The sequence below is a fragment of the Achromobacter sp. FW305-C-30-7 genome (assembly GCF_058783105.1).
Window position 1 is genome coordinate 336395 of record NZ_JBYSYI010000006.1, and the last position, 107933, is coordinate 444327.

Annotated in this window: 110 protein-coding genes (1 of these 110 cut by a window edge); 63 read left to right on the forward strand and 47 right to left on the reverse strand. The window is 66.6% G+C overall.

The window, feature by feature from the left end; translation table 11 throughout:
• Window positions 1–5, reverse strand: the 5' portion of a protein-coding gene (kdpF, locus tag AC3WOB_RS21415) for a K(+)-transporting ATPase subunit F (RefSeq protein WP_013391886.1). Its footprint begins 85 nt before the window's first position; only the first 5 of its 90 coding nucleotides appear in the window; the start codon lies at window positions 3–5; its stop codon lies beyond the left edge, outside the window.
• A 731-nt stretch (window positions 6–736) separates the two neighbouring features.
• On the opposite strand from kdpF, the gene AC3WOB_RS21420 reads away from it, so the two are divergent.
• A complete protein-coding gene (locus AC3WOB_RS21420) occupies window positions 737–1015 on the forward strand; it encodes a DUF4212 domain-containing protein (protein WP_492276176.1) in 279 nt (92 codons plus the stop codon).
• A complete protein-coding gene (locus AC3WOB_RS21425) occupies window positions 1015–3105 on the forward strand; it encodes a sodium:solute symporter family protein (protein WP_207468747.1) in 2091 nt (696 codons plus the stop codon). The genes AC3WOB_RS21420 and AC3WOB_RS21425 overlap by 1 nt, the downstream gene beginning before the upstream one ends.
• Here AC3WOB_RS21425 and AC3WOB_RS21430 read toward each other — a convergent pair.
• Genes AC3WOB_RS21430 through trxB form a run of 5 tightly spaced genes read right to left on the reverse strand, consistent with a single transcriptional unit; the run spans window position 3102 to window position 6815 of the window.
• Entirely contained in the window at window positions 3102–4244 is a 1143-nt protein-coding gene (locus tag AC3WOB_RS21430; protein ID WP_492276113.1) for a hypothetical protein, read from the reverse strand. The genes AC3WOB_RS21425 and AC3WOB_RS21430 overlap by 4 nt on opposite strands.
• The gene (locus tag AC3WOB_RS21435; protein ID WP_492276114.1) at window positions 4231–4878 is read right to left on the reverse strand and encodes a hypothetical protein; all 648 of its coding nucleotides are present in this window, start codon (window positions 4876–4878) and stop codon (window positions 4231–4233) included. The genes AC3WOB_RS21430 and AC3WOB_RS21435 overlap by 14 nt, the downstream gene beginning before the upstream one ends.
• Window positions 4875–5204: a DMT family transporter gene (locus AC3WOB_RS21440; RefSeq protein ID WP_013391892.1), complete on the reverse strand. Its 330-nt coding sequence runs from the start codon at window positions 5202–5204 to the stop codon at window positions 4875–4877. Before AC3WOB_RS21440 ends, AC3WOB_RS21435 begins: the two co-directional genes overlap by 4 nt.
• Complete coding sequence (locus AC3WOB_RS21445) at window positions 5201–5869, reverse strand: Smr/MutS family protein (protein WP_492276115.1); 669 nt, start codon at window positions 5867–5869, stop codon at window positions 5201–5203. Before AC3WOB_RS21445 ends, AC3WOB_RS21440 begins: the two co-directional genes overlap by 4 nt.
• A complete protein-coding gene (trxB, locus tag AC3WOB_RS21450) occupies window positions 5856–6815 on the reverse strand; it encodes a thioredoxin-disulfide reductase (protein ID WP_207468743.1) in 960 nt (319 codons plus the stop codon). Before trxB ends, AC3WOB_RS21445 begins: the two co-directional genes overlap by 14 nt.
• A gap of 42 nt (window positions 6816–6857) precedes the next feature.
• Here trxB and AC3WOB_RS21455 point away from each other — a divergent pair, with 42 nt between their 5' ends.
• Complete coding sequence (locus tag AC3WOB_RS21455; protein WP_085947787.1) at window positions 6858–9242, forward strand: DNA translocase FtsK; 2385 nt, start codon at window positions 6858–6860, stop codon at window positions 9240–9242.
• Entirely contained in the window at window positions 9242–9865 is a 624-nt protein-coding gene (gene lolA / locus AC3WOB_RS21460) for an outer membrane lipoprotein chaperone LolA (protein ID WP_492276116.1), read from the forward strand. The genes AC3WOB_RS21455 and lolA overlap by 1 nt, the downstream gene beginning before the upstream one ends.
• A gap of 45 nt (window positions 9866–9910) precedes the next feature.
• Here lolA and AC3WOB_RS21465 read toward each other — a convergent pair whose 3' ends face one another.
• The 9 genes from AC3WOB_RS21465 to AC3WOB_RS21505 form a co-directional block, all read right to left on the reverse strand.
• Entirely contained in the window at window positions 9911–10324 is a 414-nt protein-coding gene (locus AC3WOB_RS21465) for a RidA family protein (protein ID WP_013391897.1), read from the reverse strand.
• A gap of 41 nt (window positions 10325–10365) precedes the next feature.
• Window positions 10366–11820 carry an N-acyl-D-amino-acid deacylase family protein gene (locus AC3WOB_RS21470; RefSeq protein WP_013391898.1) on the reverse strand — a complete coding sequence of 485 codons (1455 nt, stop codon included), beginning with the start codon at window positions 11818–11820 and terminating at the stop codon, window positions 10366–10368.
• A gap of 13 nt (window positions 11821–11833) precedes the next feature.
• Window positions 11834–12706 (reverse strand): MurR/RpiR family transcriptional regulator, encoded by an 873-nt coding sequence (locus tag AC3WOB_RS21475; RefSeq protein ID WP_492276117.1) that lies wholly within the window; start codon window positions 12704–12706, stop codon window positions 11834–11836.
• A gap of 36 nt (window positions 12707–12742) precedes the next feature.
• Entirely contained in the window at window positions 12743–13744 is a 1002-nt protein-coding gene (locus tag AC3WOB_RS21480) for an ABC transporter ATP-binding protein (protein WP_013391900.1), read from the reverse strand.
• On the reverse strand, window positions 13741–14748 hold the full coding sequence (locus tag AC3WOB_RS21485; RefSeq protein WP_013391901.1) for an ABC transporter ATP-binding protein: 1008 nt from the start codon (window positions 14746–14748) through the stop codon (window positions 13741–13743). Before AC3WOB_RS21485 ends, AC3WOB_RS21480 begins: the two co-directional genes overlap by 4 nt.
• Before the next feature lie 2 nt (window positions 14749–14750).
• On the reverse strand, window positions 14751–15626 hold the full coding sequence (locus AC3WOB_RS21490; RefSeq protein ID WP_013391902.1) for an ABC transporter permease: 876 nt from the start codon (window positions 15624–15626) through the stop codon (window positions 14751–14753).
• A gap of 1 nt (window position 15627) precedes the next feature.
• Window positions 15628–16569 carry an ABC transporter permease gene (locus tag AC3WOB_RS21495; protein ID WP_013391903.1) on the reverse strand — a complete coding sequence of 314 codons (942 nt, stop codon included), beginning with the start codon at window positions 16567–16569 and terminating at the stop codon, window positions 15628–15630.
• A 142-nt stretch (window positions 16570–16711) separates the two neighbouring features.
• On the reverse strand, window positions 16712–18268 hold the full coding sequence (locus AC3WOB_RS21500; protein ID WP_013391904.1) for an ABC transporter substrate-binding protein: 1557 nt from the start codon (window positions 18266–18268) through the stop codon (window positions 16712–16714).
• 107 nt (window positions 18269–18375) lie between these two features.
• Complete coding sequence (locus AC3WOB_RS21505) at window positions 18376–19647, reverse strand: amino acid deaminase (protein WP_492276118.1); 1272 nt, start codon at window positions 19645–19647, stop codon at window positions 18376–18378.
• Between the two features lie 154 nt (window positions 19648–19801).
• On the opposite strand from AC3WOB_RS21505, the gene AC3WOB_RS21510 reads away from it, so the two are divergent.
• From AC3WOB_RS21510 to AC3WOB_RS21525, 4 genes are all read left to right on the forward strand, one after another.
• Window positions 19802–20593: a deaminated glutathione amidase gene (locus tag AC3WOB_RS21510; protein WP_013391906.1), complete on the forward strand. Its 792-nt coding sequence runs from the start codon at window positions 19802–19804 to the stop codon at window positions 20591–20593.
• An 81-nt stretch (window positions 20594–20674) separates the two neighbouring features.
• Entirely contained in the window at window positions 20675–22015 is a 1341-nt protein-coding gene (locus AC3WOB_RS21515) for a replication-associated recombination protein A (protein WP_492276119.1), read from the forward strand.
• 42 nt (window positions 22016–22057) lie between these two features.
• Window positions 22058–23416, forward strand: a complete 1359-nt coding sequence (gene serS / locus AC3WOB_RS21520) for a serine--tRNA ligase (protein WP_013391908.1) — start codon at window positions 22058–22060, stop codon at window positions 23414–23416.
• A gap of 233 nt (window positions 23417–23649) precedes the next feature.
• A complete protein-coding gene (locus tag AC3WOB_RS21525) occupies window positions 23650–23898 on the forward strand; it encodes a hypothetical protein (RefSeq protein ID WP_013391909.1) in 249 nt (82 codons plus the stop codon).
• Between the two features lie 256 nt (window positions 23899–24154).
• Here the strand turns inward: AC3WOB_RS21525 and AC3WOB_RS21530 are convergent, their stop codons facing one another.
• Window positions 24155–24487 carry a virulence factor gene (locus AC3WOB_RS21530; protein ID WP_013391911.1) on the reverse strand — a complete coding sequence of 111 codons (333 nt, stop codon included), beginning with the start codon at window positions 24485–24487 and terminating at the stop codon, window positions 24155–24157.
• Window positions 24488–24634: 147 nt separating this feature from the next.
• On the opposite strand from AC3WOB_RS21530, the gene AC3WOB_RS21535 reads away from it, so the two are divergent.
• A complete protein-coding gene (locus tag AC3WOB_RS21535) occupies window positions 24635–24808 on the forward strand; it encodes a hypothetical protein (RefSeq protein ID WP_158307663.1) in 174 nt (57 codons plus the stop codon).
• Here AC3WOB_RS21535 and AC3WOB_RS21540 read toward each other — a convergent pair.
• The gene (locus tag AC3WOB_RS21540) at window positions 24805–25317 is read right to left on the reverse strand and encodes an ASCH domain-containing protein (RefSeq protein WP_013391912.1); all 513 of its coding nucleotides are present in this window, start codon (window positions 25315–25317) and stop codon (window positions 24805–24807) included. The genes AC3WOB_RS21535 and AC3WOB_RS21540 overlap by 4 nt on opposite strands.
• A gap of 191 nt (window positions 25318–25508) precedes the next feature.
• Between AC3WOB_RS21540 and AC3WOB_RS21545 the strand changes: the two genes are divergently transcribed.
• Window positions 25509–25706 carry a hypothetical protein gene (locus AC3WOB_RS21545; protein WP_013391913.1) on the forward strand — a complete coding sequence of 66 codons (198 nt, stop codon included), beginning with the start codon at window positions 25509–25511 and terminating at the stop codon, window positions 25704–25706.
• Window positions 25707–25772: 66 nt separating this feature from the next.
• Entirely contained in the window at window positions 25773–26969 is a 1197-nt protein-coding gene (locus AC3WOB_RS21550) for an amidohydrolase family protein (protein WP_492276120.1), read from the forward strand.
• Between the two features lie 10 nt (window positions 26970–26979).
• On the opposite strand, the gene AC3WOB_RS21555 is transcribed toward AC3WOB_RS21550, so the two are convergent.
• Window positions 26980–27858, reverse strand: coding sequence for a LysR family transcriptional regulator (locus AC3WOB_RS21555; protein WP_492276121.1), 879 nt, complete (start codon window positions 27856–27858; stop codon window positions 26980–26982).
• A 158-nt stretch (window positions 27859–28016) separates the two neighbouring features.
• On the opposite strand from AC3WOB_RS21555, the gene AC3WOB_RS21560 reads away from it, so the two are divergent.
• The 4 genes from AC3WOB_RS21560 to AC3WOB_RS21575 all read left to right on the forward strand — a co-directional run bounded on the left by AC3WOB_RS21560 (window position 28017) and on the right by AC3WOB_RS21575 (window position 33371).
• Window positions 28017–29144 carry a mandelate racemase/muconate lactonizing enzyme family protein gene (locus tag AC3WOB_RS21560; RefSeq protein ID WP_492276122.1) on the forward strand — a complete coding sequence of 376 codons (1128 nt, stop codon included), beginning with the start codon at window positions 28017–28019 and terminating at the stop codon, window positions 29142–29144.
• Window positions 29145–29303: 159 nt separating this feature from the next.
• Window positions 29304–30284: a Bug family tripartite tricarboxylate transporter substrate binding protein gene (locus AC3WOB_RS21565; protein ID WP_013391917.1), complete on the forward strand. Its 981-nt coding sequence runs from the start codon at window positions 29304–29306 to the stop codon at window positions 30282–30284.
• 98 nt (window positions 30285–30382) lie between these two features.
• On the forward strand, window positions 30383–31969 hold the full coding sequence (locus tag AC3WOB_RS21570) for an EAL domain-containing protein (protein ID WP_492276123.1): 1587 nt from the start codon (window positions 30383–30385) through the stop codon (window positions 31967–31969).
• Between the two features lie 187 nt (window positions 31970–32156).
• Entirely contained in the window at window positions 32157–33371 is a 1215-nt protein-coding gene (locus AC3WOB_RS21575) for a porin (protein WP_492276124.1), read from the forward strand.
• Window positions 33372–33413: 42 nt separating this feature from the next.
• Here AC3WOB_RS21575 and AC3WOB_RS21580 read toward each other — a convergent pair whose 3' ends face one another.
• Entirely contained in the window at window positions 33414–34259 is an 846-nt protein-coding gene (locus tag AC3WOB_RS21580) for an IclR family transcriptional regulator (RefSeq protein WP_492276125.1), read from the reverse strand.
• Between the two features lie 171 nt (window positions 34260–34430).
• Here AC3WOB_RS21580 and AC3WOB_RS21585 point away from each other — a divergent pair, with 171 nt between their 5' ends.
• The 3 genes from AC3WOB_RS21585 to AC3WOB_RS21595 are packed head-to-tail and all read left to right on the forward strand — an operon-like array spanning window position 34431 to window position 37679.
• A complete protein-coding gene (locus AC3WOB_RS21585) occupies window positions 34431–36083 on the forward strand; it encodes an MFS transporter (RefSeq protein ID WP_492276126.1) in 1653 nt (550 codons plus the stop codon).
• 15 nt (window positions 36084–36098) lie between these two features.
• The gene (locus AC3WOB_RS21590; protein WP_492276127.1) at window positions 36099–37058 is read left to right on the forward strand and encodes a carbon-nitrogen hydrolase family protein; all 960 of its coding nucleotides are present in this window, start codon (window positions 36099–36101) and stop codon (window positions 37056–37058) included.
• 3 nt (window positions 37059–37061) lie between these two features.
• A complete protein-coding gene (locus AC3WOB_RS21595; protein ID WP_013391923.1) occupies window positions 37062–37679 on the forward strand; it encodes a flavin reductase family protein in 618 nt (205 codons plus the stop codon).
• Window positions 37680–37982: 303 nt separating this feature from the next.
• Here the strand turns inward: AC3WOB_RS21595 and AC3WOB_RS21600 are convergent, their stop codons facing one another.
• Window positions 37983–39035, reverse strand: a complete 1053-nt coding sequence (locus tag AC3WOB_RS21600; protein WP_013394208.1) for a serine hydrolase domain-containing protein — start codon at window positions 39033–39035, stop codon at window positions 37983–37985.
• A 24-nt stretch (window positions 39036–39059) separates the two neighbouring features.
• Window positions 39060–40256: a pyridoxal-phosphate-dependent aminotransferase family protein gene (locus AC3WOB_RS21605; RefSeq protein WP_492276128.1), complete on the reverse strand. Its 1197-nt coding sequence runs from the start codon at window positions 40254–40256 to the stop codon at window positions 39060–39062.
• Between the two features lie 222 nt (window positions 40257–40478).
• Here AC3WOB_RS21605 and AC3WOB_RS21610 point away from each other — a divergent pair, with 222 nt between their 5' ends.
• The 7 genes from AC3WOB_RS21610 (at window position 40479) to AC3WOB_RS21640 (ending at window position 48132) form a co-directional block, all read left to right on the forward strand.
• Complete coding sequence (locus AC3WOB_RS21610) at window positions 40479–41213, forward strand: GntR family transcriptional regulator (protein WP_492276177.1); 735 nt, start codon at window positions 40479–40481, stop codon at window positions 41211–41213.
• Between the two features lie 100 nt (window positions 41214–41313).
• Entirely contained in the window at window positions 41314–42885 is a 1572-nt protein-coding gene (locus AC3WOB_RS21615) for an ABC transporter substrate-binding protein (protein ID WP_492276129.1), read from the forward strand.
• Window positions 42886–42950: 65 nt separating this feature from the next.
• A complete protein-coding gene (locus AC3WOB_RS21620) occupies window positions 42951–43868 on the forward strand; it encodes an ABC transporter permease (protein WP_013394212.1) in 918 nt (305 codons plus the stop codon).
• Between the two features lies 1 nt (window position 43869).
• On the forward strand, window positions 43870–44781 hold the full coding sequence (locus AC3WOB_RS21625) for an ABC transporter permease (protein WP_013394213.1): 912 nt from the start codon (window positions 43870–43872) through the stop codon (window positions 44779–44781).
• A 2-nt stretch (window positions 44782–44783) separates the two neighbouring features.
• Entirely contained in the window at window positions 44784–45773 is a 990-nt protein-coding gene (locus tag AC3WOB_RS21630; RefSeq protein ID WP_013394214.1) for an ABC transporter ATP-binding protein, read from the forward strand.
• Window positions 45770–46741 (forward strand): ABC transporter ATP-binding protein, encoded by a 972-nt coding sequence (locus tag AC3WOB_RS21635; RefSeq protein WP_492276130.1) that lies wholly within the window; start codon window positions 45770–45772, stop codon window positions 46739–46741. The genes AC3WOB_RS21630 and AC3WOB_RS21635 overlap by 4 nt, the downstream gene beginning before the upstream one ends.
• Entirely contained in the window at window positions 46738–48132 is a 1395-nt protein-coding gene (locus AC3WOB_RS21640; protein WP_492276131.1) for a M20 family metallopeptidase, read from the forward strand. Before AC3WOB_RS21635 ends, AC3WOB_RS21640 begins: the two co-directional genes overlap by 4 nt.
• A gap of 48 nt (window positions 48133–48180) precedes the next feature.
• Here AC3WOB_RS21640 and AC3WOB_RS21645 read toward each other — a convergent pair whose 3' ends face one another.
• Complete coding sequence (locus AC3WOB_RS21645) at window positions 48181–49077, reverse strand: LysR family transcriptional regulator (RefSeq protein WP_492276132.1); 897 nt, start codon at window positions 49075–49077, stop codon at window positions 48181–48183.
• A gap of 112 nt (window positions 49078–49189) precedes the next feature.
• On the opposite strand from AC3WOB_RS21645, the gene AC3WOB_RS21650 reads away from it, so the two are divergent.
• Window positions 49190–49585, forward strand: coding sequence for a hypothetical protein (locus AC3WOB_RS21650; protein ID WP_492276133.1), 396 nt, complete (start codon window positions 49190–49192; stop codon window positions 49583–49585).
• Between the two features lie 47 nt (window positions 49586–49632).
• Here the strand turns inward: AC3WOB_RS21650 and AC3WOB_RS21655 are convergent, their stop codons facing one another.
• Window positions 49633–50253, reverse strand: a complete 621-nt coding sequence (locus tag AC3WOB_RS21655; RefSeq protein ID WP_013394219.1) for a TetR/AcrR family transcriptional regulator — start codon at window positions 50251–50253, stop codon at window positions 49633–49635.
• 77 nt (window positions 50254–50330) lie between these two features.
• On the opposite strand from AC3WOB_RS21655, the gene AC3WOB_RS21660 reads away from it, so the two are divergent.
• From AC3WOB_RS21660 to AC3WOB_RS21670, 3 genes are all read left to right on the forward strand, one after another.
• On the forward strand, window positions 50331–50789 hold the full coding sequence (locus tag AC3WOB_RS21660; protein WP_492276134.1) for a carboxypeptidase regulatory-like domain-containing protein: 459 nt from the start codon (window positions 50331–50333) through the stop codon (window positions 50787–50789).
• Between the two features lie 119 nt (window positions 50790–50908).
• Window positions 50909–51487: a hypothetical protein gene (locus AC3WOB_RS21665; RefSeq protein WP_492276135.1), complete on the forward strand. Its 579-nt coding sequence runs from the start codon at window positions 50909–50911 to the stop codon at window positions 51485–51487.
• A 128-nt stretch (window positions 51488–51615) separates the two neighbouring features.
• Entirely contained in the window at window positions 51616–52587 is a 972-nt protein-coding gene (locus tag AC3WOB_RS21670; protein ID WP_492276136.1) for a tripartite tricarboxylate transporter substrate binding protein, read from the forward strand.
• 60 nt (window positions 52588–52647) lie between these two features.
• Here AC3WOB_RS21670 and AC3WOB_RS21675 read toward each other — a convergent pair whose 3' ends face one another.
• The 3 genes from AC3WOB_RS21675 to AC3WOB_RS21685 form a co-directional block, all read right to left on the reverse strand.
• The gene (locus AC3WOB_RS21675) at window positions 52648–52965 is read right to left on the reverse strand and encodes a hypothetical protein (RefSeq protein WP_492276137.1); all 318 of its coding nucleotides are present in this window, start codon (window positions 52963–52965) and stop codon (window positions 52648–52650) included.
• Window positions 52955–53461 (reverse strand): 2-thiouracil desulfurase family protein, encoded by a 507-nt coding sequence (locus AC3WOB_RS21680; RefSeq protein ID WP_013394224.1) that lies wholly within the window; start codon window positions 53459–53461, stop codon window positions 52955–52957. The genes AC3WOB_RS21675 and AC3WOB_RS21680 overlap by 11 nt, the downstream gene beginning before the upstream one ends.
• Before the next feature lie 94 nt (window positions 53462–53555).
• Window positions 53556–53822, reverse strand: a complete 267-nt coding sequence (locus tag AC3WOB_RS21685) for a hypothetical protein (protein ID WP_492276138.1) — start codon at window positions 53820–53822, stop codon at window positions 53556–53558.
• A 98-nt stretch (window positions 53823–53920) separates the two neighbouring features.
• On the opposite strand from AC3WOB_RS21685, the gene AC3WOB_RS21690 reads away from it, so the two are divergent.
• Complete coding sequence (locus AC3WOB_RS21690) at window positions 53921–54715, forward strand: AraC family transcriptional regulator (protein WP_492276139.1); 795 nt, start codon at window positions 53921–53923, stop codon at window positions 54713–54715.
• Between the two features lie 24 nt (window positions 54716–54739).
• On the opposite strand, the gene AC3WOB_RS21695 is transcribed toward AC3WOB_RS21690, so the two are convergent.
• Window positions 54740–56482, reverse strand: a complete 1743-nt coding sequence (locus AC3WOB_RS21695; RefSeq protein WP_492276140.1) for an NYN domain-containing protein — start codon at window positions 56480–56482, stop codon at window positions 54740–54742.
• A gap of 102 nt (window positions 56483–56584) precedes the next feature.
• Here AC3WOB_RS21695 and AC3WOB_RS21700 point away from each other — a divergent pair, with 102 nt between their 5' ends.
• From AC3WOB_RS21700 to AC3WOB_RS21710, 3 genes are all read left to right on the forward strand, one after another.
• A complete protein-coding gene (locus AC3WOB_RS21700) occupies window positions 56585–57148 on the forward strand; it encodes a GNAT family N-acetyltransferase (protein ID WP_207472599.1) in 564 nt (187 codons plus the stop codon).
• A 226-nt stretch (window positions 57149–57374) separates the two neighbouring features.
• Entirely contained in the window at window positions 57375–58265 is an 891-nt protein-coding gene (locus AC3WOB_RS21705; RefSeq protein ID WP_013394229.1) for a motility protein A, read from the forward strand.
• On the forward strand, window positions 58262–59227 hold the full coding sequence (locus AC3WOB_RS21710; RefSeq protein ID WP_207472598.1) for an OmpA/MotB family protein: 966 nt from the start codon (window positions 58262–58264) through the stop codon (window positions 59225–59227). Before AC3WOB_RS21705 ends, AC3WOB_RS21710 begins: the two co-directional genes overlap by 4 nt.
• 35 nt (window positions 59228–59262) lie before the next feature.
• On the opposite strand, the gene AC3WOB_RS21715 is transcribed toward AC3WOB_RS21710, so the two are convergent.
• Together AC3WOB_RS21715 and AC3WOB_RS21720 are read right to left on the reverse strand one after the other, a co-directional pair.
• Window positions 59263–59694 carry a hypothetical protein gene (locus AC3WOB_RS21715; protein ID WP_492276141.1) on the reverse strand — a complete coding sequence of 144 codons (432 nt, stop codon included), beginning with the start codon at window positions 59692–59694 and terminating at the stop codon, window positions 59263–59265.
• A gap of 108 nt (window positions 59695–59802) precedes the next feature.
• Entirely contained in the window at window positions 59803–60354 is a 552-nt protein-coding gene (locus AC3WOB_RS21720) for an OmpA/MotB family protein (RefSeq protein ID WP_013394232.1), read from the reverse strand.
• A gap of 229 nt (window positions 60355–60583) precedes the next feature.
• On the opposite strand from AC3WOB_RS21720, the gene AC3WOB_RS21725 reads away from it, so the two are divergent.
• Complete coding sequence (locus AC3WOB_RS21725; RefSeq protein WP_492276142.1) at window positions 60584–61591, forward strand: helix-turn-helix transcriptional regulator; 1008 nt, start codon at window positions 60584–60586, stop codon at window positions 61589–61591.
• Here AC3WOB_RS21725 and AC3WOB_RS21730 read toward each other — a convergent pair.
• The 4 genes from AC3WOB_RS21730 to AC3WOB_RS21745 form a co-directional block, all read right to left on the reverse strand.
• On the reverse strand, window positions 61588–62361 hold the full coding sequence (locus tag AC3WOB_RS21730; RefSeq protein ID WP_492276143.1) for a hypothetical protein: 774 nt from the start codon (window positions 62359–62361) through the stop codon (window positions 61588–61590). The two genes, AC3WOB_RS21725 and AC3WOB_RS21730, sit on opposite strands and share 4 nt — an antisense overlap.
• A gap of 10 nt (window positions 62362–62371) precedes the next feature.
• Window positions 62372–63814 (reverse strand): DUF1254 domain-containing protein, encoded by a 1443-nt coding sequence (locus tag AC3WOB_RS21735; RefSeq protein WP_492276144.1) that lies wholly within the window; start codon window positions 63812–63814, stop codon window positions 62372–62374.
• A 191-nt stretch (window positions 63815–64005) separates the two neighbouring features.
• Complete coding sequence (locus AC3WOB_RS21740) at window positions 64006–64437, reverse strand: DUF6841 family protein (RefSeq protein ID WP_492276145.1); 432 nt, start codon at window positions 64435–64437, stop codon at window positions 64006–64008.
• 62 nt (window positions 64438–64499) lie between these two features.
• Window positions 64500–64952: an Lrp/AsnC family transcriptional regulator gene (locus AC3WOB_RS21745; RefSeq protein ID WP_013394237.1), complete on the reverse strand. Its 453-nt coding sequence runs from the start codon at window positions 64950–64952 to the stop codon at window positions 64500–64502.
• A gap of 100 nt (window positions 64953–65052) precedes the next feature.
• On the opposite strand from AC3WOB_RS21745, the gene AC3WOB_RS21750 reads away from it, so the two are divergent.
• Window positions 65053–65685, forward strand: coding sequence for a LysE family translocator (locus AC3WOB_RS21750; RefSeq protein ID WP_492276146.1), 633 nt, complete (start codon window positions 65053–65055; stop codon window positions 65683–65685).
• 13 nt (window positions 65686–65698) lie between these two features.
• On the forward strand, window positions 65699–66052 hold the full coding sequence (locus tag AC3WOB_RS21755; protein WP_492276178.1) for a flavin reductase family protein: 354 nt from the start codon (window positions 65699–65701) through the stop codon (window positions 66050–66052).
• Window positions 66053–66523: 471 nt separating this feature from the next.
• Here the strand turns inward: AC3WOB_RS21755 and AC3WOB_RS21760 are convergent, their stop codons facing one another.
• On the reverse strand, window positions 66524–68299 hold the full coding sequence (locus AC3WOB_RS21760) for a SulP family inorganic anion transporter (protein WP_013394240.1): 1776 nt from the start codon (window positions 68297–68299) through the stop codon (window positions 66524–66526).
• Window positions 68300–68459: 160 nt separating this feature from the next.
• On the opposite strand from AC3WOB_RS21760, the gene AC3WOB_RS21765 reads away from it, so the two are divergent.
• The 8 genes from AC3WOB_RS21765 (at window position 68460) to AC3WOB_RS21800 (ending at window position 74241) form a co-directional block, all read left to right on the forward strand.
• Window positions 68460–68888 (forward strand): SgcJ/EcaC family oxidoreductase, encoded by a 429-nt coding sequence (locus tag AC3WOB_RS21765; protein WP_013394241.1) that lies wholly within the window; start codon window positions 68460–68462, stop codon window positions 68886–68888.
• A 119-nt stretch (window positions 68889–69007) separates the two neighbouring features.
• Window positions 69008–69361, forward strand: a complete 354-nt coding sequence (locus tag AC3WOB_RS21770) for a YciI family protein (RefSeq protein WP_492276147.1) — start codon at window positions 69008–69010, stop codon at window positions 69359–69361.
• A gap of 220 nt (window positions 69362–69581) precedes the next feature.
• Window positions 69582–69992, forward strand: a complete 411-nt coding sequence (locus AC3WOB_RS21775; RefSeq protein ID WP_492276148.1) for a YciI family protein — start codon at window positions 69582–69584, stop codon at window positions 69990–69992.
• 45 nt (window positions 69993–70037) lie between these two features.
• On the forward strand, window positions 70038–70565 hold the full coding sequence (locus AC3WOB_RS21780; RefSeq protein ID WP_492276149.1) for an SRPBCC family protein: 528 nt from the start codon (window positions 70038–70040) through the stop codon (window positions 70563–70565).
• A 32-nt stretch (window positions 70566–70597) separates the two neighbouring features.
• A complete protein-coding gene (locus AC3WOB_RS21785; RefSeq protein WP_013394245.1) occupies window positions 70598–71005 on the forward strand; it encodes a VOC family protein in 408 nt (135 codons plus the stop codon).
• Window positions 71002–72279 carry an RNA polymerase sigma factor gene (locus AC3WOB_RS21790; RefSeq protein ID WP_013394246.1) on the forward strand — a complete coding sequence of 426 codons (1278 nt, stop codon included), beginning with the start codon at window positions 71002–71004 and terminating at the stop codon, window positions 72277–72279. Before AC3WOB_RS21785 ends, AC3WOB_RS21790 begins: the two co-directional genes overlap by 4 nt.
• Window positions 72280–72374: 95 nt before the next feature.
• Window positions 72375–73199 carry an AraC family transcriptional regulator gene (locus AC3WOB_RS21795; protein ID WP_492276179.1) on the forward strand — a complete coding sequence of 275 codons (825 nt, stop codon included), beginning with the start codon at window positions 72375–72377 and terminating at the stop codon, window positions 73197–73199.
• A gap of 82 nt (window positions 73200–73281) precedes the next feature.
• Window positions 73282–74241 carry a DMT family transporter gene (locus AC3WOB_RS21800; protein ID WP_492276150.1) on the forward strand — a complete coding sequence of 320 codons (960 nt, stop codon included), beginning with the start codon at window positions 73282–73284 and terminating at the stop codon, window positions 74239–74241.
• A 56-nt stretch (window positions 74242–74297) separates the two neighbouring features.
• Here AC3WOB_RS21800 and AC3WOB_RS21805 read toward each other — a convergent pair whose 3' ends face one another.
• Entirely contained in the window at window positions 74298–75476 is a 1179-nt protein-coding gene (locus AC3WOB_RS21805) for an MFS transporter (protein WP_492276151.1), read from the reverse strand.
• A 107-nt stretch (window positions 75477–75583) separates the two neighbouring features.
• Here AC3WOB_RS21805 and AC3WOB_RS21810 point away from each other — a divergent pair, with 107 nt between their 5' ends.
• A complete protein-coding gene (locus AC3WOB_RS21810) occupies window positions 75584–76522 on the forward strand; it encodes a LysR family transcriptional regulator (protein WP_492276152.1) in 939 nt (312 codons plus the stop codon).
• Here AC3WOB_RS21810 and AC3WOB_RS21815 read toward each other — a convergent pair.
• Window positions 76489–77280 carry a DUF169 domain-containing protein gene (locus tag AC3WOB_RS21815; protein WP_492276153.1) on the reverse strand — a complete coding sequence of 264 codons (792 nt, stop codon included), beginning with the start codon at window positions 77278–77280 and terminating at the stop codon, window positions 76489–76491. The two genes, AC3WOB_RS21810 and AC3WOB_RS21815, sit on opposite strands and share 34 nt — an antisense overlap.
• Before the next feature lie 173 nt (window positions 77281–77453).
• Between AC3WOB_RS21815 and AC3WOB_RS21820 the strand changes: the two genes are divergently transcribed.
• Entirely contained in the window at window positions 77454–78203 is a 750-nt protein-coding gene (locus AC3WOB_RS21820; protein WP_013394252.1) for an SDR family oxidoreductase, read from the forward strand.
• A gap of 47 nt (window positions 78204–78250) precedes the next feature.
• On the opposite strand, the gene AC3WOB_RS21825 is transcribed toward AC3WOB_RS21820, so the two are convergent.
• Window positions 78251–79030, reverse strand: a complete 780-nt coding sequence (locus tag AC3WOB_RS21825; RefSeq protein WP_492276154.1) for a DNA alkylation repair protein — start codon at window positions 79028–79030, stop codon at window positions 78251–78253.
• Window positions 79027–79557 (reverse strand): MarR family winged helix-turn-helix transcriptional regulator, encoded by a 531-nt coding sequence (locus tag AC3WOB_RS21830; RefSeq protein WP_492276155.1) that lies wholly within the window; start codon window positions 79555–79557, stop codon window positions 79027–79029. The genes AC3WOB_RS21825 and AC3WOB_RS21830 overlap by 4 nt, the downstream gene beginning before the upstream one ends.
• A 125-nt stretch (window positions 79558–79682) precedes the next feature.
• Here AC3WOB_RS21830 and AC3WOB_RS21835 point away from each other — a divergent pair, with 125 nt between their 5' ends.
• Together AC3WOB_RS21835 and AC3WOB_RS21840 are read left to right on the forward strand one after the other, a co-directional pair.
• On the forward strand, window positions 79683–80198 hold the full coding sequence (locus AC3WOB_RS21835; protein WP_492276156.1) for a GNAT family N-acetyltransferase: 516 nt from the start codon (window positions 79683–79685) through the stop codon (window positions 80196–80198).
• Between the two features lie 18 nt (window positions 80199–80216).
• Window positions 80217–80690: a bleomycin resistance protein gene (locus tag AC3WOB_RS21840; RefSeq protein WP_492276157.1), complete on the forward strand. Its 474-nt coding sequence runs from the start codon at window positions 80217–80219 to the stop codon at window positions 80688–80690.
• A gap of 48 nt (window positions 80691–80738) precedes the next feature.
• Here AC3WOB_RS21840 and AC3WOB_RS21845 read toward each other — a convergent pair whose 3' ends face one another.
• From AC3WOB_RS21845 to tetR, 4 genes are all read right to left on the reverse strand, one after another.
• Window positions 80739–82709, reverse strand: coding sequence for a TRAP transporter large permease (locus AC3WOB_RS21845; RefSeq protein WP_492276158.1), 1971 nt, complete (start codon window positions 82707–82709; stop codon window positions 80739–80741).
• Window positions 82706–83329: a TRAP transporter small permease subunit gene (locus AC3WOB_RS21850; protein ID WP_492276159.1), complete on the reverse strand. Its 624-nt coding sequence runs from the start codon at window positions 83327–83329 to the stop codon at window positions 82706–82708. Before AC3WOB_RS21850 ends, AC3WOB_RS21845 begins: the two co-directional genes overlap by 4 nt.
• 80 nt (window positions 83330–83409) lie before the next feature.
• Window positions 83410–84534 (reverse strand): TRAP transporter substrate-binding protein, encoded by a 1125-nt coding sequence (locus AC3WOB_RS21855; protein WP_013394259.1) that lies wholly within the window; start codon window positions 84532–84534, stop codon window positions 83410–83412.
• A 197-nt stretch (window positions 84535–84731) separates the two neighbouring features.
• Complete coding sequence (tetR, locus tag AC3WOB_RS21860) at window positions 84732–85385, reverse strand: tetracycline resistance transcriptional repressor TetR (RefSeq protein WP_013394260.1); 654 nt, start codon at window positions 85383–85385, stop codon at window positions 84732–84734.
• Window positions 85386–85505: 120 nt separating this feature from the next.
• On the opposite strand from tetR, the gene tet reads away from it, so the two are divergent.
• A complete protein-coding gene (tet, locus tag AC3WOB_RS21865) occupies window positions 85506–86687 on the forward strand; it encodes a Tet(A)/Tet(B)/Tet(C) family tetracycline efflux MFS transporter (RefSeq protein ID WP_041653896.1) in 1182 nt (393 codons plus the stop codon).
• Between the two features lie 56 nt (window positions 86688–86743).
• Window positions 86744–87481, forward strand: coding sequence for a hypothetical protein (locus tag AC3WOB_RS21870; RefSeq protein WP_013394262.1), 738 nt, complete (start codon window positions 86744–86746; stop codon window positions 87479–87481).
• Here AC3WOB_RS21870 and AC3WOB_RS21875 read toward each other — a convergent pair.
• The 4 genes from AC3WOB_RS21875 to AC3WOB_RS21890 are packed head-to-tail and all read right to left on the reverse strand — an operon-like array spanning window position 87468 to window position 91509.
• On the reverse strand, window positions 87468–88133 hold the full coding sequence (locus tag AC3WOB_RS21875; protein WP_041655708.1) for a DUF5074 domain-containing protein: 666 nt from the start codon (window positions 88131–88133) through the stop codon (window positions 87468–87470). The two genes, AC3WOB_RS21870 and AC3WOB_RS21875, sit on opposite strands and share 14 nt — an antisense overlap.
• Window positions 88134–88168: 35 nt before the next feature.
• A complete protein-coding gene (locus AC3WOB_RS21880) occupies window positions 88169–89398 on the reverse strand; it encodes a helix-turn-helix domain-containing protein (protein ID WP_013394264.1) in 1230 nt (409 codons plus the stop codon).
• 51 nt (window positions 89399–89449) lie between these two features.
• Complete coding sequence (locus tag AC3WOB_RS21885) at window positions 89450–90850, reverse strand: ATP-binding protein (RefSeq protein WP_492276160.1); 1401 nt, start codon at window positions 90848–90850, stop codon at window positions 89450–89452.
• Window positions 90847–91509, reverse strand: a complete 663-nt coding sequence (locus AC3WOB_RS21890; RefSeq protein WP_013394266.1) for a response regulator transcription factor — start codon at window positions 91507–91509, stop codon at window positions 90847–90849. Before AC3WOB_RS21890 ends, AC3WOB_RS21885 begins: the two co-directional genes overlap by 4 nt.
• A 360-nt stretch (window positions 91510–91869) precedes the next feature.
• Between AC3WOB_RS21890 and AC3WOB_RS21895 the strand changes: the two genes are divergently transcribed.
• The 13 genes from AC3WOB_RS21895 to AC3WOB_RS21955 all read left to right on the forward strand — a co-directional run bounded on the left by AC3WOB_RS21895 (window position 91870) and on the right by AC3WOB_RS21955 (window position 106903).
• Window positions 91870–93636 carry an HAL/PAL/TAL family ammonia-lyase gene (locus AC3WOB_RS21895; protein ID WP_492276161.1) on the forward strand — a complete coding sequence of 589 codons (1767 nt, stop codon included), beginning with the start codon at window positions 91870–91872 and terminating at the stop codon, window positions 93634–93636.
• A gap of 40 nt (window positions 93637–93676) precedes the next feature.
• The gene (locus tag AC3WOB_RS21900; RefSeq protein ID WP_492276162.1) at window positions 93677–94660 is read left to right on the forward strand and encodes a Bug family tripartite tricarboxylate transporter substrate binding protein; all 984 of its coding nucleotides are present in this window, start codon (window positions 93677–93679) and stop codon (window positions 94658–94660) included.
• 13 nt (window positions 94661–94673) lie between these two features.
• The gene (locus AC3WOB_RS21905; protein WP_492276163.1) at window positions 94674–95678 is read left to right on the forward strand and encodes an ornithine cyclodeaminase family protein; all 1005 of its coding nucleotides are present in this window, start codon (window positions 94674–94676) and stop codon (window positions 95676–95678) included.
• A 10-nt stretch (window positions 95679–95688) separates the two neighbouring features.
• The gene (locus AC3WOB_RS21910; protein ID WP_492276164.1) at window positions 95689–96507 is read left to right on the forward strand and encodes a phosphate/phosphite/phosphonate ABC transporter substrate-binding protein; all 819 of its coding nucleotides are present in this window, start codon (window positions 95689–95691) and stop codon (window positions 96505–96507) included.
• A gap of 194 nt (window positions 96508–96701) precedes the next feature.
• The gene (locus AC3WOB_RS21915) at window positions 96702–97631 is read left to right on the forward strand and encodes a LysR family transcriptional regulator (RefSeq protein ID WP_492276165.1); all 930 of its coding nucleotides are present in this window, start codon (window positions 96702–96704) and stop codon (window positions 97629–97631) included.
• A 157-nt stretch (window positions 97632–97788) separates the two neighbouring features.
• Window positions 97789–98622, forward strand: a complete 834-nt coding sequence (locus tag AC3WOB_RS21920) for a DUF3348 domain-containing protein (protein ID WP_492276166.1) — start codon at window positions 97789–97791, stop codon at window positions 98620–98622.
• 10 nt (window positions 98623–98632) lie between these two features.
• Window positions 98633–102322, forward strand: coding sequence for a DUF802 domain-containing protein (locus tag AC3WOB_RS21925; RefSeq protein WP_492276167.1), 3690 nt, complete (start codon window positions 98633–98635; stop codon window positions 102320–102322).
• Entirely contained in the window at window positions 102319–102969 is a 651-nt protein-coding gene (locus AC3WOB_RS21930; protein WP_013394274.1) for an OmpA family protein, read from the forward strand. Before AC3WOB_RS21925 ends, AC3WOB_RS21930 begins: the two co-directional genes overlap by 4 nt.
• On the forward strand, window positions 102959–103633 hold the full coding sequence (locus tag AC3WOB_RS21935) for a DUF2894 domain-containing protein (protein ID WP_492276168.1): 675 nt from the start codon (window positions 102959–102961) through the stop codon (window positions 103631–103633). Before AC3WOB_RS21930 ends, AC3WOB_RS21935 begins: the two co-directional genes overlap by 11 nt.
• 188 nt (window positions 103634–103821) lie before the next feature.
• Window positions 103822–104067, forward strand: a complete 246-nt coding sequence (locus AC3WOB_RS21940) for a ParD-like family protein (protein ID WP_013394276.1) — start codon at window positions 103822–103824, stop codon at window positions 104065–104067.
• Window positions 104068–104859: a type I methionyl aminopeptidase gene (gene map, locus AC3WOB_RS21945; RefSeq protein WP_492276169.1), complete on the forward strand. Its 792-nt coding sequence runs from the start codon at window positions 104068–104070 to the stop codon at window positions 104857–104859.
• Window positions 104860–104964: 105 nt separating this feature from the next.
• Window positions 104965–106185 carry an MFS transporter gene (locus AC3WOB_RS21950; RefSeq protein WP_492276170.1) on the forward strand — a complete coding sequence of 407 codons (1221 nt, stop codon included), beginning with the start codon at window positions 104965–104967 and terminating at the stop codon, window positions 106183–106185.
• 94 nt (window positions 106186–106279) lie between these two features.
• Complete coding sequence (locus AC3WOB_RS21955; RefSeq protein WP_492276171.1) at window positions 106280–106903, forward strand: glutathione S-transferase family protein; 624 nt, start codon at window positions 106280–106282, stop codon at window positions 106901–106903.
• A 13-nt stretch (window positions 106904–106916) separates the two neighbouring features.
• Here the strand turns inward: AC3WOB_RS21955 and sodC are convergent, their stop codons facing one another.
• Window positions 106917–107441, reverse strand: coding sequence for a superoxide dismutase family protein (gene sodC, locus AC3WOB_RS21960; protein WP_013394280.1), 525 nt, complete (start codon window positions 107439–107441; stop codon window positions 106917–106919).
• Between the last annotated feature and the right edge of the window lie 492 nt (window positions 107442–107933).

Genomic DNA, 107933 nt, shown 5'->3' on the forward strand with positions numbered 1-107933 from the left:
TTCATGGTTGCTCTCCCGAAGACAAGGCTTCGCAGAATCGGAGCAGGGCGAAGATCAGCCCGGCCATGACGGCGAAGACGGCGATATAAATGGCATCCACGTATTTCCTCCCGGGAGCGGCGCTCCCTTCGAACGACGGGCCTGCGCGGCGGATAGGGATGCGCGCCGGGCAGGCGTATTGACCAATCAGGACACCGGCAGGTTACGGAGCAGGGGGTAAAAACGGGGTATACGTTTGGGAGAGGGATATAAATGAAACGTAAACGCCCGCATTCAGGCCGCTACTGCCTGAATGCGGGCGTGACGCGCACACCGTTATGGATCACACCCAGGCGGCGTGGCGGAGGGGAGTGCGGGGGTGGAGAGGCGTGTGCCGTACCGACTCTAGGGCGTTCAAAAAATCCCAATATTTAGAACACGCAGCTCATGATGCACCAATTTGGTGCGGGAAATATGTAAATGAATGCTCCTTCTTAGGGCATTCCCCTAGTGTGACAATCCCGCTTCTGGTGCAGAATCTCATCCCATGCAGGTGAGGAGACAAAGCCCTGCATGGGCAAATACCGGCGGCACCGGTACATAAAAAAAGTAAAGCAGTACCCAAAAAAAGCAAAACGCACAGCGGCTGGCACCAGGTAGTGCCAGCCGTTGTCGCATAAAAAGCCGGCATTTGAAGTACCCGGGCTTTTCAGGCGCCGCGTTTCGCGATAATCAGACAGGGTCCGCTCACCCAGCTATGCCGGAATCGCGCCTTTCATCCCCAAAGCCAGCCACGACTCCCTATTGGCGCCGCAATCTGCGGCTGATCCTGGTGTTGCTTGTCGTCTGGGCCGCGCTGACCTTCATTCCCGCCTATTTCGCCCGCAACCTGAACTTCGACTTCATCGGCTGGCCGTTCGCGTTCTGGATGGCGGCCTACGGAGCGCCGCTGGCATACCTGATCATCATCGGCATTTACGCCCGGGTCATGAACCGCGCTGATGAAAGCTCCGAAGACGCTGGGGGACACCGCTGATGCCGTTTTTCAGCGGAGATACGCCCCAGCAATTCAGAGTCCGGCTGCGCCGCATCTACGTGCTGTACACGGCGGGCTTCGCGCTGATGATCCTGTTGATGGCGCTGGCCGAGATCCTGGGCATGCCGCGCAACTGGATTGGCTATGTGTTCCTGCTGGTCACGGTCAGCCTGTACGCCGGCATCGGCATCGTCTGCCGGACCTCGGACCAGGTCGAGTACTACGTGGCCGGCCGGCGGGTGCCGGCGATCTACAACGGCATGGCCACGGCCGCCGACTGGATGTCGGTGGCGTCCTTCATCGGCGTGGCGGGCACGCTCTACCTGACGGGCTATGGCGGACTGGCCTACATCATGGGTTGGACCGGCGGCTACGTGCTGGTGGCGATGCTGCTGGCGCCCTACTTGCGCCGCTTCGGCCAATACACCATTCCCGACTTCATGGGCGCGCGTTATGGCGGCAACATGCCGCGCCTGGCGGGCGTGGCCTGCGCCATTCTCTGTTCCTTCACCTATCTGGTGGCGCAGATCTACGGCGTGGGCATCATTACCACCCGCATGACCGGGATTTCGTTCGAGCTAGGCATCTTCGTGGCGCTGGGCGGCATGCTGGTCTGTTCGTTCCTGGGGGGCATGCGCGCGGTCACCTGGACGCAGGTGGGGCAGTACATCATCCTGGTGATCGCCTATCTGGTGCCGGTGGTGTGGCTGTCGATCAAGCACACCAATATGCCCGTGCCGCAGCTGTCGGCGGGCGTGGTGCTGCAGCAGGTCACTGAAAAAGAGGTGTACCTGCAGAACGATCCCTCCGAAATCGAGGCGCGCCGGCTTTGGCAAGAGCGCGCCAACGAGATGGGCCGCCGGGTGGCGGCATTGCCCGAATCCTGGACGCTGGAAAAGGACAAGCTGCGCAGCCGGCTGGCCCAGCTCAACGCCACCGATGCGCCCATGGTCGAGATCCGCTCGGCGGAGCGCGAGCTGTCCAGCTACCCCGGCAGCGTGGAAGAGGCGCGCATTGCATGGTCGCAGTCCAAAGCCACTTTCGAAGCGCGGGCCGCGCCGGCCACGCCGCATGCGGAACCCTTTCCCTCCAAGGACCCGGAAGAGCAGCGCAACATGCGCATCAACTTCCTGGCGCTGGTGCTCTGTCTGATGCTGGGCACTGCGGGCATGCCGCATATCCTGATGCGTTCATACACCACGCCTTCGGTCATCGAGGCGCGCAAGTCGGTATGCTGGTCGCTGCTGTTCATCCTGCTGCTGTACTTCATGGCGCCGGCGCTGGCGTTGCTGGTGAAGTACGAGGTCTATACCCAGGTGGTGGGATCCAGCTTCCTCAGCCTGCCCAATTGGGTGCATGCCTGGAGCGCCGTCGACAGCAATCTGCTGGACGTGACCGACGTCAACCGCGACGGCATCGTGCAGCTCAGCGAGATCAGCATGGGCGCCGACGTGGTGGTGCTGGCCATGCCGGAAATCGGCGGCTTGCCCTACGTGATTTCGGCCCTGGTGGCGGCGGGCGGCCTGGCCGCGGCGCTATCCACCGCCGACGGCTTGTTGCTGACGCTGTCCAACTCCCTGTCGCACGACATGTGGTATCGCATGGTGTCGCCGCGCATGTCGGCGGCGCGCCGCGTGATGGTGTCCAAGATCCTGTTGCTGCTGGTGGCTTTTGGCGCCGCCTGGGTGGCCGCGCGCAAGCCGGCGGACATACTCTTCATGGTGTCGGCGGCGTTTTCCTTCGCGGCTTCGTCCTTTTTCCCGGCGCTGGTCATGGGCGTGTTCTGGCGCCGCGCCAACAAATGGGGCGCGACGCTGGGCATGGCGGCGGGGCTGGCGGTGACGTTTGCCTACATGACGCACACGCATCCGTGGCTGCGCGAATGGGTGCTGGGCATATCGCGCACGCAGCCGGTGGACCTGTGGTGGGGCATCCAGCCGATCGCGGCGGGCGTGTTCGGCGCGCCGGTGGCTTTCCTGACGATCATCGTAGTGTCCCTGCTGACGCCGCCGCCCGACCGCGCCACGCTGGCGCTGGTGGACTATCTGCGCCATCCGGGCGCGTCCAAGCCGCAGGGGGAGCGCGCCTAAGGAGTGCCGCAGGCGTCGGCCTTCCGGTTTTCCGGGTCGATGCAGGACGCCCACTGCGCCGCGGGCATGGCCTGCAGCAAGGTATAGGTCTGGCCGGGCGCCCATAGCCATTGCACGCCGCCCGGCGTCCGGCCGGCGGCGTCCCAGATCCGCTTGCGTTGCGCGGCGCTCATGAGGAACTGTCCGTTGCTGTCGCTGGTGCCTTTTGCCAGGACCTGGGCGGGGTCGCGCTTGGCGGCATAGATGCTGGCCGCGCCCTCGGCCGTCTTCCGGGGCTGCACGACGGTCCAGTCGTAGTGGTACGAGTCCAGCGCCGGCGCTTGCCAGCTCGGGCCGGGCAGTACCAGCACGGCGTACGGGTTCGGGCTGGCGCGGTAGGGCAGCCCCAGCACGGGAGGCTCGTCCGCCCATGTCTTCCGTTGGCGTAAATAGCGCTGTGCCTCGCGGCCTTGGGCGTCGTGCGTCACGACTTCGAACGCGTCGTCGGATTTTTCTTGATACGAAATGGTGCGCAGGAGCCGGCCCGCTTCGTCATGCACGTAGCGGGTCACAGGCCGGGACGCTGCGGCGCAATCGTTGGCGCCCAGCTCGGCCAGCCAGCCGTGGGCGTCGTAGCGCAGGCAGAACCGTGCTGGCGGGTTGCGGCGGCCGTCCCAAGCGCGCGAGCGTTCTTCGTAGCCCGTCAAGCGGCTGCTGGCGTCATAGTAGAAGCGCGTTTCCGCGTGCGGCGCGGGGAGCGCGGCCACGCCCGATTCCCGGGCTTCCTGCACGGCGCTGGCGCTGTAGCGGGCAATGCCGCATAAATGCCGACGGCCGTCCGCGCCGGTCTCCCAGCGCAGCATGGTGACGCCGATGCGGGTGTCCGGCGCGGCCGCGTAGACCGACCAGTCCACACGTTCTGCCCAGATGACGGCGGTGGCGCGGGCGCCCGTGTCGATGGCCACGCCAGGCAGCCACGAGCGGATGCGCGAACCGTCCAGCGCCAGCAAGGTGTTCGTGTCGTCCAGCGAAACGTCCATCACTCCGGTTTCGCGCTGCGCGGACGCGGCCAGCGGTTCGCAGAGCGCGCTCGCCAGCCCGGGCATCATGGACAGCGCCGTCAGCGCCAGCAGCCGCAGCGTGCAATCAGAGCGTGGCATTGTGCAGGTAGGCGATCAGCCCCCAGAGTTCGCTGCTGACGCCGCCCAGGCGCAGGGCGCCATCGCGCGTGTCCATCAGCAGGAAGGGGTAGGCGTTGCGCTCCAGCTTGCCGGGAGGCGGCAGCCGGTAAGGCGTGAAGTGTTCGCCCGACAGCAGATAGGTATTGGCCATGTCGCCGACATCCACATGCAGGTACCAGACGGTCAGGTCCGTGACGTTGAGAGCCGGGTCCGCTTCGGGGTATATGCCGCCCTGGCCGGCAGGGATGGCGCTGTCCAGCACGGCCATGAGCACGGCGCGCGGGCCGGGTCTTGGAAAGTAGCCGCCTTTGCCGCCGCGCTGCGTGAAGGCCTGGCGGATGAACCCCGCGCCGCGCGTGCCAGGCGTCACCGTGCGGGTGAACAGCGCGTCCAGTTCGGTCTCCGAGAGCGGGCGGGGCGTGGCGGACAGCCGGTCCAGGTCTTGCTTGAAAGCGGTGAGCCAGGTGCGGTAGCGCAGGAGTTCGGCGGCGCGGTTGAATTCCTGGGCCCAGGCGTTGCTTGCCGTCAGAAGGCCCAGGCCGCCCAGGCACAGAGCCGCCGCCAGCCAGCGGCGGATGCGGAAGTACGCCGTCGGCTGGGCGCGGGGCTTCAATGCGAAACGGATTTCGAGAAGACGTTCATCACCACCACGCCGGCGATGATGAGTCCGATGCCGATCAGCGCGGGCGTGTCCAGGTGTTGCTTGAACAGCACCGCGCCCACGATGGAAATCAGCACGATGCCCACGCCGGACCAGATCGCGTAGGCGATGCCCACGGGAATTTCGCGCAACGTCAGCGACAGGAAATAGAACGAGATCAGGTAGCCGACCACCGTGATGATGGACGGCGTCAGGCGCGTGAAGCCTTCGGATCCCTTGAGCGCGCTGGTCGCGAAGATTTCGGCGATGATGGCCACGCCCAGGTAGAGCCATTTCATTTGCGCGATCCTTCGGATTGCCGCAGCAGCACCAGCAGGGCGCCGGCGCCGCCTTCGCGTTCGGGGGCCTCGGAAAATGCCAGCACTTCGCTTTTCTGCACCAGCCAGGTGCGGGCCTTGTCCTTCAATACCGGCTCCAGCCCCTGCGAGCCGTAGCCCTTGCCGTGCACCACGCGCACGCAGCGGATGCCGTGTTCCTGGCATTCGTCCAGGAACGACAGCAGGGCGTGGCGGGCCTGTTCCACCCGCAGGCCGTGCAGGTCCAGTTCGGCGCCGGCGCGCCATTGGCCGCGGCGCAGGTTGCGGGCGGTATCGGGCGCGGCGTCGCTGCGCACGAAGGCGGTGCCGCCTTCGGACAGCAGGTGCGTGATTTCACCGCCATCGGAGACGCCGGCATCGGCGCGCGCGGGCGCTTCGCCCAAGGCATTGGCGCGGCGCAGCGCGGGCGCGGGTTCCGCCACGGGCTTGTGTTCCACCCGGGCGGCCTGCTTGATCGGCGTGACCGACTTCATGGTGCGCTTGAACGCCGCCATGTCGTCCACGGGGGCGGTTTCGGGCTTTTTCAGCACCGCCACCCGCTGGGCGAGGGCGGCGCGCTCGCGTTCGGCCTGCAGGTCTTTCTTCAGGCGTTTCAGGTCGGCCAGGCCGACCTTACTGCCCCGCATTCTCCAGCCACCGTTGTGCGTCCAGCGCGGCCATGCAGCCCGTGCCGGCGCTGGTGATGGCTTGGCGGTAGACGTGGTCCTGCACGTCGCCGGCGGCGAACACGCCCGGGACCGAGGTCATGGTGGCCATGCCGGACAGGCCGCTCTTGGTGACGATGTAGCCGTCCTTCATTTCCAGCTGGCCCTGGAAGATTTCGGTGTTGGGCTGGTGGCCGATGGCAATGAAGGCGCCGGTGACCGTCATGTCCTCGGTGGCGCCGGTGTCCACGTGGCGTACACGCACGCCGGTCACGCCGCTGTCGTCGCCCAGCACTTCTTCCAGGGTATGGAACAGCTTCAGTTCCATGTTGCCGTTCTCGACCTTGCTCATGAGCTTGTCGACCAGGATGGGCTCGGCGCGGAACTTGTCGCGGCGGTGGATCAGGGTGACCTTGCGGCAGATGTTCGACAGGTACAGCGCTTCTTCCACGGCGGTATTGCCGCCGCCGACCACGACCACGTCCTGGTTGCGGTAGAAGAAGCCGTCGCAAGTGGCGCAGCCGGACACGCCGCGGCCCATGAAGGCCTCTTCCGAGGGCAGGCCGAGGTACTTGGCCGAGGCGCCGGTGGCGATGATCAGGGCGTCGCAGGTGTAGATCTTGCCGGTGTCGCCCGTGAGGGTGAACGGGCGCTTGGACACATCGACCTTGGCAATGTGGTCGAAGATCATTTCGGTGTTGAAGCGTTCGGCGTGCTTCTGGAAGCGCTGCATCAGGTCCGGACCCTGCACGCCATCGGCGTCGGCCGGCCAGTTGTCGACGTCCGTGGTGGTCATGAGCTGGCCGCCTTGGGCCAGACCTGTAACAAGAACAGGGCTCAGATTGGCGCGTGCCGCATAGACGGCCGCCGTGTAACCGGCAGGGCCGGAACCGAGTATCAAAACTTTAGCGTGCGTAGGCGTGGACATGGGCGGGTATCTTTAGGTTAACGCCCAATTATAATGAGCCGCATGCCGCGTATCTCGACTGCTTCTCCGCGCGCCTCGCGCAACACCCGTAACGGGCCTTCCCCCCTGCAGACGCGCTTGTCCGCGTTGCTGCGTGAAGCCCGCTGGATCCTCTTCGCCGCCCTGGCGGCCTGGCTGACGTTGGTGCTGGCCACCTGGAACGCCGCCGACCCGGGCTGGTCGCATTCCGTCCCCGCCGGCGCCATCCACAACCGGGGCGGGACCCTGGGCGCCTATCTGGCGGACATCCTGCTCTATCTGTTCGGTTTTTCCGCCTGGTGGTGGGTAATTCTGCTGCTGCACCGGGTGCGGGCGGGCTATCGCCGCCTGGCCAGCCACCTTCGCGTTACCAATAGTAAGCAGCCGGAAGTGTTGCCCCGCGTCCACTGGGAAGAGGGCATCGGTTTCTTCCTGCTGCTGGTGGGTTCGCTGGGCATGGAAGCCCTGCGCCTGGCCAGCCGCGGCACGCACCTGCCGGGCGCCTCGGAAAATACCAGTGGCGCGGGCGGCGTGATCGGCCAGACGCTGGCCGACCTGATCGGCCGCAGCATCGGCTTCACCGGCAGCACCCTGGCCTTCCTGGTCATGCTGGCCATCGGCCTGAGCCTGTTCTTCTCGTTCTCGTGGCTGTCCATCGCCGAACGCGTGGGCTCCTGGCTGGAAGGCCTGGTGCGCCGCGTCCGCGATTCCTATGCCGCGCGCGAAGACCGCAAGGTCGGCGAGGTCGCCAAGGCCGTGCGCACCGAACAGGTCGTGGCCAAGCAGGAAAAGCTGGTCCATGAGCAGCCGGTCCGGATCGAACCGGCGATTACCGTGGTGCCCAAGTCCGAACGGGTCGAAAAGGAAAAGCAGCAGTCGCTGTTCTTCGCGCCCTCGGGCGGCGCCGAAGGCGACCTGCCGGCCATCAGCCTGCTGGATCCGCCCTTGGCCAACCAGGAAACGGTGTCGGCCGAGACCATCGAATTCACCTCGCGCCTGATCGAAAAGAAACTGGCCGACTTCGGCGTGTCGGTCACCGTGGTGGCGGCGCAGGCCGGTCCGGTCATCACGCGCTACGAAATCGAGCCCGCCACGGGCGTGAAGGGCAGCCAGATCGTCAACCTGGCCAAGGACCTGGCGCGCGCGCTCAGCCTGGTCAGCATCCGGGTGGTGGAAACCATTCCGGGCAAGAACCTGATGGGCCTGGAACTGCCCAACCCGCGCCGCCAGATGGTGCGCCTGTCCGAGATCCTGGGTTCGCAGACCTATCACGCCAGCCATTCCGTCGTGACGATGGCGCTGGGCAAGGACATCGCCGGCAACCCGGTGGTGGCCGACCTGGCCAAGATGCCCCACCTGCTGGTGGCGGGTACGACGGGTTCGGGCAAGTCGGTGGGGATCAACGCCATGATCCTGTCGCTGTTGTACAAGGCGGACGCGTCCCATACCCGGCTGATCCTGATCGATCCGAAGATGCTCGAAATGAGCGTCTACGAAGGCATTCCGCACTTGCTGGCGCCGGTGGTCACCGACATGCGCCATGCTTCCAACGCGCTGAACTGGTGCGTGGGCGAAATGGAAAAGCGCTACCGCCTCATGAGCAAGATGGGCGTGCGCAACCTGGCGGGCTACAACACCAAGATCCGCGACGCGATCAAGCGCGAGGAACCCATCCCCAATCCGTTCTCGCTGACTCCGGACGCACCCGAGCCGCTGTCGCCGCTGCCCACCATCGTGGTGGTCATCGACGAACTCGCCGACCTGATGATGGTGGTCGGCAAGAAGATCGAAGAACTGATCGCCCGCCTGGCGCAGAAGGCGCGCGCCGCCGGCATCCACCTGATCCTGGCCACGCAGCGTCCCAGCGTGGACGTGATCACCGGCCTGATCAAGGCCAACATCCCGACGCGCATCGCGTTCCAGGTGTCGTCCAAGATCGACTCGCGCACCATTCTGGACCAGATGGGTGCTGAAACCCTGCTGGGCCAGGGTGACATGCTCTACATGCCGCCGGGCACCGGCCTGCCGGTGCGCGTGCACGGCGCGTTCTGCAGCGACGACGAAGTGCATCGCGTGGTGGAAAGCCTCAAGGCGCAGGGCGAACCCAACTACATCGAAGGCCTGCTGGAAGGCGGCTTGGACGGTGACGGCGGCGAAGGCGCCAGCAGCGTCACCGGCATCGGCGGCGACGCCGAATCGGATCCGATGTACGACCAGGCGTGCGAAGTGGTGCTCAAACACCGCCGCGCCTCCATCTCGCTGGTGCAGCGCCACCTGCGCATTGGTTACAACCGTGCTGCCCGGTTACTGGAGCAGATGGAGCAATCGGGTATGGTGTCGGCGATGCAGTCCAATGGCAACCGCGAGATCCTCGTTCCCGCAGCCGCCGCCGCCCGAGAGGAAGCTTGATGAAGATGTTTCGCCAACTGGCCGCCGTCGCGGCCCTGAGCCTGGCGCCCGCCCTGGCGTTCGCCGCCAGCGCGCAGGAGCAGTTGCGCGCCTTCGTGGCCACGGTGACCTCCGCCACCGGCTCCTTCTCGCAGTACACGGTGAACAACCAGGGCCGCACGCAGCCTGCCCAGACCGGCGTGTTTTCGTTCCAGCGTCCCGGCAAGTTCAAGTGGGCGGTGCAGAAGCCGTATGAACAGCTGGTGGTGTCGGACGGTCGTCAGGTGTTCCAGTTCGATCCGGACCTGGCCCAGGTGACCGAACGCAAGGTCGACGCCGCCATCGGCACCTCGCCCGCGGCCATCCTGTTCGGCTCGGGTTCGCTGGAGCAGTCGTTCGACGTTTCGGCCCTGCCGTCCAAGGACGGGATCGACTGGCTGCGCGCCAAGCCGCGCACCGCCGATGCGGGCTTTTCGCGCGTCGACATCGGCATGAAGGACAACCTGCCGGTGCGCGTGGAACTGCTGGATTCGTTCGGACAAACCACCCGCGTGGATCTGTCCGGTATCGCCGCCAATCCGCAGCTGCCGGCGAAGGAATTCCAGTTCGTCGCGCCGAAGGGCGTGGATGTGGTGAAGATGTGAAAAAAAAGCCTGGCAACGCCAGGCTTTTTCTTGCGTGGTGTCCGCTTAGGGACGCTTATACGCAATACAGTCGACCTCTACCTTGGCGTCGACCACCAGCGACGATTGCACGCAGGCCCGCGCCGGCGGATTCTCTCCAAAGTACTCCTTGAACACCTTGTTGAACGACGCGAAGTCGCGCGCGTCGTCCAGCCAAACGCCGCAGCGCACCACGTGTTCGGGGCCGTAGCCCGCTTCTTTCAGGATCGCCAGCACCTGCTGAATGGCCTTGTGCGATTGGGTCACGATGCCGCCTTCGACGACTTCGCCATTGTCCATCGGCACCTGGCCGGACACGTGCAGCCAGCCGTCGGCCGCGACCGCGCGGGCGAAGGGCATGTGCGAGCCGCCCTGGCCGGTGCCGCCGGCGACGCCGTAGCGGGTGATGCCGTTGTTGTCGGCGGTGGGAGCAGTGCTCATGGTTCTCTCCTTGGAATGAGGGTCGGTCTGGCGCAGGGCGCCTATTGGAAGTTCTTGCGCAGGTCGCCGCTGCGAGGCAGCCAGCGGCCGGCGCGGTCGCCGGTGGCCTCGCCCTGGCGGTAGGACAGGGCGCCATTGACCCAGACCGCCTCGATGCCGGCGGCGGTCTGCACCGGGGCGGCGAAGGTGGCGCGGTCGATGACCGTGGCCGGATCGAACAGCACCAGGTCCGCGTGGTAGCCCTCGCGCACCAGGCCGCGCTCGGCCAGGCCGAAGCGCGCGGCGGACAGGCCCGTCATCTTGTGCACGGCCTCGGTCAGCGGGAACAGCCCCACGTCGCGGCTGTAGTGCCCCAGCACGCGCGGGAACGCGCCCCACAGCCGCGGGTGCGGCATGGGATCGTTGGGCAGGCCGTCGGAGCCCACCATGGTAAGCCGGTGCGACAGCACGCGGCGCACGTCGTCTTCGTGCATGTTGTGGTACACAGCGCCCGCCGGCTGCAGACGCGCCGCCGCTTCCAGCAAGGGCAGGCCCCAGTCGGCGGCAATGTCCGCCAGCTTGCGGCGGGCCTGCTCCGGATGCGGCACGGACCAGGTGATGTCGATGTCGAATTCGTCCGTGACCTGCTTCAGATCCAGCGTGGACGAGCTGGCGGAATAGGGATAGCAGTCGCAGCCTACGTGTTGCAGGCGGCCCGCGGTTTCCAGCGTGGCCAGGACTTCCTTCGTGCGGCCCCAGTTGCCGGCCCCGGCGCACTTCAGGTGCGAGACCACCACCGGCACGCGGGCATGTTGGGCGATGTCGAAGGCTTCCTGCATGGCTTCCAGGATGGTCGCGAATTCCGAGCGCAGGTGGGTGGTGTAGAGCGCGCCGAATTCGTCCAGGGCCTCGGCCAGCAGCTTGACCTCGTCGGTATCGGCGTCGAAGGCGGAGGCATAGGCCAGTCCGGTGCTCAGGCCGACGGCGCCGTGCGCCAGCGCATCGCGCAGCTGTGCGCGCATGGCCAGAACTTCGTCGCGCGTGGCGGCGCGGTCGAGCCGGTCCATGTGGTTGCTGCGCAGGGCGGTGTGGCCGACCAGCGCCGCCACGTTCACGGCGGGCTGCGCGGCCTCGATGGCGCGGGTGTAGTCGGCAAAGGTGGGATAGCTGAAGTCGGCGCGGGACCCCAGCAGGTTCATCGGATCCGGCGGTTCGCCGCGCAAGGCCACGGGCGAGGCGCTGATGCCGCAGTTGCCCACCACCACGGTGGTAACCCCCTGGGACAGCTTGGGCAGCATGTCCGGCGTGCGGATGACGTTGGTGTCGTCATGCGTGTGCACGTCGATGAAGCCCGGGGCCAGCGCCAGGCGGGTGCCGTCGAAAAGATGGCGGGCGGACGCGCCGGGCAGGTCGCCGATGGCGGCGATGCGGCCGTCGGCCAGCGCCACGCTGGCGCGGTAGGCGGGTTCGCCGGTGCCGTCCAGGACCAGCACATTGCCTATGAGGGTGTCGTACATCTTGTGTTCCAGTTCAATCGCCCAGCGGCAGGCGGTTCGGGCCGCCGCGGTGTTCGTCCAGCGCCAGTTTGATGCGGCGCAGGCGCTCCCGGTTTTCTTCCTGGTTCAACATGGCCAGTTCGGTCGAGAGCAGGTCTATGGCCAGCATCATCGCGTAGCGCGACGCCGAGGGTTTGTAGATGAAGTCGGTTTCGTCGGTGCGGATGGGCAGGACTACGTCGGCCAGTTCGGCCAGCGCCGAGGTCGCGTCGGTGATGGCGACGATGCGCGCCTGGTACTGCTTGACGATGCGGGCCGCGCCCACGATTTCCGGCGTCAGGCCTGACGCCGACAGGATCAGTACGGCATCGCGCTCGTCCAGGGTGGCCGCGACCATGCGCAGCAGCACCGCGTCGCTGTAGACGGCGATGGGGTAGCCCAGCCGCACCAGGCGCGACTGCACTTCCTGCGCCAGCACGGCCGACGCGCCGCCCATGCCGAACACGTAGATCATGCGCGCGCCGTCGACGATGCCGGCGGCCGCTTCGAACAGCTGCTCGGTAAAGTTGGGCAAATGCGCGCGCAGCGTGCTTTCGATGTCGGCGTAGATGCGGGCGTAGAAGGTGCTTTCCTCGGGCGCCGCGCTGGGGTCGAGAAAGCGGCTGCCCACGGTGCTGGCCTGGGCCAGCTTCAGCTTCAGGTCGCGCGTGTCGTCGCAGCCGACCGTGCGGGCGAAGCGCGAGATGGTGGCGATACTGACGCCGGCCTTGGCGGCCAGTTGGTCGACGGTGGCGCTGGCGCCCCAGATGATGTCGTCCAGAATGGCGTCGGCGACTTTGCGTTCGGTCACGCTCAGCGAGTCCCGTCGACTGCGTATCTGGAAGACGATGTCGCGGATGATGTTCATGTGGGCTTCCTGGTTCTGGTCTGGACAGGGCGGCGATCAGGCGGCCAGTTCGGCATCGCCGATGCGCGAACAAGCCACATAGTGGCCCGGACCGACGTTGGCGGCCTGCGCCTCGGTGGTCGCGCAGCTTTCGATGGCGTATGGGCAGCGGGTGCGGAACACGCAACCGGAAGGCGGATTGACCGGGCTGGGGATGTCGCCCTTGAGCAGGATACGCGAGCGCGGCGCGCGCGGGTCCGGCACCGGCGCGGCGGACAGCAGCGCGCGGGTATAGGGATGGCGGGGGCGGGCATAGACCTCGCTGGTGGGGCCGCGTTCCATGACGCGGCCCAGGTACATCACCACGACCTCATCGCACAGATAGTCCACCACCGCCAGGTCGTGGGCCACGAACAGCATGGTCAGCCCCAGGTCGCGCTGCAGGTCCTGCAGCAGGTTCAGCACCTGAGCCTGCACCGAGACGTCCAAGGCCGAGACCGGCTCGTCGGCCACGATGAAGTCGGGCTCAACCGCCAGGGCGCGGGCGATGCCGATGCGCTGGCGCTGGCCGCCCGAGAACTCGTGCGGATAGCGGCGGCTGTGGTCGGCGTTCAGTCCCACGCGTTCCAGCAGCTCGCCGATGCGGGCCATGCGGCGGTTCTGTGCCAGGCGGTGCGTGTCCAGCGCCTCGCCCAGGATCTCGGCCACGGTCATGCGCGGGTTGAGGCTGGCGTAGGGGTCCTGGAACACGATCTGCATGCGGCGGCGCCAGGGCAGCATCTGCTTTTCGGACAGCTTGGTGATGTCCTGGCCGTCGAACAGGATGCGTCCGGCGGTGGGCGCGAACAGGCGCAGCAGGGCGCGGCCCGTGGTGGTCTTGCCGGAGCCGGACTCTCCGACCAGACCGACGATGGTGTTGCGCGGCACGTCGAAGCTGACGCCGTCCACGGCCTTCACCACGGGGGCGTTGCGCGCCTGCGAGGTGGGGAAGTGGACTTTCAGGTCCTGGATCCGCACCAGCGGCTCTTCGGCGCGGATGGGAATGGGGCTAGTCGTCATATCGGATTCACCTTGATGCAGCGCGCGCGGTGTTCGGTCTGCACCGGCATGAGTTCAGGCACGGCGGCGCGGCAGTCGTCGGCGGCCAGCGGGCAGCGCGGCGCGAAGGTACAGCCGGGCGGCAGCGACAGCACGCTGGGCACGTTGCCGGGAATGGCGCGCAGGCGTTCGCCGGAGGCCAGCAGGGCGGCGGTGGGAATGCAGGACAGCAAACCGCGGGTGTAGGGATGCGTGGGCTTTTCGAACAGGTCGTAGACGCCGGCGTCCTCGACCACGCGGCCCGCGTACATGACCGCCACGCGATGCGCGATCTCGGCCACCACGCCCAGGTTGTGCGTGATGAACAGGATGCTCATGTTCATCTCGGCCTGCAGCCGGCGCAGCAGGTCCAGGATCTGCGCCTGCACGGTCACGTCCAGCGCGGTGGTGGGCTCGTCGGCGATCAGCACGGCGGGGTTGCAGGCCAAGGCCAAAGCGATCATCACGCGCTGGCGCATGCCGCCCGACATCTGGTGCGGGTACTCGTTGACGCGGCGGTCGGCCGCCGGGATTTCCACGCGTTCCAGCATTTCGCGGGCGCGCCGGAGCGCGGCGTCATAGGAGCCGCCTTCGTGCTGCAGCACGGCCTCGGCGATCTGGTCGCCCACCGTGTACAGCGGGTTCAGGCTGGTCATGGGCTCCTGGAAGATCATGGCGATTTCGGCGCCGCGGATCTTGCGCAGGGTGGCGGGCGTGGCCTGGGCCAGATCGTGCTGCGCGCCCTGGCGGTCGCGGTACAGGATCCTGCCGGCCTCGATGCGGCCGGCCGGCTTGGGCAGCAGGCCCATGATGGACAGGCTGGTCACGGACTTGCCGGAACCGGACTCGCCGACGATGGCCAGCGTTTCGCCGCGGGCCAGGTCGAAGGTCACGCCATCCACCGATTTGGCGATGCCGTCGCGGCTGTGGAACCAGGTCTTCAGTCCTTCCACGGAAAGCACGACGTCTCGGGTGCTTGCGGTCATGATTACAGCTCCTTGCGCAGGCGCGGATCGAGGACGTCGCGCAGGCCGTCGCCGACCAGTTGCAGCGACAGCACGGACAACACAATGGCGATGCCGGGGAAGATCATGATCCAGTCGGCCGAACCCATGTACTGCTGGCCGGCGTTGATCATGGTGCCCCAGGTCGGGATGTCGGGCGACACGCCCACGCCCAGGAAGGACAGGCCGGCTTCGGCCAGGATGGCGTAGGCAAAGATGAACGTGCCCTGCACCAGGATGGGCGACACCAGGTTGCGCAGCACGTGCACGGTGACGATGCGCCAGGTGGGCACGCCCAGCGCGCGGGCCGCTTCGACGAAGGGCAGTTCGCGGATCACCAGGGTCGAGGCGCGCACGATGCGGGCCAGGCGCGGCGTGTAGACGATGCCCAGCGCGATCACCACGTTGACCAGCGAGGGACCCAGCGCGGCCACCAGCGAGATTGCCAGCAGGATGTCGGGGAAGGCCATCATGGCGTCGATCAGGCGCGACACGAACTTGTCCGCGGTGCGGAAGAAGCCGGCGATCAGGCCCAATGCGATGCCCAGGATGCTGGACACGATGACGACGGAGAAGCCCACCATCAGCGACAGGCGGCCGCCATAGATGACGCGGCTGAACACGTCGCGGCCGAAGTCGTCGGTGCCGAACCAGTGCGCCGCGCCCGGCGCCTTGAGCCGGTTCATGATGGACAGCTTGAACGGATCGTAGGGGCTGAGCCAGGGCGCCAGCAGCGCGGCGGCCACCAGCACGATGATCACGATCAGGCTGATCAGCACGGTCTTGCGCGACACCAGCAGGCGCAGGACCTGCCAGCGGTCGGCGCCCGCGGCGGAGTTTGCGGAAGTTGCGATAGCCATATCAGTAACGCACCCGGGGGTCGACCAAGAGGTACAGCAGGTCGATGATGAGATTGATCAGGACATAGATGGCCGCGATGATCAGCAGCGCGCCCTGGATGACGGGGTAGTCGCGGCGCAGCACCGCCGACACCACCAGGCTGCCCACGCCGGGCAGGCCGAACACGGTTTCGGTCACGACCGCGCCGCTGATCAGCAGCGCCGTGGTCAGGCCCAGCACCGTCAGGATGGGGATCAGCGCGTTGCGCACGGCGTGCTTCAGGATCACCTTGCTTTCCGGCAGGCCCTTGGCGCGCGCGGTACGCACATAGTCGTCGCGCAGCACGTCCAGCATGCTGGCGCGGATAAAGCGCGTGATCAGCGCCGAGTTCACCAGGCCCAGCACCACGGCGGGCAGGATCAGGTGCGACAGCCGGGTCATGAGCGAGGCGTCCGGTCCGCCGTAGCCGGCCACCGGCAGCCACCCGAGCTTGACCGAGAACACTTGCATCAGCAGCAGCCCCAGCCAGAAGCTGGGCACGCTGGAGGTGAACATCGAGAACGACAACACCGACTGGTCCAGCGTGGTGCCGCGCTTGACCGCGGACAGGATCCCCACGGGGAGCGCGATGGCGCTGGCGATCAAGAGCGACATGAGCGTCAGCAGGATGGTGGGCTCGGCGCGGTCGGCCAGCGCCGACAGCACCGGCTTGTTCATGAAGATGGATTGGCCCAGGTCGCCTTGGGCCAGCTTGCCCAGCCACGACAGGTATTGCACGACCATGGGCTGGTCCAGCCCCAGCTGGGTGCGCAGCGCGGCGATGTCCTGCTGGCTGGCCTGCGGACCCAGCATCACGGCGGCCGGATCGCCAGGCGTGACGCGGATGATCACGAACACGATGGTCGCGACGATGAACATCACGGCCACCAGCCCGACCAGCCGGTTTAAGAGATAACGCAACACGATGGATGTCCTAAAAAAGCGTCGTATCGTGGGGAGGGGGGCGGCGCGCTTGTTGGAAGGGCGCGCTCCGCGGGGCATGCGCTGATGCGTCGCGCGCGGCAGGAGGGCTGGTTTACGCCTTTGCCCTGCCGCGCCACGGCATTTACTTCGACTTCCAGGCGTTCCAGAAGTAGGGCCACGGCACGGCCTTGGTGCCTTGCAGCGACGGCGAGCGTGCCGCTTGGGCGTTGAAGTCGCCGACCTTGATGAAGGGCACTTCGTCGTACACGGCCTGCTGCACGTCAGCCCAGCGCTTGACGCGTTCTTCCTGGCTGCCGGCCTGGTTGAAGGCGTCCAGCGTCTGGTTGCGGCGCGGCGTGTCCCACCAGCCCGGCGCGTCCTTGGACGGGAAGTCGATCAGGGCCGGCTCGGGCAGGAAGGGGCTGTGGGTAATGAAGACGTCCCACAGCGCCGGATCCTGGCGGCGTTGCGTCAGCGTGGCCCAGTCCACCACCTGCATGTCGACGGTGAAGCCGGCGGCCTTCAGGTACTCGGCGGCCACCAGGGCCATCTTGTAGTGGAACTCGTACTGCTGGCTGGTCAGGATGCGGATCTTGCGGTCCTGCACGTTGGCGCCGTCCACCAGTTTCTTGGCGCCGGCGGCGTCGCCCTTGTTATAGACCTTGCCGCCCAGCGAGGTGGCCCAGGGATAGCCCTCGGGATAGAGGTCGCCGTTGAGCTTGTAGAAGTTCTTGTCGCCGAAGGCGGCGTACAGCATGTCTTCTTCGTTCAGCGCCAACTGCACGGCCTGGCGGACCGCCAGGTTCGACATGATGCCCTGCTTGGTGTTGAGCACCAGGCGCGGCCAGCCGAAGGGCTTGAGCATGACGGGGTCGGAGCGGCCGTTCTTGAGCTTGGGCAGCGATTCCACCGGCAGCGAATCGACGTAGTCGAACTGTCCGGCCACCGCGCTTTCGACGCGGGTATTGGCATTGCTGACCGGCACGAAGCGGATCTCGTCCAGGTACTGTTTGCGCGCGCCGCCAAAGCCGTCGGGCTCGCCTTCGCGCTGCTTGTAGCCTTCGAAGCGGACCAGCTGGATGTACTGGTCTGGCACGCGCGCCTTCAACTGGTACGGGCCGGTGCCGACGAATTCGGTCAGGGCCGGAGCGATCTTGCCCTTGGGCATGATGACGGCGGCGCTGTTGTTCATGGCCAGCAATGCCGTCAGCGGCGCATAGGGCTGCTTGAGCGTGATGCGGATGGTGTTGGCGTCAGGCGCTTCCATGCCGGTGATGATCTTGGCGGCCATCTTGCCGCGCGTGGCGGTCTCGGTCCAACGCTTGAGCGAGGCCAGCACGTCGGACGAATCCATCTTGGAGCCGTCGTGGAAGGTGATGCCCTGGCGCAGCGGGATCGTATAGATCAGCCCGTCAGCCGAGACTTCCGGCAGCTTGTCGGCCAGCAGCGGGGTCAGGTTCCACTTGCCGTCGAAGGTGTACAGCGTTTCGAAGAAATGCTGGGTCAGGATGCCGACCAGGTCAGCCGTGCTGGTCATCGGATCCAGCGTGGGCGGCTCGCCTATGGTGGCGACCGAGATCGTGCCTCCCTTGATCGGCGTGGCACAGAGGGCGGGGGACGACAATGCGGTCAAGCCAATTGCGCCGGCCAGCAGCAGGCTATTGAGCCCACCGCCTCGCCGGGAGGTACGGAAGTTCATGATTCTCTCTCCAGAGGGTCAAAAACGGGTTTTGCTTGTAGTTAGATGAGTGCGCCGGGGTCCCGCGATGCTTCCTGCCCCCGCTCCGGCGCGGCGGGCAGGGACGTTCAGAAGAAGGTTTCGGCCACGTCGGTGACGCGGTATTGCTCGTCCACCAGCAGCACCTGGCGCCACTTGTCGAAGGTCAGGCAGGGGTGGGAGATGTCGAAGGCGATCATGTCGCCGACCTGGATGTCGTCGCCTGCGTCGATCTGCATGAAGGCATGCTGGTCCATCATCGCGCTCAGCTTCCAGTGCGCGGGGGCCTGGCCGGGCGCGGTGTCGCGGCCGGGGCGGAACAGTGCGGCGGGCGTGGGCAGGCCGGCGTCGAAGGCGGCGTCGCGCTTGCCCATGGCGACGATGGCGCGGCCGGGTTCGGGCAGCGACTGCACATAGGCCCAGACCTGCAAGGCCGGCTGCAGGCCGGGTTCCATTTTCTGGGCGACCGGGTTGTGGGCGTTGATGCGCTCGGCGGCCGAGCGGTAGATGCCGACGTCGTGCGACAGGTAGCAGCCGGGGCGCAGCACGATTTCCAGCGGCGCGCCGATGTCCAACTGCGAGAATTCCTCGGCCACTACGTCGAACCAGGCCGAACCGGCGCCGGAGATCAGGGCCGGGCCGTTCTTGCGCAGGCGGCCGGCGGCGGCCAGGCTGCGCAGGGAGTCGGTGGCGCGGCGCAGGAAGGCGCGGATCGCGTTTTCTTCCTGCAACACGCCTTCATAGACTTCGATGCCGGCCAGGGCCAGGCCGGGCCATTTGCCGATCTCTTCGACCAGCGCCTGCAATTGGGCATCGTCGCGCACGCCGGTGCGGCCGCCCTGCGGGCCCAGTTCGATCAGCACCGGCAAGGTCAGCCCCTGTTCGCCGAAGTAGGCGCCCAGCTGGGCCGCGTTGGCGGGGGAGTCCACGATGCAGAAAAAGGTGAAAGCCGGGTCGCGCAGCAGGCGGGCGATGATGGCCATGTTGGCGCGGCCCACTAGCTGATTGGCCATCAGCACCCGGCGGATGCCGTGCTGATAGGCCGCCTGGACCTGCGGCGCGGTCGCCAGCGTGATGCCCCAGGCGCCGCCCTCGATCTGGCGCCGGAACAGCGCCGGGCTCATGGTGGTCTTGCCGTGCGGCGCCAGCTTGACCTTGTACGCTTCCATGAAGTGCTGCATCCATTGCAGGTTGTGGCGCACGCGGGCTTCGTACAGCACTGCCACGGGCAGGCTGACATCCTCATTGAGCAGATTCCAGTTCAGCGCGGCCACGCCCGCGGTGGTACAGGATTCCGGAAAGGCGCCCAGGCCTTTGCCGTTCGCGTCCAGGGGGGCTGCGGGGGAGGAAGAATTCGTCATGGGGGCGCCTACTATGGAAAATATTTACGTCAAACCTGGTTTTTTTCATTATCGTGAAAAGAATTTACAAGCGGGAGCTAGGAGTTTCCCGTAGTCGGCGTTGTCCGGCGGTTGGCGCGACAATAGGAAAATCCTCCGACACAAGGAAAGCGTCATGCTGAAAGTTGCTTTGGGCCAGTTCGCCGTCAGCCGCGTCTGGGAAGAAAACGCCCAGGTCTGCATAGACTTGATGGAACGCGCCCGCGCCGGCGGCGCCGGCCTGCTGGTCCTGCCTGAAGGCATCCTGGCCCGCGACATCACCGATCCGCAGATCGTCCTGAAGGCGGCCCAGCCGCTGGACGGCCCCTTCATGAGCCGCCTGCTGGAAGCCAGCCGCGGCTCGCAGCTGGCGACCATGATGTGCGTGCACGTGCCGACAGGTGAAGGGCGCGTCTGGAACACGCTGGTGACGCTGCGCGACGGCCAGATCCTGTCGCAATACCGCAAGCTGCACCTGTACGACGCCTTCAACATGAAGGAATCCACCAACGTCACGCCCGGCATCGACATTCCGCCGCTGCTGGACATCGGTGGCCTGCGCGTCGGCCTGATGACCTGCTATGACGTGCGTTTTCCCGAACTGGCGCGGCGCCTGGCGCTGGACGGCGCGGATCTGCTGGTGCTGCCGTCCGCCTGGGTCCGCGGCCCGTTGAAGGAAATGCACTGGGAAGTGCTGGTCACGGCCCGGGCGCTGGAAAACACTTGTTATGTGGCGGCCACCGGCGAATGCGGCGAACGCAACATCGGCTGCAGCATGGTGGTGGACCCGCTGGGCGTGGTGACGGCGCGCGCGGGCGAGGCGCCGGCGCTGGTGTTCGCCGACATCGACCCCGAACGCCTGGCCCATGCCCGCAAGGTGCTGCCGGTGCTGGCGAACCGGCGCTTCGGGCTGCCGGGGCTGGCCTAGGGCCATACAGGGGAGGCGCGGGCCGTTGCCATGGTGTAATGCTGACTTGAATTACTTGCTGTCTCCCCTCATCTCCTGCCAATGAGCAACGATCTCTTCGCGGCCGATCCTGCGCATCGGCCCTATGTGCCCCTGGCCGAACGGCTGCGCCCGCGTACGCTGTCCGACGTGGTCGGGCAGTCGCACCTGCTGGGGCCGGACAAGCCGCTGCGCGTCGCGTTCGAGTCGGGGCGCCCGCACTCCATGATCTTCTGGGGGCCGCCGGGCGTGGGCAAGACCACGCTGGCGCGGCTGATGGCCGACGGCTTCGACGCGCAGTTCATCGCCATCTCGGCGGTGTTGGGCGGGGTCAAGGACATCCGCGACGCCGTCACGGTGGCCCAGGTGGCGCAAGGCCAGGGGCGCCGCACCATCCTGTTCGTCGACGAGGTGCACCGCTTCAACAAGGCGCAGCAGGATGCGTTCCTGCCCTATGTGGAAAGCGGGCTGTTCACCTTCATCGGCGCCACCACCGAAAATCCTTCGTTCGAGGTCAATTCGGCGTTGCTGTCGCGGGCCCGGGTGTACGTGCTGCAATCGCTCACCGCCGAGGAATTGCAGCAACTGGTCGACCGCGCGGTGCAGGCCCTGAACGACGGGCTGGATGACGACGAAAAAATCCATGTCGACGCCGACGCGCGCGAACAATTGGCGGCCTGGGCCGACGGCGACGCGCGCCGCCTGATCAGCGCGGTCGAAGTCGTGGCCGAATCGGCGCAGGCCGCCGGCCGCGACACGGTGGACGCGGCCTGGCTGGAGATTTCGCTGTCGCAGAACCTGCGCCGCTTCGACAAGGGCGGCGATGCGTTCTACGACCAGATCAGCGCGCTGCACAAGTCGGTGCGCGGTTCCAATCCCGACGCCGCGCTGTACTGGTTCTGCCGCATGATCGACGGCGGCGCCGATCCCAAATACCTGTCGCGCCGCCTGGTGCGCATGGCGGTGGAGGACATTGGCCTGGCGGATCCCCGCGCCACCGACCTGGCCGTGAACGGCGCCGACATCTATGAACGCCTGGGCTCGCCCGAAGGCGAGCTGGCGTTGGCGCAGGCGGTGGTCTACATGGCCTGCGCCGCCAAGTCGAACGCCGTCTACAACGCCTACAACCAGGCGCGCAAGTTCGCGGCCGAGCACGGCAGCGCGCCGGTGCCTATCCACCTGCGCAACGCGCCCACCAAATTGATGAAGCAGCTGGGCCACGGCAAGGCCTACCGCTATGCGCACGACGAGCCGCATGGCTACGCAGCCGCCGAGCAATATTTCCCCGATGGACTCAATCCCTCCTTCTATCGGCCGACCGATCGCGGCCTGGAGGCTAAAATCCAGCAAAAGCTGGCATTCCTGCGCGAGCTGGACGCCCAGGAACGCGCCAAGAAACGGTAACGGGCCGCGCCCGTTGCTTCACGCAACCTCACCGATATCACCATGCTAGACCCGATACTGCTGCGCAAAGACCTGCAAACCGTCGTCGACCGCCTCAAAAGCCGTGGCGTGTCCTTCGACACGGAACGGTTCAATGAGCTGGAATCCCGCCGCAAGGCCGTCCAGACCGAAACCGAGTCCCTGCAAGCCCGCCGCAACGCGCTGGCCAAGCAGATCGGCCAGCTCAAGGCCAAGGGCGAGGACGCCAGCGCCGTCATGGCGGAATCCCAGGCCGTGCCTGTGCGCCTGAAGCAGCTCGAAGAAGAGTTGGCCGCCTTGCAGCAGCCGCTCAACGAATTGCTGATGTCGGTGCCCAACCTGCCGCACGCCAGCGTGCCGCTGGGCGAGTCTGCCGACGACAACGTCGAAGTGCGCCGCTGGCTGCCTGGCGCTGCGGGGGCCGACGGCAACCCGCCCGCCCTGGCGTTCGAGGCGCGCGACCACGTCGCCATCGGCGAACCGCTGGGGCTGGATTTCGACATGGCCGCCAAGCTGTCCGGCGCCCGCTTCTCGTTCATGCGCGGCCCCATCGCGCGCCTGCACCGCGCGCTGTCGCAGTTCATGCTGGACTTGCAGACCGGCACGCACGGCTATACCGAGTGCTACACGCCCTACATCGTCAATGCCTCGACGCTGTATGGCACGGGCCAGCTGCCGAAGTTCAAGGACGACATGTTCGCCGTGTCCAAGGGCGGCGGCGACGACGATCCCAAGGTCGACGACCAGGGCAAGCCTTATGTGCGTGAAGACCAGTACCTGATCTCCACCTCGGAAATCACCCTGACCAGCGTGGCGCGCGACACCATCCAGGCCGCCGCCGACCTGCCGCTCAAGCTCACCGCCCACACTCCGTGCTTCCGTTCGGAAGCTGGCAGCGGCGGCCGCGATACCCGCGGCATGATCCGCCAGCACCAGTTCGATAAGGTCGAAATGGTGCAGATCACGCAGCCCGATCAGTCCTACGAGGCGCTGGAAGATATGGTCGGCCACGCCGAACGCGTGCTGCAGCTGCTGGGCCTGCCGTACCGCGTGGTGCTGCTGTGCACGGGCGACATGGGTTTCGGCTCGGCCAAGACCTATGACCTGGAAGTATGGCTGCCGGCGCAGAACACCTGGCGCGAGATTTCCTCGGTATCGAACTGCGAGACCTTCCAGGCCCGCCGCATGCAGGCGCGTTTCCGCAATGCCCAGGGCAAGCCGGAATACGTCCACACGCTCAATGGTTCGGGCCTGGCCGTGGGCCGCGCACTGGTCGCCGTGCTGGAAAATCACCAGCAAGCCGACGGTAGCGTGCTGATTCCGCAAGCGCTGCAGCCTTATATGGGCGGCCTGACGGTATTGAATCCGGCGGCGCAAGCCTGACGCGACATAGCCTGTCCATCCGTCATTTGGCGGAGTAAAAGACGGAGCCTTTGGGGCTCCGTTTTTTTTATTATCAATACATATTCCTGTCGCTTCAGGTCATTAACCTGCGGGCGAGAGCGCTTGATTATGATGTGAGCAATTGTGTATTCCAATAAAAGGGCCGGATAGTTACGGCACAATACGCCCCGTGTGCTACACGCTTCATTCACTTAAATAACAAGGAGTTGCCCATGACTTCAAGAATGATTGGAGATTTTCGTGTGAGATGCTCCGTGGCTCAGGAAGACGAGCAGGGCTACCGTGTGCAGATATGGACCCGCCGAGTCGGCGGCACCGCGCCGGAAAAATGCTGGACCGTGCCCGGGCAGGCGCCGTTTTCGAGCCTGCACGAAGCCGAGCAGGAAAGCCGGCAGTTGTTCCAGGGCATCAACGGGGTGCGTTTCAACGGTGAACCGGAGTTTGCCCATGCGTCCGCATAATGGCTGGTGGCGGTCGTCGAGCGAGCCCCGCCGTTGGATCGATCTCGTTCAGGAAGCGCCGCGGTGGGCCGATGACAAGGCCAGCAAAACCCCGCAGCAACCGGCCGTGCTGGCCGGCAAACCCGTGCAGGCCCCTGCGGCCTGAGGCATCTCCGCGCGGCACCGGACATTGCCGCGCAGAAAAAAGGCCACTCTTGCGAGTGGCCTTTGTCTTTTCCGGAGTTATCAGGCCTGCGCCTGGCGACCGTCCCGCGGTTTAATCGTCGCGGTCATGTCCGCGGCCGCGGCCGTGGTGATGGTCGTGTCCGCGTCCGCGGCCATAGTAATAACCGCGGTCATAGTAGCGGCCGCCGCCGCGATAATAAACCGGCGCCGGGTAGACCACCGGCGGCGCGACATACACCGGCGCCGGGCGGTAATAGACGGGGGGCGGGGGCGCCACGTAAACCGGCTGGGGCGCGACGTAGACCGGCGCGGGGTACACGACGCCCGGGATGCCGATCGAGATGCCGACGTCCACGCGAGCCAGGGCGACGCTGGAGATCAGCAGACCAGCGGCACCAGCACCAGCGATAAGCCATTTTTTCATGTTGCACCTGCCTGCCGCATGACGCAGCAAAGTTGAGTATTCGTTGATGCCATTTTCGGTTTTTTTGATCAGGCAGACGTAAGCGGGCCGGCGTCAATCGCGACAATCCGCAACCGTCCCCGCAAACGCGGCATGCGGCTTGCTGCCATGCAGCAGCAATTGCCCGCTCTGGAGCGGCCGCGATTGAAATCGATTGAAATCGCCTGGAATCAGGTGAAGTCGGGCGGGCAGGTTACAGGCGGTCACCATCCGCCCCTGTTTCCCGGTAACGGCGTTGCGCGGACGCAGCAGTTTCTGGGCTGCGAGCGCAAGCCGCGCTAGGCGTCCGGCTCGTCGTCGGCCTGCTGGCGGCGGAATTCGACGACCCATACCCAGGGGTTGGCGGCCCAGGCATGTGAGCCGTAGCGCTCGCACCAGGTCAATGCAAACGCTGTTTGCAGCGGCACGCCCGGCAGCAGGGCGGAGCTTTGATACAGGGCCTGCGTGCCTTCGGCGCGGGCATCGGCCTCGGACAGCGTTTGCAGGCGTTGGACCCGCACCCCGACGATCACTGCGGTGGCGAAGGTATTGCCGACTTCATCGGTCAATTCGATGCTGTCGCCGGATTTTCCATAAGGGCACCTGACCCAGCTGGAGGTCTTGCGCAGTTCGGTTGGATGATCCAGCGAAGGGCCCATGGCCACCCATCTGCCGGAATCGGCGGCATCCGCATACCAGACCGTGGTCAGCTTGGTGGGCTGCGGCTTCAGGATGCGCCGGCTCTGTACTTTGTGGCCGTCCAAAACAGCTTGTTTAAGCGGCTCGCTGAATTGAAGAGACTGCCTTTTCATACGCTCGCGGTTCCTCTCACGATCAAAGCATATGCGCCCACGCGGCGACTGCCGGGTCGACGCATGCCAACGGTGCGGGCGGTTTGGGCCTGGAATCGGGAAGTATGCCGCCTCATGACCATCATGTCAGGCATAGCCTGGGTTTTTGTGTCTTTTTGAATACGGCGCGGGGATGTTTGTATACTCGAAACATGACTACAAACCTGCATGATCTCAAGCCGGGTTACTACTGGTACACCATGGCGAACGACCCGCTGGCCATCATTCATATCCACGAGGATGGCGGCGCCACGCTGATGGGCACGGACTACCGCATCGGCGCCGAAGGCGTGGCCGACATGGTCCGCCAGGGCGAACGTTTTTTCTGGATAGAACCGCCTCAAGCCTGAGTCGACGGCGCGTGCCGCCTGGTCTGTGCAAGGCCGGCCGCCACGCGCGGCGCCTGGAAGCCTGCCATGACTGATCTGTTGTTGAAGAATGTCCGCGCGCCGCAAGGCGCCGCGGTGGACGTGCTGGTGCGCGACGGACTCATCCAGAGTATCGGGCCCGGCCTCGCCGCCGAGTCCGGCGTGCCTGTCGAGGACGGCTTGGGCGCCTTGCTGCTGCCCGGCCTGGTCGAAGGCCATACGCATCTGGACAAGACCACCTGGGACTCGCCCTGGTACGTGAACGAGGTGGGGCCGGCGCTGACCGACCGCATCGAGAACGAGCGGGCTTGGCGCGCCCGCAGCGGCCATGATGCGGCCAGCCATTCGCGCGCCCTGGCGCTGGCCTTCCTGCGCGAAGGCACGACCCGCATCCGCACTCATGTGGACATCGATACCGACGCCGGACTGCGCCACCTGGAAGGCGTGCATGCCACGCGCCAGGAGCTGGCCGGACGCGTCGAGATCCAGACCGTGGCCTTTCCCCAATCGGGCTTGTTGATCCGGCCCGGCACGGCCGAACTGCTCGACCAGGCCCTGGCGCAGGGCGCGGACGTGCTGGGCGGCCTGGATCCGTCGGCCATAGACCGCGATCCGGCGAGGTCGCTCGACGTGTTGTTCGGCATCGCCGGCAAGCATGGCAAACCTATCGATATCCATTTGCACGAACCGGGCGAACTGGGCGCATTCACGCTGGACCTGATCCTGGACCGGGTCCAGGCGCAGGGCATGCAGGGCAAGGTCGTCATCAGCCACGCCTTCTGCCTCGGCGGCGTGGACGCGAAGCGGCTGGACGGCCTGCTGCGGCGGCTGGCCGCGTTGGATGTGGCCTTGTTGACCACGGCGCCGCCATCGCGTCCCGTGCCGGCCGTGCGCGCCTGTCGCGAAGCAGGGGTGACGATCTTCGGCGGCAACGACGGCATCCGCGACACCTGGACTCCTTACGGCAGCCCCGATATGCTGGCGCGCGCCATGCTGATTGGCCTGCGCAACGACCTGCGGCGCGACGATGAGGTCGAGTGGGCTTTCGATTGCGTGACCGCGGCCGCGGCCCGCGCCTGCGGTTTCGCGGACTATGGCTTGGCGCCGGGGGCGCGCGCCGACCTGGTGCTGGTCGACGCCAGTTGCATTGCGCAGGCCGTGGCAACGCGGGCGCCGCGCCGATTGGTGGTTTCTGGCGGTGTGGTCGTGGCTCGCGATGGCCGCGACGCGGACCCGCAGCGCTGATCTTCCGCGCTTAGCCCAGGCCGAGCTGAGCCTCGGCCATTTCCACGAACGCCTGCATCAGCGCCGAACGTACGCCCGACCGCAGCCATATCGCGCCCACCGTGCGCACCGGGCAAGGCGGCGGTAGCGGCCAGCGCCTGACGCGGGCTGGCGGTTCGCCCGTGGTCGCCCAATCGGGCAGCAGCGCCACGCCCAATCCTTCCGATACCAGCTTGGCGATGGAGTCGATGCCATCGAGCTCGAAGCGCACATGCGGCCGCAAGCTGCGCGCTCGCAGGTAGTCGTCGGCCATTTTGCCGCCCACCACGCTGCGGTCATAGCAGATGTAGGGTTCGCGGGCGATGACCGCCAGCGGATCGCGCACCTTCATGTCGGCCGGCGTGACCAGCACCAGGGGCTCCTGCCGCAGGTCTCGCCAGGCGCAGGTCTTGGGGATGGCGAACAGCGGATGCACCAGCAGTGCGCCGTCCAGTTCTCCCGACAGCACCTTGCCGTAGAGCAGGGTGGTGGGTGCAGGTTCTATGTAGATTTCGATGTGGGGATGGCGCGCGGTCCAGGTGCGCAGCACGGGCGGCATGATGCCGGTCAGCGCGGTGGGGGTGGCGCCCAGGCGCAGCGGCCCGGCGGGCAGTTCGGTGTCGGACGCGGCGGAACGCAGGTCGCGCACGTCGCGCAGGATGGCGCGGGCGCGCTCCAGAATCCGCAGGCCCGCCTGCGTGGGTTTCACGGTGCGGCCGGAGCGCGCGATCAAGGCGCTGCCCATGTCCGCTTCCAGCGCGCGCAAGCGCTGCTGCACCGTGGCGGGCGTCAGCCCCTGGTGACGCGCGGCCTGGGCGATGGAGCCCAGCTCCACCACGTGCACATAGGTTTGCAGAAAGCGAGAATCCACCGGCGCCGTCCTCCTTAAAAGATGTTTTTTACATATTCTAAAGATGGATGAAGATAATTGTTGTTTTCTTTGGCCGCGGCAAGAATACAGACAGAGCGTTGAGGCCGCGCACGCCGCGCCGGCCCCGCCCGACCATCCCGCTTACCAAGGAGCCAGTTGTGCCCATCATTGAATCCATAGACGTGTGCGCCGCCGCGGTGCCCCTGGACAAGGTCACCTCGTTTTCGAACCGCAGCGTGTCGACGCGCCACTACGGCCTGGTGAAGGTCCGCTCCTCCGACGGCGTGGAAGGCATCGGCTTCTGCTACGTGGGCAGCGCGGGCGGCGCCATCTTCGAGGCCGCGGTGCGGGATCTGCTGGGGCCCGTGCTGCTGGGCAAGGATTCCCATGCCGTCGAGGGCCTGTGGCAGGCCATGTATCAGGAAGCCCTGCTGCAGGGCCGGCAAGGCACGGTGATGCGGGCGCTGAGCGCCCTGGACATCGCGCTGTGGGACCTGAACGCCAAGGCCGTCGGCCTGCCGTTGCACAAGTACATGGGCGCGGTCGAACTGGAAACCGTGCCGGCCTACGCCAGCGGCGGCTATTACCTGGACGGCAAGACCCCCCAGCACCTGGGCGAGGAAATGGCGAGCTATGTGGACAAGGGCTTCCGCGCCGTGAAGATGAAGACCGGCCGCCTGTCCCCGGCCGAGGAAGAGGCCCGTTTGAAGGCCGCGCGCGAGGCCATCGGACCCGACGTCGAACTGATGATGGACTGCAACAACGCCTGGCAGGACGTGACCCAGGCCATGCAATACATTCGCCGCTTCGAACAGTACGATCCGTACTTCATCGAAGAACCCTTCGGCCCCGACGATATCGACAGCCATGCCAAGCTGGCGCGCCTGACGCGCTTGCCCATCGCCACCGCCGAGATCGGCTATGGCCGCTGGTATCACAAGGAGTTGCTGGACAAGGGCGCGGCCGGCATCCTGCAGACCGACGCGGCTGTCTGCGGCGGGATCACCGAATGGAAGCGCATCGCGGCGACGGCGGCCAGCTACGGCGTCGTGGTCTGCCCGCACTGGTTCCATGACGTGCACGCGCCGCTGGTTGCCGCCACGCCGAATGCGCGCTATGTCGAATTCTTCTGGGACGACCAGGTGCTGAATTTCCGCAGGCTGGTGGATCGCCAACTGACCCACAAGCAGGGGCGCGTGGTGCTGCACCAGGAACCCGGCCTGGGCTTCGGTTTCGATGAGCGCATGGTCGAACGCTACGGCAAGTGGAGCCGCGTCGGCAAATAATGGCCGGAACGCGGTCGGTCGGCATCGCCGCCGACTGGCCGCGACGAGCCGCGCAGGAGCGCCGCAGCCAGGTCGCGCAAGACGGCCGGAGGCGGTGAATGCTGGCAGTGTTTCGATAACCAGTCGCCGGCCATCGGACCGGCGCGCGAGGAGGCAGCAATGCAACGTAGGCAATTCATGACCGGCGCCGCGGCGCTGGGAGCCGCGCTGGTCCTGCCGGCGGCGGCGCGGGCGCAAGACCTGCCGCAGGGGCCGGTCAAGATCGTGGTGGGCTTTCCGGCTGGCGGCGGCACCGACGTGCTGGCGCGCCTGCTGGGGCAGAAGCTGGGCGTGATGTGGAACATTCCCGTCATCGTCGAAAACCGCGCGGGCGCGGCCGGCATCATCGCCGCCGAGCAGGTGGCGCGCCAGCCCAACGACGGCAACACGCTGTTGATGGCGCACGTCAACAGCCACGGCATCGCGCCGGGTCTGCAACCCAAGCTGGCCTATTCCGTGGAGCGCGATTTCACGCCCATCGCGCTGGTCGGCAAGACCCCCACCATCCTGATGGGCGGCGCCGCGCAGCCCGCCAAGACGCTGCCCGAACTGGTCGCGCTGTGCAAGGCGCAGCCGGGCAAGATCGTTTTCGGTTCGGCCGGCAGCGGTTCGGCGCAACACCTGGCGCTGGAAATCTTCAAGGCCCGCGCCGGCATCGACGTGCTGCACGTGCCTTACAAAGGTTCGGCGCCCTTGATGAACGACCTGCTGGGCGGCCACGTGCAGTATTGCTTCGAAGGCATGACCACTGCCACGCCGCTGGTGCAATCCGGCAAGGTGATCGCGCTGGCGCAGACCCTGCTGCAGCGCTCCAAGAGCCACCCCAATGTGCCGACCGTGGCCGAGCAGGGCTATCCCGGCTTCGAGGCCAGCATCTGGTTCGGCATGGTCGGTCCGGGCAAGATGCCCGCCGCCATGGTCCAGCGCATGAACCAGGACATCGACCGCGTCCTGGCGATGGCCGATGTGCAGGAAAAGCTGGCGCAGGTGGGAGCGGAGGACGGCGGCGGCAGCGTCCAGCGCTTCGCTGACTTCATGAAGCAGGAGCAGCAGAAGTACGCCCAGACCATCCGCGACGCGAAGATCGTGGCTGAAGGCTGAGGCGCCGCCGGCGGGCGGAAATTGATGGAGACACTGGCCCCCCAAAAAGTGTAAAAAGATATAACCTCGCCTGCCGGCGATTCCTGGGGACGGCCTCGATGCCGCGCAAGTTAGTAATCGGCATCGCCATCGCTCTCGCCGCCGCAGCGGCGCTGCTGCCCATCGGCTTCGCACTGCATATGTCCTGGTCCCGCGCCGTCGCGGGCGAACAGCGCTACCTGGATGACCAGGCCCAGCGCATCCTGACGGAAACCCAGGGCCTGCTGGACCAGACCGTGGCCACGCTGCGCGACTTGGACGGCCTGGCGTTCGATCCCTGTTCACCGCAGCACATCCGCCATATGCGGGCCCTGGCCCTGCGGGACCGGGCCGTGGACGACCTGGCCTATGTGGCGGGCGGAGTCGTCCTATGCACTACCTGGGGCGTGCCCAGCTACGAGGAGCCGCTGGTTCCGGCCCAGGTCGAACTGGCCAACGGCGCACGCCTGCTGCTGGACGCGGTGCCTGTACTGAGCCCCGGCATCAGGATGGTTGCCGTGCGCCATGGCGATTACAGCGCCTTGTTCGAACCGGGCCGGTTCACCGAAAAGGCGGCTACCGACGGCGCCCAGCTCGCCGTGGTCCTGCCGGGCGTGGGCATGCTCGGCACCCGCAATGACCCCGACCTGGTGCTGGTGTCGCAGGCGCTCAACGGCGGCAAGCTGGACATCGACGAGGCCTATCTCAGCGCCGTCGCGCGCAATGCGGACCTGGCCGTCGTCCTGCTCGAACCACAAACCGAAGCGTTGGACATGTTGCCGCGCGAACGCCTGTTCTGGCTGCCCATCGGCGCGCTGGTCGCCGGTGTCATGATCGCGCTGGTGGTCTGGCTGTCGCGCCGGCGCCTGTCCATCGCGGGCGAACTGGCCGCCGGCATCAGGCGGCGGGAGTTCGTCGTGCACTACCAGCCTATCATCGATCTACGCACCGGCCGCTGCATCGGCGCGGAGGCGCTGGTCCGATGGACAAGGCGCTGCGGCAATACGTTGCGGCCCGACCTGTTCATCTCCATCGCCGAAGACAACGGATTGATGACCCGCATCACCGAAGAAGTGTTCCGCCTGGTCATCCGGGACATGGAGGATCTGCTCGGTGAGGACCGCGGGGCGCACATCTCCGTCAACCTGAGCGCCAGCGATCTCAAGGACGGGCGGGCGCTGCGGGTGCTGCAGCGCATGCTCGAAGGGACGGCCATCGACCCCCGGCAAATCTGGCTGGAAGCCACCGAGCGCGGCTTCATGGATGTGGACAAGGCCTGCAGCGTCATCGAGCAGGCCCGCGCGCAAGGCCATGCCGTGGCCATCGACGACTTCGGCACGGGCTACTCCAGCCTGTCCTATCTCCAACGGCTGCCGCTGGATTCGTTGAAGATCGACAAGTCCTTCGTCGACACCATCGGCACCGATTCCGCCACCCACAAGGTGACGGACCACATCATCGACATGGCGAAGTCGCTGAACCTGCTGACCGTGGCCGAAGGCATCGAGCGCCAGGAGCAGGAAGACCACCTGAAAGCGCGCGAGGTGGATTTCGGCCAGGGCTGGTTGTACGGCAAACCCATGCCGGCACCGGAGTTCATCGCCTACTACAAGAAAAACGTGGCCAGCACGCCGCCGCCCAGCCGGTTGCCCGACGCGCGGGCTTGAGGCGAGGGGCGATACGCCCTGAAGTGCCAGCAGATCCCGTGTCGCTTTGGCGAATACGGGAAACCTCGCATTGTTCCCGGCGCGTGCCCTTCTTAATAATAGAATCAGAATTCAAATTCTAAATAAAGAGCCACGGTAGCTTGAGAGGCGGCGTAGGTGGAGAAGGGCCGTTGCAGGAGTTGTCGACGTGGCTCGTCACAACAAACCTGAGGAGACACTTGTGGGTCAGGAAGTCGCTATTCGTCGGGGCGAGCCGCCATGCCGGCCGGATTCATCAACGTTGCGGGTTTCGGGCGGCATCTCTCGCCTGCTTTCGCGCTTGAGTGTGGGCGTCATAGTCCTGCTGTCGTGCGCGACCGGGGGCGACTCGATAGCGGCGACCCTGCAGTTCTATGGTCTTATCGATACCTTCGTGATGTACGCCCGCAATGGTGGCGATTCCAACTTCAGGATGGGTAGCGACAGCGGCAGATTCCCCCGCGAACAAGCGACCGCTACCGATTCGTTCTGGGGCCTCCTGGGGGTTGAAGATTTGGGGGATGGGGTGCAAGTCCAATTCCGTCTGGAAGGCGGCGTGCACATGACCAACGGCGCGACGCGCTATCCAGACACTCTCTTCAACCGCGAGGCAAACCTGGCCATCGGTTCGGCATCCTGGGGGACGCTCAAGTTGGGCAGACAGTATCCGGCGGTGGTGTCCCATACCACCGATCCGTTCTTCTTTTCCGAAGCGTTCTCACCCGCGGCCTCGGCTTCTCAAATGATGGTGGATCTTGGGGAGGGCGCCGCAAGGATACAGGTGCGGGTCAACGACGCCATTTCATATCAGACGCCGTCGATGAACGGGCTGGTCATCCACGCGCTATATGCCCCGCAGCAGCGCAAGAAGCTGTTCGCGATGAATGGAGATAACGCCAGCGGGCCCACCGAGGGCGACACCGGCGCCCTGGTGACCTACACCAGTGGGCAGTGGGTGCTGGGCGGCTCCTACAATGCGTTGCGGTCGGAGTCGTCGCACGGATCATTCCGTACCGACATGTTCGTCGCCAGCACCACGTATACGACTGGCGCGCTGCAATCCTCCATCGTGTACACCCTGATGCGGCCCAAGGCGCCGGGCACCATTTCCGCGCAGATTATGACCTTGAACTCCTTATGGCAGCAGGGCCCGCACGTGTTGCGCGGCACGCTGCTCTACCGGGCGCTCAATGGCCGATCGGACCACACGATAGGCGGCTTGCTCGGCTACGACTACGAGCTGTCGAAGCGGTCCAGCGTCTACACGCGGGCGGGGGGCTTCAAGAACACTTCCAGGGCCTTCTATGGGCTCGGCGCCAGCGTGCCAACGGAGATGGGCGCCAGTTCCACTGTTCTCGCGCTCGGCGTCATGCACCGGTTCTGACGCCGGCCGGCAGGACTTGCCGGACCCTTTGGGCCGCAGCGCCTAGCGCGCCTGCGGTTCCACCCAACCCGCCGTGGCCGAAATCGAGCGGGCTTTTTCACTGAGCAGCCGCGCCGTATCGGATTGCAGATCATCGTCGATGGCGCCCACCGGGCCCATCAGCGTGATGGCCGCCTTCATCTCGCCCAGCATGTCGAAGATGGGCGCCGACAGCGACGTGAAGTGCGGCAGCAGCGCATCGCGGCAGCGGCTGAGGTGGTGCAGGAGCACTTCCTCGCGGATGGCCTGCACGTCTTTCTGGGTGTAGGACCTGGCGGTCGCGCCATAGCCGTCTGCCCCTGCCGTGGCCATTTCCTGCTCCAGCAGTTCGCGCGTGCTGGCTTCCGGCAAGTGGGCCAGGAAGTTGCGGCCCAGCGCGGATGACAGCAACGGCAGCACGCTGCCCACGCGCAGTTCCAGCAGGGGGCGGCTGCGGGCGCCTTCGACGCGGTAGACGATGGTCGGGCCCTTGTTGCCCCACACGCCGAGGAACACGGTGTGGCCGGTGATCGCGGCCACTTCGGCCATGATGGGCCGGGCGGTGGTGAAGACGTCGAACTGCTCCAGCGCCGCCAGGCCCAGCCTCAGGGCGTAGGGACCCAGGCCGTAGTGGCCGGTATCCGCGTGCTGCTGCACCACGCCCACCTTCTGGAAGCTGACCAGGTAGTAGTGGACGTTGGGCACCGTCAATTCACAGGCGTCGGCGATTTCCTTCAGGGGCAGGGGGCGGCCGGCCTTGCGGATGACGTCCAGGATCCGGAACCCCACTTCGATCGACTGGATGCCCCTGCGCGCGGCGGCGGGCGCCTGTTCCGAGTTCTTTTCTACCTTGCCGGCGGGCCTTGCCATTGCTGCCTCCACTGATTTTCTGGCGGGAGTTTAGCAGCGGGGCGTGCCGCTTCCGCCAGGACCCAACGGCCGTCGCGCCGGGTTTTCCCTAGTTTTTCATGCCCTGATTTAAGTTTGATAATAGTTAATGACTACAGCATTATCAATCTAAAGCGATTGGGGAAAGCAGGCATGGAAGCGAATGTGGCAATGCAGCGGATCGACGCGGGTCCGACGCTCAGCAGGAAGGAGGAACGCCAGGTGGTGGTGGCCTCGACCCTGGGCACCTTGTTCGAGTGGTACGACTTTTTCATCTACGGGACCCTGGCCGTCTTCATGAGCCAGGTGCTGTTCCCGCAGGACAACCCCACGGTGGCGCTGCTGGCCGCGCTGGGCGCGCTGGCGGTGGGCTTCATCATCCGGCCGCTGGGCGCGGTGATGTTCGGCTACCTGGGCGACAAGCTGGGCCGCAAGTACACCTTCCTGATCACCGTGGTCATGATGGGCGGGGCGACCGTGCTGATCGGCTGCCTGCCCACCTATGAGTCGGCCGGCCACCTGTCGTGGATCCTGCTGCTGACCCTGCGCGTGGTGCAGGGCCTGGCGGTGGGCGGCGAGTACGGCGGCGCGGTCATCTATGTGGCCGAGCACTGCGAGCCCAAGCGTCGCGGATTGTTGACGGGCTGGATCCAGATCACCTCGTCGGCGGGCCTGATCCTGTCCCTGATCGTGATCCTGTGCACGCAAGCCGCGATGAGCGCCGAGGATTTCCGCCAGTGGGGCTGGCGCCTGCCGTTCATCCTGTCGATCGTGATGCTGGCGATTTCGATCTATGTGCGCGCCAAGCTGCATGAGTCGCCCGTGTTCACGCGCATGAAGCAGCAGAACCGCCTGTCCAAGAATCCGGTCAAGGAAACCTTCGGCCAATGGTCCAGCCTGCGGCTGGTGCTGCTGGCGCTGATCGGCGTCACCGCCGGCCAGGGTGCAACCTACTTCACCGGCCAGTTCTACGTCATGATCTTCCTGCAGCAGGCCGTGCAGCTGGACCAGACCAGCGTCTACACACTGATCCTGATCGGCTTCATCATCGGCGCGCCGACCTTCGTGCTGTTCGGCTGGCTGTCGGACCGCATCGGCCGCAAGTGGATCATGATGGTCGGCCTGTTCGTTGCCGCCATCGGCTACCACTCCATGTTCGAGGTGCTGCTCAAGGCTGGCAATCCGGCGCTGGCCCAGGCCATGCAGAGCACGCCGGTGCGCGTGCATGCCGACACCAGCGGCGGCGCCTGCGACTTCGGCCTGCAGGCGGCAATGATCGGCAGCCATGCCGACCACAAGAAGGTCTGCGTGCAGGCCAAGAAATTCCTGGTCGGCAAGGGCATCAACTTCGAATACGCCGCGCCGCTGCCCGGCCAGAGCATCGCCATGAGCGTAGGCGGCACGACCGTCAACGGCTTTGACCGCGCCGCATACTCCAGCGCGCTGACGGCCGCCGGCTATCCGGAGCGCGCCGATCCCGCGCGCGTCGACCGCACGACCATCATCCTGATCCTGGTGCTGATGACCGCCGTCGTCGCCATGGTCTACGGCCCGGTGGCGTCCTATCTGGTCGAACTGTTTCCGGCCCGCATCCGCTATACGGCGCTATCCTTCCCGTACCACATCGGCGCCGGCATCTTCGGCGGTATCGTGCCGTTTACCGCCACCTACCTGGCCCAGGCCAGCGGCAATATCTTTGGCGGCCTGATGTATCCGGTCGTCGTGACCGCGGTGGTCGGCGTCATCGGCAGCCTGTTCCTGCCGAATACCCGCGCCCGCGCCATCGACGAAGACGCCGCGCACTGAGAAAAAAGGAGAGACATGTCCATGCAACAGAGCTTCAAGGCTGCCGTCATCCAGGCGGCGTCCATTCCCACCGACAGCGTCGCTTGCGCCGAGAAGGCGGCATCGCTCATCCGCCAGGCGGCGGAGCAGGGGGCCCGCGTCCTGGTGTTTCCCGAGGCCTTCCTGGGCGGCTATCCCAAGGGCAACTCTTTCGGCGCGCCCATCGGCATGCGCAAGCCAGAAGGCCGCGACGCCTTCGCCAGCTATCACCGCCAGGCCATCCGCCTGGACGGCGAGGAAGTCGCGCTGGTGGCCCAGGCCGCGGCCGACACCGACAGCTTCGTGGTCATGGGCTGCATCGAGGCCGATGGCGGCACGCTGTACTGCACCGTGCTGTACTTCAACGGCCGCGAAGGACTGGCGGGCAAGCACCGCAAGCTCATGCCCACCGCCGGCGAACGCTTGATCTGGGGCTTTGGCGACGGCTCCACCATGCCCGTCTTCGACACCCCCTACGGCAAGATCGGCGCCGTCATCTGCTGGGAAAACTACATGCCCATGCTGCGCATGTACATGTACAGCCAGGGCGTGGCGCTATATTGCGCGCCGACCGCCGACGACCGCGATTCCTGGATTCCCAGCATGCGCCACATCGCGCTGGAAGGCCGCTGCTACGTCCTTACCGCCTGCCAGCACCTGCGCCGCGACGCCTATCCCGACGACTTCGAATGCGCGCTGGGCGATGCGCCCGACACCGTGTTGATGCGCGGCGGCAGCGCCATCATCGATCCGCTGGGCGAAGTGCTGGCCGGCCCGGATTTCTCCGCCGAGACCATTCTGTACGCCGACATCAATCCTAACCAGATCCTGCGCGGCAAGTACGACTTCGACGTCTCCGGCCATTACGCTCGTCCGGACGTGTTCCAGTTGCAGGTCGACACGCGCGAAAAGCGCGCCGTCTCGGCGCTGAACGGCGGCCAGCAACAGGAGGCTTGAGTCATGCATTTTGATTTCAGCGCCTTGCCGACGCAGACGGTCTACAACGTGCTGACCTCGACCGTCACGCCGCGCCCGATCGCGTGGCTCACCACGATTTCCGGCACAGGCGTTGTCAACGCGGCTCCTTTCAGCTTCTTCAATGTCATGGGGCCTCAGCCGCCGACGGTTGCGATCGGGCTGATGCGCCATGCCAGCGGCGAACTGAAGGATTCCGGCGCGAACATCATCGAGAACGGCGAGTTCGTGGTGAACCTGGTGCCGGAGTCGCTGGTCGCGCAGATGAACCAGACCTGCGCCGATTACCCGGCGGACGTGGATGAACTGGCGGCGGCCGGCTTGACCGCGCTGCCGGCAACCCATGTGCGTCCCCCGCTGATCAAGGGCTCTCCGGTGTCGCTGGAATGCGTCAGCCAGGCGACCATCGTGACCGGCCCGCGCCAACTCGTGGTGATCGGCCGGGTGCTGGGCGCGCATGTCGACGACGCCTATGTGCAGGACGCCGAACGCGGCTACATGGATACGCCGGCCATGGGGCTGATCGCGCGCATGCATGGCGGCGGCTGGTACGCGCGAAGCACGGACCTGTTTCAGTTGGCGCGGCCGACGGCGCCGTTGTGATAGTCAGGCGGGGGCGGCCTGCGCACTTGCCATATGGTGCCAAAGTGACATGGGTCCATAGGTGGGGCTGCGCTTCGGATCCCTCTGCCCGGCCCTGGCTCACGGCCTCTGCTCATGAACGGGGTCCAAACCCAACGCATTAGGCGACTGCCAGCCGAGGACCCCGGAGCCATCCGAAGCGCAGCCCCGCCGGGGCGAGCATCGGAATGGCGCAGGGCAGCCTCGGCGGCTAAAGAACCCCGATATCCGCAAGCTCGAAGCCCATCCCCATATCCCGAACACCAAAAGCCAAGCCAAAACTCCCTACACGCCAGCGTCCACCGCCGCCAGGATCTTCCCGAACAAAGCATCCGCATGGGCCGAATCCAGCCAGCGCACGATCACCACCATCTGCCGTTCAGGCTCCACCCAGGTAAACGAGCTACCCGCCCCCACGCCAAAGAAGCTGGAAGCCGGCACGCTCGGAAATACACGGCCTTCATGATTCAGCCAGATCAGATAGCCGTAATACGGCGCGATCGCGCATGGCGTGCGCATATCCCGGATCCACTCGCTGGACAGGATGCGGCGGCCGTTGGCCATGCCGTCGTTCAACAGCATCTGGCCGATCAGCGCCTGGTCGCGGGCGCTGATCGACATGCCGCCGCCCCAGTGCGAGCCGCCCGGCACGGACGGCATGCGCTGGCCGTCGATTTCGACCCAGGCGTTGTCGTAGCCCACCCATTGCCAGTTTTCGCTGGCGCCGATGGGCCGCGTGACGGCTTCGCGGAAGACTTCGGGCAAAGGTTTGCGGAACAGGTGCAGCAGCGCGTACGACAGCTGGTTGATGCGCACGTCGTTGTATTCCCAGTACGTGCCTGGACGCTGCAAGGGCCGCGCCTCGCCCTTCTTGCCGTCCGGCGGCACGCCAAAGGTGACGGCGCGGTAGCGGTCGGCCTGGTCGGACACGCCGAAGCGTTCGCCCTCCCATTCGCTGGTCTGCTGCAGCAGATGACGCCAGGTGATGTCGGCGTTCTGCCCTTCGTCGAAACCGATGCCGCGCACGCGCTTGCCCACGGGTTCGTCCACGTCCGGCAACAGGCCGCGGTCGTGGGCCACGCCGGCCAGGATTGCCAGATAGAGCTTGGCCACGCTGAAGGTCAGGTCGGCGCGCTCGGGCTCGCCCCAGGACGCGATGGTCTCGCCGCGCACGGTGACCACGCCGGACACTGGGCCGCGGTCGTGGATGGGACCCAGCAGGCGATTCCAGGGCGGCGGATCGTTCAGGTGCACGCCGAAGTTGCCCTTGACGCTGCGGTCCCAGGCGGATTCGTGGTCGTTGGCGAACTGGATCGCCTGCTGCATCAGTGTGTTCATCGTTTCCCTCGTTATGTGTGTGTCTCAGGCCGCGATGTTTGTCCGCGCCCCGGATAGGAATTCCATTGCCGCCTGCACGCCGCCCGCTCGATGCGGCACGCCTGCCGCGGCCAGGCCCATTTCCACGCCGGCCAAGGTGCCGCACAGCGTCAGGTCGTTGAAGTGGCCCAGGTGGCCGATGCGGAACACGCGGTCGGTCAGCTTGCCCAGGCCCTGCCCCAGCGACATGTCGAAGCGTTCCAGCACCACCTTGCGGAAGGCGTCGGCGCTGTGGCCTTGCGGCATGATCGCCGCAGTCAGCGCCGGGCTGTGCGCAGCCGGGTCCAGGCTCAGCAGTTCCAATCCCCAGCCGGCCAGGGCCAGACGCGTGGCCTGGGCGTGGCGCTGATGGCGCGCGAAGACTTGTGGCAGGCCTTCTTCGCGCAGCATGGCCAGGGCCTCGTGCAGGCCGTAGAGCAAATTGGTCGAAGGCGTGTACGGAAAGTAGCCGCGGGCATTGGCGGTGAGCATCTCGCGCCAGTCCCAGTACGAACGCGGCAGCTTCGCCACGTCGGCCGCGGCCAGGGCGCGTGCGCTGACGGCGTTGAAGGCCAGGCCCGGCGGCAGCATCAGGCCCTTTTGCGAACCAGCCACGGTCACGTCCACGCCCCATTCGTCGTGGCGGTAGTGGATGGAGCCCAGCGATGAGATCGTGTCCACCATCAACAGCGCCGGATGCGCGGCGCCGTCGATCGCGGCGCGCACGGCCGCAATGTCGCTGGTCACGCCGGTGGAGGTTTCGTTATGCACCACGCACACGGCCTTGATCTTGCGCCCTTGGTCGTCAGCCAGGCGGGCGGCGATGGCCGCCGCGTCCACAGGGTGGCGCCAGTCGCCTTCCAGGAAGTCCACTTCCAGGCCCAGCCGCCCCGCCAGCTTGCGCCACAGGCTGGCGAAATGGCCGGTCTCGACCATCAGCAGGCGGTCGCCGGGCGACAGGGTATTGACCAGCGCGGCCTCCCAGGCGCCGGTGCCGGACGACGGGAAGATCACCACCGGCGACTGCGTCTGGAACACCTGCTTGATGCCTTCCAGCACCGCCAGGCCCAACGCGCCGAACTCCGGTCCGCGATGGTCGATGGTGGGCTGGTCGATGGCGCGCAGCACGCGGTCGGGTACGTTGGTCGGCCCCGGAATCTGCAGGAAATGCCGGCCGGACGGATGACTGTTCAGGGTAAGCATGCGTAGTCCCAAAGTGGAATATTTTTGTATACCAGCAAAAGGCGCCAAGCAAACAAGCAGGAGTTGCCCGGCATGCGGACTTGCGGCATGCGTCACTCTATCCCATTGTTTTTACGTTAATAACCTAGGGTATACACCCATCGGGCGATACGGAAGTACAGGTTTATAGTCTCGCAAAACACGGGGAATTTTTGTATACCAATGAGCAGCGTTTCCAGCCTGATGCCTGATTCCGGCGCCGCCAGCGTGGCTGCCGAAGCCGCGCCGCCGCCTGCGGCCCGCGGCGCGGGCAACGGCCGCACGCTGCCGGCTACGGTGGCCGGGCAATTGCGCGAACGCATCATCCAGGGTGAATTCCCGCCCGGCACGCGGCTGAACGAGCGCACCCTTTGCGACCTGCTGGGCGTGTCCCGCACGCCCTTGCGCGAAGCCTTTCGCGTGCTGGCCGCCGAAGGGCTGGTGCAAATCGAACCGAACCGCGGCGCGCAGGTAGTGGCGCTGTCGGAGGCGAACATCCGCGAGGCCTTCGAGGTCATAGGCGGGCTGGAAGCCATGTCCTGCCGGCTGGCCTGCGAACGGGCCACGGACACCGAGATTGCCGAGATCCGCGCGCTGACCTACGAAATGATGGCCAGCCACGCACGCCACGACCTGCCGACCTACTTCCAGACCAATCGCGCGATCCACGAACGCATCAGCCTGGCCGCGCACAACAGCCTGCTCAAGCAGCTGTACGACGCCCAGAATGCGCGCATCCAGAATCTGCGCTTCGTCTCGAACGAGAACCGCCAGAAATGGGATCTGGCGATGCGCGAGCACATCGAGATGGCCGAGGCCCTGGAAGCGCGCGACGCCGACCGGCTGGCCGGCATCATGCGCCAGCACTTGCAGCGCAAGTGCGAGGCGGCGTTGAAGACCCTGGCCCAACCGCCCGCGGCAGTGGCCGATTCGGGCTGACGTCCCCTCTTGCACAAGCAGTACAGCGGGCCACGCCGCCCGCATCAATAGAAGATGGCAGATACGCAGTACGTGCAGTGACTTCCACAGGAGCCTCACCATGACTGATTTCCGCATCACCCCCGCAGCATCCGCGCCAACCCGGCGCAGCCCCATCCCCCTCAAGGCCCTGGCCGCCGCCCTGCTGGCCTGCGCCACGCTGGCGGCCCAGCCGGCGCTGGCCGGCAAGAAGGACGACACCTTGCGCATGGCCTACGACCAGGCGCCCGAGAGCGTGGACCCCTACTACAACAACGTGCGGATCGGCGTCATCATCGCCGCCAACGTCTGGGACACCCTGCTCTACCGCGACCCGGTCACCAACGAATACAAGGGCCAGCTCGCCAAGAGCTGGAAGCAGGTCGACGACAAGACCATGGAATTCGAACTGCGCCAAGGCGTCAAGTTCCATAACGGCGAAGAGTTCGACGCGGACTCGGTGGTGTACACGCTGAACTACGTGGCGGATCCGAAGAACAAGGCCGTGACGCAGCAGAACGTGGCCTGGATCGACAAGGTCGAGAAGATCGACAAGTACAAGGTGCGCCTGATCACCAAGGAGCCCTTCCCCGGCGCCAAGGAATACCTGTCCACCACCGCCGCCATCCATCCAGCCAAGTACTACCAGGAAGTCGGCCCCAAGGGCATGAACGCCAAGCCGGTGGGCTCGGGGCCCTACAAGGTGGTGGACTACCAGCCGGGCAAGTCCATCACGCTGGAACGCAATGCCGACTATTTCAAGGATTCGCCCAAGGCCCAGCCCAAGATCGGCAAGGTGGTGATCCGCTTCATCCCCGACCGCCAGACGCAGATGGCCGAAGTCATCTCGGGCGGCGAGGACCTGATCATGAGCGTGCCCAAGGACCAGGCCGAACAGCTGGGCGGCATGCCCTCGCTGCAGATGGTCACCGGCAACACCATGCGCATCGTGTTCATGCAGATGAACATCCAGGAAGGCACGCCGGCACCGCAGCTGAAAGACGAACGCGTGCGCCGCGCCATCATCCACGCGATCGACCGCGAGTCCATGCTGAAGAACATCGTGGGCGAAGGCGGCGGCCTCATCAACACCATCTGCACGCCTTCGCAGACGGGCTGCACGCAGGAAGGCGCGCCAGTCTACAAGTACGATCCGGCCCAGGCCAAGAAGCTGCTGGCGGAAGCCGGCTACCCCAACGGCTTTGACATCGACCTGGTGGCCTACCGCGAGCGCAACCAGACCGAAGCCATCATCAACTACCTGCAGGCGGTGGGCATCCGCGCCAAGCTCAACTTCCTGCAGTATGCCGCCATGCGCGACATGATCCGCGCCAACAAGGCCTCGCTCACGCACCAGACCTGGGGCTCCAACCTGGTTAACGACGTGTCCGCCTCCACGCCGGTGTACTTCGCCTTCGGCAACGACGACGTCACTCGCGACCCGCAGGTGCGCGACCTGCTCACCAAGGGCGACCGCACCATCGACAGCGCCGCGCGCAACGCCGCCTACAAGCAGGCGCTGGACCTGATCGCGCAGAAGGCCTATGCGGTGCCGCTGTGGACCTTGCCTGCCTACTACGTGGCCACCAAGGACGTGAACTTCAAGCCCTATTCGGACGAACTGGTGCGCTTCTGGGACATGAGCTGGAAATAAGGCGCGGACCCGCGCCGGGCCGGCATCGCGCCGGGCCGGCGTGAGTCCAACGAAGAGGAAGCCCTATGCTGTATTTCACGATCAGGCGCCTGGGCCTGGCGGTGCTGGTGGCGCTGACGGTCTCGATCCTGGCGTTCCTGCTGCTGCACCTGTCCGGCGACCCGGCGCTGGCCCTGGCCGGCGAAGGCGCGCGCCAGGCCGACATCGACATGATCCGCAAGACCTACGGCCTGGACCGGCCGCTGGCGGTGCAGTACGCGGACTGGCTCTGGCACATCCTGCAGGGCGACTTCGGCACCTCGGTGTATTTCAAGACCGAGGCCGGGCCGCTGATCCTCTCCAAGCTCAAGACCACGCTGCTGCTGGGCATGGGCGCGCTGGCCTTCGCGCTCTTGATCTCGATTCCGCTGGGCGTGCTGGCCGCGCTGTACAAGGGCAGCCTGATCGACCGCATCTGCCTGGCGGTCGCCGTGCTGGGGCAGGCGCTGCCCAACTTCTTCTTCGCGCTGATCCTGATCATGCTGTTCTCGATCTCGCTGCGCATCCTGCCGGTGTCGGGCAGCGGCAGCTGGCAGCATTTCGTCATGCCGGCGATCGCACTGGGCTACTACGTCGCGCCCGCCTTCATGCGCCTGATACGCGCCGGCATGATCGAGGTCCTGGCCGCCGACTACATACGCACCGCCCGCGCCAAGGGCCTGCCGGCGCGCAAGATCGTCTTCAAGCACGCGCTGCGCAACGCCATCGTGCCGGTGGTGGCGCTGGCCGCGGTGCAGCTGGGCTACCTGCTGGGCGGCTCGGTCGTCATCGAAACCATCTTCGCGCTGGACGGCCTGGGCTACCTGGCTTACCAGAGCATCACCTACAAGGACTATCCCGTGATGCAGCTGATCGTGCTGCTGCTGTCGGTGCTCTACGTGCTGCTGACCCTGGCGGCCGATATCGCCAACGCGTGGCTCGACCCGCGCATCCGGGTGTCCTGACATGAATACGCCTACCCTGACCCCGTCCGCTCCCGGCGTCCAGCCCCCGCTGGAACTGTCGGCGTCCGCCCTGCGCTGGCGGCGGCTGCGCCGCAACAAGGCGCTGCTGGCCGGCGGCGGCATCCTGCTCGTCATCGTGCTGATCGCGCTGTTGGCGCCCTGGATCTCGCCGCATGATCCCTATTTCCAGGACCTGGCCTACCGCACCGCGCCGCCGGTCTGGTATGCCAAGGGCACCTGGCTGCATCCGCTGGGCACCGACCAGCTCGGCCGCGACTATATGTCACGCCTGTTCTACGGCGCCCGCATCTCGCTCTTGATCGGCATCAGCGTGGCGCTGATCTCGGGCCTGATCGGCACAGCCATGGGCATGGCGGCCGGCTACTTCGGCGGCAAGGTCGACATGGCGGTGTCCTTCCTGATCACTACCCGTTTGTCCATGCCCGTGATCTTGGTGGCGCTGGCCACCGTCGCCATCGTCGGCGGCTCGCTGTGGGTGGTGATCCTGGTGCTGGGGCTGCTCAAGTGGGACCGCTACGCGGTGGTGATGCGCAGCGCCACGCAGCAGGTGCGCTCGCTGGAATACGTGGCGGCTGCGCAAGCCGCGGGCGCCTCCACCTGGCGCATCGTCTGGGGCGAAGTGCTGCCCAACGTGGTGCCGCAGCTGATCGTGATCGCCACGCTGGAGGCCGCCAGCGCCATCCTGCTGGAAGCGTCACTGTCCTTCCTGGGCCTGGGCGTGCAGCCGCCGCTGCCCTCCTGGGGCCTGATGATCTCGGAGGCCAAGGCCTATATGTTCTTCTCGTTCTGGCTGATCGCCATCCCCGGATCGGCGCTGGCCTTGCTGATCTTCGCGATCAACCTGGCCGGCGACGGGCTGCATCAACTCCTGACGCCTGAAGAGAGGGGCTGAGCATGAGCGACACGGACATCGTGCTGGACGTGCAGGGCCTGACCGTCGACATCGCCACGCCGCGCGGCGCCCTGCACGCGGTGCGCGACGTGTCGTTCCAGGTCCGGCGCGGCGAAACGCTATGCCTGGTGGGGGAATCCGGCTGCGGCAAGTCCATGACTTCGCTGGCCATCATGGGCCTCCTGCCCAAGGCCGCGCAGCGCAGCACCCGCCGGCTGTCGGTACTGGGCGAAGACCTGTCGGCCGCGCGCGGGCGGCGCATCAACGCGCTGCGCGGCAGCAAGATGGCCATGATCTTCCAGGAACCGATGACGGCGCTCAACCCCGCCTACGCCATCGGCGAGCAGTTGACCGAGCACTACATCCACCATTGCAAAGCCAGCGCGCAGCAGGCGCGCGACCGCGCGGTCGAGCTGCTGGAGAAGGTCGGTATCGCCTCGGCCGGGCAACGGTTATCCCAGTACCCGCACCAGTTGTCGGGCGGCCTGCGCCAGCGCGTGATGATCGCCATGGCGCTGATGTGCGGCCCGGAACTGCTGATCGCCGACGAACCCAGCACCGCGCTGGACGTCACCATCCAGGCGCAGATCCTGCGGCTGCTGGCCGACCTGCAGGCCGAACTGGGTATCGCCATGGTGCTGATCACCCACGATCTGGGCGTGGTCGCGCGCATCGCGCGTCAGGTCGCGGTGATGTATGCCGGACAGATCGTCGAGGAAGGACCGGTGGCGGAACTGTTCGCGTCGCCGCGCCATCCCTACACCCAAGGACTGTTGGGCTGTATTCCCGTGCCCGGGCGCACGCCGCCCGGCGAGGCGCTGGGCACCATACCCGGCGTGGTGCCGGCGCTGGTGGGCGAGTTGCAAGGCTGCGCCTTCCGCGACCGCTGCCCACATGCCCAGCCGCAATGCCGCGATGAGGTGCCCGTGCATGGTGCCGCTTCCGGCCAGCAATGGCGCTGCATCCTAGAATCCGAAGGAGTCCCGGCATGAGCCCCTTGCTGCAAGCCGAGGCCGTCAGCAGGCAGTTCTCGATCCGCTCGGGCATGTTCCGGCCGCGCAGCACCCTGCATGCGGTCAATGGCGTGGACCTGGCGGTGGAGCGCGGCGCCGTGCTGGGTATCGTGGGCGAATCCGGTTGCGGCAAATCGACGCTGGCCCGCATGCTACTGGGCCTGACGCCGCCGACCGAAGGCGCGATCCGCCTGGACGGGCAGGACATACGCAGCCTCGGCCGGCGCGCCCTGGCGCGCCGTGTCCAGCCGATCTTCCAGGATCCGTATTCTTCGCTGAATCCGCGCCGCTCCATCGCCTCCATCGTGTCGCTGCCGCTGGAAGTGCATGGCATCGCCAATCCCAAGCAGCAGAAAGCCATCGAAATGCTGGAACGCGTCGGCCTGCCGCCACGGCTGGCCCACAACACGCCGGGCCAGTTGTCCGGCGGGCAGCGCCAACGCGTCGCCATCGCACGCGCGCTGGTGATGCATCCCGAAATCGTCATCTGCGACGAGCCGACCTCGGCGCTGGACGTCTCGGTGCAGGCGCAGATCATGAATCTGCTGATGGACCTGCGGCGCGAATTCAATCTGACCTACGTCTTCATCAGCCACAACCTGGCGGTGGTCGAGCACATCGCCACCCATGTGGCGGTGATGTATCTAGGCCGGGTAGTCGAATCCGCCGCCACCGCGCAGCTGTTCCACGACCCGCGCCATCCCTACACGCAGGCGCTGCTGGCCTCGGTGCTGACGCCCGAACCGGGCCTGGGCATCCCCGACATGGGGCTGGGCCTGTCCTTCCCGGACCCGTTGCGCCCGCCTCCCGGCTGCCCCTTCCATCCACGCTGCCAACAGGCCATGGCGCAATGCAAGACCGAACGCCCGGCATTGATCCGGCGCGAGCAATCCGTGGTGGCCTGCCACCTCTATCCCCCTACCCCCAACGGAGTCCAGCCATCATGACCCGCGCACAAGCCATCGCCCAGGCGGAACAGTGTTTTGATTCCGGCGCGTTCCGCGCCCTGCTGGCGCGTCGCCTGGCACAGCCCACGGAGAGCCAGAATCCGGCGCGCGCGCCCGAACTCGCCGCCTATCTGGAAGCCGAGATCCGGCCCGCCTTCGAGGCGCTGGGATTTACCTGCCGCACGCTCACGCACCCGAAGGCGCTGGCGCCGTTCCTGTACGCCGAACGCATCGAGGATCCGGCCCTGCCCACCGTGCTGGGCTACGGCCATGGCGACGTCATTCGCGGCCTGGAAAAGGAATGGAAGGAAGGCCTGTCGCCCTGGGCGCTGACCGAGTCCGAGGGCCGCTGGTACGGCCGCGGCATCGCCGACAACAAAGGCCAGCACAGCATCAACATGGAAGCGCTGCGGCTGGTGCTGGAAACGCGCGGCAAGCTCGGCTTCAACGCCAAGTACCTGATCGAGATGGGCGAGGAAACCGGCTCCATGGGCCTGCGCGACCTGTGCGAGGAACATCGCGCGATGCTGGCGGCGGACCTGCTCATCGCCTCGGACGGGCCGCGGCTGAGCGCCGAACGCCCCACCATCTTCCTGGGCGCGCGCGGCAGCCTGAACTTCGACCTCAGCATCGAGGCCCGCGCGGGCGGCCACCATTCGGGCAACTGGGGCGGCCTGATTTCCAACCCCGGCATCCAGCTGGCCCATGCAATATCCACGCTGGTCTCGCCCACCGGCCAGATCCGCATCCCCGAATGGGTGCCGCGCGAGCTGCCCGACGCAGTGCGGCGCGCCCTGGCCGACTGCCAGGTGGACGGCGGCGCCGACGGTCCCGAGATCGAACCCTGGTGGGGCGAACCGGGCCTGTCGCCCGCCGAGCGCGTGTTCGGCTGGTGCTCGTTCGAGGTCCTGGCCTACAAGACCGGAAACCCCGACACCCCCGTCAACGCCATTCCGCCGCGCGCCTGGGCGCGTTGCCAGTTGCGCTTCGTGGTGGGCGTGGACCCGGACGACCTGATCCCGGCCCTGCGCCGACACCTGGACCGCCAGGGCTTCCCGATGGTCCAGATAACGTTGACGCGCGAGAACATGTTCCGCGCCACCCGCATCGACCCGGACGACGCCTGGGTGCGCTGGGCGGTGGATTCGCTGGAACGCACCTCTGGCGCCAAGACCGCCGTGCTGCCCAACCTGGGCGGCTCCCTGCCCAACGACATCTTCACCGACGTGCTGGGCCTGCGCACGATCTGGGTGCCACATTCCTATCCTGGCTGCTCCCAGCACGCGCCGAACGAACACCTGCCGCCGGCCTTGCTGCGGCAGGCGTTGAGCCTGATGACGGGACTGTATTGGGACTTGGGCGCTGGCGGCACGCCGGCATTGACGCGCTGAGACGCGACGCCAGGGCCTGTGCAAGTTCAAAAGGAACTTGCGCCGCCCCTAAGGCTTGCCGGACTGCCCCAGTCGCGCCCGCAGGAAATCGATGAAGCGCCGCACCTTGGCGCTGACGTGGCGGGTGTCGGGATAGACCGCGTAAACCTCCTGGCGCGGCAAGGTGTACGAGGGCAGCACGCGTTGCAGTACACCCCGCGCCAGCGGTTCTTGCAGCAGCCAATCAGGCAGCGCGGCCACTCCGCATCCCGCTACGGCAAACGCCAGCAGCGCCGAAGCCGTATCGGCCTGCGCCACCGGCGCCACGCGCAGTTCATGCTCGCGGCCCTTGCCGTCCGTCAGCCGCCAGCGGTCACTGCGCCCCGGCCTGTTGGCCAGCCACGGCAACGCCGCCAGCGCCTGCGGCGTGCGCGGCATGCCGTGCTGGGCCAGCAGCGCGGGACTGGCCACAAGCCATAACCTGAACTGGCCGATCCGCGTGGCGCGGTAGCTGGAGTCTTCCAGCGCCCCCACCCGGATCGCCAGGTCCAGCCGCTCGGCGATCAGGTCCGCATGCGCCGAACCGGCGCGGTAGCTGACCCGCAGGGCGGGATGCTCGCGCGCATACGCCGCCAACGCCGGCGCCACCACCAGGTTGCCGTAGTCCACCGACGCCGTGACCCGCAGGCTGCCCGATAAGGCCGCCTGCCCGGAACGCGTCTCGTCCACGGCGGTTTCGGCCTCGCGCAGCAGGTGGGCGCAATGGCCGTAAAAGCCTTCGCCCGCCTCGGTCAGGGCCAGCCGCCGGGTGCTGCGCGTCAACAGCGCCACGCCCAGTTCCTGTTCCAGCTGCTTGATATTGAAGCTGACCACCGCCTTGGTCGTGCCCAGCGCATCGGCCGCCGCCGTGAACGAACCGGCCTCGACCACCGCCGCATACATCGCCAGACGATTCAGATTGATCATGGAAGGCAGCTATGAATTGTCAAAAAAACACGAACAGTATATCTATTCATAAGGCATTTTTTTGGAACGACAGGACTCCTAGAATGACGCTCCCTTTCCGGAATCCAACCCCATGTCCGACCTTTCCTCGCACTGCCAGCGCCTGGCGCTCGACGCCCATATCCGCATCGAACAATGGATAGGCACACCCGACGCATCGGACAGCCAACTGGCCGACCTGCTGGAGAGCTTTGCGCCTGGCTTCAGCATGATCGCGGCCGACGGCCAGCGCCTGTCCGCCACGGCCTTGCCTGCCCTGTTCGCCAGCCTGCGCGGTGCGCGCCCAGGCTTGAAGATCGATATCGACGAGCTGGCCGTGCTGCATGCCGACACGGCTTCGGTCTTGCTGAGCTACCGCGAGCGCCATGCCTGGAGCGCCGGCGCCACCCAGCGGCGCGCCACCGTCCTGTTCACGGTTCAGGCCGGCGGCCAGCCAAAATGGGCGCATCTGCAAGAGACCTGGGCTTGAGGATTGAACAGGCTGGGACGGCCTCGAGGCCAAAAAAAAGCCTCCGGCTAGGAGGCTTGTCGTTGTCGTTTGCGTATCCCGTCCAATAGCAGATCGGCAATGAATTCCGCCAGGACCAATTGCCGCGCTGCATCCGGCGTCTGCCGCGTGAACCGTTCGATGATGCCCATCAGCGATTGGGCGAACCAGTCGGACGGTATGTCATCGCGGAACAGGCCGGCCTGCTGCTCGGCGCCCACGTTGCCGGCGATCATCGCCACCAGTTCGTCCTTCAGCGCCTCGGCCTCGGCGGCCTGGAAGAAGCCGATGCGCGTCAGGTTGGGATCTTCCTGCAGGATGGCGAGCAGGCCGCTTACGCTCTGGCGCAGACGCCCGGCCAGTTCGGCGCCTTGCAGATCATCGGGCAAGCGCGCCTGGCCGATGGCCTGCCGCAAGCGCTGGGCGAACAAGCCCACCAGTTCGTCGTAGGCCGCCTGCTTGCTGGCGAAGTATTGATAGAAGACAGGTTGGGTCACGCCGGCCCGGGCGACGATGTCGCTGATCCGGGTATGCTGGAATCCGCGTTCCGCGAATTCCGCCGCCGCGACTTCCAGAAGTTGAGCCCGTGTGCGTTCACCCTTGGTGAGACGCTTGTCTTGCGGTAAAGAAGTAGGTCGTGCCGTAATCATCGCGAGAAAATACTACCCTTCGGCGCTTTTAGCCACTGGTTTTACCCACGGCTTCCAGCACGGATACAACCATTGCAATGTCATATCCAAAGTACTGGCCTGCTGTTGCAGCCATCGCCGTCGCCAGCCTGGTCTCGGGTTGCGTGCCCTACCCGGTCTACAAGACCATGCAGCCCGACGCCCACGCCACGGTGCTGGACGAAAATTCCCATCCATTGGCCGATGCCCGCGTCGTGTTGATCAGCAGCACCTTTCCCTATGGGCGGGAACAGTTCCGCAATGAAACCCGCAGCGCGGCCGACGGCGGCGCCACGTTCGAGGCCTTGCGGGAATGGCGCGCTGAATCCATGGTGATCCACGGCTCGCAGGTCTACTTCTGGAACTGGTGCGTGGAAAAAGCGGGTTACGAAACCTACATGACCCTGGACCGCGACGCCGCGTATTTCAAGGACAAGCCGCAAATCACCCTGCGCCCCGGCGAGTCGCATTCCTGCAACAACTGGCCCGACCGGCAGGCGTCGCCCGCGCCCCGCTGAAATCAGTTGAAATCTCGGTAGCGCTTGAGACACTTTATGGCAACGGCCAGGCAGTAAAGTAGGAATACCGGCCCGGGCCAGGCGTTGCGCCCGCCCCGAGACGGATCAGGAGCAAGATCATGAAGCGGTTTTCTGGCCGTATGGCCATCGTCGCGGCGCTGGCATTGGCCCTGGCAAGCGCGCCTGCCCTGGCTGGCGGGCGCGGCGGCGGTTATTGGGGCGGCGGCCATGGCGGCGGATATCACGGCGGCGGATACCACGGCGGATATCACAATTACCATGGCGGCAGCAGCAGTTCCGACGGCTGGTGGATAGGCGGCGCGTTCGCGCTGGCCACCATAGGCCTGCTGCTGGCGGCGGATTCCGGACCTTCCTACACCCAGGCAGGCGTCTACTCGTCGGGCGTGGGCTACACCAGCCCGCCGGTCTACGCGGCCCCCGTCTACAACGCGCCGGTCTATGAGGCGCCGCCCGTCTATGCCGCGCCCCAGCCCCAGTATGAGCCGGTGCAATACGAATCCGTACCGCCGGTCAACAGCGCGCAGGCCAACGCCACCGTGGACTGCCAGCGCTGGGCCATGAACCAGAGCGGCTATGACCCGGCCACCATCACGCAATGGACCACCCAGGTCATGGTGGATTCCTACAACCGCGCGCTCGATTCCTGCATGACCAGCCGCGGCTATCGCGCGCACTGAAGCGCGATTCCGGGTATTCCCGCTTGTCCCGCCGCGCCGGCCTGCACACACTGCATGCCGGCGCGCCTCATTGGAAGGCCGTTGCCGCGTCCCGGCGGATAGGCCGCCGGGCATGACAAGGGGAAAGCATGTTGAATCTCAAGCGGATCGCGGGGCTGTGCGCCATCGGCGCGGCCTGCGCGTTCTCGGCCGCCGCGCAGGCGCAGGCCGACGCCAAGGCCATGACCATCGTCGTGCCCTATGGCGCGGGCGGCATCGTCGACAACACGGCGCGCGCCTTCGCGCAAAAATTGGCGGCGGAACTGGGCCGGCCGGTGGTGGTGGAAAACCGCGGCGGCGCAGGCGGGATGATAGGCATGAACACGGTGGCGCGAGCCCATGACGAGAACACCCTGGCCTTCACCGCCGTCAGCCCGGTCACGCTGTCGCCGCATGTAATGAAGACGCTGTATGACCCCTTGAAGGATCTGGCGCCCGTGGCGTCCGTGATGTATTCACCGGTCTATCTGGTGGGCGGCCCGAAGTTCACGGGCAAGTCCTTCCAGGACATGCTGGCCCAGGCCAAGGCCGATCCCGGCGGCCTGTCGCTCGCGACCGCCGGCGTGGGATCGCTGGGACACTTGATGCTGGAACAGATCAACGGCCAAGCGAGCGTGCGCATCACGCACGTGCCGTACAAGGGCATGGCGCAGATGGTGCCCGACGCCCTGGGCGGCCAGTTCACGCTGATGCTGGTCAATGCCTCCGGCCCGGTCAATGCGCTGATTGACGAGGGCAAGCTCACCCTGCTGGCCGTGGGCTCGCCAGCCCGGCTGCCGGCGCGGCCCGGCACGCCCACCTTGGCCGAACTGGGCTATCCCATGGCCAACATGACTTCCACCTTCGGCTTTTTCGCGCCGGCCAGCACCAGCCCGGATTTCCGCAAGCGCATGAACGGCCTGATCAACCGGATCGCCGCCATGCCGGACATCAGCAAGCCGCTGACCGACGCGCTGAACATCATGTCGCCCGGCACGGTGGAGCAGTTCGCGGCCCAGGTGCAGAAGGAATATGCCGACAACGGCCTGATCGTGAAGCAGGCCAACATCCGCAGCGAATAGGGGCAGGCCGCAGGCCGGCAACCCACGCGGCGGGATTCGGGAGTTCGGGGATGCGGCGGTTCAGCGCCGCCAGCCCCGCCAGGCGCACAGCAGGCCGACGGCCAGCAAGGCGCCAGCGGGCAAAACCCAGACGAATCCGGCATCCGTGTAGACCACCTGGTCGACCGGGTCGTAATAGCGGCCCAGTTCGTTGAAGTCCCACTTCAGGTATTGCGCGTACCAGGCGTAGAAGAAGAAGGCGGACAAGGCCAGACTGACCGCGCCGGCCACGCGCAGCAGGCCCTTGCTGCGTCCCGCGCGCACCGCGGCCTTCCACGCCAGGACCGCGCAGCCCGCCACAGCCGCCAGCACCAGCAGGTCGCCGACGTCAACGCCCATCGGCCGCCTCCAGGCCGTCCAGACAGGCCTGGGCTTCCTGCCATTGCTTTTCGCTGAAGACGCGCAGGCCGGCTCGTTGCAGCAGTTCCGCCGTCACACCCACGCCGGGCTGCTTGCGGCCGGCGAAATGGCCGTCGTACACGTAGCCGCTGCCACAGGAAGGACTGCCCTCTTTCAGCACCGCGATGCCGATGCCCTGCCTGCGCGCGGCCTCCAACGCCGCTTGCGCGCCGTGCACGAAGGGCGCGGTCACATCCTCGCCGGACACCGCCATGACGCGGGCGCGGCCGGCCAGCACCGCCGCCGCGTCGGCGGCAGGCTCGATCTCGGCCGGCGGGCGCGGTACCGGCATGCCGCCCGCCATTTCCGGGCAGACGGCCACCACCCGCCCCTCGTCGCGCCACCGGCCAAGCACTGGGTTGTCGTGGGACGCGCTGCGTCCGTCGTAGCGCACGGGGTTGCCCAAGAGGCAGGAACTGACCAGAACGTATTGCATGCGTAATCCGACGTGTTGGGCTGCCAGGCCCGAATCCAAAGCATGCATGATAGAGCACCCTGCCTGGCAGCCTGGCTGCCCGCCAGCCCCGGGATCAGCAGCCGGCCACGCCGCTCTCGCGCATCCAGGCGCGCAGGGCGGGATCGCGCACTTGCAGCACTTCGAACAGGCCCAGCGCGTTCAACGCAGGCAAGGCCTCCTGGATGTCCTGCCGCGCCACGGCCACGGCTTGGGCCGGCGCCTGCGGGTCGAGGCAGACGCGGGCGTTCGCGAGGAAAGCCCCCACGGTCCCCTTCCTGACCTCCACGCCCTTGAAATCGCCTCGTTCCACGCCGTCCGGCAAGATGTCGCATGCCTTCATGTCCAACTCCTGTTGGTGTCCGATACAGGCGTTACGATAGACGGGACCCGCATGGCAGGTCTGCGTTGATCCAGCCATTCAATACCGTCTTTCTGCCAATGGCAATTCCTCCTCCCCGCCCTCCCTTGCTCGATCCCCAACGCGCCCGGTCGCGCGGCGGCCCCAGGCTGATCGCCGTGCGCAGCCAGGACGGCGCGCTGCGCCACACCGCCATGCACCAGCATGCGCGAGGGCAGTTGCTGGGCGCCTATCGGGGCTTGCTGACGGTCTACGCGGGGGACCTGCAATGGGTGGTGGCGTCCCGGCAAGCCGTCTGGATTCCCCCCAACCAGCCGCATGGGCTGTACTCGCACGGCGTCTACGCCGGCTATAGCGCGTATCTGAGTCCCGCGGCCTGCGCCGGGTTGCCCGCTGCGCCCTGCGTGCTGCATGCCTCGGATCTGCTGCTGGCCGCGGTGGACCGCGCCGCATCCTGGGGCGACGACACGATGGGACCGGCGCGCAGCCGCCTGATTGAAGTGATCCGGGATGAAATCAGGAGCTTGCCGCATGCCGGCCAGGCGCTGCTGCTGCCCCGCGACCCGCGCTTGCAACGGCTGGCGCTTGCGCTGTCGGACCAACCTTCGGACGTGCGGACGCAGGAAGAATGGGCCGCCGTGATCGGCATGTCGCCGCGCACGCTGGCGCGCCGCTACCTGGCGGAAACCGGTATGACCTTGGGGGCATGGCGCCAGCGCGCCCGCCTGATGCGGGCGCAGGAAATGCTGGCGGAAGGCGCCGCCGTGACCACGGTGGCGTTGGAACTGGGCTACGACAACGTCAGCGCCTTCATCGCCATGTTCAAGCGCGAACTGGGCGCCACGCCGGGCCGCTACAACGGCCCGGGCGGCTAAACGCTGTCAGCCCTGAAGCCTGGTTCAGGACTCCTCGGCCGTCTTGCTGGCCCGGCGCGCGCGGGGAGCTGCCTTGCTGGCGGTCTTGCTGGCAGCCTTGCGGGCGGGTTTGGCGGGAGCCTCGGAAGCCGCTGCGGCTGCCGGCTCGGCCGGCGCCGGATTCGCAGGCGCAGTCTTGGCGGCGGTCTTCTTGGCCGCGGGGCGGCTGCGGGTCGCGGCGCGCTTCGCTGCGGGCTTGTCAGCTGCGGGCGCTTCCGCCGCAGGCTGGTCCGCGACGGACTTGCTGGCCTTGGGCTCTTCCCTGACGGCAGTCCTGACCATGCCGCCCTCGAACGGATCGGATACCTTGGCAGGCGTCTTGCTCGCGGGCTGGCTGCGGCTTTCGGCGGCGGGCGGGGCAAAGGTCCATTCAGCGATATTCACGGCCGGCAGCGGCTGGCGCGCCTGCGGCAAGGGTTTGGGCATGGGCGGCAGGCGCGAGGGCTGGACAGGCTTGGACTCCTGCGCCCGAACCAGTGCGTCGGCCCGCAGGGCATCCACCCTGGCGGCTTCCGCTTGCTCGCCAGCCTTTCTGGCGGCGTCGGCCTGGGCGCTTGCTTGCGTTGCTGCCGGCGATTGCGCGGCGATTGCCGCCGGCGCCTTGGTCGGCGTTGCGGAGTCAGTTTCGGCAGCCTCGGGGGAAGACGCTACGGCTGAAGCTTCGGCCGGCGCCACAGCGTTTTCGCCGCTGGCGCCCTGCTCGGCGACCTGGCCGGTTCCCCTGCCCTCGCCACCCGACTTGCGCCCGCCACGCGACTTGCGGCCGGAGCGGGAGCGGGATTCTTCCTGGGCTGCGCCGCCTTGCGCATCGCCGGCGTCGGCCGCAGCCGGTTGGCGGGCCGGGGCGGAACGGGAGGCGCCATCGGCGGCGGCGCGATTCGCGACCGGCGCGCCGCTTGCGCTATCGCGGTACACATAGGTGCCGGCGTTTTCCTCGCGTCCGACTTCCAGCAGGCCGCGCGACTGCGCCTCGTCCAGCAGGTTGCCGAAGGCGCGGAAGCCGTAGTAGGACTCGTTGAAATCCGGCCGGCGGCGCTTGAGCGCGTCCTTCAGCGCCGACGCCCAGACCTTGCCGCTGTCGCCGCGCTCGGCCATGAGCGCTTCGAAGGTTTCCGCAACCATCTCGACGGCCTGGGTCTTGCGGGCCTCCAGTTCTTCCTTGCGGCGGCGCTCTTCGTCGGGCGTGCGGCGTTGCTGGCTTGCGCCGGCGCCGCCACGGTTGTCTCGGCGCGCGTCCGCCGCGCGCTGGCCTTCGCGCGCCAGGTCGTCATAGAAGATGAATTCATCGCAGTTGGCGATGAGCAGGTCCGAGGTGGACTGCTTCACGCCCACGCCGATCACCTTCTTATTGTTCTCGCGCAGCTTGGACACCAGGGGCGAAAAATCGGAATCGCCGCTGATGATCACGAAGGTGTTGACGTGCGACTTGGTGTAGCAGAAGTCCAGCGCGTCCACGACCAGGCGGATGTCGGCCGAATTCTTGCCGGACTGGCGCACATGCGGAATTTCGATCAGTTCGAAATTGGCCTCGTGCATGGGGGCCTTGAATTCCTTGTACCGCTCCCAATCGCAATAGGCCTTCTTGACCACGATGCTGCCCTTGAGCAGCAGGCGTTCCAGCACCGGCCGGATGTCGAATTTCTGGTACTTGGTGTCGCGCACGCCCAGCGCCACGTTCTCGAAATCACAGAAAAGCGCCATGCTGACGTTTTCGTTGGGGGTATTCATGTTTTGCTCCAATGCGATGGCGGCTGTCGGGCGAGACGCCGCCAGATGACGCTCATGATATACATATCTGCCGCCCATCCGCGGCGCACCTACCCAGCAGCCATGCCAGAAGCTCCCTTGTTCCCGGCGCTTGCCACCGATCGTCTCGTCCTGCAGCCCCTGGAAATCGGCGATGCCGAGGCCATCCAGCGCCTGTTTCCGCAGTGGGAAGTGGTGCGCTACCTGGTCGATCAAGTGCCATGGCCCTACCCGCCCGACGGCGCGCGCCACTATCTGGAGCAAGTGGCGATCCCTGCGATGCGGCGGGGCAAGGAGTGGCACTGGTCCATCCGCACCCGCCAGGCGCCCGGCAGCCTGATCGGCATCGTCAGCCTGATGGACGACGATCCCTGGAACAACCGCGGTTTCTGGCTGGACCCCGCCCATCACGGCCACGGCTATATGACCGAGGCCAGCGAAGCCGCCACCGCCTACTGGTTCGAGGTGCTGGGCAAGCCGCTGCTGCGCGCGCCCAAAGCCGCCGTCAACGTCGCCTCGCGCAGGATTTCGGAGCGCGGGGGCATGCGCCTGGTCGGTACCGAGGAACGCGGCTACGTCAGCGGCCGCCTCCCTACTGAAATCTGGGAGATCACCCGCGAGGAATGGCTGGCCCGGCAAAGCCGCTAGGGCCGGCGCAAGGCCGCAAGCGCGCCGGCGCAAACGGCGGGCGTTTGATGAATAAACCCGTCCCCATTATTTCCTGGATCGCGCCGGCCCGATAGCCGGTCCAAGCCGCCGCTTACCGCCCTTTTCGCCCCTTTTTCCGGCCAATTGACCCAGGCCCGTCATGGCTAGAATTCCCGAAAGTCCGGCATTCCGCGCATGGAATGCCTATGTTTATCGGGCAAGATCCATGAATCCGTCTACCGTCATCGGCGCCGCCGTCGGCCTGCTCACCCTGGTTATCGTCGTGGCCCTGGCCGCCACCGACCCCGGCATGTATATCAACCTGCCCGGGCTGGCCATTGTGCTGGGTGGCACCGCGGCCGCCGTGTTCATCGCCTACCCGCTGTCCGAAGTGCTGCGCGTCTTCAAGCTGGTGCGCACCGTCTTCCGCAACGACCAGCACGACCAGCAGCGCGACATCGAAGAGCTGGTGTCCATGGCCCAGCTGTGGATGAACACGGACGTCCGCAAGGTCGAGCAGGAACTCAAGAAGGTCAGTAACCCCTTCCTGCGCACCGGCGTGCAGCTGATCATCGACAACACGCCCGAAGACCAGATCATCGAACTGTTGCAATGGCGCGTGGCGCGGTTGCGCGCCCGCGAGCAGGCCGAAGCCCAGATGTTCCGTGTCATGGCGACCTTCGCCCCGGCCTTCGGCATGCTGGGCACGCTGGTGGGCCTCATCAACCTGATGTCGGTGCTGGGCGACGGCAGCATGCAGATGATCGGCCAGCAACTGGCGATCGGCCTGATGACCACCTTCTACGGCATCCTGCTGGCCAACCTGGTGTGCAAGCCGATCGCGCTCAAGCTGGAGCGCCGCACCGCAAGGCGCGTCGAATCCATGAACATGGTGTTGCAGGGCATCGCCATGATGTGCGAGAAGCGCGGCCCGGCGGTGGTGCGTGAAACCCTGAATTCCTTCGTCATGCACGTCGAGGACGAGATCTACGACGGCGGCGCGGACGCCAAACCCCAGGCCGCCGCGCAAGCCAAGACGGAAGGCCAGGCCAAGTCCGCCGCCAAGCCCGCAACCCAGCCCGTTTCCATCGCCCGCCCTGCCGCCGCGCGCCAATGAGCCTGATTTCCCCCACCCTGGCGCAGCGGATCGAACAGGCCCGCCAGGCCCAGCTACGCGCCGAGAAAACCGCGGCCAACGGCGGTTGGCGTCCCAGCAAGAGCGACCGCAAGGACCGCTACGCCCGCTGGCACGTCGAAGAGACCGTCGAGCAAGACTCGGAAAACTGGCTGCTCAGCTACCTGGACCTGATCACCCTGCTGCTGGCCATGCTGGTCGTGCTGCTGGCGCTCACGCGTCTGCACGGCGGCGCCTTCGGCCAGTCGGAACAACCCGTGGAACTGGTCGGCACGCTGGCCGAAAGCGGCCTGCCCGCCTACGACGGCGAATACTCCGAATTCGATGCCGTGCAGATTCCCGCAAGCTGGGCGCAGGCCGAGACCCCGGCGGTCGCCGTAGCCGCAGCCTCTGCCTCGGCGCAACAACCCGCCCAGGAAGGCGAGGTCGTCGCCGAAGCCGCCCCGCCGCTGCGAGCGCCTTCCAAGGAATCGCTGGGCCTGGGCGACCTGGGCAAATCGGTGGACGTGATCATCAACGAACAGTCCGTCAGCTTCCGCATCAGCAACGAACTGCTGTTCCCGTCCGGCCAGGCCACGCTCAGCCCCACCGGCCTGGACGTGATCAAGCGCCTGGCGGCCATCCTCAACAAGAACGAGTACCAGGTTTCGGTCGAGGGCCACAGCGACCCCGTGCCCATCCAGACCCGGCAATTCGCGTCCAACTGGGAACTGTCCAGCAGCCGCGCCACCAGCGTGCTGCGCGAGCTGGTCCGCGACGGCGTATCGGCCCAGCGCCTGCGCGCCGTGGGCTATGCCGAGACCCGCCCCATCGAGTCCAACGACACCCAGGCCGGTCGGGCAGCCAACCGGCGCGTGGAACTCATCATGGACATCACGGCGCCGCAGAAGGCGGCGCAGAGTGCGGCGCCTGCCGCGCCGGCAAGCAACGCCAGCCAAGGCTAGGCGATCGAACGGCCGCAGCACGCACAAGTGGTGCGCTACGGCATTCTTATGCTTCTTGATCGATCGTTCTGGATCGCGGCAAAGAAGAATGCCGTGGTGAGGCCAAATAGAATGAGCCCGTTCACCGCCTCAATGGCTCCGACCAACTGCCAATGCGGCGGCAGGAACGCCGGCGCGTGCCCATAACTTGTTATGGCCTCCAGCGAATAGAGCATTGCTTCGGTAAGACTATGGACGGCGCCTATGTGCACATAGAGCAAAGCCCACGCAAACGCCTCTAAAGCGTGGAGGACCGCCGCAAATAATGCAAAGATTGCAACGGATAAGCCAAAGAGAATCTTGCTTTGGCCCCAATGGGACGGCGCAGCAGCCAGAATCCTGGCCATGGTCATGAATGCCGTGACATGCATGACGATAGTTGCGACGAATAATGGCAAACCCCAAAGCCAATCATCTTCCCAAATCATGCCGCGCCTCCCGGCCCTGGATCGTCCGATCAGAGAATTTCCCCAACATTCAAATCCGGAACAATCCCAGGCCTCGTTCACAAGCGCGCTCTGGCTGGAAAAAATGGGCTACGGACGTCCGGCAGACGTAATCACGATCTCGACACGCCGGTTCTGCGCCTTGCCTTGAGGCGTCGAGTTGCTCGCCACGGGGCGAGCTTCACCAAAGCCTTGCGCCGAAATCGAATTCGGCGGAACGCCCTTAGAGGTCAGGAAACGCGCGACGTTGTCCGCTCTTGCGGATGACAGTTCGAGATTGGAGGGGAACTGCGATCTCAGCTCCGGGCCGATGGGTTCGTTATCGGTGTATCCCTGCACAACGACTTGCTGCCCCGGCAGATTGGAAAGTGTAGGGGCAATCTTTGCGAGAGTCTGTTCACCTTTCGGACTAAGCCTCCAGCCGCCTTCCGGGAAAAGTATCTCGTTGACCATCGTCACCTTGAGCTCATTTTGCAATTGCGTGATCTGCGCGCGATCGCCGCTCAACTCTGCCGTGAGCTTTTGGTTGAGGGCGGCATACTCAGCCGCCATCTGGGCTTCTTTGTCATAGGTCTTTTTGGTAACACAACCCGAGACCGCCAGCATTAAGCACGCCATTACAGCAAGTTTGCCTGGTTTCATATTTCTCTCCGCCGATGTTGTAAAACGGCAGCGCGAGCGGCTGGCTCGTTCCGCCGAATGTAATATTGGATTCGCACGACAGGACCGACCTCTGCAAGTCTCAAAAAAGAGAGTTGACAGGTTCCACGTAACTACATGGCAAAGGTAGTCAGAAGTGAACCAAGTCACCACTCATTTGACGCCAGCGTCCTGTCGACCCTATCCAGGTTCCGGCGTTCTGGCTCCTCCCGTGAAATCAGTCACGACCTTGGCAGGCGTATCCGGCCTGGTCAGGCATACATTCGGCGACAGGGTTTTGAGGTATGCCAAAGAAGCCGTGATGCTTGATATCGAGCTGATCGAGAACCAGGAATGCTTCATTCCTCAGGTCGTCATGACAGACTTCCTGTGGGAGATCGAACGGCGTTCCGGAGAGGCCAACCTGGCCCTGCTTGCCGCCCCGTGCCTGTCGCTGACGACCTATGGCCGCTGGGGAGAATATGTCCTGGCTGCCGACAACCTGGGCGAGGCGATTGCGCGGGCCGCGTCCTCATTGGGCTATCACAGCACAGGCGACCGGTTGCAGCTCACGATAGAACAGGGCATTGCCCGAATCAGCTATTTCCATGCCATGCGAGGCCGTCGCGGCTACGCGCATATTGCAACCGGCACCGCGGTAGTGTTGCTCAGCCTTTTGCGCCCCTATCTGGGAGCGGACTTTCTTCCCATTCAGATTGAACTGGATATACGCCGTCCAATGGCGTCCGCCCCTTTCGAGGATACTTTCCTGTGCCCCGTCGTTTTCGAGACCGAAGCCGTATCCGTGTGCATTGATGCCCGCCTATTGCAGCGCCCGGCCAAGGCGGGCATTCGGTCACGCCTGGTGACGATCGACGACGTCGCACGGGTGCTCCTGGAACCTGCCGACCTGGGAAACTTTCTGGGAGTGGTCGTCGCGCATATCCGCGCGCAGGTCCAAAGCGGCGTCGTATCGATCGACAGCACGGCGCGGGCGTTGGGCAGCAGCGTGCGGACGCTGCAACGGGTGCTGCGCCGCGATAGCGGCTCGGACTTCAGAGAACTCGTGAACGTCATCCGCATGCGCCGCGCGAAGGAATTACTGGCGGGGACGAATGCCTCGATCACCGAGATTGCAACGGAATTCGGATACTCCAGTCCGGCGAATTTCGCTCGCGCATTTCGCAATGCCGCCGGCGTGGCGCCGCATGAATATCGGCTGAGTCAGAAGACAGGCTAGAAACGAATCGTCAAACCCGCCATCGGCCCCTGCAGCACGGCGTCGAACTTGAAACCGCCGCGGTTGTAATCCACGCCCAGGGCGCGGTAGCCGACGGCGGCGGATACGCTCTTGCTGAAGTTGTAGCCGACACCCAGCCCTACATCCCAGTCCGCATCGGCGCCGCCTGCACCGATCAGGCCCCAACCGGTGATGTAGAACTTCTGGGTCAACACGTAGTTTCCCCGCACGCCCACCAGCCCGTCGACCCAGGTGGCGCCGTCGCTGGTTTTTCTGCCATTGAGATGCGCGCCTTTCAAGGTGACGTCGGTATCGACCGACCAGACCCGCAAGCCCGCCACGACATCCAACTGGTGTGGCGAGTTTTCAAGGACGGAATAACCGACTCCGATGAGCCCCGCAAACGTCGACGTCTGCACCTCTGCGCTGGTGGCAAGAATACCGTGCGGCGTATCGCCCTGCGAACCGATTTTCGTGTAGATCAAATCGCCGAAAATACTGTAGCGACCTTTGCGCGCGTCGCCGATAAGCATGGCTCCGAAGTCAAGGTTGTCGAACAGTTTGTCGAATCCCGCGTCGAAATCGATGACGGGGGAACGCGACTGAGAGGTCTTGCCCGACAGTCCGGCTGCCCAGAAATACGGCGTGACCGAAAACTTCCATTCGCTGGAAGGCTGGGAGTCCGCCGCGGCAGACTCCCCTTCCGCGCCCGCCACGGAACCGGCATAGAGCAATCCGCAAACCAGGCAGCCTGTGATCTTCTTTTTCATCGTTAGAGATTCAGCTGACTCTTCTTACCGGCGGAATGGTCCAGGATCCGTTGATGATCGAAGGATCGCTCTCATTGGGCCAATACAGGCGCATCATCAGGATGAATTCCCCCTTGGGCGCCGGCAGCCAGTTCGACTCCAGGCCTGGGCCGGGAGATTCGTGCTGGATGAGCAAGTCGATCGAGCCGTCCGCTTTTGCTTTCAGCGGCTGGCGCGCGCTGATGGAATAACGGTTGAGCGGGTTATCGACAAAGAAGTAGTCCGCGTCATACATGGTCAATGACCAGAATCCGGAAACCGGCGGCGTAAGCCCCTTCTTGAACGACAGCACGTACTTTTCCGAGCCGTTGTAAACGCGCTTGATCGCGCCGGTATCCGACTTCAAGGACGTGGGATAGATGGCATCCTGGGGCCGGTTGGCGCCCAGGCCGATCGCGGTGATCAGGGCTCGCTGGATATAGTTGGTGCCATAAATACCGGTCTTGGTCGTGAATCCCCAGCCATCGACGTCCTGGATGTCGCCGCCGCTGGACTTGAAGTGCGTCATGATCCGTCCGAAACCTACCTGCGGAACACGTTTGGCAAGAGCGGGATCGAGTTTGGATTTGTCGAAGTCCTGACCCGGCACGATACCCATCGATGCCAGCTTTGCCACCAGGGGCGCGTCCGCCGCGCTCGGCGGGTTTCTTTTCAGCAACTTGGCAAACAAAGTGAAGTATTCGATCGCGTCCATGTTGTTGACCTGATCGCGAACGGACGCTTTCATATCGATGGCAGGATCGACCTTGCCTTGGGGCGCATTCCAGTTCTTGCCCCAGGCGCTGAGGGGACAGAGCTTTACTTCGTCTTGCAGCTTATGGACTTTGGCATAGTCTTCCGGCGTGCCTGAACAGTAGATGCGGCCCAGCAGCCACACGATGCTGGTCGGGGACTTGTATTGCGTCATGCCATTGGGAACGGTTCCCTCCCAGCCGGGGCCCGTCACCACGAAGGTTTGCGGACCGGTGCCCGTCGTGCGTTTTCCAGGCACGTCAAACACGGTCGTCCAACCGTCCAGCATCGGAAACAGCGCGTAGCGGTCGTCCAGGTCGGGCAGGCTGACGACCCAGGGCTCGTCGCCCACATCGAAAAAGGCCGTGGTGTAGAGGGTGTCGGCGTTCGGCGCGGTCACGTCGCGGAATTTGGCGTCGGGATATTGGCGCAGCTTGATGAGATGCCCCATGGGCGCGCGGGTGCCCTTGGGCTCCGCGACGTTGGTGATAACCCGCCGGGTCATCTCCATCGTCACCAGGGGATAAGCATAAATATAGGCTTCGGTCGCCAGTGCAAACTGCTCATCGCCTTCCGGGAAATTGGCGACCAGACCATCGGCCGCGCGTGCGGAAGCGCCCAGGGTGGCGGTTGCCAGCAAAGCGACGCCACCGGCATTGAATTCTCGACGTGTTAGCTTCATTCACATGCTCCGACAGAATTACTTATAAAAACGTGGAACAGACACAAACCTGGACAGCCATTGCCCAGCGAAGAAAGAAACACCCGCAGCGTAGGAGAAGGGGAATCGGCTCGCCACTCATTTTGCGCCACGCCCTCCAACGGTCGGGCGCGAAAGCAATGGACCTGCTTCCGGTGGGCAGAATGCCCGGGTCAGACGATGCCGTGCTTCCTCAGCACTGCCTGCTCGTCGCCCGACACCCAGCCGAAAACCCTGGGCGCGCCATCCAGTACTTGGACAAAGTAGTGCACGTCAAAATCGATATGCGTATCCGGCTGGCCCGCGCGCGCGTAGATAGCCGTCCAAGCCACGTGCGCTACGCAATGCAGTTCGTCTATCGGCGACAACCGGATATTTCTGATCCGCATTTCCTTCGTGCCTATCGCGCGATAGTGTGCATATCCTTGCGCCATGGCCTGTCTTAGCTGGTCGTCGTTCTTCCCGGACATCACGCCGGCCGGAGACGCCGCGATGAAATCAGATGCATAAAGGGATGCCATCTCCTCCATGTCCACGTCTCCTTGCAAGGACTGGTTGAAAAAGCGTGCATATCGCTCGAACAACTTTTCTACGATCGGCTTCATTGCGCCCTCCTCTGATTGGATTCAGCTATTGCGGCCCACTCTGCCGTCCGCCCCTCGGGGCCTCACAGCGGCACTGGCCGGTTCCGCAGCACGTTCTTCATCACCAGCGTCGAGCGCAAGCGCAACACGCTAGGCAGCGCCGACAACACCCGGTCGTAGAGCGCCTGGAACGCGGGCAAGTCCTGGGTAACGACATGCAGCATGTAGTCCGGGTCGCCGAACAGCCGCTGCGCCTGCACTACCTCTGGAATGTCGCGCAAGGCGGCTTCGAACGCCGACACCCGGTCGCTGCTGCCTTCGCGCATCGTGACGAAGACGATGGCTGAGAAGTTCAGCCCGACGGCCGCCAGATTGATGTTGGCGCCGTAGCCGCTGACCACGCCCGCCTCTTCCAGCGCCCGCAGCCGCCGGTGGCAGGGAGACAGGCTCAAACCGACCCGTTCGGCCAGGTCCGTGATGGAAATCCGGCCATCCTGCTGCAGTTCAGCAAGAATCTTTCTATCTAAGTCATCCATAAGGAAGATTCTACCCAGATATGGGGTTTTTCAGGTAGATAGCGGGAGCACTTCCCCGCTCATCGCCGATAACATTCCCCGCCTGTGGTTCATTTGGGGTATGCAGTTGGAAACCGGCAATCTGGTGGCGTTTTGGCTTGTTTCGCTTTCGTTGGTTGTCGTCCCGGGCGCGGATTGGGCGTATGCCATATCCGCCGGCTTGCGGGACAAGGCAGTGCTTCCCGCCGTGGCGGGCATGTTGACCGGCTATCTGATGATCACCATGGTGGTCGCGGCGGGGATAGGCGCCCTGGTGGCGAGCGAACCCGCCATCCTCACCGTCCTGACCCTGGCCGGCGCGGCGTATCTGTTGTGGCTGGGCGCCAACGTGCTGGCCCATCCCTCCGAGCCCCAGGCCGGCGATGCGCAAGCCTCGGAACATTGGATGGCCTGGGCGGCGCGCGGTTTCGCGGTCAGCGGCGTCAATCCCAAGGCCATCCTGCTGTTCCTGGCCTTGCTGCCGCAGTTCACCAGCCGCGATGGCGCGTGGCCGATTTCCACGCAGATCACGGCCCTGGGCATCCTGCAGATCCTGAACTGCGCAGTCATCTACACCTTGGTGGGCCTGGGCTCGAAGGCGATCCTGCAAACGCGGCCGACGGCGGCGCGCCGGGTGAGCCAGTTCTCGGGCCTGGCCATGATCGTCATCGCGCTGATTCTTTTCGGGGAGCAGATCGCCGTCCTGATGGTTTGATCGGCCTAATCCCCTGGATGCCCGCCGTCCGCGCCCTCCAAAACTTCCCCGGGCGGGTCGATTCGTGGTCAATATCCTGTCGGATGAACAGATCAAGATTTCCAACCAATTCGCTCAGCGAGGCACGGACAAGCGGCACGAAGTCGAGTTGCAGGAATCGCCGCTAGGCAATCCGATCACTGCCGGCAGCCCGCACTGGCTTGATTGCGAGATTTATGCCGAACACGCCGCTGGCGATCACCTGACCGTGATTGGCGAAGTGAAGGCGCTGAACCAGCAAGAAGCTGCTTCAACGGCGTTTCCCCAGCTGGACGGCTCACCGTTGCCCGCGAGCATTGGAATGGCGCAGGGTAGCCTCGGCGGCTAAAAAAAAACCCTGACATCCACGAGCTCGAAGCCCTATCGCCCCTGCACTTCGATTATGGGAGGCAGCGTTCTTGAGCCGCCGCCGTCCGGACTGCGGGATTCCGATGCTCGCCCCAGTGGGGCTGCGCTTCGGATCCCTCCGTCCGGCCACCGGCTCATGGCACCTGCCCATGAACGTGGTCCAAACCCGACGCATTAGGCGACTACCAGCCGAGGACCCCGGAGCCATCCGAAGCGCAGCCCCACCGGGGCGAGCATCGGAATGGCGCAGGGCAGCCTCGGCGGCTTAAGAACCCCGACATCCGCAAGCTCGAAGCCCTACCGCCCCGCACTTCAGTTTTGAAAGGCTGGGGTTCTTGAGCCGCCGCCGTCCGGACTGCGGGATTCCGATGCTCGCCCCACTGGGGCTGCGCTTCGGATCCCTCCGCCCGGCCACCGGCTCATGGCATCTGCCCATGAACGGGGTCCGAAATCAAGGCATCCGGCAACTGCCTGCCGAGGACTCCGGAGCCATCCGAAGCGCAGCCCCACCGGGGCGAGCATCGGAATAGCTGTCCACCGCGCTCCCCACCGTGGGGTGGAACCGGTCGTCGCCGAATATCTCGGTCAACTCGAAGCGCTTGAGCTTGTCGCGCACGGGATCCTTCATTTCCGCGAAATGGAGCGCGGCGCCGCGCTGGGCCAGGCTGCGGCTCAGTTCGCGCAGCATGTCCGCCGAGGTGACATCGACGCTGGTGACCGGCTCGGCCGCCACCACCACCCGGCGCACCGGCGTGGGCGAGGCGTCCACGGCTTCCATCAGGCGTTGCTGGAACAGCTCGGCATTGGCGAAGAACAACGGCGCGTCCCAGCGGAACAGCACCAGGCCGTCGATCAGCGAGGCATTCGGATAGCGCTTCAGGTCGTGGTAGCCGCGCAGGTTGGGCACCCGGCCCAGCACCGCGTAGTGCGGGCGCCAGCCGTCCCACAGGAATTCGATGACGGCGAGGACCACCGCCAGGCAGATGCCAGGAATGGCGCCGAACACCGCCACGCCGGCAAAGCATGCCATCGACAGCCAGAATTCCCATTGCTGGATGCGGTAGATGCGCCGCAGGTCCTTGAATTCGAACAGGCCGATGGCCGCTGCGATCACCACGGCGGCCAGCGCGCTGTTCGGCAGGTAACGCAGCAGATTCGGCGCCGCGACCAGCAAGACCGCCACCGCAATCGCGCCCACCACGCCCGTGAGCTGCGTACGCGAACCCGCCGCCTCGGCAACCGGCGTGCGCGACGCGCTGCTGCTGATCGGAAAGCCCTGGAAGAAGCCGGCCGCCAGGTTGGCCACGCCCAGGCCCACCATTTCCTGGTTCGGATCGACCCGCGTATTGGTGCGCGCGGCATAGGTGCGCGACAGCACGCTGGTATCCGCGAACGCGATCAGCGCCACCGCGCAGCCGCCCAGCGCAATCTTGACCAGGTCCGCGTTGCTGAGCCATGGCAAGGCGAACTTGGGCAGCCCCTGCGGAATCTCGCCCAGTACCTTCACGCCCTGGGAATCCAGGTGCAACAGGCTGACCGCCAGCGTCGCCAGGATCACCGCGATCAGGATGCCCGGCACGCGCTCGAAGCGCTTGAGCAGCAGGATCACCGCCAGGGTCGCCGCCCCCACCGCGAAGCTGTACCAATTGGTCTGGCCCTGATACACGGCCTGTCCCAACTGCACCAGTTCGCGCAGCGGACCAGCGTCCTCGATGGAGATGGCGAACAGCTTGGGCAACTGGCTGACCAGCACCGTCAAGGCAATGCCGTTCATGTAGCCGTAGCGGATCGGCTTGGACAGCAGCTCGGTGATGAAGCCCAGCCGCAGCAAACCCATGACGATGCAGAACAGCCCGGCGACCAAGGCCATCAGGCTGGCCGCGGCCACGGCGCGCATGGGATCGCCTTCCGAAACGCTGAGCACCACCGCCAGGATGGGCGCGGCCAGGGCGGAGTCCGGCCCCAGCACCAGAATGCGGCTGGGGCCGAACAGCGCATAGGCCAATAGCGGGATGATGGTGGCATAAAGCCCATAGACGCCTGGGACGCCGGATGCTTCGGCATAGGCGATGCCGACTGGCACCAGCATGGTGGTCAGCACCAGGCCCGCGGCCAGGTCCTTCGGCAGCCAGGCGGCCTGGTACGACCGGAGCATCGCCAGCCCGGGCAGCCAGCGCAGCCAGCCGGCGGCGGACATATCCTTGGAGGCGGAAGTATGGGATGCCATGGGACCTTCGCAGTGTGGACGGGCGTGCCGGCAGCGCGTGTCAGGCTGCAAATCCGGTAGCGCCGATTCCGTAGTCTGACGCATTATTCATGCTTGCGGCCGTCCATGGCGGCGCACGGCACGGCATCCTTTCCTTATACAGGCACGGGCAAGAATCCACATGACGCAAATGCACAATCCCGAAGACGTCCCAGGCGCGTTCCAGGCCGCCTGGAACGATCATGACATGCAGGCGCTAGGCGCGTTGTTCCATGAGGACGCAACGTTTGTGAACCGGTTCGGCCACTATGTGCGCGGCGTCGACGAAATCGTCAAGATGCATGCTCCCATTCACGCCACCATCTATGGCGATTCCACGCTGGCGAACGAACTCGTCGGCGTGACGCCGATCGGCGCCGACGCGGCGATCGTGCACTTCTGGAGCCGCCTGGCGGCCGGCGCGGCCCATCCGGCGGGCGCGCATGCCGTCGACACCATGATTCTTGCCGTGCTAACGCGGCAGGCCGGCGCCTGGCGCATCAAGGCACTGGAGAACGTCACGCTGGTGAATCCCCGTACGGGCGTGGCTGTGCTGAGGGATGGCGGCTGAGCCTGCCGCCTACCTCTGCTTACAAACAACGCCTTTTGGCGCGCGTCGCGGGATGGTCCAGGCGCAACAAATAGCGGTAATCTGGCGAACCTTATCAGCAGTCCGCACTGGAAGATCCCATGTCCTATCTGCTTTTCATCATCGAACCGGTGGGCCAGCGCGCCCAACGCACGCCCCAAGAAGGCCGTGAAGCCTATGCGCAGATGCTGCGCTATGCCGAAGACCTGAGCTCGCGCGGCCTGCTGGCCCGCGCGGAATCCCTGAAGTCCGAATCGGAAGCCGTGCGCTTGCAGATCCGCGACGGCGAACGCTCCCTGCTGGACGGTCCCTATGCCGAAGCCAAGGAAATGATCGGCGGCTTCTTCCTGTTGAACTGCGAAACCCGGGAAGAGGCGTTGGCGCTGGCGGCCGAATGCCCGGCAGCGCAATGGGCCACGGTGGAAGTCCGCGAACTGGGTCCGTGCTTCATGTAGCGGCCTCCAATCGGCTGCCTTACCGTTCAGCGGCATAACCGCGCCGCCCGCCCGCTCCAGGGTCGACGCCCGATTCCCTTTTCGGGCCTCGTCACCCGCAGGCCAAACCTAGTACTTACCCTAGGTTCATCATTTTCTTGTCGATCCCGCGTCTCGCCGTTCGTCGTGCCAGTACAAGCCCACCCACGGGCTGTGTTTTCTGAATCGAGGAGTCTCAGAAATGCGATACATGATCATCGTCCGGGCCACGCCGGACAGTGAGGCCGGCGTGATGCCGGAAGAAAGCCTGCTCGCCGCCATGGCGACCTATCACGAGGCGCTGGCCAAGGCCGGCGTGCTGCTGGACGCCAACGGCCTGCACCCTTCCTCCAAGGGCTGGCGGGTGCAGTACGACCAGGGCCAGCGCAAGATCGTCGACGGTCCGTTTGCCGAGACCAAGGAGCTGATCGCCGGCTACACCATGATCCAGGTGCGTTCGCGCGAGGAAGCCATGCAATGGGCGCTGCGCTTTCCCGAGCCCTTCCCCGGCCAGCCCTGCGCCGTCGAAGTGCGCCAGGTCTTCGAGCTGGACGAGTTCGGCCCCAGCGAGGGCGTCGAACGCTACCGACGGATACCCGGCAACGGCCAATGAGCACTATCGCCACACTCACCACCCCCCCATCAACGGACTTCATTCATGCTGAAAACCCTGCTGCTCATCGTTCTGGCCGCCATCGTGCTGGTACTGGCCTATGCGGCCACGCGCCCGGACACCTTCCGCGTCGAACGCAGCGCGCAAATCCAGGCGCCGCCGGCGCGCCTGTTTCCCCTGATCAACGATCTGCATGCCTTCAACACCTGGAATCCCTACGAAAAGAAGGACCCCGCGATCAAGGGTACCTATGGCGCGGTGACGGCCGGCCCGGGCGCGACCTACGCATGGGAAAGCAAGGAAGTCGGCGTGGGCCAGATGCAGATCGAAAGCGCCGTGCCGGACGCTTCGGTGGCCATGCGGCTGACCTTCGTCAAGCCCTTCTCCGCCGTCAACCAGGTCAACTTCACCCTGGCGCCAGCCGGCGACGGCACGCGAGTCACCTGGGCCATGGAAGGCCGGCTGAACTACGTCGCCAAACTGATGCACCTCTTTTTCAACATGGACAGCATGGTCGGAAAGGATTTTGAAGACGGGCTGGCCAACCTCAAGACCCTGGCAGAAAGGCGCTAGGACAACCACACTAAAAAGGAAGCGGGAACATCATGCACAACCAGATCTTCGTCAATCTCCCCATCAATGACATGCAGAAATCGCAGGCCTTTTTCAAGGGCTTGGGCTTCAGCTTCAATCCGCAATTCACCAACGACCAGGGCGCCTGCATGGTCGTGAGCGAGAACATCTACGTCATGCTGCTGGTGAAGGATTTCTTCCAGACCTTTACCGGCAAGCCGGTGGCCGACGCCACGAAATCCACCGAGGTGCTGATCGCGCTGTCCTGCGACAGCCGCGCCGAGGTGGACGAACAGGTGGCGCGCGCCCTCGCCGGCGGCGGCACCGCTCCGCGCCAGCCCCAGGACCACGGTTTCATGTACGCCCACGGCTTCGAGGACCTGGACGGCCATGTCTGGGAGCTGGTGTATATGGTTCCCGGCGAAGTGCCCAACGCATGACGCAGGAGGCCGTGCATCGCGCCATCGAGGCAGTCTGGCGGATCGAGGCCGCCAGCGTCATCGCCGGCGTCGCGCGCCTGGTGCGCGACGTCGGGCTGGCTGAAGAGCTGGCGCAGGATGCCTTGGTCGCCGCCCTGGAACGCTGGCCCGAAACCGGCGTGCCGGACAACCCGGGAGCGTGGCTGATGACTACCGCCAAGAACCGCGCGCGCGACCGGCTGCGGCTGAACGCGCTGCATACGCGCAAGCACGAGCAGATCGGGCACGAGCTGGAGGCTCTGCAGGCCGACGTCGAGCCCGACTTCGTCGACGCGCTGGACGCCGCGCGCCAGGATGACATCGGCGACGACCTGCTGCGGCTGGTATTCACCGCCTGCCACCCGCTGCTGTCTACCGAGGCGCGCGTGGCGCTGACCCTGCGCCTGCTGGGCGGACTGACCACGGCCGAGATCGCGCGCGCCTTCCTGGCCTCGGAATCCACCATCGCGCAGCGCATCGTGCGCGCCAAGCGCAGCCTGTCCGCGGCCAACGTGCCGTTTGAAGTCCCCAGGGCCGAAGAGCGGGCGCCGCGCCTGGCGTCGGTGCTGGAAGTCATCTACCTGATCTTCAACGAGGGCTATTCGGCCACCTCGGGCGATGACTGGGTCCGTCCCGCGCTATGCGACGAAGCGCTGCGCCTGGGCCGCATCCTGGCCCAGCTCGCGCCCGGTGAAAGCGAGGTCCACGGATTGACCGCGTTGATGGAGCTGCAGGCTTCGCGCTTGCACGCGCGCACCGACGCGCAAGGCCGCCCCGTGCTGCTGATGGAACAGGATCGCGGCCGCTGGGATCCGCTGCTGATCCGGCGCGGACTGGCGGCGCTGGCGCTGTCGGACAGCCTGGGCGCGCCGCGCGGCCCTTACGCCTTGCAGGCCGAGCTGGCCGCCTGCCACGCCCGCGCGCGCACGCCGGAGGAAACCGACTGGCCGCGCATCGTGGCGCTGTACGACGCGCTGGCGCAGGCCATGCCGTCGCCGGTGGTGGAGCTGAACCGCGCCGTCGCCGTGGGCATGGCGTTCGGCCCGCAGGCCGGGCTGGACCTGGCCGACCATCTGGCCGGGGAACCGGCGCTGGCCAATTACCACTGGCTGCCCAGCGTGCGCGCCGACCTGCTGGCCAAGCTGGGACGCAAGGCCGAAGCCCGCGCCGAGTTCGAACGCGCGGCCGGCATGACGCGCAACGCGCGCGAACGGGAACTGCTGCTGGCACGGGCGCGCGACATGTCCGACTCATAGACGTGCCGGTCCGGGCGCCGGGGCCCTGGCCGGCATGCTTAAATCCCTCCATGCGCCCCGCCGACCATGCCCCGTCCGACCTTGCCGCGCCCGCCATGCCGGGCGTGCCGCAGGCGTTCGAGCATCCTGGCGACCGGGCCGAGTGCCGCCAGGCGGCGCACCTGCCCGGCGTGGAGCTGTACCGCGCCCACATCATCCGCTACGCCTTCGAACCCCACACCCACGAAGCCTACGGATTGGGCGCGATCGAGGCCGGCGTCGAGCGCTTCCGCTACCGCGGCGCGGAGCATCTGGCGCCCTCGGGCTCGGTGGTGCTGATGAACCCCGACGAATTGCATACCGGCCGCGCCGAAACCGAGGGCGGCTGGCGCTATCGCATGGTCTACCTGGACCCGGACGTGGTGGCGCGCGTGGCCGGCGAAAGCGGCTGGTGGTTCGATACGGCCGTCGGCCATGACGCCGCCGGCGCGCAGCGCGTCACCACGCTGCTGGACACCTTGTGGCAGGCGCGCGAGCCATTGGCTTTCGACAGCGCGCTGTACGCGCTGCTGGGAGAATTCCGCCGCCATGCGCGCGTGCCGCACGCGGCCCGCGACGAAGGCTCGCCGCGCTTCGCGCCCGTCATCGATTACCTGCGCGCCCATCTGGCGCGGCGCCTGACGCTGGACGAACTCGCGGCCGTGGCCGGGCTCAGCCCGTTCCATTTCCTGCGCAGCTTCCAGGCGCAGTACCACGCCACGCCGCAGCAGATGCTGATGGCGCTGCGGCTGTTCGAGGCCAAGCGCCGGCTGGCCGCGGGCGAGCCCCCGGCCCAGGTGGCGCTGGCGGCGGGGCTGACCGACCAGGCCCACCTGACCCGCGCCTTTTCGCGCCGCTACGGCGTCACGCCCTCGCGCTATCAGAAGCAAGTCCGCGCCTGAGTCGCGCGCAGCAATCTGGTACAAGACGCGCCGCCCGCGCGCTGGCTAGACTGCCGCCATTCGTGACCTGGAGCGACGTCGTATGTGGGCTGGAACCCTTTACGCCCTGGCCGCCGGCCTGATGTGGGGCCTGGTGTTCGTGGGGCCCCTGCTGCTGCCGGAATACCCCGCCGCGCTGCAATCCGTGGCACGCTATCTGGCGTTCGGCCTGATCGCGCTGCCTCTGGCCTGGCTGGACCGCCGCGGGCTGCGCCAGTTGCAGCGCGCCGACTGGATCGAAGCGCTGAAGCTCGCCGCCATCGGCAACCTGCTCTACTACCTGTGCCTGGCCAGCGCCATCCAGCGCGCGGGCGGCCCCGTGCCCACCATGATCATCGGCACGCTGCCCGTGGTCATCGCCATCAGCGCCAACCTGCGCAACGCCCGGCGCGACGGCCGGCTGCCATGGAAGCGGCTGGCGCCCGCGCTGGCCTTGATCGCGCTGGGCATTGCCTGCGTCAACCAGGTGGAACTGCAGGCCCTGCGCCAGGAACCCGACGCCGACATGTCGCGCTACGCCATCGGCGCGCTGCTGGCGCTGGGCGCGGTGGCCTGCTGGACCTGGTATCCGCTGCGCAACGCGGACTGGCTGCGCGCCCACCCCGACCGCAGCCCGCGCACCTGGGCCACGGCCCAGGGCGTGGCGACGCTGCCGCTGGCGCTGGCGGGCTATCTCGTATTGTGGGCCGGCATGGCCGCGGCCGGCAGCGACTTTCCCATGCCGGCCGGCCCCCGGCCCGAAGTCTTCCTGGCCTTGATGGCCATCATCGGCCTGTTCGCGTCCTGGCTGGGCACCTTGTGCTGGAACGAGGCCAGCCAGCGCCTGCCCACCGCCCTGGCCGGACAGCTGATCGTGTTCGAAACGCTCGCCGCGCTGGCCTATGCCTACATGCTGCGCGGGCAGATGCCCCAGCCACTGACGCTAATCGGCATCGCCTGCCTGATGGTGGGCGTGCTGCGCGCGGTGCGGATCAAGCCGGAATCGCTGCCCGCGGCTGCATAAGGCCGCGCCACACGGAGCATCGGTCCAGACCGGTGCTCGCGACAACCGCGCGACGTCTACAGCCCGGGACCTTTCAAGCGCCGCAGGCGCCATGCCAAGAAGACGCCGCCCAGCCCGGCCGCAGCCACGATGAGCGAAGCCACCGACCAGCCGTAGCGGTCGATCGCGCCGCCTACCGCCAGCGGACCTATCACCTGCCCCAGCCCGCTGCCCTGCATCACCAACCCGACCGAAGCCGGGGTCAGCGCCGGCCGCGGCGCCAGCAGCGGCGCCGTGCCCAGCAGCGTGGCCGGTATCAGCCCGCCCACCGCCGAGAACAGCACGCACAACAGGAAGGTGGGCATGGCCGGCAGCACGGAGCGGAAGATCAGGAGCGCCACCGCGCCCATGATCAGGCTGGCGCAGGCGATCAATGTCGAACGGCGCCAGCCGCGTGCCAGCAGCACGCCCGCGCCCAGGTTGCCGACCACGTTGGCAGCGCTGGCGATGGCGCTGTACAGGCCGGCGGTCGCCAGCGGCAGGCCCAACTGCTCGGTCAGCAGCACGGGCAGGAAAGTGAACAGCGCGAAGAACATCAGGCTGTAGAGCGTGAACGACAGCGCCAGCAGGCGCGGACCGGGCGCGCCCATGGTATCGGCCGTGTCCTGCCGCAAGCCCCGCCACGACAGGCTGGCTCCGCCCGGGTTGGCCGGCGCCAGCGCCGCCACGCACACAATGGCCACCAGCACCGCCGCGCCTGCGCACCACCAGTAGGCCTGCCAGCCGCTGAAGGCTTGCGAGGCCAGCATCGCAATCGCCATGCCGGCCGGCATGTAGCAGCTCCACAGCGCGAAGGCGAAGTCGCGGGTGGACGCCGACACCATGCGCTGCAGGGCCGCGGGCCCCGCCACGGTAATCATCAGGAAGCCCAGCCCCTCCACCACCCGCGAAACCAGCAGGACGCCGTAGGCAGTCGCCATCGCGCCCATCACGGAGCCCACCGCCGTCGCCGCCAAGCCCGCCAGCAGCATGCGCCGCGCGCCATAGCGGTTGATGACGCCGCCCGCGGCTATGCCGCCGACCAGGCCCAGGATCGAAAACACCGCGGCCAGCGCACCAATGGAGGCCAGGTCCAACCCCATGTCCTTGCGCAGCAAGGGCGCGGCGATGATGACCTTGCCCACCTGCAGCGCCGCCACCACGCCCGCCCCCACGATGGCCAGCACCGCCGACCAGCGCGTTCCTTCCTTGCCCATCCCTGTCTCCCTTGTTTTGCGACCCAGCCAGGATGCCAGCGCAAGCCGATCCTGGTAAGTGATAATCTTTTGATGTACTTGATCGATTTAATAGATCAGCCGGCAAGATGATAGACGCCCTGACCCTGGACCAGTTGCGCGTGTTCGCCGCCGTGGCCGACGCCGGCAGTTTCCGCGCGGCCGCGCGCCGCCTGTCGCGGGTGCAGTCAGCCGTCAGCCATGCCATCGCCAATATGGAAGCGCAGCTGGGCGTGACGCTGTTCGACCGCAGCGGCCACCGGCCCGTGATGACGCCAGAAGGGGCAGCGCTGCTGGCCAACGCCCGCGACATCCTGCTGCGCGTGGACGCCATGCGCGCCCGCGCCCAGGGCCTGGGCGAAGGCGTCGAGCTGGAACTGTCGCTGGCAGTGGACACGCTGTTTCCGATCGCCGAGGTGGGCGCCGCCCTGAACGCCCTGCGCGCGGCCTACCCGTCCGTCGCCGTCCGGGTATCCGTGCTGCCCTTGGGCGGCCCGGTGGAAGCCCTGCTGACACGCAGCCACACGCTGGCCATCGTCGCCGGCGACCATTTCCGCAACCCGCGCATCGTGATGCAGGCGCTGTCGTCCGTGCAGATGGTGGCGGTGGTCGGCGCCGGACATGCGTTGGCGCAGCGCGTCGCCGCCGACATCCCGCTGGGTCCGGCGGAACTCGCCGATCATGTGCAGATCGTGCAAATGGACCCCTCCTCGCTGACACAGGGCCGGGACTTCGCGGTGCTGTCGCCACAGACCTGCCGCGTCAGCGGCCAGGACACCAAGCACGCCCTGATCCTGGCTGGCGTGGGCTGGGGCCGGCTGCCTTTCTGGCAGGTGGAGCGCGATCTGGCCGAAGGCCGGCTGCTGCGCCTGCCGACCGACAGCCTGGGCCGCGGCAGCCAAGTCGCCAGCGAAACCTATCTGGCGCACCGCATCGACCAGCCCCTGGGACCGGCCGCCCGCGTGCTGGCGGGCGCCTTGCGCGCAGCCGTCCATCAGGGCTTGGACGACGCTGGCGCGCGCGCATAGCTGACGCCCATGCCGGCGCGCACGTCGTTCTGGATGCCGTAGGGCGGAATCGGGTAGCGCAGGCCGTTGGCCGATAGCGCCTTCATGCCCTCGATGGCGATGGGCAGGTAACGCGGCGGCAAGGCCATCAGCATTTCCTCGTCGGGCACGCCGCCGTAGCGGCGTTCCGCGTAACAGGGCAAGGACAGGCTGGGTTCGCCAGTGGCCAACGCCCGGCCCCAGGAGTCCGCACAGGCCGTCTCGCCCACCACGCTCCAGTCGAAGCGCCGGTAATTCTTCCATTGCAGGCCGTTGATCAGGATGATCATCTGGCCCGGCGTGGCGTAGATCAGGCAGATGTCCGGCGGATCCAGCCGGCCCGCGGCCAGCGGCGACACCACCAGCCCGCGATATTTGCCCGCCGGCACACAGGACAATGCCTCCTGGCGCGCCTGGGCGTCTTCCTGGGTGGCGTGCCACACGCCCACATAGTCCTCGCCGCGCTTCCAGGCTTGGTCCTGCGGCCCCAGGCCGATCACGGCGCGGCATTGGGCGCCGACCAGGTCGTCGCCCGTGATGCCTACGGTCCAGCCGAGCCGGGCGGCCATGCCCACGACCTGGTCGGTGGTGTGCGTGGCCTGCGGCCGCCGCAAGCCCTTCACCGCTGCCATCTCTTCTTCACGCTCGTAGAGCTTCATGCCGATGACCGTGGTCTTCAGGCGCAGCAATTTGTTCAGTTCATCGACCAGCGATGCCCAGTTCAGTGTCGTCTCTTCCATGCCCGTCCCTTGGACTGTTGTGCGCGGACTTTGCCGCATTGCCGCAGATTGATCGCGGTCAGCAATGACTATAACGAATCGCCCGCCGGGCTCTTGATTGATCTATCGTGGAATGCGGCAATCCTGCCAGCGGCACGCGCGCAGGACACTCCCCGGCTTCCAAGGAGCCCACCATGAACCGTTTCGAACAGAAGACCGTCCTGATCACCGGCGGCACCAGCGGCATCGGCCTCGCCGCCGCCCAGGCGTTCGCCGCCGAAGGCGCCCGCGTGGTCGTCACCGGCCGCGATGCCGCGGTGCTGAAGCAGGTGCGCGCCAGCCTGGGTTCCCATGCGCTGGCGCTGCGCAACGACGCCGGCGCGCCCGGTGCCCCCGCCGCCCTGGCGACCGAACTGCGCCAGGCCGGCATCCGCTTGGACGCCGTGTTCATCAATGCCGGCGTGGCGCGTTTCGCGCCCCTGGCCGAAGCCACCGAAGCGCTCTGGGACCAGACGTTCTCGACCAACGTCAAGGGCGCCTTCTTTCAATTGCAGGCGCTGGACCCGCTGCTCAATCCGGGCGCGTCCATCGTGCTGAATGGCTCGATCAACGCCCGTATCGGCATGCCGGCATCCTCCATCTATGCCGCCAGCAAAGCGGCGCTGATCTCCCTGGCCAAGACCCTGTCGGCGGAACTGCTGCCGCGCGGCATACGCGTCAACGTCATCAGCCCCGGCCCCGTCGCCACGCCGATCTACGACAAACTTGGCCTGGACGCCGCTGCGCTGGAAAAGACCGCCGCCAGCATCCGCGCCCAGGTGCCGCTGGGCCGCTTTGGCACGCCGCAGGAAATCGCCTCGACCGTGCTGCACCTGGCCTCGCCCGAGTCCGCCTTCATCGTCGGCACCGAGATCATTGCGGACGGGGGCATGAGCCAGTTGTAGGCCCTGGCCGGCCGGCTTGGCGCGGGCTTATCTGCCGATACCTGCGGCTAGGCTCCGATGGAGCGCAGCGCGCGCTTGCAGATGCGCTGCGTCGCCTCGGCCGGCTTGCCTGCCGACCAGCGCGCGCAAACTTCCCGCACCCAGCCCGGCTGGTCCTTGCTGGCGTCGTTCAGCCAGTTTGCGACCGAGTCCTGCACGTAGACGGCCGGGTCGGCCCGCAGCGGCTCAAGCAGGGGCAGCGCCCTGCCGGGATCGGCCTTCAAGGCCGCAATGTGCGCGCACCAGACCCCGCGCGGCCGCAGCGACTCGCTGGCGTAACGGCGCACGCGTTCGGAGGCATCCGCCGTCCAGGGCTGCAGCAGTTCCAGTGCCGTGTCCAATTCGGCCGCCAACTGCGGGCGCAGCGCCAGCCAGGCCCATTCCCGCACGCCGAAATGCGCGTCGTCGGCCAGCGGCCCGATCAACGCCAGCCGCTGCTTCAGGGTCAGATCCGGCATCATCCCGACCATAAAGCAGGCCCAGCCCCGGACGGTATCCGAGCGGTGGTTGCGCAACGGTTTGAAGGCGTCCTTGCCCAGGCCCTCCTGCAAGTGATGCGCTGCAGCGGCCATGCGCTTGGAGATCCCCATCCCAGCCTGGGCGCGCAGAGCGGCGATGGCCTCGGCGCCCACCTGCGGGGCGGCCGCCTGCATCAGTTCGGCAAAGTCCACGGCCAGGCATTCGGTCAGGTTGCCGGCCGGTTCGCCGGCGTTCAGCTGCGCCAGGCGCTCGGCGCTGATGTCCTTCACGCCCCGGCCCGTCGGCGCGGCTGAGGTCTTCTTGCTCATTGCGTAGTCTCCTGCCCAGTAGCCCGGCCCGAGTCGGTTCCTTGCCAGATCTTGCCCAGCAGCGCGCGCAGGCTGGCCCGGTCCGCAAGGCTCAAGCCCGCGAACAAGGAGCCTATCCAGTCCGTATGCGTCTTGAACAACTGCCCGGCCTCGGCCCGCCCCTTGGCGCTGAGCTTCACGATAATCTTGCGCCGGTCCTCCTTGCCAGCGCGCCGCAAGACGAATCCGTCGCGCTCCAGGCCGTCCAGCAGGCCCGTAACCGTGGCCCGCGTGACACCGGCGCCATCGGCCAGCTCGTGCGGCGACATACCGTCCGCCTGCTCGTGCAGCAGGAACAGCAGCACGAACTTCCCTTCCGACAATTGGCGCGGCGCCAGCCGGGCGGCGCAATCCCGGTCGATGGCGTTGGCCAGCGACAGCAGCTGAAAGCAAAGGCCTATCCCGTCCGCCGTCGGCAGTCCGCGCCTGGCAGCGACCTCGAGCAGCGCGCGGTGCTTGGGTTCCAGCATGTGTTGCGGGTCTTGCATGGGGAATCTGATCCTGTGATTCTCGACGCCGATATAATAAGGCGCCTAACTATTTATCCGCAAGACGGCCCGTCCGACTCGAACCGCTATCATCCTGGCTATCTCAGCAGTCGACGACTGAATCCATGCCCCTACCCTCCCGCGTGACCCTGCGCCGCATGCAGGAAGACGACATCCCGATGCTGCTGGCCATGGAATCGGATCCCGAGGTCATGCGCCACAGCACCGGCGTCAAGCCGGCAGACGAGGCGCGGCGGCAAGAGCTGCTGGCATGGCTGCGTGAACCGCTGACCCGGCTGGGCCATTGGGCGGTCGCGATCGATGGCGCCGCAGTGGGCTGGGTGAGCCTGGTCCCTCTGGCAGGCACGGACAGCATCCAGCTTGCCTATCGGCTGCAACGCGCGGTTTGGGGACGGGGGTATGCCAGCCAGGCAGCGAAGCAGTTGTGCGAATACGCCTGGCGCGAGCTTGAAGTGGCCGAACTCGTCGCGGTGGTCTGGCCCGACAACCAAGCCTCCGTTCGCGTCCTGGAGAAACTGGGTTTCACGTTCCGCACGCGCGAGCGCCACTACGACCGCGACACCATCGTTTATGCACTGCCGCGTCCTGTCGCCGAATCCGACCTATCATTGCGGCCCTGATCTCCCCATGCGCCATTCATGCAGAAATCCGCCATGAACTACCCCGTGCTTCCCGCGTCCGAATTCTCCGCCGCCCGTGTCGTGCCCGAGCTGCTCGTGTCCGACATCCACAAGAGTCTGCATTTCTGGTGCGGGCTCTGCGGGTTCTCGATAGCCTACGACCGCCCGGAAGACCATTTCGCCTATCTGGACAAGAGTGGTTCGCAGGTCATGCTGGAGGAATACGGCCACGGCAGGAACTGGATTACCGGCCCGCTGGAAGCACCGCTGGGGCGCGGGATCAATCTGCAGATCGAGGTGCCTTCGATCACGCCGATGGTCGACGCCTTGCGCGGCGCCGGGTGGCCGCTCTACATGGAACCCGAGGAGAAGTGGTACCGCGCCGGTACGACCGAGGTCGGCGTGCACCAGTTCCTGGTGCAGGATCCCGATGGCTATCTCATCCGCTACTCGGCGGGCCTGGGCAGGCGCGACGTTCCGCCGGCGGCCTGAGCCACGGCGGCTTGGAGGCGGCGTCCCAGCCGCCTCCGCCCAGGGTCTTCAGCGGTACAACACCGTCGGCAGCCACATGCCGATGCCCGGAAACACGTACAGCAGGAAGATCGCCACCACCTGGATGCCCATGAACGGCATCATGCCCAGGAAGATCTGGTTCAGCGTCACGTGCGGCGGCGACACGCCCTTCAGGTAGAACGCCGACATTGCCACCGGCGGCGACAGGAAGGCCGTCTGCAGGTTCAGCGCCACCAGCAGGCCGAAGAACAACGGGTCGATGCCGAAGGTGTTGAGCAGCGGCACGAAGATGGGCATGAAGATCACGATGATCTCGGTCCATTCCAGCGGCCAGCCCAGCAGGAAGATGATGACCTGCGCCAGCAGCAGGAATTGCAGCTGCGACAGCCCCAGCGACAGCACCCACTCTTCGATGATGCGCTGTCCGCCCAGCAGCGCAAAAGCCGCCGAGAAGATCGACGAGCCCACGAACAGCCAGCACACCATGGCACTGGTCTTGGCGGTCAGGAATACGGATTCGCGCAGCACCGGCAGGTTCAGCCGCCGGTACGCCAGCGCCAGCAGCGCGCCGCCCATGGCGCCCATGGCGGCAGCCTCGCTAGGCGTGGCCAGGCCGAAGGCGATGGAGCCCAGCACCGCCGCGATCATCACGGCCAGCGGGAAGAACGAGGCCATCAACATCTTGAAGATTTCCATGCGGGCCCAGGTCAACATCGCATAGAACAGCGCCAGGATTGCCGCGCAGATGGCCGCGAAGATCCAGAACCCCTTGGGCGCGGCGATGCCCTCGCCTGCGGCGGCCGGCGCCTGCGCGGCGGCTGACTGCGAGGCGGACGCAGACGCGGACGCAGGCGCGGCCGCAGGCGTGCCTGGCGGCTCGGCCAGGCCGGCGGCGGCCGCCGGCTCACTGGAGGAAGGCTCGGCCAGTTCGTTGGACGGCGGCTCTGCCAGGCCATCGGCGGACGGCTCGCTCAATTCCGAATCGAAGCCCCCCGATCCCAGCTGCAGCTCGGCGGGAATCTCGTACACGACCTCCGGGCGCGTCGTCGCCTGATAGACCACCGCCACCAGCAACACCGTGACCGCCAGCGGCGCCAGCGCCAGCGCCATGTTGCGCAGCAGGAAGCCGAACGGCACATTCTGGTTGCGGCGCCCCTTGAACAGGGCCGCCAGCATGCCGGACACGGCGCGGGTATAGCCGCCCGAGGCCAGCGCCGCCGAGTTCGCGGACAGCGGCACGCCGCGTTCCTCCTTGGGCAGCGGCGGCGCCATGTCGGGGCGCAGCTTGGCCACGATGATCACGTAGATCATGTACAGCACCGCCAGCATGATGCCCGGGAACAGCGCCCCCGCGTACAGCTGCACCACCGACACGCCGGTGGTCGCACCGTACACGATCAGCATCACGGACGGCGGCAGCAGGATGCCGAGGCAGCCGCCCGCCGTAATGGCCCCGGCCGTCAGGCGCACGCTGTAGCCGGCCTTGAGCATCGCCGGCATGGCCAGCAGGCCCATCAACGTAACCACCGCCCCGACGATGCCCGTGGCGGTGGCGAAGATCGCGCAGGTCGCCAGCGTGGCCACGGCCAGCGCGCCCGGCACGCGCGCCAGCGCCAGGTGCATGGAGCGGAACAGCTTTTCGATCAGGTTGGCGCGTTCGACCAGATAGCCCATGAACACGAACAGCGGAATCGAGATCAGCGAGTCGTTGGTCATGGTGGCGTAAGTGCGCTGCACCATCAGGTCCAGCGTCTGCCCGACCGAGCGGCCCGCATCCGAACTCTGCATGTAGTACGCCAGGAACGTGAACAGCACGCCCATGCCCATCAGCGTGAACGCCGTAGGAAAACCCAGCATGATCGCCACCACGATCAAGGCCAGCATCAAGAGGCCGATATGCCCGGTGGTGAGATTGTCCCAGGGAGTCAGGAAGGCGATCATCAGCACCACCAGGCCGATGCACGACAGGCCGAACCATAGCGCCTTGTGGATTTTCATGGCCGCGGCTCCCCTGACGTGACGTAGCGGTCGAGCTTGGCGATGTCCTCGTCCTTCACATGCACCATCTGCTTGAGCTTGTCGACGTCCACTTCCTCGACGTCTTCCGCGCGCGAGGGCCAGGCGCCGCGCCGCAGGCACAGCACACAGCGCAGCACTTCCGCCACGCCCTGCAACAGCAGGACCGCGCCCGCGATCGGAATGAATGCCTTGAAGGGATAGATCGGCGGCCCGTTGGCCATGAGCGAGGAATGCTCGCGGATGGCGATGGAATAGCCGGCGTAGTACCAGCCCGCCCATACCAGCGCGATCACGCCGGGAAAAAAGAAGACGATGAACAGGACCAGGTCCAGGCCCGCCTGCACGCGCGGCGGCAGGAAGCCGTACAGGATGTCGCCACGCACATGCCCGTTCTTGGCCAGGGTATAGGCCCCCGCCATCATGAACAGAATGCCGTAGTACATCATCTGCATGTCGAACGCCCAGGCGCTGGGCTGGTTCCACAGGTAGCGCGCGGCCACCTCCCAACAGACATGCAGGGTAAGAACGACGATCAACCAGGCAAATGTCTGCCCGACAAAAGTGGAGATACGGTCTATGAAACGTACGATGCGGATCATCTCACTTCCAGGTCAAGACGCATGGCGTCCCGCCGCGCGCCGATGAACGGCGCGCGGCGCGGGATACAGGTACCGGCCCCTCAGGCGGGTTTAGTACTGCGCGAGAAGTAGTGGTTGTAGGCCATGCGGAAGTTGACCGAGGTATCCCCGTGCCAGCGCCCCACCCGCTCGGCGAAGGCGCGCTGCGACTCCAGCACCTTCTTGAACAAGGGATTTTCGGCCGAGCGCTTGGCGATCATCTCGTCCCAGATCTTCAGCTGCTGCTGCAGGATGGCGTCGGGCGTCTTGTAGAACTTGACGTTGTGGTCCTTCTGCAGCTTGCCGTAGTCCTGCGAATAGCGGTTCGCCGCCTTCCAGGACATGTCCGCACTGGCCGCCTGCGCGGCATTGCGCAGGATGTGCTTCAGGTTGTCGGGCAGCGCGTCGTACTTGGCCTTGTTGAACAGGATTTCGAACTGCTCCGCGCTCTGGTGGAAGCTCTGCAGCATGCAGATCTTGGAGACGTCCTGGAAGCCCAGCGCCAGGTCCGAGGACGCGTTGTTGAATTCCGCCCCGTCCAGCAGGCCGCGGTCCAGCGCCGGCACGATTTCCCCGCCCGGCAGCGCGTTCACGGCCGCGCCCATGGCGGTGTACATGTCGATGGCCAGGCCCACGGTGCGGAACTTGAGGCCCTTGACCTCCTCCATCTTTGTGATGGGCCTTTTGAACCATCCGAAAGGTTGAGTCGGCATGGGACCGTACATCAGCGACACCACGTTCACGCCCATGGCCTTCTGGATCTCGACCAGCAGTTCCTTGCCGCCGCCGTATTCATGCCAGGCGAGCAGCATGTTGGCGTCCATGCCGAAGGACGGACCCGAGCCCCACAGGGCAACCGCCGTGTTCTTGCCGTACCAGTAGGCCACCACGCCATGCCCGCCGTCCAGCGTGCCCGCGGACACCGCGTCCAGCAGATCGAAGGCCTTGACCACGGCGCCGGCCGGCAGGATCTCGATCTTCAACTGGCCGCCGGCCATGTCGTTGACCTTCTGCGCATAGTCGCGCGCGAACTCGTGGAAGATGTCGTTGGCGGGCCAGGTGCTCTGGAAGCGCAGGGAAACCGGCGCATTCTGCGAGCGGGCGACAGCCGGAAATCCGAGCGCGGCGGCCCCGGCGACGGCGGCGCCCGAGATGAACTTGCGGCGGGGCTTTGTAACGTGTTGCATGGCTTGTTGTCTCCTGAATTAGGACTACATGGACCAGCTTGTAGTTACTACTCCTGCGTGGGCGCGGGATGGTGAAGCCTGCTGCGGGATCCCGCGGGCGCGGTTGCGGACGATACGCAAAGCGTGTGCTGATTAAACCTTTCTGACTAATCGCTGACAATCAGCTTTGTGTCAGGAATTACCCTAGACACGGGGCACTAGTGCTTTCGTACGGTCCTTCCTCGAGCGGCAGACTTCACGCACCGCTGCTCCAGGCCGCCGACGATGGCGGCAAGCCCATATTCGAAAGCCGCATCAGGTCCAGCGGCGTCGAATGCCTGCAAAGCCTGGGCCAGCAATGGCGTCGCGGACGACGGAGCCTGCTGCGCGCCGGCCCGTCGTTCCTGTTCGTCGCCCGCGGCCGCCTGCTGTTCGAGCACGGCGCCGACGGTGAAATAGCTGATCGTCGTCAGCGCGTAAGCGGCGTCGGCTGGCGCGAATCCCTCTTCGCACAGAAACGCCAATTGCGCCTCCACGGCTTCGAATTGCGGTTCGCTCGGTCGGGTGCCGGCGTGTATGCGCGCGCCGTCGCGATAGGCCAACAAGGCCCGCCGGAAGCTGCGCGCATTGCCGTTCAGGAAAGCGCGCCAGCTATCGCCCGGCCTGGGCATCGAGTACGTGTGGCTCTCCGACAGCATCGCCTCGCCCAAGCGGTCCAGCAGCGCGCGCTTGTTCTTGAAATGCCAGTAAAGCGCGGGCTGCCGGACGCCCAGGCGATCGGCCAGCTTGCGCGTCGTCAGGCCATCCACCCCCACCTCGTCCAGCAGGTCCAGCCCGGCGCGGATCACGGCATCCAGCTGCAATTTGGTCATGACGCTTCCTCGTGGAACTTGATAATTTATCAATGATAAATTATTGTGCCGAAAAATTTATCAACGATAAATAAATACGAATCAGCACATGAAATCCACACCCCTACCCGAAGGCCGGACGTGAGAGCCGGCCATGCCCTGGTTATCCTGAGCACCGTTGCGCTGGACGCGGTCGGCATAGGCCTGGTCATGCCCGTCCTGCCCGGCCTGCTGCGAGGCCTGGTCCACTCGGAGGAGATTGCCGGCCACTATGGGGCCTTGCTCGCGGCGTATGCGCTGATGCAGTTCCTCTGCGCCCCGGCGCTGGGCGCGCTGTCCGACCGCTATGGGCGGCGGCCGATCCTGCTGCTCTCGCTGGCGGGCGCCGCCATCGACTACCTGATCATGGCGACGGCCCCGACCCTGCTGGTCCTGTATCTGGGGCGGCTCGTCGCCGGCATCACCGGCGCCACCGGTGCGGTGGCGGGCGCCTGCATCGCCGACCTCACCAAGGAGGGCGAGCGGGCGCGCTACTTCGGCCTGATGAGCGCCTGCTTCGGCGTCGGCATGATTGCCGGTCCCGTCATCGGCGGCCTGTTGGGCGGCATCTCGCCGCAGCTGCCGTTCCTGGCGGCCGCGATCCTCAACGGCCTGAATTTTCTGATGGGGTGCTTCCTGTTGCCGGAGTCGCATCGCGGCGAGCGGCGGCCGCTGTCGCTGAAGGCGCTCATGCCCGCTTCCTCTTTCCTGTGGGCGCGCGGCAAGACGGCGGTGATCGCCTTGATGGCCGTCTTTTTCGTCATGCAGTTCGTGGGACAGGTGCCCGCCACGCTGTGGGTCATATATGGCGAAGACCGCTACCAGTGGGATGCCGCCACGGTCGGCCTGTCGCTGGCCGCGTTCGGCGCGCTGCACGCCCTGGTCCAGGCGCTGGCCACCGGCCCCGCCACGGCGCGACTGGGAGAAAAGCGGACGCTGTTGCTGGGCATGGCCGCCGATGCCCTGGGCTATGTCCTGCTGGCGTTCGCGACGCGCGGATGGATGGCCTTCCCCATCATGGTCCTGCTGGCGTCGGGCGGCATCGGCATGCCGGCGTTGCAGGCCATGCTGTCGGCGCGGGTCGAGCAGGAACGCCAAGGCCAGTTGCAGGGCGCGCTCGCCGCGTTGTCGAGCCTCAGCGCGATCGTCGGGCCCCTGGCCATCACGGCGCTCTATGCCGCCACGCTGAACGTGTGGAAAGGATGGGCATGGATCGCGGGCGCCGGGCTGTATTTTGCCTGCCTGCCGGCCTTGCGCCGCAGGGCTTCGCAAGGCAAGTCTTAGTAGGACTGCACCAGTCACGCGCTACTATCGCGGAACCACAATCGGCAAGGAAAGGAATGAACCAGAAGCAGCGCGCCGCCAATCGCCGCCGGATTCCACGCAAGGCCTGGGCCTTGGGCCTGATCATCACTGGCGCCGCGGGTTTTTATGCATGGTGGCAATCACCCCTGGGTCCCGGCCTGACCGAAGGCAAGATGCGCAAGATCCTGGTCGAGGCCACGGGGCAACCGGCATATGCGCCGGTCGGCGCCTGCGTCAACGTCGTGGGCGTGCGGCCCTTGCCCACCGATGTCTACACCGCGTTCCTGGAAAGCCAGGACAGGATCGTGCAGGGGTTGATCAAGCATCAGCTGGTCACGGTCAAGCGCGTCAGCGCCAACGGCGACGGCGGGCCACCGCAAGCGGACGAAGATCCCGAGGACGCGAGCAGCCGCATGGAGCTGACGGATAAAGGCCGGCCCTACTACACGGACGGCGAGGCCCGCCTCAGTTCCAAGCTGGTCTATACCGCGAAGTTCTGCGCCCCCGGCCTGCAGATCGGCAAGATCCTCACCCATACCAAGCCGCTCAAGAATCCATTCGACGACAACCCCAACCTGGTCTCGGCGGTGAAGTTCGAATGGCGGCTGGAGCGCAGCACCGCGGACTGGGCGGCCGATCCCGCCTTCCGTCCGTACCTATCCGGCTTTGCGCCGGAGGACCAGCCGGACGAATGGCAAACTGAGTACATCATGCTGGAACGGAAAAACGGCGTGTGGGAACTGGGAGACAGGCCCTACATCATCCGTTGGTGAGCGCGGCGTCGTCGGACTCGGCTGGCGGACGGCGCACCGCTCTCAGCTTGCCGCTTTCGCCGCCGCCGCAGAAAAAGCAGCCGGCGCCATCCGACTCCAATCCGGATACGCCGATACCGGCCGGCATTTCCACGCTTTGCAGCACTTCGCCAGTCCGCGCATCCAGCTGCCGCAGATCACTGGCGCCATCCTCCCAGGTGCCATGCCAGAGCTGCCCGTCGACCCAGGTCACGCCGGTGACGTAGCGGTTGGATTCGATGGTGCGCAGCACCCGGCCCGTTTCAGGATCCACCTGGTAGATCTTGCGCTGGCGGTACTCGGCCACCCACAGGCTGCCCTCGGCCCAGGCCATGCCCGAGGCGCCGCCGCCGCCCGGCGCCGGGATGCGGGTCAGCACCCGGCCGCTCTCTGGCTCCAGCTTGACGATGGTGCCATCGGAGATCTGATAGAGATGCTTGCCATCAAAGGCCGTGCCCGCGTTGGCGACCAGGTCGATGGAGGCTTGCGTGTTGCCGCTGTCGGGGTCCAGGGCGATCAGTTTTTCGCCGGTGGCGAACCACACCTGCTGGCCGTCGTAAGTCACGCCGTGCACTGCCTGCACGCCGGGAAAGGGACCGTACTCGCGGATGATCTGGGCTTTCGTTCGTTTCATTTCGATGTCCTTGAACTGGAGTTCGAGCATTCATGCTAGTCGGCAGCCAGCGCGGCCGGGAGTAACAAGGTTGTCGTGAATCCCGGCACCGGCGGCGTCATCCAGCGGCGCGCCCGGCCCTGGCCGCAAGCCTGCACCTTGCCGGCCACCGCCAGCGCGTCCAGCGTGCGCTGCACCGTGCGCTGGCTGGCGCCCAGCGCCAGCGCCAGGGCGGAACTGGACCAGGCTTCGCCGTCGGCCAGACAGGCGAGCACGGCTCCCTGGTCCCTGTCGCCGTCGCCAGCGGGTCGTGCCAACAGCGCGACCCCTCTGCCCTCTTGCGGCTTCAGGACAAAGCCGCCGCGCGCGGCGCTGATGCCGGCCACGCCGTCCAGGGCCGCACGCAGGCGCCCGATCTCGACGCGCAGGCGCGCGCGGTGCGTCTCGTCGAAGTAGGCGGTACGGAACGCCTGCTCGATGAGCGTTTCCCTGGGCGCCGGCTGCGGCCAGGCTTCAGCCAGGACGCGGGCCAGCGCGAACAACACCGGGCGACTGGCCAGCGGGATTGCCCGGCCCTCGCTGCGCACCGCGTGGCGGCAACCGTCGACCACCAGCGTGTCGGAGGCCAGCAGCGCCTCCACTTCATCCAGCAGGATGGGCCGCTGGACGCCCTGCTCGATCAGCCGCGCCGCGGGCGTGTTCAGGAGCAAGGTCGCGTGTTCGACCTCGGCCATCAACGCGGGGATGCCGGCGACGCGGGCGGCCAGTTCCGCCTGGGTCAGCGCGGCGCGCGCCGGCCCCGTGCGCAGCCGCCGCAAGGCGACGCCGGCGGCGATCAGTTCGTGGATGGCGCGGGACGCCGGGGCCAGGGCGGCAGGGTCCAGCAAGGCCAGCGCATCCTCGGCGCGATCGAGCCGGCCTAGCAACAGCTCGCGGCGGGCCTGCAGATGCCGCGCATGCGCGGCGTTGGCCGGGTCGCCGTGGGCGTCCAGCGCGGCGCGCGCGGCCTCCAACGCCTTTTCCGGCCAGGCCAGGTCGCGCGATACCAGGGCGATCTCGGCCTCGGCCACGACGCAGCGGGCGCGGGCCAGCACGTTCTTGGGATCGAAGTTCCGCGCCGCGCTGCGCAGCAGGGTCCGGGCGCGGCGGAACTCGCCCAGTTGCGCCAGGGCGATGCCGCGCAAGGCCAGCGCGGGCGCATCGTCGCGCAGGGCCACAAGGTTCAAGGCGCCCAGCGGATTGCCGGCGGCCAGCGCGCGCGCCGCCGAGGTGATCAGAAAATCCATGGAAATCCCGCCACTGCCGCCGCTCCCGCAGTCCGCTTACCGGCAACTAATCTACCACCTGGCGCGGCTTTGCAGCGGCGTCCCCAAGCCAGGCGCGCGGCCCGCAGGCGGGAAAGTCACCGTCAGCGCCACGCCCGCGCCGCGCAGGCCGTCGCCCAGGTCGACTGCGGCGCCATGCTGCTGCGCAATCTGCGCCACCAGGGACAGGCCGATGCCGCTGCCACCCGCCACGCTGCCCGGGGCGCGATAGAAGCGGTCGAACACGCGCGCGCGTTCCTCCGGCGCAATGCCCGGGCCATCGTCGGCCACGCGCAGGCAGGCCCCGCCGTTTGCCGCAGGTCCGCAGGACACCGCGATCTGGCCGCCGCTCTGCGTATAGCGCACGGCATTGTCCAGCAGGTTGCGGACCAGCACGCCCAGGGCGTCCAGCCGCCCGCGCACCACGCAGGCCTGCACGTCCAGCTGGATGCGCAGCTGCTTGCGGGTCGCGTCCGTTTCCCAGTCGCGCGCCAGCATGGCGACCAGCGCATCCAATTGGACCTGCTCGGGCTCGTCCGCGCTGGCGCTGAGCGCGTCCATGCGAGCCTGGTCCAGCAATTGTTCCGACAAGCGCGAGGTGCGCTGCGCGACCAGGCGCAATTTCTCGATGGCGGCCGGCGCATCGGCGGAGCCGGCGCTGCGGGCCACCAGTTCCGCGTGCGCGCTCAGCGCGGCCAACGGGGTGCGCAGCTCGTGCGCGGCATCCTCAAGAAAGCGGCGCTCGCGGTCCATGCCGCCCTTGACCCGCAACAGCAGCTGGTTGATCGAGCGGATGAAGGGACGCAGTTCGCCTGGCATGCCGGCCATGGGCAGCGGGGCCAGGTCGAACGGCCCGCGCCGCGCGATGGCCGCGCCGGCGCGGTCCACCTTGCGAAACGCGCGGCCGACCACCCGCCAGCTCACCACGGCCAGCAGCACGAACAGGACGGACACGATGACCAGCCCGCGCTTCAGGCTATACAGCGACTGGGCGCGCAATTCGCTCTGCGGCCGCGCCACCTGCACCTGCACCCGCCCCTGCGCGTCGGAGACCGCGTACACGCGCCAATCCATGCCGTCGGCGGACACGTCGGCATAACCATCCTGGAAGCCGCCGCTCAGGGGGTGTTCGGGGGACTCGGGCGAGCGCAGCAGCAGCCGGCGGTCGGCCAGCGACCACAAGTGGAAACGGATCTTGTCGCCGTCGACACGGCTGGACGCGGGCGGGGTGAAACGCTCGGACGGCGCCGCGTTGCCCAACAGGCTGACCGGCAGCGACGCCAGCATCTGGCTGGCCGCGTCATGCAGCCACCGATCGCGCGCGCCGGTCTGCGAGCGCGTGGTTTCGTACTGCTGGAAGGCGAACACGGCGATCCAGGACAGGGTCATCGTCAACAGCAGCGTCAGCGTCAGTTGCTTGCGCAGCGTCTTCATTCGGCCGCCTCGATGCGGTAACCCAGTCCATGGACGGTGAGGATCAGCTTGTCGCCCAGCTTGCGGCGCAACTGATGGATATAGACCGCCACCGTATTGCTTTCGATGGCGCCGCTGTCGCCATAGACGGCAGCCTCCAGCTGTTCGCGGCTGACGGTGTGGCCGATGCGTTCCATGAGCGCCAGCAGCGTGCGGTATTCATGCGCGCTGAGGCTGACCTCGACGCCGTCGCGCGTCACCGCCCTCTTGGCCGGCTCCAGCACCACGTCGCGGCAGCGCAGCGCCGACACCACGGCGTTGCTGCTGCGCCGGACCACGGCGCGCAGCCGGGCCAGCAGCTCGTCCAGCTGGAATGGCTTGACGATGTAGTCGTCGGCGCCGGCATCCAGGCCCTGTATCCGTTCGCTCAGCCGGTCGCGCGCGGTCAGGATCAGGACCGGCGTGGCGTCGTAGCGCGCGCGCAGGTGCTTCAGGACCGCCAGCCCGCTGCCGTCGGGCAGGCCCAGGTCCAGCAGCACGGCATGAAAGCCGTGCTCCACCAGGGCCAGCCGCGCCTGCGCGACATCGCGCACCCATTGCACGTCGGCGCCAGACTGCGCCAGGCTGGTGTGCACGGCGTCGCCCAACATGGCGTCGTCTTCAACTAGCAGGACACGCAAGAAATCTCCAGGACCATCAACGATGCCGCAGCATGCCGGCTGCGGGTTAAGAACTTATTAAGAATCCATGCCGCGCGCGCCCATCTGGCTGCGGGCGGCCAGCTGCGGGCGGCGAGCTGCGGGCGGCCATGGACTTGAGCGCAGCATTTTAATTCGGCACCTTGACTGTACTTGTATATACGAGTTAAATAAAACCCGCCGATACCCGCAACCCCGGAACGCGCCATGAGCGCCGCCCGCCGCACAGCACCTGGGCAACACCCCCCTGCCTTCGAGTACGTGCCTGCAGTCGGCCCGGATACGCCCCATCTCACGCTCTAGTCCCTCTTCTCCCCCCTTTCCTCCGCTCGAGGAGTAGTGATGCGTCATCTTCCAGTCGTTGAAGTTTGCGTTTCGAGAAGTTTTTCACCCAGGTTCGCGGGTCCGCTGTTGCTGGCCCTTGCCTTGACGGCAGCGTTGCAAGCCGCCCCGGCCTGGTCCGCCACGCCCGCCATGCCGGCCGCCGCCGGCGACACGCGCGCCGCCGCCCGGCAAGCGCCCCTGACGCTGGACGGCCGGTCGCTCACTGCCGCTGACGTGGTCGCCGTCGCGCGCGGCAGCCGGCCCGTGGCGGCCACCGAGGCCGCGTGGCAGCGCGTCGCCCGGTCGCACGATCTGCTGCTGGAATACGGCCGCCTGGGACAGCCCGTGTACGGTCTGAATCGCGGCGTGGGCCAGAACAAGGACCAGACCATCTTCTCGGGCGACACGCTGTCGGACGAGGCCCGGGCATTGTCTGCGGCCTTCAACCACCGCATGCTGCTGTCGCACACCGTGGCCTACGGCGAGCCGGCGGCAGCGGACACGGTGCGAGCCGCCATGCTGATAAGGCTGAACACGGCGCTGGCCGGCGGTACCGGCATGAGCCCGCCCCTGGTTCGCCAATACGCCGATTTTCTCAACCAGGGTTTGACGCCGGTGGTGCTGGGCCAAGGCTCCGTCGGCCAGGCCGACATCACCATCCTGCCCCAGATCGGCCTGGCCATGATGGGCGAAGGCATGGTCGAGATCGGCGGCAAGCTCCTGCCGGCGGCCGAGGCCATGCGCCAGGCGGGCCTGGCGCCAGTACAGCCTTATGCCAAGGACTCCCTGTCCCTGCTGAGCTCCAACGCCTATGGCGCGGCCCTGGCCATCCTCGCGGCGCACGACGCCAGCCGGGTGCTGGACCGCGCCGATGAGGTGGCGGCCCTGTCGCTCGAAGGCCTGAACGGCAACATCGCGCCCTTGCTGCCCGCCACCCAGGACCAGCGTCCCTATCCGGCCCAGCAGCAGGTGGCCCGGCGCATCCTGTCGCTGCTCGAAGGCAGCGCGCTCTGGCAAACGGACGAGCAGCGGCCCCTGCAGGATCCCCTGAGCTTCCGTACCGTGAGCCAGGTGCATGGCGCCGCACGCGAAGCGCTGCGCCAACTGGACGCGCAGTTGCTGGTGCAGATCAACAGCTCGGATGACAACCCGACCGTGGCGCTGGATGTGTCGCCGCCGGCCGGCGCCACGCCGCAGGAAACCCGCTATTACGTGACTCAAGGCAAGCTGCGCGGCGCCGTGTTGCCCAGCGCCGGGTTCGACCCCACCGCCTGGGTGGTGCCGCTGCAGTCGGTAGGCGTGGCGCTTTCGCAGGTGGCCCAGTCGTCGGCGCAGCGCGTACTGCGCATGGGCGACCCCGCCTTCACCAAGCTGCCGCGCTTTCTGTCGCCCAATGACACGACCCTGGCCTACACCACGATCCAGAAGCCCGTGTCGCTATTGGCCACCGAGATCCGGACGCTGTCGCAGCCCGTCTCGTCCGACGCGCTGGCGGTCGCGGGCAATATCGAAGACGTGGCCACCAATGGCCCGCTCGCCGCGCAACGCGTGGGGCAGCAGACCGGACGGCTGCGCACCTTGCTGGGCATAGAGCTGATCCATGCGGCCCAGGCCGTGGACCTGCGCACGCGCGCCGACCCCCGGCGTCCGCTGGGCAAGGGAACCGGCGCGGTGCTGGCGGCCTTTCGGGTGGAAGTGCCGTTTCTTTCGCAAGACAGAAGACTTGCCGACGACATTGCGCGCGCCGACCGGTTTCTGGACCAGGGGCGCGACGCCGCGCTGTAGACGCCGCGCCGCCGCCTGACCAACAACAAGGGGAATGAACATGAACAAGTATCTCGCGCTGTGCCTGAGCGGCACGCTTCTGGCCGCCACGCTGTCCGCGCCCGCGGCTGGCGCCGAAGGCAAGTATCCCGATCGGCCCGTCACCATCGTCGTGCCGTTCGGCGCGGGCGGCATCGCCGACGCGTTGCCCCGCATCGTGGGCCAGGAGCTCAACAGCAAATGGGGCGTGCCTGTCATCATCGAAAACAAGGTCGGCGCCTCCGGCAATATCGGTATGGACTTCGTCGCCCGTGCCAATCCGGACGGCTACACGCTGGCCCTGGCGCCGGCTGGCAACCTGACCGTCAACCCGCTGCTCTATACCAAGCTGCCCTTCAACACGGCCCGCGACTTCGCGCCGGTGACCATGCTGGCCACTTCGCCCAATGTGCTGGTGGTCAACGACAAGGTGCCGGTCAAGACCTTCACCGAGCTGGTGGCCTATGCGCGCCAGCATCCGGACAAGCTCAACTATTCCTCGCCCGGCCCTGGCAGCGGCGCCCACCTGGCGGGCGAACTGCTCAACCAGTCGGCCGGCATCGTCACGCGCCACATTCCCTACAACGCCATGGCTGCCGCCGTCAACGATGTGGTGGCGGGCAATGTGGACATGATGTTCGCCGGGGTCTCGACCGTGCTGCCGTTTATCCAGTCCGGCAAGCTGCGCGCGCTGGCGGTCGCCGGTCCGCAACGCCTGCCGCAATTGAAGGACGTGCCCACGGTGGCCGAAAGCGGCTATCCGGGCTTCGACGTGACCTCCTGGTACGGCATCGTCGCGCCGGCCAAGGTGCCGCCCGCGATCCTTGACCAGTTGCAGGCCGACATTGCCGCCGTGCTGCAGAAGGAATCCGTGCGCCAGAAGTTCGCCGGCCTGGGCGTGGAGCCCGCCGGCTCGAACCGCGCGGATTTCACCCAGGCAATCCAGCAGGAAACCGATAAATGGGCGGCCATTGTCAAGCAGGCCGGCATTCAACCGATCCAATAACCGAGGAGACATCATGCAATCCATAGACATCACCTACCTGAACGGCCCCGACGTGCGCGCACTGGAGCTGACCGACGCGGAAATCCTGGCTGCCGTGCAAAGCGCGCTGGACGCCCAGGGGCGAGGCAAGACCGTCATCGAACCGCGCATGCACCTGGTGCCGGAGTCTTCCGCCAAGGGGCACTTCAATGTGCTGCGCGGCTACATCGAGCCGCTGCACGTGGCAGGTGTGAAAGTGGTCAGCGACTTCGTCGACAACTACAAGGTTGGCCTGCCTTCGGAAATGGCCTTGCTCAACCTGTTCGATCCGGTCAACGGCAAGCCGCTGGCCGTGGTCGACGCGACCGCCATCACCGACATGCGCACCGGCGCGGTCACGGCGCTGGGCGCCAAGTACCTGGCGCGCAAGAACAGCAAGGTGCTGGGCCATATCGGCTCGCGCGGCACCTCTTACTGGAACGTGCGCCTGCTCGACAGTCTCTACGACTTCGACGAGATCCGCGTGCATTCGCGCCGTCCGGAAAGCCAGCAGGCCTTCGGCGAACGCCTGTCGCGCGACCTGGGCAAGCCGGTAAAGGTCGTCAATGATTGGGAATCCTGCGTGCGCGGCGCCGACATCGTGGTCGAAGCCTCGCGCCTGCCCGAACCCACGCCTTTGCTCAAGACCGAGTGGATCAAGCCCGGCGCCCTGGTCATGCCCTATGGCACCATGAGCGCGGTGGAGCTGAGCCTGACCGACATCATGAGCAAGGTGGTGGTCGATGACTGGGGCCAATGCCGCAAGGGCCTGCCCTACGGCGCGCTGCGCGCCCACGTCGACAGCGACCGCATCACCGAAGAAAACCTGCACGCCGAACTGGGCCAGATCGTGGCGGGCTTGAAGCCGGGCCGCGAGCGCGATGACGAAACCATCCTGTTCTGGCACCGTGGCCTGTCCACCACCGACATCGCGCTGGGCCACGCCATGCTGGAGAAGGCCCGCAAGATGAGCCTGGGCCAGACCTTGAAATTTGCCTAGGCGAAGCGCCATGGATCTCATCACTTCGACGCGTATGTACGACGTGGCGCCCGCGGCGCGGGCTGCCTGGCATGCGCTGCTGCAGGCCGCGCACGCCCGCGCCGGCCTGGACGTGCACTTCGTCGAGCACGGCTGGCCGACGCCCATCGGCGAACTGTGGGAGCGGCCGGGGCTGTGCGGCGTCTTCATATGCGGCTGGCCTTATGTCACGGCGCTGCAGGCGGGGCGGGCCTTTGGCGCCGTCGCCGCAGTGGTGCCGGACTGGCCGGCCTACGAAGGCCTGCCGCGCTACCGCAGCGAATTCCTGGTGCGCGCCGACTGCGGCTGGTCGTCGCTGGCTGACGCGGCCGGCAGCCGTTATGGCTGGATGGTGCGTGACTCGCAATCGGGCTGGAACGCGCCGCGCGCGGCGCTGGCGGGGCTGGCCGCGGCCGGCGGCGCCCTGTTCGCGGCGTCCAAGGGCCCCTATGGCAACCCGCGGGGCCTGCTGCGCGCCCTGACCGACGGCGAAATCGACCTGACCGCGGTCGACGGCTGGTACCTGGATCTGCTGCGCGCACACGATCCGGCCGCGCTGGCCGGATTGCGCACGCTGGCGTATACGCCCTGGACGCCGAATCCCTTGCTGGTGGCCGGACCCGACGTGGATCCGGCCAGCGCGCAAGCCCTGTCGGACGTCCTGCTGACCATGCACGAGGATCCAGCCCACGCGCCGCTGCTGCGCGCCGCCCATGTGGCGCGCTTCACGCACCCTGACCCCGCGTCGTACACCGTCCTGAACGACATGGCGCAAGCCGCAACGGCGGCCGGCTATCCCGAGATACGCTGAAGCCGGGGCAGGCGCCGCTTTGCGCAGCGGGTGTACCGCCCCGATTCCCCGGAACGTCGGCGCTTTAAAGAATTATTAAAACCCCGTGCCGACAATGCACTCCTGCGACGGCGGGCCCCCGGCCCGCCGCCAGCACGCACCCTCAGCAATGAAAGATGGCGCTGATCCGTCCGGACCGCGCGGGAGATGCATATATGAAACGCCTGCATGGCATGGAATTGTTCGCCGAAGTGGCGAAGGCGCATAGCTTCAGCCGGGCCGCCGCGGTCCTCGGCATGCCGACCTCCACGGTGTCGCGCCAGGTGGCCGAACTGGAGCGCGCGGTCGGCCTGCGGCTGCTCAGCCGCAACACGCGCCGAGTGGAATTGACCGACGCCGGCCGGCTGTATTTCGAGCGCTGCCGCCGCATTGTGGCCGAAGCCGAGATCGCCCACGAGGAATTGCGCGACCAACTGGAAATTCCCAGCGGCCCGCTGCACGTCCAGTTGCCGGCGGCATACGCGTTGGACGCCTTGATGCCGGCCTTGGTCGAATTCGGCAGCCACTATCCCGAAATCCGCCTGCAACTGAGCGTGACCGGTCCCGAGTTCGCCGAGCACCCGCCCGAGATCGGCGACGTGGCGATCCGCCTGGGCGAACTGCCCGACTCGTCGCTGGTGGCGCGCCGCCTCGGCGCGGTCCATGCCAGCCTGTACGCCGCGCCCGCCTACCTGGCGGCCCGCGGCACCCCCGCCTGCCCCGCCGACCTGGCGCGCCACGACTGCATCGGCCTGCGCGCTGGCGGCGGCCAGCCCGCGCCCTGGCCGCTGCAGCGCGGCCGCGAGCAGTTGCTGGTTCCAGTGGAGCACCGCTATGGCGCCAACGACGCCTGCATGGCCCGGCAGCTTGCCGTGCTGGGCGCCGGCATCGCGGCGCTGGGCGGAGACGAAAGCGGCCGGCTGCGCTCCGGCGAGCTGGCGCGCGTGCTGCCGGCCTGGAGCCTCGGACCGATCGAGGTCCATGCCGTGACCGAGACCCGCCTGTTGCCCGCCCGGACCCGCCGGCTGATCGATTTTCTGGCCGATTACCTGGATGGCGCCGCGCGTTGCCACACACCGCGCCTGGAGGTGCGCCGCGCGGCCTAGGTTTTTCCCTGCGCGCACGGGCCCTCACCCCCGTCACAATATTGCATCCCGAGGCGATACGGCCCCCTTTTTCACCCGCGGGCCGCCCCTCCTGTCCTCCTTCGGCCCTGGCGCCGCCCTCCACCGTGTAAACTCCCCCCTTTTTGACTCTGGTGGTATGTTGCAGGCCCCACAGCGCACAGGTTTAAGCGGCCCGACGCTCATTCGCTTGCTGACTCGCCTGACGGATGCCGACGTCCCGCAATCCAGGCAATCGCTTTCAGACCATCTGAGCCTATGGCTCGGCTGGACGGACGCGATCGCGCTCTCCGCGGCGCTGAATACCAGCCCGCCGGTGATCGCCCCCGGCGCGCGCATGTTCAGCAGCGCCGAGGAGCGCGACTGCGCCCGCGTGCGGACCACGTTGGCCGACGCCATCGCCAGCGACACCGCGGCCACAGCCGCCAAGCGGCCCGGACCGGGACAAGCCCGCGCTCCCGCCAAGCAGTTGGCGGCGCTGGCCGAGGCCGAAGCCGACTACGCGAATTTTCGCCAGCGCTATCTGTCGTTGCAGCACACGATGGAAACCGCCGTGGGCAATCTGCGCAGCCGCCTGCGCGGCATGGTCGCGGCCAGGAATGGCGAAATGACACGCCTGGCGGTGGTCGACGCCATCATGGACCGCGCCCTGCTGCCCAAGGAACGCGCGCTGTTCGGCGTGATTCCGAAGTTGCTGCAAGGCCATTTCAACCGCTTGCGCGAGGCCGAGGCCGCTGCGTTGGCCGAGGCTGCCGCATTGGCGGAAGCAGAGGCCCAAGCAGAGGCCGACGCCGGGGCGCAAGGCGATGCCGCAGCCGAGACAGGCGCGGCGCCCGCAGTGGCGCAGGCACCGATCACGCCAGGCGCCTGGCTGGACACGTTCCGCAAAGACATGCGCAGCGTGCTGCTGGCCGAATTGGATGTTCGTTTACAACCGGTCGAAGGGCTGCTTGCCACCCTTCGCGCCAGCTAACCGGGACACTATGTCCAAATATCTGACTAATCTCGTTGTTTTCTTGGCGGGTCTGGCCGTCGTGGGCTGGATCGGCGCGGGCTATGCGGGCAACAACCCGCTGGCGCTGGCCGTGACCTTGCTGATAGGCGCCTGTTACGTGGGCGGCGCGCTCGAACTGCTGCGCTACCAGCAGGCGACCTCCTCGCTGACGCGCGCGCTTTCGGGCCTGTCCGATGCGCCCGGCAATCTCGGATCCTGGCTGGACCAGTTGCCGGCTAGCCTGCGCAACGCCACGCGCCTGCGCATCGAGGGCGAGCGCGCGGGCCTGCCCGGACCGGCGCTGACGCCGTATCTGGTGGGCCTGCTGGTGTTGCTGGGCATGCTGGGTACCTTCCTGGGTATGGTCGTGACCCTGCGCGGCACCGGCCTCGCGCTGGAAAGCGCCACGGACCTGGCCGCCATCCGCGCCTCGCTCGCCGCGCCGGTCAAGGGCCTGGGCTTCGCCTTCGGCACCTCGATCGCAGGCGTCGCCAGCTCCGCCATGCTGGGCCTGCTGGCGGCCCTGTGCCGCCGCGAACGCGTGCGCGCAGCGCAATTGCTGGACAGCAAGGCAGCCACCACGCTGCGGGTGTACTCGCAAGGCTACCAACGCGAGGAATCCTTCAAGCTGCTGCAACGCCAGGCCGAAGTCATGCAGCGCCAGGCCGACGCCATGCCGACCCTGGTCGACCAGTTGCAGACCATGATGAACAGCATGGCGCAGCAGAATCAGGCCCTGAGCGACCGCCACATGGCCAGCCAGAACGCCTTCCAGGGCAAGGCCGAAGCGGCCTACTCCCGCCTTGCCGCCGTCATGGAGCAATCCATGAAGGAAAGCGTGTCGCAAAGCGCGCGCTCGGCCGGCGCCGCCCTGCAACCGGTCGTGGAAGCGACCATGGCCAGCCTGTCGCGCGAAACCGCGTCCCTGCAAGACACCGTGACGCAAGCCGTGCAGCGCCAGCTGGAAGGCCTGACCTCGGGCTTCCAGGCCACCACCAGCAATGTCGCCGGCATCTGGAACCAAGCCCTGGCCGGACAGCAACGCGCCAGCGAGGCCCTGTCCCAGGACCTACGGGCCTCGCTCGACCACTTCGCCCAGACCTTCGAACAACGCTCGGCCGCCCTGCTGGACAGCGTGTCCTCGCGCCTGGAGGAATCGTCGGGCAGCATGTCGCACGCCTGGACCCAGGCGCTGTCGCGCCAGGAGCAGGCCAGCGAGAAACTGGCTGGCGACAATCTGCAAGCCCTGACCGCGGCCGCGGCCAGCTTCGAGCAGCATTCGGCCTCGCTGCTGCGCACCCTGAACCAATCGCATACCCTGCTGCAATCCGACCTGGCTTCGCGCGACCAGCAGCGCCTTGCCGCCTGGACCGAAACGCTGGGCGCCATGGGCGCCACGCTGCGTCAGGAATGGGAACAGTCCGGCGCGCAGGCCGCCGAACGCCAGGAGGCGATCAGCGCCACGCTGGCGCAGGCGGTGCACGACATCACTGCGCAATCGCAGGTCCAGGCCCAATTGCTGGACGGCGTGTCGGCCCGCATGGAAGCGGCCGCCAACGGCGTCTCGCAGCAATGGGCCAGCGCCCTGGCCCGCCAGGAACAGGCCGGCGAAAAGCTGGCCGGCGACAACCGCCAGGCCCTGGCCGCGGCGGCCGCCACCTTCGAACAGCATTCCGCCGCGCTGTTGCAAACGCTGGACCAGTCGCATGCCCAGTTGCAGGCTGCGCTGGCCTCGCGCGACCAGGAACGCCTGGCCGCCTGGACCGGCACGCTGACCGCCATGGGCGCGACGCTGAGCCAGGAATGGCAGCAGGCCGGCGCCGACACCGTGGCCCGCCAACAGGCCGTCAGCGACACGCTGGCCCAGACCGCGCGCGACATCGCGGCCCAGACCCAGGCCCAGGCCGGTCTGCTGGAAAGCGTATCGGCCCGCCTGGAAACGGCGGCCGGCAGCGTCACCCAGGCCTGGACCGAAGCCCAGGCGCGCCAGGAACAGGCCAATGCCAAGCTCGCTGGCGACAACCAGCAGGCACTGGAAACCGCCGCGGCCACCTTCGAACAGCATTCCGCAGCTTTGCTGCAGACGCTGGACCAGTCGCACACTGAATTGCAAGCCGCGCTGGCCTCGCGCGACCAGGAACGCCTGGCCGCATGGACCGGCACGCTCACCGCCATGGCCGCCAAGCTCGGCCAGGAATGGGAACAGGCCGGCACCCAGGCCGCCCTGCGCCAGGTGGAAGTCAACGACACGCTGGCCCAGACCGCGCGCGATCTCACGGCCCAGACCCAGGCCCAGGCCGGCCTGCTGGAAAGCGTATCGGCCCGCCTGGAAACGGCCGCCACCGGCGTCACTCAAGCCTGGACCGAAGCGCAGGCGCGCCAGGAGCAGGCCAATGCCAAGCTGGCCGGCGACAACCAGCAGGCGCTGGAATCGGCTGCTGCCGCCTTCGAACAACACTCCGCGGCCCTGCTGCAGACGCTGGACCAGTCGCACACTGAATTGCAGGCCGCGCTGGCTTCGCGCGACCAGGAACGCCTGGCCGCCTGGACCGGCACCCTGACCGCCATGGCCGCCAAGCTCGGCCAGGAATGGGAACAGGCCGGCACCCAAGCCGCGCTGCGCCAACTGGAAGTCAACGACACGCTGGCCCAGACCGCGCGCGACATCACCGCGCAGAGCCAGGCCCAGGCCGGCCTGCTGGAAAGCGTATCGGCCCGCCTGGAGACCGCCGCCACCGGCGTCACCCAAGCCTGGACCGACGCGCAGGCGCGCCAGGAGCAGGCCAACGCCAAGCTGGCCGGCGACAACCAGCAGGCGCTGGAAGCCGCCGCCGCTGCGTTCGAACAGCATTCCGCCGCCCTGTTGCAAACGCTGGAGCAATCGCAGACAGACCTGCAGACCGCGCTCGCCGCCAAGGACGAAACGCGCCTGGAAGCCTGGACCGGCAAGCTCGGCGCCATCGCCGACTCGCTGCGCGCCGAATGGGAGCAGACGAGCTCCTACACAGCCAACCAGCAGCAGCAGATCTGCGACACCCTGGCCATCACCGCGCAAGACATCAGCGCGCAGACCCAGGCGTCGGCCAACGACACCATCGCCGAGATCGGCCGCCTGGTGCAGGCCGCCTCCGAGGCGCCGCGCGCCGCCGCCGAGGTCATCGGCGAACTGCGCCAGAAACTCTCCGACAGCATGGAGCGCGACAACGACATGCTGGAAGAGCGCACTCGCCTGCTGGAAACCCTGGGCACCCTGCTGGACGCCGTCAACCACACCGCCGCCGAACAGCGCACGGCCGTGGACGCACTGGTGTCCTCGTCGGCGGACCTGCTGGACCGCGTCGGCACGCAGTTCACCGAACAGGCCCAGGCCGAAACCGGCAAGCTGGCCGAAGTGGCCGCACAGGTCGCCAGCGGCGCGGTCGAAGTGGCCAGCCTGGGCGAATCCTTCGGCACCGCCGTGCAGCTCTTTGGCGAGTCCAACGACAAGCTGGTCGCGCACCTGCAACGCATCGAAGCGGCGCTGGACAAGTCCATCGCGCGCGGCGACGAACAGCTGGCCTACTACGTGGCGCAGGCCCGTGAAGTGGTCGACCTGAGCATGGTGTCGCAGAAGCAGATCATCGAGAACCTGCAGCAGCTGGCCATCCAGCGCGCGACGGCCGGAGCGGAAGCGGCATGAGCGAGGACATCGACGGCGGCGTGGAGCCCGCAGTCCCGGCCTGGGCCGTCTTCGGCGACCTGATGTCGGTGCTGCTGGGCGCCTTCGTCCTGATCCTGGTGAGCGTCGTCGCGGTGCAGTTGCAGCTGTCGACCCAGCTCGAGGAAGAGGTCAAGCAGCGCCAGGTCGAAACCCAGCGCCGCGAGACGCTGGAACAGGCGCTGGCGGGCCCCCTGGCCGCCGGCCGCGTGACCCTGATCGACGGCCGCATCGGCATCAGCGGCAGCGTCTTGTTCGCGCTGAACTCCGACCAGTTGCAGCCGGAAGGCCGCGAGGTCCTGAAGAGCCTGATCGAACCCCTGTCAGCCTATCTGAAGTCGCACAACGAAATCCTGATGGTCAGCGGCTATACCGACGACCAGCAGGTGCGCGAAGGCAACCGGCGCTTCGCCGACAACTGGGACCTGTCCGCGCAGCGCGCCCTGACCGTGACGCGCGCGCTGATCGACGAGGGCGTACCTTCGTCGGCCGTGTTCGCCGCGGCCTTCGGCTCCGAACAGCCGGTGGCCGCGAACACCGACGAGGAAGGCCGGGCCAAGAACCGCCGCGTGGAAATCGCGCCCATCCCCAAACCCTCCAGCGACGCCGGAACCAAGCATGGCCAGTGACGGCACGCGCGGCGAAATCGTCGACGCCCGGGCCGTGCTGGACGCCTGGCGGGAAACCGGCGCCGACCGCATCGCGCCGGTCCGCTTCCAGTTCATGGACGCCCTGCAACGGCGCGCCGCCACGCAAGACGGCCAAGCCCGCAGGCTGCTGGACGGCAAGCTGACGGCGCTGATCCAGGCCTATGAGGCCGAACTGGACGGCGCTGCCGTTAAGGCTCTTGCAGCCTCCAATGAATGCGCTCATGAAGGCGCCACCGCGGCGGCTCCCGCCGCTTGCGAACCCGGAGCGTTGGCGACGCTGACCGCCTACATGGCCGACCCCGGCGCCGACGCGCGCGGCACCACGGACCTGCGAGCCGCCTACCCAGAACTGGAAGTGCTGGAGTACTTCCGCGGCGTCTGGTCGCGGGTCAGCGCGGACCGGCAAGTCCGGCAGTCCCAGGAGCAGGTGCACAAGAACGCCGGCCCGCTCAACTCCAACCAGTTGGTGCACCGGGCGCTGTCGCTGATGCGCGAGGTGTCGCCGGGCTATCTGCAGCAGTTCCTGTCGTACACCGATGCCCTGATGTGGCTGGAGCAGGTACAAGCGGCCACTGCGCCCGCGCCCAAGGAGGCCGCGCCGCGCGCCGGCGCCAAGAAGACGACGCGCGGCAAGGGGCGCTGACGGCGCCGGGGTGCGGGCCAGAGCGATGCGCCCCCTCCCTGCCGCCCACCAGGCGGTCCCGCCAAGCGCCCCCCTCCTTGGCCCTCCCAGGACGCCCCCAACAGAGCGCGTCCTCCCGATTTGCGCCCTTCCCCCCATCGGCAGTAAGATACGTTCCATATACAAACCATATATGGATCGCTAACTCCATGGGCATCGTCAAGATTTCCGAGCAGATGCATGAGAACCTCCGCGTCGCCAGCGGCGCGCTCAGCCGCTCCATCAATTCCCAGGCCGAACACTGGATGCGCATCGGCATGCTGTCCGAGCTCTACCCCGAGCTGCGCCACGCGGACATCTGCCAACTTCTGATCCGCATCGAACAGGCGGAGGGCTTCGCCATCGCCTCGCTGTCCCAGGGGCTGCCGCAGGCCGCCCAGCAGGAGGCCGCATAAATGGCAAAGAAGGTTTCCATCAAGTCCGTCGCCGACATCGAAATGGCCCGCAAGGCCGGCGCCATGGCGGCGGAAGTGCTGCACATGATTGCCGAACACGTCCGCCCGGGCGTCACCACCGATGAGCTGGACCGCATCTGCCACGACTACATCGTCAATGTGCAGAAGGCGATTCCCGCCAACGTCGGCTACCACGGCTTTCCCAAGACCATCTGCGCCTCGGCCAACCACGTGATCTGCCACGGCATCCCGTCGGCCAAAGTGCTGAAGAACGGCGACATCCTCAACATCGACGTGGCCGTCATCAAGGACGGCTGGTTCGGCGACACCAGCCGCATGTACTACGTGGGCCAGCCCAGCCCGCTGGCGCGCCGCCTGGTCAACACCACCTACGAAGCCATGCGCGCCGGCATCATGGCCGTCAAGCCCGGCGCCACGCTGGGCGACATCGGCCACGCCATCCAGACCGTGGCGCACCGCGAGCACTTCAGCATCGTGCGCGAATACTGCGGCCACGGCATCGGCCAGATCTACCACGACGATCCGCAGGTGCTGCACTATGGCCACCCGGGCGAAGGCATGGTGCTGCAGACCGGCATGATGTTCACCATCGAACCCATGATCAACGCCGGCAAGCCCCAAACCAAGCAGTTGCCCGACGGCTGGACCGTGGTCACCAAGGACCGTTCGCTGTCCGCGCAGTGGGAGCACATGGTGGTCGTGACCGACACCGGCTACGAGGTGCTGACGCCCTGGCCGGACGGCTTCGGCGACTATCCGCCCATCCCCTGATATCCTGACGCGGCGCGCCGGCCCGGCCCATGGCAAGGAACGGAGTGCGGACAGACAAGGGCACGATCATGATCGTGCCCTTGCCGTTTCCGCCGTCCGTGCCCCATGTCCGCTCTGCCCTCCGCGTTCCGCCGTCTGGCCGCCTCCAACCTGGCCGCCCAATTCTCCGAACAGATGGCGCTCGCGGCCGCGCCGCTAGTCGCGGTCTTGGCGCTGGGCGCCAGCGCGGCGCAGACGGGCTACCTGCAAACCGCCCAGACCCTGCCCTTCCTGCTGCTGTCCCTGCCCGCCGGCGTATTGGCCGACCGGATGTCGCGGCGCGCGCTGATGACCGCCGCCGAGTGCGTGCGCGCCGCCAGCCTGCTGGGCCTGCTGGCGCTGCTTGCAACGGGGGGACTGAGCCTGGGCTGGCTGGCCGCGCTGGGTTTCCTGGGCGCGGTCGGCACGGTCGCCTACAACGTTGCCGCACCGGCGCTGGTGCCCAGGCTGGTCGCGCCCGCCGAACTGGCCAGCGCCAACCGCTGGTTGGAGCTGGCTCGCAGCACCGCCTTCTCCGCAGGGCCGGCCGCCGGCGGCGCGCTGGTCGGCTGGATGGGCGCGCCCTCGGCCTATGTCCTGGCCACCGTGCTGTCATTGCTGGCAGCCCTGCTGCTGGCCGGCCTGCCCCACGACAGGCCCGGACCGGCGCCGCGCCGCCGCCTGCTGGAAGAACTGCGCGAAGGCGCGGCCTTTGTCCTCACGCACCCGCTGCTGCGACCGGTGCTGGTGACCGCCGTGTTCTTCAATACCGCCTGGTTCGTGCTGCAAGCCGTCTACGTCGCCTACGCCATCGAACGGTTGGGCCTGTCGGCCGCGGCCGTCGGCCTCACGCTGGGGGTGTACGGCGGCGGCATGGTGGCCGGCGCCCTGCTGGCGCCCTGGCTGGCCCAGCGGCTGAGCTTCGGCGGCATGATCGCCGTCGGCCCGCTGGCCGCGTTGATCGCAAGCGTCATCCTACTGTCCACCTTGGCCTATCCGTCCGGCGCCTGGGCCGCGGCGGGCTTCTTCCTGTTCGGTGCGGGTCCCATACTCTGGACCATCACCACCACCACGCTGCGCCAGGCCATCACGCCCAATGCCCTGCTGGGCCGGGTGTCCGCCGTGATCCTGACCGCCACCTTCGGCGCCCGCCCCGTCGGCGCGCTGATCGGCGCCGCGCTCGCCGCGCGGGTCGGCGTCGAAGCCTGCCTATGGGTGTCGACCGCCGGCTTCGCCGTGCAATTCGTGGTGCTGTACACCTCGCCCGTGCTGCGCCTGCGCAGCCAGCCCGAGGCCGGCGCCTGCTGAAGGCTGTTGCGCACGGAAAACCGGCAATCTGTACCTGCCCGCGTCAACCGCCGCCCGCTAGACTGCCACGGTCAATCGAAACGATGCCGGCAAGATGCTGAAAATCCTGGGTAAGGCCTCATCCATCAACGTGCGCAAGGTCCTATGGACCTGCGCCGAACTGGACCTGCCATTCGAACGCGAGGATTGGGGTTCCGGTTTCCAGCCCACCAGCGATCCCGCGTTCCCGGCGCTGAATCCGAACGCGATGGTGCCCGTCATCCGGGACGGCGACTTCGTGCTGTGGGAGTCCAACAGCATCATCCGCTACCTGGCCTCGCAATACGGCGGCCAACGCCTGTACCCCATCGAGCCCAGGCTGCGCGCCCGCGTCGACCAATGGATGGACTGGCAGGCGACCGACCTGAACCGCTCCTGGAGCTACGCCTTCATGGCCCTGGCGCGCGAATCAGCCGCCCACCGCGACCGCGCCGCGATCGAGGCATCCTGCCGCGAATGGGCGCGATTCATGGAGATACTGAACCGGCGCCTGGAACAGGCCGGCGGCTACGTCGCCGGCCCCGCGTTCTCGCTGGCCGACATCCCCGTCGGCCTGTCGGTCAACCGCTGGTTCCGCACGCCCTTCGACAAACCGCAACTGCCGGCCGTCGCCGCCTATTACGACCGGCTCGCCGAACGCGAAGGCTACCGGCTGCACGGCCGCAACGGCACCGCCTGACGCGACCAGGCGGCTACTTCACCACCCCGCAAACCAGCCTACCGCCCCCACCGCCCAGCGGCGCCGGCGTATCGCTGTAGTTGTCGCCGCCCACGTGCACCATCACCGCACGACCCTTCACATCGGCCAGCTTCAGATGCGGCGCCACCACGGCCTTCGTGGCCGTGCCATCCGCGGCAACCACGATGAAAGGCAGATCGCCCTGATGCCCGTCGGTCGCCATCGGCCCCTTGTGCGCCTTGGTGCCCTTGGGATCGAAATGCCCGCCCGCGGCGCCGCCAGCCGCCATCTGGTTGTTCACCATGCCAGGCTCGCACGAGCCCTTCTCATGCACATGGAAGCCGTGTTCGCCGGGCGGCAAGCCCTTCAAATGCGGCGTAAGCTGCAGCCCGCCCTTGGTGTCCTTGAGTGAGATTGTGCCAGCGCTCTTGCCCACGCCCTCCGCGCTCAGGAACGACATCGACACGTCTTCCGCCAACGCCGCGCCAGACGCGCCTGCCAACGCAAGCGCCGCGACCAGCATCGAGATTTTCTTCATGAGGTGCCTCCAAGATACGCGCCCGCAGGCCGCGGACGCCCGGTAGTGCATGGACGACCCGTTGCCGCCCATGCAGCAAAAAACAATAGCATTCGGGTCACGGCGTCTGCCAGCAATCTTCGTTCCTGATACAAACGTAGATCTTGCCGTGATGATGGCTTGCGCGCATTGAATGGCGGCTTGCTACGCGCGGGGTTCTCGCGCCTCACCCATCCTACGGATCGTAGGGTTCCCCAAGCACCGTCCCGTCGCATTCGCGCCAGCGTACAAAATCCCGACGCCTCACCCAACGTACGTCAACTGCGGCCGCCCGGGCGGCCGCAATTGACGGGCATCGCAAGACTCGAAACCAAACACCGCTGCAGCAGCGCCAAATACCAAGACGCACGTAGCCCGTCGGCGCGGGCGCCTGGGTGGCGAGCAACCTCGATGCGCCCGAGGGAATCTGAAGGGAAGGCCGAAGGCCTGGACGAAGATGACGACGGGGCAGTC

Coding starts and splice junctions, on each gene's coding strand:
- AC3WOB_RS21530 (WP_013391911.1), bottom strand. CDS start 24,487: ATGAAAAAATGGCTTATCGCTGGTGCTGGTGCCGCTGGTCTGCTGATC.
- AC3WOB_RS21455 (WP_085947787.1), top strand. CDS start 6,858: ATGCCGCGTATCTCGACTGCTTCTCCGCGCGCCTCGCGCAACACCCGT.
- AC3WOB_RS21445 (WP_492276115.1), bottom strand. CDS start 5,869: ATGCGGGGCAGTAAGGTCGGCCTGGCCGACCTGAAACGCCTGAAGAAA.
- AC3WOB_RS21770 (WP_492276147.1), top strand. CDS start 69,008: ATGTCCTATCTGCTTTTCATCATCGAACCGGTGGGCCAGCGCGCCCAA.
- AC3WOB_RS21840 (WP_492276157.1), top strand. CDS start 80,217: ATGCAGAAATCCGCCATGAACTACCCCGTGCTTCCCGCGTCCGAATTC.
- AC3WOB_RS21550 (WP_492276120.1), top strand. CDS start 25,773: ATGACTGATCTGTTGTTGAAGAATGTCCGCGCGCCGCAAGGCGCCGCG.
- AC3WOB_RS21580 (WP_492276125.1), bottom strand. CDS start 34,259: ATGGCAAGGCCCGCCGGCAAGGTAGAAAAGAACTCGGAACAGGCGCCC.
- AC3WOB_RS21665 (WP_492276135.1), top strand. CDS start 50,909: ATGAAGCGGTTTTCTGGCCGTATGGCCATCGTCGCGGCGCTGGCATTG.
- AC3WOB_RS21915 (WP_492276165.1), top strand. CDS start 96,702: ATGAAACGCCTGCATGGCATGGAATTGTTCGCCGAAGTGGCGAAGGCG.
- AC3WOB_RS21705 (WP_013394229.1), top strand. CDS start 57,375: ATGAATCCGTCTACCGTCATCGGCGCCGCCGTCGGCCTGCTCACCCTG.
- AC3WOB_RS21630 (WP_013394214.1), top strand. CDS start 44,784: ATGAGCGACACGGACATCGTGCTGGACGTGCAGGGCCTGACCGTCGAC.
- AC3WOB_RS21635 (WP_492276130.1), top strand. CDS start 45,770: ATGAGCCCCTTGCTGCAAGCCGAGGCCGTCAGCAGGCAGTTCTCGATC.
- AC3WOB_RS21710 (WP_207472598.1), top strand. CDS start 58,262: ATGAGCCTGATTTCCCCCACCCTGGCGCAGCGGATCGAACAGGCCCGC.
- AC3WOB_RS21440 (WP_013391892.1), bottom strand. CDS start 5,204: ATGAAATGGCTCTACCTGGGCGTGGCCATCATCGCCGAAATCTTCGCG.
- AC3WOB_RS21870 (WP_013394262.1), top strand. CDS start 86,744: ATGAACCAGAAGCAGCGCGCCGCCAATCGCCGCCGGATTCCACGCAAG.
- AC3WOB_RS21880 (WP_013394264.1), bottom strand. CDS start 89,398: ATGGATTTTCTGATCACCTCGGCGGCGCGCGCGCTGGCCGCCGGCAAT.
- AC3WOB_RS21835 (WP_492276156.1), top strand. CDS start 79,683: ATGCCCCTACCCTCCCGCGTGACCCTGCGCCGCATGCAGGAAGACGAC.
- AC3WOB_RS21645 (WP_492276132.1), bottom strand. CDS start 49,077: ATGATCAATCTGAATCGTCTGGCGATGTATGCGGCGGTGGTCGAGGCC.
- AC3WOB_RS21585 (WP_492276126.1), top strand. CDS start 34,431: ATGGAAGCGAATGTGGCAATGCAGCGGATCGACGCGGGTCCGACGCTC.
- AC3WOB_RS21895 (WP_492276161.1), top strand. CDS start 91,870: ATGCGTCATCTTCCAGTCGTTGAAGTTTGCGTTTCGAGAAGTTTTTCA.
- AC3WOB_RS21825 (WP_492276154.1), bottom strand. CDS start 79,030: ATGAGCAAGAAGACCTCAGCCGCGCCGACGGGCCGGGGCGTGAAGGAC.
- AC3WOB_RS21570 (WP_492276123.1), top strand. CDS start 30,383: ATGCCGCGCAAGTTAGTAATCGGCATCGCCATCGCTCTCGCCGCCGCA.
- AC3WOB_RS21430 (WP_492276113.1), bottom strand. CDS start 4,244: ATGCCACGCTCTGATTGCACGCTGCGGCTGCTGGCGCTGACGGCGCTG.
- AC3WOB_RS21490 (WP_013391902.1), bottom strand. CDS start 15,626: ATGGCTATCGCAACTTCCGCAAACTCCGCCGCGGGCGCCGACCGCTGG.
- AC3WOB_RS21950 (WP_492276170.1), top strand. CDS start 104,965: ATGTCCGCTCTGCCCTCCGCGTTCCGCCGTCTGGCCGCCTCCAACCTG.
- AC3WOB_RS21910 (WP_492276164.1), top strand. CDS start 95,689: ATGGATCTCATCACTTCGACGCGTATGTACGACGTGGCGCCCGCGGCG.
- AC3WOB_RS21720 (WP_013394232.1), bottom strand. CDS start 60,354: ATGAAACCAGGCAAACTTGCTGTAATGGCGTGCTTAATGCTGGCGGTC.
- AC3WOB_RS21875 (WP_041655708.1), bottom strand. CDS start 88,133: ATGAAACGAACGAAAGCCCAGATCATCCGCGAGTACGGTCCCTTTCCC.
- AC3WOB_RS21800 (WP_492276150.1), top strand. CDS start 73,282: ATGTGGGCTGGAACCCTTTACGCCCTGGCCGCCGGCCTGATGTGGGGC.
- AC3WOB_RS21680 (WP_013394224.1), bottom strand. CDS start 53,461: ATGCAATACGTTCTGGTCAGTTCCTGCCTCTTGGGCAACCCCGTGCGC.
- AC3WOB_RS21820 (WP_013394252.1), top strand. CDS start 77,454: ATGAACCGTTTCGAACAGAAGACCGTCCTGATCACCGGCGGCACCAGC.
- trxB (WP_207468743.1), bottom strand. CDS start 6,815: ATGTCCACGCCTACGCACGCTAAAGTTTTGATACTCGGTTCCGGCCCT.
- AC3WOB_RS21425 (WP_207468747.1), top strand. CDS start 1,015: ATGCCGTTTTTCAGCGGAGATACGCCCCAGCAATTCAGAGTCCGGCTG.
- AC3WOB_RS21935 (WP_492276168.1), top strand. CDS start 102,959: ATGGCCAGTGACGGCACGCGCGGCGAAATCGTCGACGCCCGGGCCGTG.
- AC3WOB_RS21525 (WP_013391909.1), top strand. CDS start 23,650: ATGACTTCAAGAATGATTGGAGATTTTCGTGTGAGATGCTCCGTGGCT.
- AC3WOB_RS21515 (WP_492276119.1), top strand. CDS start 20,675: ATGAGCAACGATCTCTTCGCGGCCGATCCTGCGCATCGGCCCTATGTG.
- AC3WOB_RS21745 (WP_013394237.1), bottom strand. CDS start 64,952: ATGGATGACTTAGATAGAAAGATTCTTGCTGAACTGCAGCAGGATGGC.
- AC3WOB_RS21735 (WP_492276144.1), bottom strand. CDS start 63,814: ATGAAGCTAACACGTCGAGAATTCAATGCCGGTGGCGTCGCTTTGCTG.
- AC3WOB_RS21480 (WP_013391900.1), bottom strand. CDS start 13,744: ATGACGACTAGCCCCATTCCCATCCGCGCCGAAGAGCCGCTGGTGCGG.
- AC3WOB_RS21540 (WP_013391912.1), bottom strand. CDS start 25,317: ATGAAAAGGCAGTCTCTTCAATTCAGCGAGCCGCTTAAACAAGCTGTT.
- AC3WOB_RS21855 (WP_013394259.1), bottom strand. CDS start 84,534: ATGCAACACGTTACAAAGCCCCGCCGCAAGTTCATCTCGGGCGCCGCC.
- AC3WOB_RS21600 (WP_013394208.1), bottom strand. CDS start 39,035: ATGAACACACTGATGCAGCAGGCGATCCAGTTCGCCAACGACCACGAA.
- lolA (WP_492276116.1), top strand. CDS start 9,242: ATGAAGATGTTTCGCCAACTGGCCGCCGTCGCGGCCCTGAGCCTGGCG.
- sodC (WP_013394280.1), bottom strand. CDS start 107,441: ATGAAGAAAATCTCGATGCTGGTCGCGGCGCTTGCGTTGGCAGGCGCG.
- AC3WOB_RS21885 (WP_492276160.1), bottom strand. CDS start 90,850: ATGAAGACGCTGCGCAAGCAACTGACGCTGACGCTGCTGTTGACGATG.
- AC3WOB_RS21760 (WP_013394240.1), bottom strand. CDS start 68,299: ATGGCATCCCATACTTCCGCCTCCAAGGATATGTCCGCCGCCGGCTGG.
- map (WP_492276169.1), top strand. CDS start 104,068: ATGGCAAAGAAGGTTTCCATCAAGTCCGTCGCCGACATCGAAATGGCC.
- AC3WOB_RS21845 (WP_492276158.1), bottom strand. CDS start 82,709: ATGAAAATCCACAAGGCGCTATGGTTCGGCCTGTCGTGCATCGGCCTG.
- AC3WOB_RS21590 (WP_492276127.1), top strand. CDS start 36,099: ATGTCCATGCAACAGAGCTTCAAGGCTGCCGTCATCCAGGCGGCGTCC.
- AC3WOB_RS21805 (WP_492276151.1), bottom strand. CDS start 75,476: ATGGGCAAGGAAGGAACGCGCTGGTCGGCGGTGCTGGCCATCGTGGGG.
- AC3WOB_RS21510 (WP_013391906.1), top strand. CDS start 19,802: ATGCTGAAAGTTGCTTTGGGCCAGTTCGCCGTCAGCCGCGTCTGGGAA.
- AC3WOB_RS21930 (WP_013394274.1), top strand. CDS start 102,319: ATGAGCGAGGACATCGACGGCGGCGTGGAGCCCGCAGTCCCGGCCTGG.
- AC3WOB_RS21545 (WP_013391913.1), top strand. CDS start 25,509: ATGACTACAAACCTGCATGATCTCAAGCCGGGTTACTACTGGTACACC.
- AC3WOB_RS21465 (WP_013391897.1), bottom strand. CDS start 10,324: ATGAGCACTGCTCCCACCGCCGACAACAACGGCATCACCCGCTACGGC.
- AC3WOB_RS21810 (WP_492276152.1), top strand. CDS start 75,584: ATGATAGACGCCCTGACCCTGGACCAGTTGCGCGTGTTCGCCGCCGTG.
- AC3WOB_RS21750 (WP_492276146.1), top strand. CDS start 65,053: ATGCAGTTGGAAACCGGCAATCTGGTGGCGTTTTGGCTTGTTTCGCTT.
- AC3WOB_RS21740 (WP_492276145.1), bottom strand. CDS start 64,437: ATGAAGCCGATCGTAGAAAAGTTGTTCGAGCGATATGCACGCTTTTTC.
- AC3WOB_RS21695 (WP_492276140.1), bottom strand. CDS start 56,482: ATGAATACCCCCAACGAAAACGTCAGCATGGCGCTTTTCTGTGATTTC.
- AC3WOB_RS21655 (WP_013394219.1), bottom strand. CDS start 50,253: ATGATTACGGCACGACCTACTTCTTTACCGCAAGACAAGCGTCTCACC.
- AC3WOB_RS21940 (WP_013394276.1), top strand. CDS start 103,822: ATGGGCATCGTCAAGATTTCCGAGCAGATGCATGAGAACCTCCGCGTC.
- AC3WOB_RS21905 (WP_492276163.1), top strand. CDS start 94,674: ATGCAATCCATAGACATCACCTACCTGAACGGCCCCGACGTGCGCGCA.
- AC3WOB_RS21640 (WP_492276131.1), top strand. CDS start 46,738: ATGACCCGCGCACAAGCCATCGCCCAGGCGGAACAGTGTTTTGATTCC.
- AC3WOB_RS21765 (WP_013394241.1), top strand. CDS start 68,460: ATGACGCAAATGCACAATCCCGAAGACGTCCCAGGCGCGTTCCAGGCC.
- AC3WOB_RS21955 (WP_492276171.1), top strand. CDS start 106,280: ATGCTGAAAATCCTGGGTAAGGCCTCATCCATCAACGTGCGCAAGGTC.
- AC3WOB_RS21500 (WP_013391904.1), bottom strand. CDS start 18,268: ATGAACTTCCGTACCTCCCGGCGAGGCGGTGGGCTCAATAGCCTGCTG.
- AC3WOB_RS21615 (WP_492276129.1), top strand. CDS start 41,314: ATGACTGATTTCCGCATCACCCCCGCAGCATCCGCGCCAACCCGGCGC.
- AC3WOB_RS21420 (WP_492276176.1), top strand. CDS start 737: ATGCCGGAATCGCGCCTTTCATCCCCAAAGCCAGCCACGACTCCCTAT.
- AC3WOB_RS21650 (WP_492276133.1), top strand. CDS start 49,190: ATGTCCGACCTTTCCTCGCACTGCCAGCGCCTGGCGCTCGACGCCCAT.
- AC3WOB_RS21675 (WP_492276137.1), bottom strand. CDS start 52,965: ATGGGCGTTGACGTCGGCGACCTGCTGGTGCTGGCGGCTGTGGCGGGC.
- AC3WOB_RS21595 (WP_013391923.1), top strand. CDS start 37,062: ATGCATTTTGATTTCAGCGCCTTGCCGACGCAGACGGTCTACAACGTG.
- AC3WOB_RS21850 (WP_492276159.1), bottom strand. CDS start 83,329: ATGATCCGCATCGTACGTTTCATAGACCGTATCTCCACTTTTGTCGGG.
- AC3WOB_RS21565 (WP_013391917.1), top strand. CDS start 29,304: ATGCAACGTAGGCAATTCATGACCGGCGCCGCGGCGCTGGGAGCCGCG.
- AC3WOB_RS21605 (WP_492276128.1), bottom strand. CDS start 40,256: ATGCTTACCCTGAACAGTCATCCGTCCGGCCGGCATTTCCTGCAGATT.
- AC3WOB_RS21790 (WP_013394246.1), top strand. CDS start 71,002: ATGACGCAGGAGGCCGTGCATCGCGCCATCGAGGCAGTCTGGCGGATC.
- AC3WOB_RS21785 (WP_013394245.1), top strand. CDS start 70,598: ATGCACAACCAGATCTTCGTCAATCTCCCCATCAATGACATGCAGAAA.
- AC3WOB_RS21925 (WP_492276167.1), top strand. CDS start 98,633: ATGTCCAAATATCTGACTAATCTCGTTGTTTTCTTGGCGGGTCTGGCC.
- AC3WOB_RS21775 (WP_492276148.1), top strand. CDS start 69,582: ATGCGATACATGATCATCGTCCGGGCCACGCCGGACAGTGAGGCCGGC.
- AC3WOB_RS21620 (WP_013394212.1), top strand. CDS start 42,951: ATGCTGTATTTCACGATCAGGCGCCTGGGCCTGGCGGTGCTGGTGGCG.
- AC3WOB_RS21830 (WP_492276155.1), bottom strand. CDS start 79,557: ATGCAAGACCCGCAACACATGCTGGAACCCAAGCACCGCGCGCTGCTC.
- AC3WOB_RS21685 (WP_492276138.1), bottom strand. CDS start 53,822: ATGAAGGCATGCGACATCTTGCCGGACGGCGTGGAACGAGGCGATTTC.
- AC3WOB_RS21690 (WP_492276139.1), top strand. CDS start 53,921: ATGGCAATTCCTCCTCCCCGCCCTCCCTTGCTCGATCCCCAACGCGCC.
- AC3WOB_RS21920 (WP_492276166.1), top strand. CDS start 97,789: ATGTTGCAGGCCCCACAGCGCACAGGTTTAAGCGGCCCGACGCTCATT.
- AC3WOB_RS21815 (WP_492276153.1), bottom strand. CDS start 77,280: ATGGAAGAGACGACACTGAACTGGGCATCGCTGGTCGATGAACTGAAC.
- AC3WOB_RS21535 (WP_158307663.1), top strand. CDS start 24,635: ATGCAGCAGCAATTGCCCGCTCTGGAGCGGCCGCGATTGAAATCGATT.
- AC3WOB_RS21625 (WP_013394213.1), top strand. CDS start 43,870: ATGAATACGCCTACCCTGACCCCGTCCGCTCCCGGCGTCCAGCCCCCG.
- AC3WOB_RS21730 (WP_492276143.1), bottom strand. CDS start 62,361: ATGAAAAAGAAGATCACAGGCTGCCTGGTTTGCGGATTGCTCTATGCC.
- AC3WOB_RS21900 (WP_492276162.1), top strand. CDS start 93,677: ATGAACAAGTATCTCGCGCTGTGCCTGAGCGGCACGCTTCTGGCCGCC.
- AC3WOB_RS21660 (WP_492276134.1), top strand. CDS start 50,331: ATGTCATATCCAAAGTACTGGCCTGCTGTTGCAGCCATCGCCGTCGCC.
- AC3WOB_RS21670 (WP_492276136.1), top strand. CDS start 51,616: ATGTTGAATCTCAAGCGGATCGCGGGGCTGTGCGCCATCGGCGCGGCC.
- AC3WOB_RS21505 (WP_492276118.1), bottom strand. CDS start 19,647: ATGACGAATTCTTCCTCCCCCGCAGCCCCCCTGGACGCGAACGGCAAA.
- AC3WOB_RS21485 (WP_013391901.1), bottom strand. CDS start 14,748: ATGACCGCAAGCACCCGAGACGTCGTGCTTTCCGTGGAAGGACTGAAG.
- AC3WOB_RS21470 (WP_013391898.1), bottom strand. CDS start 11,820: ATGTACGACACCCTCATAGGCAATGTGCTGGTCCTGGACGGCACCGGC.
- AC3WOB_RS21475 (WP_492276117.1), bottom strand. CDS start 12,706: ATGAACATCATCCGCGACATCGTCTTCCAGATACGCAGTCGACGGGAC.
- AC3WOB_RS21610 (WP_492276177.1), top strand. CDS start 40,479: ATGCCTGATTCCGGCGCCGCCAGCGTGGCTGCCGAAGCCGCGCCGCCG.
- AC3WOB_RS21715 (WP_492276141.1), bottom strand. CDS start 59,694: ATGATTTGGGAAGATGATTGGCTTTGGGGTTTGCCATTATTCGTCGCA.
- tetR (WP_013394260.1), bottom strand. CDS start 85,385: ATGACCAAATTGCAGCTGGATGCCGTGATCCGCGCCGGGCTGGACCTG.
- AC3WOB_RS21795 (WP_492276179.1), top strand. CDS start 72,375: ATGCCGGGCGTGCCGCAGGCGTTCGAGCATCCTGGCGACCGGGCCGAG.
- AC3WOB_RS21780 (WP_492276149.1), top strand. CDS start 70,038: ATGCTGAAAACCCTGCTGCTCATCGTTCTGGCCGCCATCGTGCTGGTA.
- AC3WOB_RS21700 (WP_207472599.1), top strand. CDS start 56,585: ATGCCAGAAGCTCCCTTGTTCCCGGCGCTTGCCACCGATCGTCTCGTC.
- serS (WP_013391908.1), top strand. CDS start 22,058: ATGCTAGACCCGATACTGCTGCGCAAAGACCTGCAAACCGTCGTCGAC.